Here is a 113,455-nt window from a genome sequence, read left to right as displayed (position 1 = left end):
TCCCAGACGAGAAAGGTGATCAGCGAGCCGGGCGAGCCCGTGGCGTCGCCGTAGAGCAGGTGAAGCTGCGTGGCGTCCTCGAAGCCGCCGGTACGCTTGACGAGGCGCAGGCCGAGGAAGCCGACGTAGAAATCGACATTCGCCTGTACCTTGCGGGTGATGAGCGTGATGTGATGGATGCCGGCGACCATGGGATGCTCCAGACTGTCATTTCGTGTCTGGTCGCTATCTAGGCCGCTGCTAGTGTTCAATGCAATGCGCCTGCCATGGAGGCACTGTTCACAAAAGTCGCTATTGTTTGTGCCAGCCGGCGGCGAGCCTCAATGCTCGCCGAGGCTCTCTTCCGGCGATTTGCGGCGGTGGCCGCTGATTTCGGAGCCGGCGGTGCGCGAGAAGCTGGCGTTCCAGATCACCGCCAGAAGGGCGATGGCCGTGACGACGATGAAGGCGATGGAGAAGTCGGCCATCTCGGCTTTCGCGTGGCCGAAGAATTGCATCGAGCCATGCAGGGCAAGGGCGGCGACGCAAATGCCGAGCGAAAGCATCAGCTGCTGGAAGGTCGAGTAGAAGCTGGTCGCGATGCTCATGCGGTCCCGCTCGATCTCGTCATAGGCGATCGTGTTGTAGGCCGTGAACTGAAACGACATGAAGAAGCCGCAGAAGAACAGGATCATGAAGATGACGGGCAGCGGCCAGTCGGGCTTGAAGATGGCGCACAAGCCATAACCGAGCGTACCGATCAGGCCGAAGATGATGAGAGCGGTGCGGAAGCCGAGTTTCCTCAGGATACGGACCTGGAAAGGTTTCATCGCCATGGAGCCGAGCGCCGTCGCAATGGCGATCTGGCCGGCTGCCGCCGCCGATAGGCCGAAACCGAGCTGCAGCATCAAGGGAATCAGGAAGGGATGGGCCCCCTGGCTGATGCGCGTCAGCGAGCCGGCGATGACCGAGGTGCGGAAGGTCGGCACCTTCATCAGCGAGAAATCCATGATCGGCGAGGGATGCTTGCGGGCGTGGCGCAGATAGGCGATGCCGAACAGGAGGCCGATGGAGATCAGGAAAATGGCCAGATAGCCTTCGCCCTCGCGGCTCGACATTTCGAAGCCGAAGAGCAGCGATCCGAGCGAGATGCCCGATAGGATGAAGCCAGAGAGGTCGAAGCGCCCGGCACGGGGGCCCTTCACCTCTTCGATGAACATCGTCACGAGGACGAAGCCGATGACGCCGATCGGCACGTTGATGTAGAAGATCCAGCGCCAGTCGAGATAGGTGACGAACATGCCGCCGACCGGCGGCCCGAGGATGGGGCCGACGAGCGCCGGGATCAGCAGCCAGGACATGGCGTTGACCATGTCCTTGCGGGCGACGCTGCGCATCAGCACGAGGCGGCCGACGGGCAGCATCATGGCGCCGCCAAGACCCTGCAGCAATCGCGCGAGCACGAGGAAGAACAGGTTCGGAGCCTGCGCGCACAGAAGCGATCCCACGACGAAAACCGCGATGGCGGAGCGGAAGACGGTGCGCGATCCGAAGCGATCGGCAATGGCGCCGCTTGCGGGAATGAAGATTGCGAGGCTGAGCAGATACGATGTCAGCGAGATACTCATGGCCGGCGCGCTGACGCCGAAGTCTCTCGCCATCGTCGGAAGGGCCGTCGCGAGCACGGTCGCGTCAAGCTGCTCCATGAACATCGCGCTTGCTACAATAAGCGCCACTACACGAAAATTCGGTGCGGCCCGCCGGGTGGGGGCGGCCTGGAATATCTGATCCGACATTGTCGGGGATCGCTCTCGATGGTGCGGTGGGGTCCTAGGACAGAACCGCAAGTCTGGTCATGGCGCGAAGGCCTATTTGAACGGCGGTGTGTATACTCCTGCCACGGCCTGATTGCCATATCAGAAATCACAAATCTTATTGATGGGATGAAAAAAATGACGCACGTACGCCGAAAATCCGCAACAAATGAACGCGAGGTGAATGAATGGGCCGGATATCTCGCCGAAATGCTCACGCTTGGTTTTGCGGCGTAAGATAATGTGCTCGTCTCGTCAGACATTTACGCCGCAAAGGGCCGGTGCCGGGGATAGCGGCACCGGTCTCAGTCATCGGTATCGGGCGAGCGCTCAGTAGCCTGCCGCCAGTCCGGAACCGGCGCGGCTGTCCATGGCGCCGTTGTAGCGGGCGCCGCCGCCCTTGGCGATGTCGCCGAGGCTCTTGCCGCCGACGAGGATGCCTGCCGATTGGCCCCAGATCGGCCAGTCGTTGTCGACCTGAACCGTGTAACCCATACCCGTCAAAAGCTTGACCGTATCGGGCGAAAGCGCGTGCGGCTCCATGTAGACCTTGTCCGGCAGCCACTGGTGATGAATGCGCGGCGCGTCGATCGCTTCCTGGATGTTCATGCCGAAATCGATGACATTGATGATCGCCTCGAGCGTGATGGTGATGATGCGCGATCCGCCGGGGCTGCCGATTACCATGAAGGGCTTGCCGTCCTTGGCGATGATGGTCGGGCTCATGGACGAGAGCGGCGTCTTCTTCGGCTGGATGGCGTTGGCTTCGCCCTGCACCAGACCGTACAGGTTGGGTACGCCGGGCTTGGAGGTGAAGTCGTCCATCTCGTTGTTCAGCAGGATACCGGTGCCCGGTGCGACGACGCCGGCGCCGAAGGAGCCGTTCAGGGTGTAGGTGACGGCGACGGCGTTGCCGTCGTTGTCGATGATCGAATAATGCGTCGTCTCGTGGCTTTCGCCGAGGCCCTTGGGCATCAGGTCCTTGGAGACGCCCGCCTTGTAAGGGGAGATGCCGTCGCGGATCTTCTGGGCATAGGCCTTATCCAGAAGCTTGCCGACGGGATTGTCGACGAAGTCCAGGTCGCCAAGCGCCGAGTTGCGGTCGACATAGGCGTAGCGCATGGCTTCGACCATGTAATGGACCGTGTCGGCCGAGGCGTAGCCGGTATAGGAGAGCGGATAGCCTTCCAGTACGTTGAGGATTTCGCAGATGATGATACCGCCGGAAGAAGGCGGCGGCGACGAAATGATCTGGTAGCCGCGATAGTCGCACTTCACGGGTTCGAGTTCGCGCACCTTGTATTGCTCGAAATCCTGGTTTGCGAGAATGCCGCCCTTGTCCTGGCTAGCCTTGACGATGGCGTTGGCGACCGGCCCCTTGTAGAAGCCGTCCGGTCCCTGATCCGAAATGCCGGAAAGGGCGCTGGCGAGGTCCGGCTGTGTCAGCGTATCGCCTGCCGCGAAGGGCTTGCCGTCCGACTTGGTGAAGATCGCGGCGGTGGCCGGATCGCGCGCGAGCCACTTCTTGCCCTCGTTAAGCTCCGCCGCGTCGGCCTGGTTCAGCGTGAAGCCTTCCTTGGCGTAACGAATGGCCGGCGCCATCAGATCCTGTCGGGACTTCGTGCCGTATTTCTCGCGGGCGGTCTCGAAGCCCATGACAGAGCCGGGAACGCCGACGGCGAGATAGCCATCCGTGCTGGCGCCTTTGACGATGTTGCCCTTGTCGTCGAGATACATGCCCTTGGTGGCCGCCAGCGGCGCACGCTCGCGGAAATCGAGGAATGTCGTCTTGCCGTCCCGCAGGCGGATGGTCATGAAGCCGCCACCGCCGATATTGCCGGCCGTCGGATAGACCACGGCGAGGGCATAGCCGACCGCAACGGCTGCATCGACGGCGTTGCCGCCGTTTTTCAGCACCTCCACGCCGACATCGGTGGCCAGGTGCTGCGCCGTGACCACCATGCCGTGTTCGGCCTCCACCGGAGGCGGGGCGGCGGCTCTCGCCATCACCGAAAAGAGCGCGAATGTGACCAGGGTTACCGACGAAATCACCCGCTGGTGGAGCTGGCGCATGATGGCTATGCCTCCCGTTGTCATATTGATGGAAAATGCCCCGTAAATGACATGGTGCCTAGCGTGAAAATGGCGATATCCGCCGCTACAATTTTTTAGATGCCGCCGGCATGGTTGGGGTCGGGGTCGATCCGCGAAGAGTTGCACATATGCAACGGCGAATGCCTCGTTCATGCCGACTGCAAGATGGCGTCGCAGCTGCAATATTTTATTTATTAGTGGCTGCTACTTCATGCCTTGTCGAGCAAGACCGGGTGTTGCGTGGAGGGCCATGATGGCTGTGACGAAGCTGGAGCAGCGGAAGAGCGAGCGCTTGACGAAGGTCAAGCCGGTCATCGTTTCCGAAAAGACGCATATCATTGAAATCGAATGCGGCCATTGCAGCCGGCACTTCTTTCGCTGGTCGTCGATGGCGGCCGTCTACCGGCGTTGCGATGATTGCAGCGCCATCGGCTGATGTGGCTTGTCGCGCGAGCCTACACGATCAGGATGGCGCGGAAATCGTTAACGTTGGTTCCTGTCGGGCCGGGCACGAATAGATCGCCGATCGCGTTGAAGGCCGTCCAGGCATCGTTGTTTGCCAGCATGTCGGCCGGCACCAGTCCGGCATTGCGCAGCCGCGCCACCGTGCCTGCATCGGCAAAGGCGCCGGCATTGTCCTCGCTGCCATCGATGCCGTCCGTATCGGCTGCCATCGCGTGAATGCCGGTATGGCCGTCGATGTCGATCGCCAGCGACAGAAGGAATTCAGAGTTTCGTCCGCCCTTGCCCTTGCCTTTCAGCGTCACCGTCGTTTCTCCGCCGGATAGCAGCACGACCGGTTTGGCGAAGGGACGATTGCGGTGAAGCACCTCGCGCGCGATGGCGGCGTGAACATGGGCGGCTTCGCGGGCCTCGCCCTCGATGGCGTCCGAGAGGATGGCCGGTTCGATCCCGGCCGCGCGTGCCACGTCCGCCGCCGCCTCCAGCGAGACGCCGGCGGATGCGATGAGATGAACTTCATTGCCGGCAAAGCGCGGATCGTCCGGGCGTGGCGCATCCGCTTCGGCCTTCTCGATATGGGCGAGAACGGCGGGTGGCAGCTCGATGCGGTAGAGGCGGATGAGGTCGAGCGCTTCGGCGCGTGTGCCGGCACCCGGCACGGTCGGGCCGGACGCCACCAGAGCCGGATCGTCGCCGGGAATGTCGGAGACGACGAGGGAGACGACCTTGGCCGGATGGGCCGCGGCGGCGAGCCGGCCGCCCTTGATGGTCGACAGGTGCTTGCGAATGACGTTCATTGCCGAAATCGGTGCGCCGGATGCGAGCAGCGCCCTGTTGACGGCGATCTCGTCGGCGAGACTCAGCGTGCCGGCCGGCGAAGGCAGAAGCGCCGAGCCGCCGCCGGAAATCAGGGCGATCACCAGATCGTCCTTCGTGAGGCCCTCGACAAGCTTGAGAAGCCGGCGGGAAGCGGTAAGGCCTGCTTCGTCCGGCACCGGATGCGCCGCTTCGATGATCTCGATCCGGCGGCAGGGAGCGGAGAAGCCGTATCGCGTCACCACCAGACCCTCCAGCGGGCCGTCCCAGCATTGCTCCAGTGCCGCAGCCATCTGGGCGGAGCCCTTGCCGGCGCCGATGACGATCGTCCGGCCCTTTGGCCTGGCCGGCAGATTGGCGCGGATGCCGGTCAGCGGATCGGCGGCGCGAACGGCGGCATCGAACAGCGAGGTCAGGAAGGCGCGGGGATCGGAAACGGTCATGTCGAAGGGCCTGTCTTGCGATGAACTTGTAACCATTTGGTGGCTTAACTGACTGGAAGACGCAAGGGGCGGGAACTGCAATTGTGTCCGGCGCCATGAATCCCTATGTTGAAGAAAGGAGTTTCCCTCTTTTATTTCAAGGATTTTCGAAATGGCCGAACTGAAAGTGAAGACGAGGCAGACGGGCGCGACCGCCACGCTTGGCCGCACTGGCTTTCCGCATGTGACCTCGGTGACGGGCGGCGAGATCGACATCGTCACCTCGCCGTCGCAGCCCGGTTTCAACCCGCTCGATCTGCTCTACTCGTCGCTTTCCGCCTGCCTGGTCTTAAGCGCCCGCATGGCGGCAAGCAGCCTCGGCGTGCTCGACAAGCTGACAGAAGTGACCGCCGTCGTGACAGGCGAAAAAGCCACCGAAGGTCTTTCGCGCGTGGAGAAGTTCAACATCGCATTCACCATCAAGGGCGATTTCAGCGATGAGATCCGCAACGCGATCGCCCATGCGGCCGAAGACGAAATCTGCACCGTGAGCAACACGATCCGCGGCAATCCGCAGTTTTCGACGACGATTTCGGGGTGAGGTTGGCTTTATCCCGCCCCTTGCGGGCGGGAAAGCAAAATCAGCATTTAGCCGGAAGGCTAAGTGCTAGATTTTGCAAGGGCGGGGGTAGGCAGAGACGCACTTGCTTGCCAGAATTAGAATGAGCTAGAAGCAGTCCCCCTCTCTTGCAATTTCAATGGCTTAGAAATTACGCGAGGCTTCCTGCAGGTGGAGTATCCTGTGCCGCAATTCCTAAACCAATGAAATTGCTTTCTCGCCCGCCAAGGGCGAGATGGCTCCTCACTTCGCGGGAAACTCAAACCCTTCCAGATAGGGCCCAAGCTCCGGATCGATGTCGACCTTCACGGCATTGTTGTAGATCGCTGTCGCGATCATGATGCCGGCGAAGGCGACGAGGTTGGCGAGGGTCGGTTCGTCATAGCGCGCCTTCAGCCGTGTCCACACATCTTCGGGAATGGCGTTGGAATCCCTGACGATCGCTTTGCCGAACTCGATCAGCAACGCCTCGTCTTCGGTCGGTACGATCGTTTCCGGTTTCAGCCCGGCATTGATCAGCGCGCGCCGGAAAAAGCCGACGGGGATGATCGATCGGCACTCCAGAGCGATGGCATGGCAAAGAAGCCAGACCGCGCGGTCGTCGAGCGCCGGGCGCAGCTCTTCGCGCAAGGGAAACCATTCCGCATAGATGCGATGCGCCACCGGCGAGTGCAGCAATGTTCGCTTCATGTTCGTCATGCGGCCGCGCAATTGTACCTCGCGGTCATGCTCGGCGCGCACGGCCTCGGAAGCGGTTTCATACTCGATCGGCGTGATATGGCTCATTTCATTCTCTCTTACTGTGCTGCCGCCGCCGTTGCCTGGAAGAAGCGGTTTTCCGGACGCGGCAAGCCAAGGTGTTCGCGTAATGTCGTGCCTTCGTAGTCGCGGCGGAAGATGCCGCGGCGCTGAAGCTCTGGAACAACACGGGTCGTCACGTCGAGAAGGCCCTGCGGCAGGAAGGGGAAGACGACATTGAAGCCGTCCGAGCCTTCTTCCCGCAGCCATTGCTCCATCTGGTCGGCGATACTCTGCGGCGTGCCGACGAAGGCAAGGCCGGCATAGCCGCCGAGGCGCTGGGCAAGCTGGCGCACCGTGAGCTTTTCCGCTTCGGCAAGGGCGATGACGCGTTCGCGCCCGCTCTTGCTGGCATTGGTTTCCGGAATCTCGGGCAAGGGACCATCCGGATCGAACTTGGAAGCATCGTGGCCGAGTGCGATCGACAGCGATGCGATGGCGCTGTCGTAGTGGACGAGGCTGTCGAGCTTCGCCCGCTTGGCTTTCGCTTCCTCGATCGTGTCACCGACGACGATGAAGGCGGCGGGCAGTATTTTGAGATGGTCCGGGTTGCGGCCGATCGCCTTCATCCGCCCCTTGATATCGGCGAAGATCGCCTTGCCGTCGGCGAGATTGCGGGGTGCCGCGAAGACCGCTTCCGCAGTCTCGGCGGCAAGCTGGCGGCCGGCATCCGATTGCCCGGCCTGCACGATGACCGGCCAGCCCTGCGGCGGCCGGGCGATGTTGAGGGGGCCGCGAACGCTGAGCTCTTCCCCCTTATGTCCCAGGACATGCATCCGCTCGGGATCGAAGAAGATGCCGCTTTCGGCGTCATGGATGAAGGCGTCGTCGGCAAAACTGTCCCAGAGGCCGGTGACGACATCGTAGAATTCGCGGGCGCGATGATAGCGCTCGCCATGTTCCATATGCTCGTCGAGGCCGAAATTAAGGGCGGCATCGGGATTGGACGTGGTGACGATATTCCAGCCGGCGCGGCCGCCGCTGATATGATCGAGCGAGGCGAAGCGGCGGGCGATGTGATAGGGCAGGTCGAAGGTGGTCGATGCGGTTGCCACGAGGCCGATCCTGTCGGTAACGGCGGCCAGCGCCGAAAGCAGGGTGAAGGGCTCGAAGGACGTGACGGTATGGCTGCGCTTCAGCGCCTCGATCGGCATGTTGAGGACCGCCAGGTGATCGGCCATGAAGAAGGCGTCGAATTTTGCCTTTTCCAGCTCCTGGGCGAAGCTTTTGATATGCCGGAAATTGAAGTTGGCGTCCGGATAGGCGCCGGGATAACGCCAGGCACCGGTATGCAGGCTGACGGGACGCATGAAGGCCCCGAGCTTCAATTGCTTCTGTTCGGTCATCGGCTCTCTCTCGAAAATCGTCAGGCTGTCGTGACGACGAAACGGCATCGCCAGCGGAATGATCCACTACGACGTAGGCGCGCCGATTGCGCATTCAAAGAGCCGATTTCATTTATTTGATCGCTTTCATGGAATATTCATCCCGCCTGGGTTTCCACGCCGTTCCGTTCCGCGAAAACCTTGACCAGCCAGTCTATGAAGACGCGGACGCGCGGCGAAAGCTGCCGACTGCGGGGGTACAGCATCGAGACGGGCGTTCGCGTTGGCGGATAATCCTGGAGGACATGCAGCAGGTCGCCGGATCGCAACGCTTCCTCGGCGTGATAACGAGGAACCTGGATCAGGCCGAGTCCGAGCCTGGCTGCGGCAAAATAGCTTTCGGCCGCGTTGACGGAGATGGTGGCGGGGAGGATGACCTCGCGCACGGCGCCGCCGATCTCGAATTCCAAAGGCAGCAATCCGCCGGTTGCGGAGGAACGGAAGCCGATCATGCGATGGCCGTCGAGCCTGTCCGGGTGGGCTGGCATGCCGAAGCGCCGCACATAGGCCGGTGCTGCAAGCGTCACCTCTTCCAGCATCGCCACACGCCTGCCGATCATGTCGCTGTCCTGCAGCGTGCCGACGCGCAGCACGCAGTCGATCCCCTCGCGGATCAGATCGACGAACCGGTCGCCCTCGGTAATCTGCAATTCGATATCGGGATAGGTTTCGAGGAAGGACGGCAGGTTCGGCAGCACGAAATGCCGGGCCAGCGTGCCATGCACGTCGACGCGTAGCACCCCCTTCGGCTTGGCGCCGGCGAAGGCGCCTTCCGCGTCCTCGATATCGGAGAGGATCCGCTGGCAGCGCTGATAATAGGCCTCGCCGTCGAGCGTCGGACTGACATGCCGTGTCGTGCGCTGCAGCAGACGCACGCCGAGGCGAGCCTCAAGCTGCTTGACGGCATCCGTCACCGTCGAGCGGGGCAGGCCGGTGTCTTCGGCCGCCAGTGTGAAGCTGCGCCGATCCACGATCCGGCAAAACACGCGCATGGCATCGAATCTGTCCATCTATTTGTTCGCCAATTTCGGATAGTGATGGCGATTAATGGCTGATTATCCGCTGAATGGAAAGGGGCATCCTGTTCTCATCGAAACGCGCTACGGCGCAAACAGTAAAGGATGAGGAAAATGAGCAGCAATTCCAATAAGGTCGCAATCGTTACCGGCGCCTCCCGCGGGATCGGTGCCGCCATTGCCGAGCGCCTGGCCGAGGATGGCTTCACCGTCGTCGTCAACTATGCCGGCAGCGAGGCCGCCGCCGAAGAATTGGCCCGCAAGATCGAGGAAAAGGGCGGCAAGGCGCTGACCGCGAAGGCCGATGTTTCCGATGTCGAGGCCGTGCGACGCATGTTCGACGCGGCCGAGGCAGCCTTCGGTGGCGTCGACGTGCTGGTCAACAATGCCGGCATCATGCAGCTCGCCCGGATCGCCGATGCTGACGACGCGCATTTCGACCGCCATATCGCCATCAACCTCAAGGGCACGTTCAATACGCTGCGCGAAGCCGGCAAGCGCCTGCGTGACGGCGGCCGCATCGTCAATTTCTCGACCAGCGTCGTCGGCCTCAAGCTGGAAACCTATGGCGTCTATGCCGCGACCAAAGCCGCTGTCGAGACGCTGACGGGCATCATGGCGAAGGAGCTGCGCGGCCGGTCGATCACGGTCAATGCCGTGGCGCCCGGCCCGACGGCCACGGATCTCTTCCTGAACGGCAAGAGTGACGAGTTGATCGACCGCATGGCCAAGATGAACCCGCTGGAGCGCCTGGGCACGCCGCAGGATATCGCCGCCGCCGTTTCCTTCCTCGTCGGTCCGGATGGCGGCTGGGTCAACGGCCAGACGCTGCGCGCCAATGGCGGCATGATCTGAACCCATCAGGCGGCAGGGCAAAGCCTGCCGCCGATCCCCGATCCCGACAATCGTCAACAGCCGATAATTTCACGAAGGAGCAAGATCATGAGCAAGCAAGTTATCGTCATATCAGGCGCATCGAGCGGCTTCGGCGCTCTGACGGCGCGTGCTCTCGCGAAGGCAGGCCACACCGTCTATGCCGGCATCCGCGAAACCCGGGGGCGCAATGCGGCGCAGGTGGCAGCGGCAGCAGCATTTGCCGAGGAGAACGGCGTCGATCTCAGGACCGTCGAACTCGATGTCGCATCCGACGTTTCCGTGGAAGCCGGTATCGCCGCCGTCATCGCCGAGCAGGGCCGCATAGACACCATCATCCACAACGCCGGCCACATGTCCTTCGGCCCGGCCGAGGCTTTTACGCCCGAGCAGTTCGCCGAACTTTACGATATCAACGTGCTCAGCACCCAGCGCGTCAATCGCGCAGCGCTGCCCCATATGCGCAAGCAGGGCTATGGTCTGGTCGTCTGGGTTTCCTCGTCCAGCACGCGCGGCGGCACGCCGCCCTACCTCTCTCCGTATTTCGCTGCCAAGGCCGCGATGGATTCGCTCGCCGTCTCCTACGCTTCGGAGTTGACCCGCTGGGGCATCGAGACCGCCATCATCGTGCCCGGCGCCTTCACCAGGGGCACCAACCATTTTGCCCATTCCGGCTCGCCCGCAGACAGGGCCCGCGCTGCCGAATACGACAACGGCCCCTATGCCGGCGTGCCCGACCAGGCGTTGAAGGGGCTTGCTTCACTGGAGCCGGCGGACGCCGATGCCGCCTCTGTAGCAACAGCGATCGTCGATGTCGTCGACATGCCGTTTGGCACACGGCCGTTCCGTACCCATATAGATCCCTCCGAGGATGGCGCGGAAATCGTCAACGGTGTTGCCGACCGGGTTCGGGCGGAACTCTTCCGGCGTATCGGTCTGGAAGATCTGCTGAAGCCGCACGCAAGGGCCTGAGGCCCCCGCAACCATCCTTCGAACGTGTCAAATCGCCGCTTCTGTGCCACAGAGGCGGCGATCTGTTGCTTACATCAAGGCTATTTTGCTTCGTACGGCATTCCAAGCCCATTCGTTTCGTACTAAAGCGAATCCTTCAGAGGGTCGGGAGACATCCATGGACGCGAAGGACATTGGCGAAATTGCCAGCTGGCTCATGCAGGCCGGCCTCAAGGGCATGGCGGAGGCCGACATCCTGGCGGGCTTCTGCGAGCAGTGCCGTCAGCATGGCCTCAACGTCGACCGGGCCATGGCGCTGATGGATACGCTGCACCCGGTCTATGAGGGTCGCGCCTTCCGCTGGGACGGCAACCAGGTGGTCGAGCGCGAGTTCGAATACGGCCCGTCGCATCAGGGCATCGCCTCCGAAAATTGGCAGCGTTCCGCCTTCTATCATATGTTGACGACGGGCGGAGAAGAGGTGCGCCGGCGCATCGGTTTTGGCGAGCCGGCCGATTTCTTCGGGCTCGATACGCTGCTGGCCGATGGTCACACCGACTACATCGCCATGGTGCACCGGTTCGAAGAAGGCGGCACGATCGGCGAGATGGATTGCTTCTATTCCAACTTCGCCACGGCAGCCGAGGTCGGCTTCCCGGAAGACGATCTGCGCGTGCTGCGCAAGCTGACGCCGGCGCTGGCGCTCGCTATCAAATGCACCGGCATGAGCCGCATCGCCCGGACCATCGCCGAGGTCTATCTCGGCGAGGATGCCGCCCGGCATGTTCTCGAAGGCAAGATCACCCGCGGCAAGACGGAGCGGATTTCGGCAGCCCTCTGGTTTTCCGATCTCGCGAACTACACGCGCATCTCGGATACGGCCGAGCCCGACGAAATCATCCCCATGCTGAACGCCTATGCGGATGCCGTCATCTCCTCGATCCACGAGGCCGGCGGCAACGTGCTGAAGCTGATCGGCGACGGCACGCTGGCGATCTTCAAGGCCAGGAATTCCGCCGATGCCTGCGCTGCCGCGCTGATGGCGGAATCGCTGCTGCGCCAGCGGCTGGGTGACTTGAATTCGCAACGGCAGATCGAGGGCAGGCCGGTGACGGACGTCTATCTCGGCCTGCATATCGGCGATGTGTTCTACGGCAATATCGGCAGCATGGACCGGCTTGACTTCACGGTCATCGGGCCGGCCGTCAACGAAGTCAGCCGCATCGCCTCGATGTGCCGCTCGGCCGATCGCAATATCCTGATGTCCTCGAATTTCGTCGAGGCGCTGTCGAGCCAGAACAGCAACGATCTCGTTTCCGTTGGACGTTATGCGCTGCGTGGCGTCAAGCGGCCGCAGGAACTGTTCACGCTGCTCTCTTCGGCAGCCTGACAGCGACGGGAACCGCTCTCAGCGGCGACCGGCAGCAAACATCGGACCGCCCTTGCTCGAGGGGAAGCCGTAGCCGTTGATCATGACGAGGTCGATATCGCTTGCGCGTGCGGCGATGCCTTCCGAAAGCAGCGCCTCGCCTTCGCCGGCCATGGCCTTCAACAGGCGGGCGACGATCTCGTCTGCCGGGAAATGCCGCGGCGTAATGCCTTTCTCGGCGCGTGCGGCTTCGATCATCGCCGTCACCGCCGGATCGACGGTGCGCTTGCCATCGGGATAGGCGTACCAGCCACGGCCGGATTTCTGGCCGAAGCGGCCGGCTTCGCAGAGCCGGTCGGCGATGACGACGTAACGCTCACTTGGGTCACGGGTTGCGGAATGCCGCTTGCGGCGCGCCCAGGCGATTTCCAGACCGGCCATGTCAAAGACGGCAAACGGGCCCATCGGAAAGCCAAAGACTTCCAGCGCCGCATCGATCTCCTGCGGCAGGGCGCCATCCTCGAGCATGTATTCGGCTTCGCGGCGATAGGCGGAGAAAATGCGGTTGCCGATGAAGCCTTCGGTGACGCCGGAGACGATGGGCAGCTTGCCCAACCGCTTCGCGAAAACAAGGGCCGTCGCCAGCACGTCGGGCGCGGTCTCCTTGCAGTTCACCACTTCCAGCAGCCGCATGATGTTGGCGGGCGAGAAGAAATGCAGCCCGACGACGCGTTCCGGCAGCCTGGTGGACGCGGCGATGGTATCGGGATCGAGGTAACTCGTATTGGTCGCGAGGATCGCGTCGGCGCGGACGATGTCGTCAAGTCTTTGGAACAGCTCCGTCTTGACGGAGAGATCGTCGAACACGGCTTCGATGACCATATCGGCCTTGGCGAGTTCCTGCATTTCCACCGTCACCATCAGGCGGCTGAGGCGATCGTCCCGGCCCGCGGCGTCGAGGCGGCCCGATTGCACGGCCTTGTCGAGGAGGCCGGTGATGCGCTCGCGTCCCTTTTCGGCCGCTTCGGTGGTTTGTTCCACGCCGATGACGCGGTAGCCGCCGTTGAGCGCCGAGACGGCAATCCCGGATCCCATGAGCCCGGTGCCGACGATGCCGACGGTTTCGATCCGGCGCGGAGTGACCGCATCCAGGCCCTCGACCTTGCCGGCTGCGCGTTCGGCGAAGAAGACATGCCGCAACGCCGCAGCCTCTTCGCTGTCGCGCAGCTCGACGAAGGTGCGGCGCTCCTCGGCAAGACCATCCGAAAGGGAGGCGGTTGCCGCCAGACGTATGAGGCGGACGGCTTCTGCGGGTGCGCGCTGGCCGCGCGCCTTGCGCAATGCGTCCGCTGCCGCCTTGTCGACGGCCTTGGGAGCTTCCGGCTGGACCGTCAGCGATCCGGTGCGGCGTATGGCGGCGGCGATGGCGGCCTTGGCATCGGCAACGGCCTCAGCGATCAGCTCGCCGCTGGCCGCCGCGTCAATGATGCCGAGCTTGAGGGCTTCGGCTGCGGAGACGATACGGCCATTGGCAATCATGTCGATGGCGGCCGCAATTCCGGTGAGACGCGGCAGACGCTGCGTGCCGCCTGCGCCGGGTACGATGCCGAGCTTGACCTCGGGAAGGCCCAGCTTGGCGGTAGGTGCGGCAAGGCGGCGATGGCAGGCAAGCGCCACCTCCAGGCCGCCACCGAGGGCCGCGCCATTGATCGCGGCGACAACGGGTTTCGGAAAGGCTTCGATCCGGGCAATGACGTCAGGCAGAAACGGCTCGACCGGCGGCTTGCCGAATTCCTTGATGTCGGCGCCGCCGATGAAGCTGTTGCCTGCTCCCGTCAGCACGACGCCGGCAACATTGCCATCGTTTTCCGCGTGCCCGAACGCGGCCATGAGGCCGGCCCTGACATCGGCGGAAAGCGCGTTGACGGGCGCGTTGTCTATGGTGACGACGAGGATCCCGTCGGTCAGCGCCGCCGAGATGGTGTCCGAAAAACGCGATGCCGACATGATTTTACCAGCCTGTCCGATATTATTCCGGGATGACGGCGGTCGCCTGGATCTCGATCTTGGCGCGATCTTCGACGAGGGCGACGACCTGCACGGCAGCCATGGCGGGGAAGTGCCGGCCGATGATCTCGCGATAGGCCTGGCCGAGACCCTTCAGACTGCCGAGATATTCCTGCTTGTCCGTGAAATACCAGGTCATCGAGGTGATGTGCTTCGGTTCGGCGCCGCCTTCGGCCAGGATGGCGACGACATTCTTCAATGTCTGGCGCACCTGATCGACAAAGTCGTCGCTTTCGAATTCGCAGGCGGCATTCCAGCCGATCTGGCCGCCGACGAACACCGTGCGGCCCGTCGCCGCTACGCCATTGGCATAGCCGATCGGCTTGGCCCAGCCTTCAGGTTGCAGGATGGTGTGCATCGGTCTTCTCCAGATGAGAGGTCAGCGCGGCACGGAGATCCTCCGGCCATTCAATGGATTTATGCGTATCGAGCGAGGTGGCGACGACGCGGTGCCTGGCCGTCCACAGCACATGGCCGTTCGCCGAGACCTGATGTTCCAGGTCGAGCGAGGAGCGGCCGATGCCATGAACCGTCAGCAGGAATTCGAGATCGTCGCCCTGAAGGCCCGGCTTCATGAAGGTCAGATCGAGCCGCACCGTCGGCACGCCGAGCTGACGGTCGTCGATCAGTTTTCTCCAGGGAAAGCCAAGCGAGGCGAAATAGTCTTCCAGCACCCCGACGAGGATGTTCAGATAGGATGGGAAATAGGCGATCCCAGAGGGATCGCAATCTCCGAAACGCAGAGGTCTGGTGGTTTTGAACGCCAAGGCGGGCCTCAGTTCGAAAAGGCGGCGATGCCGGTGATGGCGCGGCCGAGGATAAGCGCGTGGATATCGTGCGTGCCCTCATAGGTGTTGACCACTTCGAGGTTGACGAGGTGACGCGCGACGCCGAACTCGTCCGATATGCCGTTACCGCCCAGCATGTCGCGGGCGGCGCGGGCGATATCCAGCGCCTTGCCGCAGCTGTTGCGCTTGACGATAGAGGTGAGTTCGACAGGCGGATGGCCCTCTTCCTTCATGCGGCCGAGGCGCAGGCAGCCCTGCAGGCCGAGCGTAATCTCAGTCACCATGTCGGCAAGCTTCTTCTGGATGAGCTGGTTGGCGGCCAGCGGCCGCCCGAACTGCTTGCGGTCGAGCACATATTGCCGAGCCTTGGCATAGCAATCCTCGGCAGCACCCAAGGCGCCCCAGGCAATACCGAAGCGCGCCGAGTTGAGGCAGGTAAACGGACCCTTCAGCCCGGACACGTTCGGCATCAGGTTTTCTTCCGGCACGAAGACATTGTCCATGACGACTTCGCCGGTGATAGAGGCGCGCAGGCCCACCTTGCCGTGGATGGCGGGCGCCGACAGGCCCTTCCAGCCCTTTTCGAGGATAAAGCCGCGGATGAGGCCATCCTCGGTCTTCGCCCAGACGACGAAGACATCGGCGATCGGCGCATTGGAGATCCAGGTCTTGGCGCCGGTCAGGCTGTAGCCGCCATCGACCTTCTTTGCCCGCGTGACCATCGAGCCGGGGTCGGAGCCATGGTTGGGTTCCGTCAGGCCGAAGCAGCCGATCCATTCGCCGGTCGCGAGCTTCGGCAGATACTTCTGCTTCTGCGCGTCCGAGCCGAAGGTTTCGATCGGCACCATGACGAGAGAGGACTGGACGCTCATCATTGAGCGATAGCCGCTGTCGACGCGTTCGACTTCGCGGGCAATCAGGCCGTAGGCGACGTAGCTGAGGCCGGCGCCGCCATATTCGGGAGAAATCGTCGGGCCGAGCAGGCCGAGTTCACCCATCTCGCGGAAGATCGCCGGATCCGTCTTTTCGTTGCGGAAGGCTTCGAGCACGCGGGGGCTGAGCTTCTCCTGCGCGTAGGAATGCGCAGTGTCCAGCACCATGCGTTCGTCGTCGCTCAGCTGCTCCGTCAGCCGGAACGGGTCGGCCCAGTCGAAAATCTCGCGGCTCATGCTCTTAATCTCCCATTGGGGCAGTTCGGTATTTCTTGCAGGGGCCGAACCGCTCAATTTCTTTATTTTACGCAATTCCGGACGGAAAACCGCACGGCATTTTTCCTGGAATTGCTCTAGGTCTTCAGAAGTTCGCGCGCAACAATGAGTTTCTGAACCTCCGTCGCACCTTCGTAGATGCGAAGCGCGCGGATCTCCCGATAGAGTTTTTCCGTTATCTCGCCCGACCTCACGCCGCGCCCGCCAAAAAGCTGGACCGCACGGTCGATGACGCTCTGCGCGGTTTCCGTCGCCGTCATCTTGGCCATGGCCGCTTCGCGCGTCGTCGGCAAGCGCTGCACGTCGCGACGCCAGGCCGCCCGGTAGGTGAGCAATGCCGCCGCGTCGATGCCGGTCGCCATGTCGCCGAGAGCGGCCTGCGTCAGCTGAAGGTCGGCGAGAGTGGCGCCGAACATCGGGCGTGCACGCGCATGGGCAAGCGATTCATCCAGGGCGCGGCGGGCAAAGCCGAGGCCGGCCGCGGCGACAGAGGCGCGGAAGATATCGAGCGTGCGCATGGCGATCTTGAAGCCTTCGCCCGGGGCCCCGAGGCGGCGCGACGCGGGAATACGGCAATTGTCGAAGCGGATCGTCGCGAGCGGATGCGGCGCAATCACCTCGATGCGTTCGGCGATCGAAAAGCCGGGGTCATCGGCAAAGACGACGAAGGCGGAGATGCCGCGCGTTCCCGGCGCTTCGCCGGTGCGGACAAAGACCGTATAGACATCGGCGATGCCGCCGTTGGAAATCCAGGTCTTTTCGCCGTCGAGAACGTAGTGATCGCCGTCGAGGCGTGCGGCGCAGCTCATGGCCGCGACATCGGAACCGGCATCCTTCTCGGACAATGCAAAAGCAGAGAGCCAGTCGCCGGAGCGCACCTTGGGCAGAACGGCCGAACGTAGTTCCGGCGAGCCGGAAAGGCCGATGGCCCCGGTGCCGAGGCCCTGCATGGCGAAGGCGAAATCGGCAAGGCCGTCGTGCCAGGCGAGCGTTTCGCGGGCAAGGCAGACCATGCGGGAATCGATCAGGGGTTCGCTATCGGACGAACCGGTCGCGGCGGTCAGAAGCCCGGCGTCGCCCAGCGCCTTGACCAGCTTGCGGCACGCGCCATCGACATCGGCATGATCGATGGAAGCCATGACGCCGGACTTGGCGAAGGCGTCGACCTCGGCGGCGAAACGGCGATGGCGCTCCTCGAAGAAGGGCCAATCCAGATGATCGCGTGTCGGGCCGGGAAGGCTGCTTGCCGTGGACATCAGCTCAATCTCCCTGGAATTCCGGCCGGCGCTTGGCCGCGAAGGCTTCGAAGGCGCGGCGGAAATCCTGCGTCGCCATGCAGATCGCCTGTGCCTGCGCTTCGGATTCGATCATCTCGTCGATACCCATCGCCCATTCCTGGTTCAGCATGGTCTTGGTCATGCCGTGGGCGAACCAGGGACCATCGGCCAGCGAACGGGCAAGCGCGAGGGCCTCGCGTTCCAGATCGGCGTTGGCGTGCAGGGCGTTGTAGAAACCCCAGGCATGGCCTTCGGCCGAAGTCATCGACCGGCCGGTAAAGAGAAGCTCGGCGGCACGGCCCTGGCCGATGATGCGGGGCAGGATGCCGCACGCGCCCATATCCGCACCGGCAAGGCCGACGCGGGTGAAAAGGAAGGCCGTCTTGGCTTCGGGCGTCGCCAGCCTCAGATCGGAGGCCATGGCGAGGATCGCGCCGGCGCCCGCGCAGATGCCGTCGACCGCCGTGACGATCGGCTGCGGGCATTTGCGCATCGCCTTGACGAGATCGCCGGTCATGCGCGTGAAAGCCAGAAGCTCGGGCATGGCCATGCGGGTCAGCGGCTCGATGATCTCGAAGACATCGCCGCCGGAGGAGAAGTTGCCGCCGGCGCCGGTCAGCACGATGGCGCGGATATCCGATGCATAGGCGAGGTCGCGGAAAAGGTCGCGCAGTTCCGCATAGCTGTCGAAGGTCAGCGGGTTCTTACGTTCGGGGCGGTTCAGGCGAATGGTGGCGACGCGGCCGTCCTCGCTCACTTCCCAGAGGAAGTGCTGCGGCTTGTAATCCTTGAAGGGCTTCAGATGGCCTTTCATCGTCATGTCCCGATCGCTCATCGCGTTCAAATCTCCCCACCGGCAACCGCGATTGCCTGTCCATTGATCGATGCCGCAGCCGGCGATGCCAGCCACAAGACGGTATCGGCGACCTCTTCCGGCTTGACGAGCCGTCCCTGCGGATTGGACTTCGTGAACTCTGAAAGTGCCTGCTCCGCCGTACGTCCGGTCTTGGCGACGATCGTCTCGATCGAGCGCTGGATGATCGGCGTGTCCGTGAAGCCGGGGCAGACAGCATTGACCGTGATGCCGGTCCTGGCAAGCTCCAGCGCCAGCGAACGCGTCAGGCCGACGACGCCATGCTTGGCGGCGACATAGGCGGAAACGTAGCCGTATCCCTTCAGGCCGGCGGTCGAGGCGATATTGATGATACGCGCGCCAGGGCCGTAAGCTTTCAGGTCGGAAAGGGCTGCCTGCGTCACCACGAAAACGCCTGTCAGGTCGACCGACAATACGTGGTTCCAGGCCTCAAGGCTCGTCTTCTCGAAAGACGCGCTCGGCGCTTCGCCGGCATTGTTGACGAGGATATCCACCGGGCCGAACGTTTCGCGTGCCTTGGCGAGACCTTGAGCCACGGCTTCGGGGCTCGTGACATCGAAGCCATCGACAACGAATGCGGCCGCACCGAGTTCGGCGGCGACCACTTCCAGCGGCTCTCTGCGGCGACCCGCCAGGCTGACATGCGCGCCTTCGGCCGCGAGCGCCTTGGCGATCGCGGCGCCGATGCCGCTGCCGGCCCCGGTGACGAGGGCGTGACGGCCGGCGAGTTTGCCCGAAGTCGTCATCTCGTCCTCATTTCGCCGGTGCGGCGGTGGCAGCGCGGGCAAGGTTGGTTTCGTACTGCAGCTTGCCGGAAACATATTGCTTCGGCCAGGGAATGGAAGTCACGCCGATCTTGGCGGCTTCATGCAGCGACCAGGCCGGGTCGGCCAGATGCGGGCGGGCGACGGCGCAAAGATCGGCACGGCCGGCGGCGATGATCGAATTGGCGTGATCGGCCTCCGATATCGCACCGACCGCAATCGTGGGAATGCCGATTTCGTTGCGGATCTTGTCGGAGAAAGGCGTCTGGAACAGGCGGCCGTAGACAGGCTTTTCCTGTTTCGAGACCTGGCCCGAGGAGCAATCGATCAGGTCGGCGCCGGCTTCCTTGAACATGGCGGCAAAGATTGCCGCATCTTCCGGCGTGTTGCCGCCATCCGTCCAGTCGTGGCAGGAAAGGCGGACCGAGATCGGCTTGTCTGCCGGCCAGATCGCCCGTATCGCCTTGAAGATCTCCAGGGGATAGCGAGCGCGGTTTTCATGGCTGCCGCCATACTCGTCGTCGCGCACATTGGTCAGCGGCGACAGGAAGCTCGACAGCAGATAGCCGTGGGCGCAATGCAGCTCCAGCCAGTCGGCGCCGGTTTCGATCGCCAGTTCGGTCGAGCGAATGAAATCGGCCTTGACGCGGTCCATATCGGCGCGGTCCATGGCCTTCGGCACCTGGCTGTTCTTGAGGTAAGGAATTGCCGATGCGGAGATCAGCGGCCAGTCGCCTTCTGCCAGCGGCTGGTCGATCCCTTCCCAGGCGAGCTTCGTTGCGCCCTTGCGCCCGGCATGGCCGATCTGGATGCCGACCTTGGCGGCGCTGTTCGTATGAACGAAGTCGACAAGCCGTTTCCATTGCGCCATCTGCGCTTCGTTCCAGAGGCCGAGGCAGCCGGGCGTGATGCGCGCATCCGGGGTCACGCAGGTCATTTCCGCGAAGACGAGCGCCGCGCCGCCCATGGCGCGAGAGCCGAGATGGACGATGTGGAAATCGTTCATCACGCCATCCTCAGCCGAATACATGGCCATCGGCGAGACGACGATACGGTTGACGAGCTGGACATCGCGCAGGCGGTAGGGCGTGAACATCGGCGGCAGGCACCGGTCGTTGCCGACGGTGAGGCCGGATTTTTCGGCGAACCAGCGCTCGTAGCCCTCGAGCCAGGTCTTGTCGCGCAGCCTCAGGTTTTCGTGGCTGATGCGCTGCGAGCGTGTCAGCATCGAATACATGAATTGCGGCGGCTCGAGCGTATCGGCATAGCGGCGCCCGACGACTTCGAACCATTCCATTGCGTTGCGGGCGGCATTCTGGATGCGCGCGACATCGACGCGGCGGATTTCCTCGTAGGTATCGAGGACGGCCGGTATCTTGTCCTTCTCGTGTCCGTGGATCTGGAACTGCCGGGTGAGCTCGATGGCGTCATCGATGGCGAGCTTGGTGCCGGAGCCGATGGCGAAATGTGCCGTGTGGGCGGCATCCCCCATCAGGACGACATGGGAGTTGCCGTTGAAGTGGCTCCACTTGCCGCAGATCAGGCGATTGAAGTTCAGCCAGGCCGATCCCCTGAGGTGACGGGCATTGGTTATCAGCGGCGCGCCTTCGAGCACTTCCGCAAACAGGTTCTCGCAGAAGGCGATGGAGCCGTCCTGGTCCATCTTGTCGAGGCCGTGCGCCAGATAGGCTTCTTCTGTCGTTTCGATGATGAAGGTCGAGGTCTTGTCATCGAACTTGTAGATATGCGCCTGGAACCAGCCGTGATCGGTGCGGCGGAAATCGAAGGTGAAGGCGTCGAACAGTTTGTTGGTGCCGAGCCAGATGTAGCGGTTCGGCCGGGTAATCATGTCCGGCTGGAAAACCTCCGGATAATGATTGCGGATCTTGGAGTTGAGACCGTCCGAGCCGATGACCAGATCGGCGTCGGGGTAATCGAGATCGGAGTTGACCTCCGTTTCGAAGATCAACTCGACATCGAGCGCCTCGCAGCGGCGCTGCAGGATGTTCAGCAGCTTCTTGCGGCCGATGCCGACGAAGCCGTGGCCAGACGTGCGCTGGCGCGTGCCCTTGAACAGGACCTCGATGTCGTCCCAATGGTTGAAGGCGTCCTCGATCTCGGCGGCGCTTTCAGGGTCCCATTCGCGCATCGAGACCATCGTCGCGTCGGAAAAGACGACGCCCCAGCCGAACGTATCATAGGGACGATTGCGTTCGACGACGCTGATCGAATGTTCAGGATGGAGCTTCTTCATTAGAAGCGCGAAGTAGAGCCCTGCGGGGCCGCCGCCGATACAGACGATGCGCATCGCTTATCCCTCCTCTGAGGCCGAAGCCGATCTCGAAATCATTTAAGTTTAAAATATCTCGTCATCATCATTCGTCAAGGCTTTTCCTCTCCGACTCTGTGGCCCATCAGGGGTCGCAATAGCTCGAAATTCAAGAATTTCCTTTTAGAATCAATGAGAAATGAAAAATATTTTAGACTTAAAATTTCTCGCTTGAACTATTCAATCTTCAGTGCGATCTTTTTTAGCACGCTACAGGCGCCACCTTGGGAGAGGTCGGTGATGGCGATTTGATCGAGAAGAATGTGGGAGCGAGGCAATGCTGGGACCGACCGGTCATACCGATACATTCACGCGGGATAATCTGCCGCCTTTCGGCGAATGGCCCGAGTTGCTGATGGATGGTTTCGACTACCCGGAGTGGCTGAACGCCGGCTTCGAGCTGAGCGACCGGATGGTCGAGAAGGGCTTCGGCGACAACGTGGCCCTGATCGGCAACGGCCGCCGCCGCACCTACAAGGAGCTGGCGGACTGGACCAACCGCATCGCCCATGCGCTCGTGGAAGACTTCGGCGTCAAACCCGGCAATCGCGTTCTCATCCGCTCCGGAAACAACCCTGCCATGATCGCCTGCTGGCTGGCGGTGACGAAGGTCGGCGCCGTCGCCGTCAACACCATGCCGATGTTGCGGGCGGGTGAGCTTTCGAAGGTCATCGACAAGGCGGAAATTTCCTTCGCGCTCTGCGATACGCGGCTGCTGGAGGAACTCGTGGCTGCCGCCAAGGACAGCCGCTTCCTGAAGCAGGTGGTCGGCTTCGACGGCACCGCCAATCACGATGCCGAACTCGACCGTATCGCCCTCAACAAGCCGGTTCGTTTCGAAGCGGTGAAAACCGGACGTGACGACGTGGCGCTGCTCGGCTTTACGTCGGGATCGACCGGTGTGCCCAAGGCCACCATGCATTTTCATCGCGATATCCTGATTATCGCCGATGCCTATGCCAAGGAAGTGCTGCAGGTCACGCCCGACGACGTCTTCATCGGTTCGCCGCCGATCGCCTTCACCTTCGGGCTGGGCGGCCTCGTCATCTTCCCGCTGCGCTTCGGGGCATCGACGGCCCTGCTCGAAAACGCCTCGCCGAAGAACATGGTCGAGATCATCCAGGAATACGGCGCGACGATCAGCTTCACCGCGCCGACCGCCTATCGCGCCATGCTGGCGGCGATGGAGGAGGGGGCTGACCTTTCCTCGCTACGCATTGCGGTTTCCGCCGGCGAGACGCTGCCCGGACCGATCTTCGAAGAATGGACGCGCAAGACCGGCAAGCCGATCCTCGACGGCATAGGCTCGACGGAGATGCTGCATATCTTCATCTCCAACCGACTGTCCGACGCCAAGCCGAACTGCACCGGCAAACCGTTGACGGGCTATGAGGCCCGTATCGTCGATGACGAGATGAACGAAGTTCCGCGCGGCACGATCGGCAAGCTCGTTGTTCGCGGGCCGATCGGCTGCCGTTATCTTGCCGACAACAGGCAGGCCGACTATGTGCGTGCTGGCTGGAACCTGACGGGCGACAGCTTCATTCAGGACGACGAAGGCTATTTCCATTTTGCCGCGCGTTCCGACGACATCATTCTTTCGGCCGGCTACAATATTGCCGGGCCGGAAGTCGAAGCTGCGCTTCTTTTGCATGCCGACGTGCTGGAATGCGCCGTCATCGGCAAGCCGGACGAGGAGCGCGGGCATATCGTCCAGGCTCATGTGGTGCTGGTGGCCGGCGTGACCGGATCTCAGGTTCTGGTCAAGGCGCTGCAGGATCACGTCAAGGCCGTGATCGCGCCCTACAAATATCCCCGTTCCATTATCTTCGTCGAGGCCTTGCCGAAGACGGAATCCGGCAAGATACAGCGTTTCCGCCTCAAATAGCGGAAACGCTCAATCAGGCTGGTGCAGGCGGCATTTTTGAAGCCGCACGCAGTTACTCATTGTTGCCGACATTGCGCTTGCGTGCGGTCGCGGCCGGTCGAGCCGCGGCGGTGCCATTGCGCAACCTTCGAGCCTCGCCCAGGGCAGGTATCACTTGGCCGGATCTTTCGGATTCCACAGCAGGGTTTCGGCGCCTTTTTCATAAGCCATACCCTTGGGATAGCTGATGGCCTCGAATTGCAAGCCCCATGGCGCCTGGAAATAGAGGATCGACTGGCCCGCTGCCGGACCATCATTGATCGGCAACGGCCCCAGCCGTGTTTCAATGTTCCTGCTGTCGAGATAGGCCTTTGCGGCATCGATATCGTCGACGTAGAGCGAGATATGAAACGCACCGATGTCGCTGTTCTTCTGCTTGAGGTCTCGCTGATCGGGCGCTGAATATTCGAACAGCTCTATGTTCGATCCGAAGCCGCAGCGAACTTGCACTATCTGCTTTATTTCAGCCTTGGGGTGGACACCGAGCAGATCCGTCATGAAGGTGCCCTCGTCGTCGGCAAACGGTCCAAATGACATTGCGACCTTGCAACCGAGCACATTCTCGAAGAAATCGATGGCCTGCTTCATGTCCGGCACCGTCAGTCCTGTATGGTCGTGACCACGAAGACCAGGCAGCCCGGTGGCTTTTGCCCCTCCCGGCCCAACAGTTGAAGCTTTCATTGCCGCTGACTCCGGGTCTTTCATCGCTACTCCCTTTCTGTGTGCGGGTATTGTTGAACTCTCGCCGATACCCGCGGCTCCAGTGTTAGCCTTGCCCTGGCGTCGGGCCGCGGTTCAGGCGTCGGACGCTTCTGCAACCACGCTCTCGCGGCCGAGCCAGCGCGGGTCGACCTCCGGCAAGGGGATGGCGTCGAGCAGCATGCGCGTATAGGCCGAGGCGGGTGCGGTGAAGACGCGCTCGCAATCGCCTTCCTCTTCGACGCGGCCATGGCGCATCACATAGACACGGTCGCAAATGGCGCGGATGACGGAGAGGTCATGGCTGATGAAGGCCATGGAAAGGCCGAGATCGCGCGAAAGCTCCTTCAGCAGATTGAGCACCTGTGCCTGGGTCGACACGTCGAGACCGGAGACGATTTCGTCGGCAAGCACGAAGTCCGGCTTCAGCAAGGCCGCCCGTGCGATGCCGACGCGCTGGCGCTGACCGCCGGAAAGCTCATGTGGATTGCGGTCGAGGCAGGCCTGGGGCAGCGTCACGCGATCGAGGATCGCAGCGACCTGTCGTTCGGCCTCCTTTCGGTCGGAAGCCAGCCCATGCAGGAGCAGCGGCTCGACGAGGATGCGGCGGATCGTGTGGCGCGGATTGAGCGAGGCCATCGGATCCTGGAATATCATCTGCATGCGACGGCGCAGCGGCCGCATGTCGGCATCGGGCAGCTGGGTGATGTCCCGACCGTCGAAATGGATGGTGCCCGCAGTGACATCGACCAGCCGCAGCAGGGCGCGGCCCAGCGTCGTCTTGCCCGAGCCGCTTTCGCCGACGATGCCGACCGTCTCGCCGCGGCGGATGTCGATATCGACGCCGTGCAGCACCTTGATGCCAAGGCCCGATGGGCCGAAAAGATGCGGCTTGGCGCCGTAGGTGACCTCGATGCCCTTGGCCGAAAGCAGGCTATCGGAAACGCTCATCGGCCGCCCTCCGGAATGCCGATTTCGCGGCGCAGTTGTTCGAAGACCGCCTGCGGCACCGGCGTCAGCCCGGCATCCGGCCGGTCGTAGCGCGGGCCGGCGGCAATGAGCGATTTCGTGTAGATGTGTTGCGGATGCGCGAGCACGTCACCCGTTCGCCCCTCTTCGATGACCTTGCCGGCGTAAAGCAGGGTGACGCTGTCGCAAATCTGGGCGACGACGCCGAGATCGTGCGTGACGAAGACGACGGCGGTGCCATGCGCCTCCTGCAGGCCGCGAATCAGCCGCAGGATCTGCTTCTGCACGGTGACGTCGAGCGCGGTGGTGGGCTCGTCGGCCACCACCAGCTTCGGTTCCAGCGCGAAGGCGGCGGCGATCAGGATGCGCTGGCGCATGCCGCCCGACAATTCATGGGGGTAGGCGCGCAGCACGCGCTCGGGATCGCGGATATGCACTTCCTCCAGCAATTTCAGTGCGCGCAGCCTCGCGTCGCGCGACGACATTCCGCGCTTCAGCCGCAGGCCGTCGGTCAGCTGCGCCTCGATGCGCCGGCCGGGATTGAGTGCCGTCTGCGGGTCCTGCGGGATCAGCGAGATTTCGCTGCCCATGATGCCGCGCAATTCCCTGGTGGAAAGTGTGAGAAGATCGCGGCTCTCGAAGAGGATCGAGCCGGCGGTGATGCGGACGCTGCGCGGCAGGATGCCGAGCAGGGCCTTGGCGATGGTCGATTTTCCGGCGCCGCTTTCGCCGACGAGCCCGCGGACCTCGCCGCGCTCCAGCGTGAGGGAGACATCGCGCAGGATCGGTGCGCCGCCGTCGCGGTCGGATACGGCGCTGAGGCCGGCAATGGAGAGAAGCGGAGATGTCATCGGCGCATTACCGGATCGAGGGCGCGGCGCAGGCCGTCGCCGAGTTGATTGAAGGCAAGCACCGTGGCGAAGAGGGCGATCAGCGGCACGACTAGCACCCACCAGCCCTGGTAGATCATCTGCCGCCCCTCGGCGATCATGCCGCCCCAGGTGGGCGTGTCGGATGAGACCGACAGGCCGACGAAGGACAGGATGGCCTCGACAATGACGGCGATGCCCATTTCCAGGCTGACGAGAGCGATCAGCACGGGCGTCACATTGGGCAGGATCTCGCTGAAGAGGATCCTGGCTCGTGAAAAGCCGATCGTGTGGGCCGCAGTCACATAATCCATCCGGGCCTGCGCCTGCGTTTCTGAGCGTACGACGCGACAGAAGCGCGTCCAGTCGATGATGACGATGGCCGCGATGACCGAGTGGACGCCGGAGCCGAAGACGGCGACGAGCAGGATCGACAGCAGCACGGGGGGGAAGGCCATCCAGATATCGACGAGGCGCGAGATCACCTTGTCGATCCAGCCGCCATACCAGCCGGCGAGAAGGCCGAGGAGCGTGCCGACGAATGCGGCAAGCCCGGCCGCGACGAAGGCGACAGTCAGCGCGATGCGCGTGCCGAAGATGACGCGCGACAGGACGTCCCGGCCGAGGTCGTCGGTGCCCAGCAGGAAGCCCGGATCGGAACCGTCGATCCACGCCGGCGGCAAGGTGCCGGACATCAGGTCCTGCTCCAGCGGATCCTTCGGCGCGATATAGGGCGCGAAGATCGCGAGGATGAGGAGGATGAGAATGAAGCCGCCGCCGAAGATCACCTTTGGCTCGGAAAGCATCGCGCGAATGCGTTTCGCCGTTCTCGACGGTGTTTTTGGCATGGCGGGCGAAGTGACGTCAGCCATGGGCGAGCCTCGGATTGAAGGCCGCGACCAAAAGGTCGACCGCCAGATTGACGAGAATGAAGAGGGCGCCGAAGACGAGAACGAGGCCCTGGATCAGCGGCAGGTCGCGGTTGATGACCGCATCGATCGCCATGTTGCCGATGCCGGGATAGGCGAAGATGCGCTCGACGATGACGGTGCCGCCGATCAGAAAGGTAAACTGCACGCCGGTGAGCGCGATCGTCGGCCCGACGGCATTGCGCAGCGCCTCCTGGAGAACGAGCCGCAGCTCGGACATGCCCTTCAGCTTGGCGAGCAGGACATAATCCTGCACCATGGCCTCGGAGAGCGCGGCTTTCAGCACGCGGGCGATGATGGCCGCCAGCGGCAGGCCGAGCGCCAGGACCGGCATGACCATATGGGCGCAAATATCCGCGAAGATCCCGAAGCGAAGCGTCACGAGGCTTTCGAGGAGATAGAAGGGGGTCGCGAACTGCACGTCGATGCTCGGATCGATGCGGCCGGAGAGCGGGAAAAGCGGAAAGAGAACGCCGAGGACAAGGACCAGGGCCAGCGCCCAGACGAAATCCGGAATGGCGAGGAAAAGGCCGTTGAGGCTGTCGATGACCGGCTCGAAGACGGTGCGGCGGGCGAGCGTGCCGACGATGGCGACCGCACCGCCGAGAAGAACCGCCAGCGCGAGGGCGGCAAAGGCCAGTTCCAGCGTCGCAGGGAGGCGTTCTCCCAGCAGCGACAGCACATCGCGCTTCAGGGAGATCGATGTGCCGAAATCACCCATCAGAACCGATTTCAGCCAGATGCCGAACTGGGTCGTCAGGCTGGCATCGAGGCCGTAGTGGGCGCGGAGCGCGGCGATATCGGCTGGGCTTGCGCCCGGCGAGATCATCATGGCGATCGGATCGCCCGGCACGACCCGCAACAGGACGAAGACGATCACCGCCACGCCGAAGAGCGTGATGGCGGCCATGATCAGGCGGTTGAAAATGGAGACTGCTATCATTCGTTATGAATTCCGATCGCGCGGCTATGGCGCTGAAGAGTCCCAAGCCCCTCATCCGCCCTGTCGGGCACCTTCTCCCCGTCATGACGGGGAGAAGGGAAGGAGGCACCTGCAGCCTACCCTCAACCGCCTGTTCAAGCGAGAGAACAGAGGTCGTTCCCTCTCTCCGTCCTGAGCTTGTCGAAGGGGCGGGGAGAGGGCTAGGGTAAGGGGCAAGGCTACGGGCTCAAGGCTCGACGCATCAACCCTTCGACACCAGCGTCGGCTGCAGCGCGCCCGACACGTTCGGGGTCACCTTCAGGCTCGATTTATAGACGATCGGCTGGGCATATTGCAGCAGCGGGATCACATAGCCTTGCTCGGCGATGTACTTGATTACCGCCTTCCAGCCGTCGATGCGCTTCGTCTCGTCCTTTTCGACCCAGAGCGGCCCCATCATGTCGTCGACATCCTTGGTCTTCCAGGCCGAATGCGGCGAGGGGCCGAACATGGCGAAACCCGTCGAGGTCGTCGGGTCGCCGATGGCGTTGCCCCAGTTGTAGAAGGCGGCGGGGCCGAGCTGGTGGGCGGCGCGCAGTTCGTAGTGCTTGGCGATTTCGTAGACTTCGATCTCCGCCTCGATGCCGACCTTGCGCCACATGCCGACGATCGCCTGGATCATCTCGTAGTCCTTCGGCTTGAAGCCGCGGGTCGTCTTGATGCCGAACTTCACCGGCTTTGCCGGCGAATAGCCGCTGGCGGCCAGAAGCTTCTTGGCCTGCTCCGGATCGTAGGGGATCTTGACCGAGGCGTCGTAAGCTTCGTATTCCGGCGCTTCCAGCGTCGACAGAGGCTTGCCGTAGCCGCGCAGAAGCCGCTTGATGATCGCTTCCTTGTCGATCGCCATGTTGGCGGCGAGGCGGACGTTCTTGTCGAGCATCGGATCGACATTGCTGATGAAGATCATGCCGATGTCGGAGATCGGGGTCGCGACGCCGGCGAGGCCGGACTTCTTTTTCAGCCGGTCGAAATCCTCATAGGGGATTTCCAGCGTCACGTCGGACGAACCGGATTCGATTTCCGCGACGCGGCTCGTCGTGTCGGGCACGAACTTGAAGATGACGGTCTCGAACGCCGGCTTGCCGCCGAAATAGTTGGGGTTCGCCTTCAGGCGCAGATAGGAATTGCCCTCATAGGCGTCGACCATATAGGGGCCGGTGCCGACGGGCTTCTTTTCGAAGCCTTCGGCGCCCACCTTGGTATAGTAGTCCTTCGGCAGGATATAGCCGGTGAGGAACGCCATCCATTTGAAATAGGTCGGCTCGAAACGGACGACATCGCCGGTGATCCGGTTGCCTTCCACCTTGTAATTGTTGGCGGTCGACCAGATGAACTGGATCGGATTGCCGGTTTCCTGCTTGGCGGCGCGCTCCAGCGACCAGACGACATCGTCGGGGGTAAACTTGGAGCCGTCGTGCCAGGTGACGCCTTCGCGGACGTCCATCCAGACCTTGGTCTTGTCGTCGTTCCAGCCCCAGGCGGTCAGCAGGCCCGGCTGGAATTGGAGATCCGGTCCCTGGCCGATGAACTGGTCGAAGATCGAGCGATAGATCGCCTGGATCGTCGGGTTGACGGCGGACGGGCCGGTCGTCGGATCGAAAGAGGGCAGGTTGACGTTGAAGGCGATGGTCAGCGTGCCGGCTTCGGCGGCTTCCACCGGCGTTCTGCCTGCGAGAATCCCAGTAATGAATGCAGCTGCGCCGAGGCTAAGGGCCTCGCGCCGAGTAAGCGTTGTCATGGTCACTCCGTTCCCCTGTTAAGCGGCAAAAAAGCGTGACGCCGCCTGCCGCTGGCGATTTATTGTCGGAATGTTTTAATCTTAAAATACGTATTTCGGAGCGGCAAGCGCTTTCTCGGGTGTTTCGCAAAATCCTGGCCGTTATTTTTCGGCAGGCTTCGACTATTCGCAAAAATTTTATGCATATGCATATATTTTGACGATGCATCGCCTTGTTGCCGACGGATTGCGATAGCCGCCCGATATGGTTGGAAGGTCGATAGCGCAAACGAGAATGGCGAGATCCGATAATTGTTCGTTGACAGTTCAGGGAAGTTCAAAATATGATTTTGCAAATGATTTAGAAGAAGCCCATCGGGGCAAAGGGGTAACGTCTATGGCCGAGCGATCGTTTGCGCGCGAGGTCGAGGATCTGAAGCTCGGGGAAGGTGATATCTTCCGCGGCGAGGGTATTCTCGCGATCACCAAAGCACTTCTGCAATCCGGTGTCTCCTATGTGGGAGGCTATCAGGGTTCGCCGATTTCCCATCTGATGGACGTCCTGGCCGACGCCAAGGACGTGATGCAGGATCTGGGCATCCATTTCGAGACATCGGCGTCGGAAGCGGCGGCCGCCGCCATGCTGTCCGCCTCCGTCATGTATCCGGTGCGCGGCGCCGTCACCTGGAAATCGACGGCCGGAACGAATGTCGCCTCCGATGCGCTTTCCAACCTGTCTTCGGGCGGGGTTACGGGCGGCGCGCTGATCATCATCGGCGAAGACTACGGCGAGGGCTCGTCGATCATGCAGGAGCGCAGCCATGCCTATGCGATGAAATCGCAGATGTGGCTGCTCAATCCGCGCCCGAACCTGCCGTCGATCGTGCAGGCGGTCGAGGAGGGCTTCGAGCTTTCGGAAGTGTCGAACACGCCCGTCATGCTGCAGGTCGGCATCCGCAGCTGTCATGTGCACGGCCAGTTCGTCGCCAAGGACAACAAGCGGCCGGCCTATACGCTGAAGCAGGCGCTCGAGAATCCCGTTCGCGACGTCAACCGTATCGTGCTGCCGCCGGCATCCTTCATTCATGAGAAGGAAAAGCTGGAGAAGCGCTGGCCCGCGGCCGTCGATTTCATCAAGAAGCGCCAGCTCAACGAGTATTTCGGCCCTTCGGAAGGCGAAGTCGGCATCATCCTGCTCGGCGGTGCGTATAATGGCGTCATGCGCGCGCTGCAGCAGCTCGGGCTTGCCGATGTCTACGGCAATTCCGCCGTGCCGCTTTATGTTCTCAATGTCGCCTATCCGCTGGTCGACGACCAGCTCGCCGACTTCTGCGCCAACAAGAAGGCCGTGCTGATGGTCGAGGAAGGGGCGCCCGAATATATCGAGCAGTCCCTCAACACCATCCTGCGCCGCCGCGATATCCAGACCAAGGTCGCGGGCAAGGATGTCCTTCCCATGGGCGGCGAATATACCGCGCCGGTGCTGATGAAGGGCATCAAGAACTTCCTGGAGATCCATCAGCGCGTGCTGCTCGGCAACCAGCCGCCGCTGCCGGATCCGACGCCCATCCTGAACGATCCGAAAATCAAGGCCCTGGCCGAAGTCGTGCCGCCGCGTCCGCCGGGGTTCTGCATCGGCTGTCCCGAGCGTCCGATCTTCGCGGCGATGAAGATGGTGGAGAGCGAGCTCGGCCAGCATCATATCTCCGGTGATATCGGCTGCCATCTCTTCTCGATCCTGCCGCCCTTCAATATCGGCAGCACGACGATGGGCTATGGGCTCGGTCCGGCTGCCGCTTCGGCCTTCAATGTCGCGGCCGACAAGCGCGTGATCTCGGTCATGGGCGATGGCGGCTTCTGGCACAACGGCCTTGCGACCTCCGTCGGCAATGCCGTCTTCAACAAGCAGGACGGCGTCATCCTCGTCGTCGACAACTACTATTCGGCGGCGACCGGCGGTCAGGACATACCGTCCTCGCGCGCCCTCAATCCGCGCCGCAAGACCAACAATTCCATCGTTAACGCCGTGAAAGGCATCGGCGCGACCTGGGTGCGGCAGATCGACCGGACCTACGATGTCGCAAAGATGCGCGACACGTTGCGCGAGGCCCTGACCTCGAAGGAGCCGGGCCCGAAGATCATCGTCGCCTCTTCGGAATGCATGCTCAACAAGCAGCGCCGCGTGAAGCCGCAATTCGCCAAGGCGGTCAAGGACGGCAAGCGCATGGTCAAGGAGCGCTTCGGCGTCGACGAGGACGTTTGCACCGGCGATCACGCCTGCATCCGTCTTTCCGGCTGTCCTTCGCTATCGGTCAAGCATACCGACGATCCGCTGAAGGACGATCCGGTGGCGGCGATCGACAATAATTGCGTCGGCTGCGGCAATTGCGGCGAGGTCTCGGAGGCGGCGGTGCTCTGTCCCTCCTTCTATCGCGCCGATATCATCCACAATCCGACGGGTTGGGATCGCTTCGTCGCCGGCTTGCGTTCCCGCGTCATCGGCTGGCTGCAGGCGCGTCGCCGCGCCGGCCGTATCGTCTTCGCGGATTGAGAGGGCGATATGAACGAGCATGTAAAAATGAGTGATCTCGGCGCAGGCCGCCTTTCCACGGACAAGCCGCTGTCGCTTGCCATCCTCGCCATGGGCGGGCAGGGCGGCGGCGTGCTGGCCGACTGGATCGTCGGCCTTGCCGAAGCCGAAGGCTGGATGGCGCAAACGACCTCGGTGCCCGGCGTGGCGCAGCGAACGGGCGCGACGATCTACTATATCGAGATGCTGCCGGCCCGCGACGGCCACGAGCCGATCTTTTCGCTGATGCCGACGCCGGGCGATGTCGATGTCGTCATGGCGGCGGAACTGATGGAAGCCGGCCGCTCCGTACTGCGCGGCCTGGTCACGCCGGACAAGACGCTGCTGATCTCCTCGACGCATCGCTCCTTTGCGGTCGCCGAAAAGGAGAAGCCGGGCGACGGCATCGGCAATCCCGAGGTCGTGGTCGATGCGACCGACTTCGCAGCCAAACGCACCATCGCTTTCGACATGGAAGCGCTGGCCGTCCGGAATGGCAGCGTGATTTCTGCCTCCATGTTCGGCGTGCTGGCTGCTTCGGGGGCGTTGCCCTTTGCAAAGCAGGCTTTCGAAGCGATGATTCGCGCCGGCGGCAAGGGTATCGAGCCCAGCCTGAAGGCGTTCAATGCCGCGTTCGAGAGGGTCAAGGAGAAGCCGCGCGACGCGGTTTCGGCGACGCCGCCGAAGCATTTCGACGCTCTGCCTGAAACCGCCGGGCACCCCGCGCTGGACCGGCTGGTCAACCGCATCCGATCCGAATTTCCGGAGGTGGCATGGCCCCTGCTGTTTGCCGGCGCCAAGAAGCTGACCGATTATCAGGATCCGGCCTATGCCGATGGGTATCTGAGCCGTGTTGCAGCGCTTCATGCGCTCGACCGAAAGGCCGGCGGTGCGGACAAGGATTTTGCCTTTACCGTTCAGGCTGCCAAATATGTCGCCGTCGCCATGGCTTACGACGATGTCATCCGGGTTGCCGACCTGAAGGTTCGCGGGTCGCGTTTCGAGCGCGTTCGCAAGGAGGTCGGCGCCAAGGACGACCAGATCGTCTACATGACCGAGTACATGCATCCGCGCATGGACGAGGTTTGCGGCACCATGCCGAAAGCCATGGGTCTGTGGATCGAGAGCCGGCCGCGCCTGTTCGAGCGGCTCGACGGCTTCATCAACAAGGGCCGTCGCGTCAAGACCGGCACGCTGTTCTGGTTCCTTGGCCTCTATACGGTTTCGGCGCTGCGGCGTATCCGCCGCGGCACCCTGCGTCATGCCCGTGAAGTGGAGCATCGCGAGGCCTGGCTTACGGCGGCATCCAATCTGCTGGCCGTGAACTACGATCTCGCCGTCGAGGTGCTCGGCAATCGGCGCCTCGTCAAGGGCTATTCCGACACGCATGCGCGGGGTCTTTCCAAGTTCGATCGCGTCATGTCGGCGCTGCCGTTGCTGCGCAATCGCGAAGACGGCGCCGCCTGGATGCGGCGTCTGCGGCAGGCAGCGCTTCTGGACGAGAAGGGCGCGGCGCTCGACGGAGCGCTGAAAACGGTCGAAACGCTCTGATGCAGCCGGACGGGGCGGATATTCCGCCCCGCGCGCATTCGGGTCGCTGACGATATCGGCCGAGACCGATAATTTCCAACAGGGAACAATCGCATGGACAGTCTCCGAAGTGGTGCTGCGAGGGATGTTTCAGGTCCCCGCGGCGGGGAAATCTCGCATTCCAAAAGCCTCGTCGTCGTTCTCATCTGCTGGTTGGCGATCTTCGCGGAGGGATATGATGTCGGCCTTCTCGGCGCCATCCTGCCGGCGCTGTCCACGGATAATGTCTGGCACCTCACCCCACTCCAGCTCGGGGCAATGGGCAGCTACACCGTCTTCGGCATGCTTGTCGGCGGCATCGTCGTGGGGATGCTCAGCGATCTCCACGGCCGCAAGCCGATGTTTCTGGCCTGTCTTTCGCTGTTTGCCGTTTGCACGGCGATCACCGCCTGGTCTCCGACCCCGATCTGGTTCGGTGTCAGCCGCTTTGCGGCCGGTCTCGGCCTCGGGGGCATCATTCCGCTGGCGGCGGCGCTGACCATCGAATATTCGCCGGCGGCCAAGAAGAATCTCAACTACGGCATCATGTATTCCGGCTATTCCCTCGGCCTTTTCGCCGCAGCGCTCGTCGGCCGATGGCTGTTGCCGGATTACGGATGGCGGCCTGTCGTTCTGGTCGGTGCGCTTCCGGTCCTGTTCGTGCCTGTCATGGCATGGCTGCTGCCCGAGTCCCTTGATTTTCTTGTGGCACGCGGGCGGAGCGAAACTGCGAGGCGGCTGGCCGACCGGCTGGGCGTTGCCGTTCCCGCGGGGAGCGCACCGAGGAAAACGAGCCTCGGCTGGCGCGCCGTGCTGGGCGAGATCTTTTCGCCGAGAAACGCCTTTGCCACCGCCTGTTTCTGGATTGCCCTGTTCATGGGGCTGCTCCTTGTCTACGGGCTTGCCCAGTGGCTGCCGCAGATCATGCGCAAGAGCGGCTACGATCTTGGCGACAGCCTGCTGTTTCTCGCAGTTTTCAGCCTGACGTCGGCGATCGGCGGCATCGTGCTTGGCCAATGGGCGGATCGTTTCGGCGTGCGGCTGACCGTGACGCTATCCTACCTGCTCGGCGCTGTCGGTATCGCGCTTCTCGCCTTCAAGGGTTCCATCTGGCTGAACTATACGGTCGTTGCCATTGCCGGCTTCGGCACGGTCTCGGCATCGCTGATCCTCACCGGCTATCTTGCCGCCTATCTGCAGCCGTTCGTGCGGGCGGCCGGCACCGGCTGGGCGCTGAGCTTCTCGCGCATCGGCGCGCTCTCCGGCCCGTTGATGGGAGGATACATCGCCAGCCTGAACGTCGGCCCTGAATGGAATTTCTACGTTTTCGCCATCATCGCCGCCATCGCTGCATTGGCGACGGCGCTCATTCCGAACAAACGGTGAGGCGAGTTGCAGCGGCGGCGTCCCCGCCGCTCAGATCTCGTGCTTGCGGATGTTGTGCAGCACCTTGTGCAGAGTCGAGATGAAGGCGCGGTATTCGGCTTCCTCGACGCCGTCGAACATCTGCAGGAACAGGTCGTACATGGTCGGCCACACCTTCTCGAAGGCGACGCGGCCTTCTTCGGTGATCGAAACGTCGCGGATGCGCATGTCTTCGACCCGTGGCTGGCGACGGATGTAGCCCTGCTGCTCGAGGGAGTCGAGCGTGCGGCTCATCGTCGATTGTTCGGTCACCGCGAAGACGGAGAGCTCGTTGATGGTGACGCTGGAGGATACGCAGAGGACCGCGAGCGCCCGCATCTTGGCGGTCGTCATGTCGTATTCGCGTAGTTCCTCCGACATGTTGGCGTTCCAGCGCGCCATCAGCCGGTTCATCAGATAGGGTGCGAAGTGATTGAGGCCGATTTCGCCCATGGTCGGGCGCTTTGCGTTCTCATCGCGCTTGCGCCTCAAAACGGTGCCTGAAAACCGTTCCTCCATCGACGACACTCCTCCTGAAACCTATTACTTCAGCGATGATGCGAGCAGGAAACCGGAGCCCCCGCCGAGACCTGGACCGGGATGCGCCGAAGCGCCGATGTGGTAAAGGCCCGTAACGTGGGTGCGGTGGTTAACAGATGACTTGAAGGGGCGCCAGATGAAAAACTGGTCGAGGCCGCAATAGCCGCCGTAAGGGTCGCCGCCGACGAGGTTCATGTTCATCGCCTCCAGATCACCCGGAGAATAGGCCCGGCGTGCGAGCTTTATCTCCGAGAAGTTCTCGATGTGGCTGGCGAGCAGCGCTTCGATGCGGTCGGCATAGCGTTCCCGTACCTCTTCCGTCCAGCGGCCGTCTGCAGGCGTCGCAATCTCGCCCGCCGCGTCGCCCTTGATATGACGCGGCGCTTCGGGAAGCTGCAGCCAGAGAATCGATTTTCCTTCCGGTGCGCGGCTGGGATCGAGCGCGACAGGCTGTCCGACGCAGATGGTGGGTTCGGCCGGCAATAGCCCGCGATCGCATTCGTTGGCGGCGCGTGAGACGCCGTCGAGGCCTGGGGTCAGGTGCAGCAGCGCCACCTTGCCGAGTTCGGCATCGGCCTTCCAGCGCGGCGGTGCGGAAAGCGCGTAGTGGATCTGCATGTCGCCCTTGCCATAGCGGTAGTTGGCAACGCCCGTCTTGACCTCCGCCGGCAGCGGATCCGGCCACTCTCCCATCAGCCGGTCGTAGAGCTGGTTGGGCGTGACCGAGCAGATCACTCCGGCTTTTGCCCTCAAGGTTTCGCCACCTGCGAGACGCACGCCGTCGGCGCGGCGACTGGGGCCGGGAATGATGGCCTCGACATCGGCGCCGACACGGATTTCGCCGCCATTGTCGGTAATCAGCCGTTCGAAGGCCGTCAGCAGTTTCGTGGCGCCGCCCTTGACGATCGGTGCGCCGGCCAGCTCTATCGCGAAGCCGATCACCTTCAGCATTTCGGCGGAGTAGGCGCTTTCCGGGCCGAGACCGCAATGCAGCACCCAAGGCGCCCACAGCGCATGGATGTCCTCGGACTTATAATTGGTTTCGAGGTAGCCGCGCGCCGGCGTCAGCGCGTCGCCAAACCAGGCCGCGAGCTTGCGCAACCCGCGAGTCCAGCCTTGCTTGCCGACGGTCTTGAGGGTCGATCCCGACCATAGCGCGCCGCCGAGCAGGGAGAACAGGAAGGGAGCATCGGCGCCAAGCGCATCCATTTCGCGGGAGAATGTCTGCCCGTCGCCGAGCGACAGCTCGTCGAAGGTGGCGATATTGCGCCGCCGGTCCTTGGAAAAGATAACTCGAGAGCCATCGGGTCTCAGCACGCCGGTCGGCAGGTCGGCATGGGCAAATTCCAGGCCGCGCGCCTCCAGATCCTTGCCGATGGCGCCATAGGCCGGCGAGGTGAGGAACAGCACCATGGTCGTTGCCATGACGTCGTGTATGAATCCGGGCTCGGTGATCTCCTCCGTGCGCAGGCAACCGCCAATGCGGTCGTTGCGCTCGAGGATGAGCACCTTATGGCCCTTTTTGCCGAGCATCGCGGCTGCGACAAGCGCATTAATGCCGCTGCCGACGATGATATAATCATAATCGCCCATTGCCGCTGCCCCTCACAGCCAGGATGAATGGAAAGGCGGAGCCGAACTTGCCCCCAGGCGTCCGCCTTCCCAGCCTATCATGCAATCAACGCCAACGCACGAACCGGCGAACCGGTGCCTTTGACGAACTTCAGCGGAGCGGCGATCAGCACGGCGCCCTTGGCCGGAAGCTGATCGAGGTTGGAGAGGCTGGCAAGACCATATCGGTTGGCCTTGTGCATGAGGTTGTGTGCCGGGAAGGGCGGGTTCATGCCGCCGGCGGAACCGGCATCGGTGCCGACCGTTTCCGAGCCCCAGCCGATGATGCCCTTGCTCAGCAGATACTCGATCGCCTCGGCCGTCGGGCCGGGAGAGTGCGGGCCGTTTTCATCGGCGTTCAGGAACGTATCGGTGGAGCCGTTGCGCTTGTACCAGTCGGTGCGCAGCAGCACCCAGCTGCCGGCTTCGATGGCGCCGTTCTGGGCTTCCCATTCCTTGATGCTGTCGACCGTCAGCAGATAATCGGGATCGGCGGCGGATTCCTTCGAGCGGTCGATGACATTGACCGGAGCGACGAAATTCTGCGGCGGGATGGTGTCCGTCGTGTTGTTCGGATTGTCCTTGCCGGTGATCCAGTGACAGGGCGCATCGAAATGGGTGCCGGTGTGCTCGCCGAGTTCCAGCCAGTTCCAGGCCCAGAAGGGGCCGTCCTGATTGTATTCGGAGATCGTGTGGACCGCGACCTTGGGCGTGTTCTTGCCGAACTGCGGCGGCAGGTAGAGCACCGGAGTATCCGGGCCGAGCGGCGCGGTGAGGTCGACGACCTTGACGGACCCTGAAAGCAGGGCCGAGGCGAGGCTGGCAAGTGTGGTAGCGGTCATATGTTGGGTTCCCTCTAGTTGTCGCACGACCCCATACGAAAAGCCGCCACGCGGACCTTTCGATCGGGATCAAGCTTGAAGTCGGTATCGCCAGGCGCGGGGTGCCTTTCCTCCTGGCACCGGGTCCGCGCAGCAGCGGCATGAAGCGGAGCCTATGTCACAATATATGATATTGCAAGCATTCCGGCGCGGTTCCGGATGTCAAAATTGATGCTTCGTTCACAGGCTGAGAGATATCCGTAAATCGCTGAAGTCAAACAACAAATCGCGACGAAACTTGAGGATATGCTACTTTAGATTGCGCTTTCGACTCGTATTTCGTGCCAACAGGTACTTGAAGCTTAAAGCTCAAGATGTATGCATGTGACAATAATAATAATCGATGAAAGAGGGGCAGACGATGAGCTATGATGCGATCATAGTCGGGGCCGGTCATAACGGCCTGGCGGCGGCGGTGCATTTGGCCGCCAAGGGCTGGAAGGTTGCTGTAATCGAGGGCAATGCGGAGCCCGGCGGGGCGGTCAAGACCCGCGAGGTGACGCTGCCCGGCTTCCGGCATGATCTTTGCGCCATGAACCTTTCCATGTTCGCCGGCTCGGCTTTCTTTGCCCAATACAAGAACGAGCTTTCGGCCGAGGGGCTGGGCTTCGTTCCGGCTGCGGATTGCTTTGCCAGCGTCTTCCGCGACAACACCTATCTCGGCGTCAGCACCGACCTCGAAAAGACCACGGGCGCCATCGCCGACATATCGCCGCAGGACGCCGCGGCCTGGCGCAATATGCTCTCGCAGTTCGGTGCGGATGCGCCCCACATTTTCGGCCTGCTCGGCTCACCCATGCCCTCCATGGCGGCCGCCAAAGTCGTCTGGAAGGCTTGGCGCGAAAAGGGAACGGGATGGGTCTACGACACGGCGCGCATGCTGTTTGCCTCGCCGCGCGATTTTCTCGATGCGCGTTTCCAGAACATCAAGCTCAAGACGATGATGGCCGCCTGGGGGCTGCATCTCGACTTTGCCCCCGATGTCGCCGGCGGTGCGCTGTTTCCCTATCTCGAATCCATGGCCAATCAGGCCTTCGGCATGGTGATCGGCAAGGGCGGCGCCGATACGATCATCAACGCCATGGCGGCGGTGCTGAAAAGCAAGGGCGGCGAGCTGATGCTGGGTACGCGCGTCGACAAGATCGTCACGGCGGGCGGCAAGGCGACGGGGGTCGTTTTGGCCGATGGGCGCCGCTATGACGCGAAGCGTGCCGTCATCGCCAACGTCCATCCGCAGATTCTGTTCGGCAAGCTTCTGGATCGGGATCCGTCGCGTCAGGAGTTCGACGGCAAGGTTTCGCGCTTCCGCGCCGGACCCGGCACGATGATGATTCATCTGGCGCTCTCGGGCCTTCCGGATTGGACGGCGGGCAAGGCGCTGCAGAACTTTGCCTATGTGCATATCGCGCCGGATCTCGAGATGATGTCGCGTGTCTATGCCGAGGCCATGGGCGGGCTGTTGCCAGCCGAGCCTGCGCTGGTGGTCGGGCAGCCCACGGCCATCGATCCCTCGCGCGCGCCGGCCGGACAGCATGCGCTCTGGATTCAGGTGCGCGTGCTGCCGGCGGAGTTCCGCGGCGATGCCGCGGGTGAAATCACCGGAACGAGCTGGGACGCGATCAAGGATACCTACGCGGAACGTGTTCTGGATATTCTCGAGCGCTATGCCCCGGGCGTGCGTGGCAAGATATTGGGACGCTCCGTCTTTTCGCCCGTTGATCTCGAGCGTGAGAATCCGAACCTCGTCGGCGGCGACAACCTCTCCGGCAGCCATCATCTCGACCAGAATTTCCTGTTCCGTCCCGTTGCTGGCTATTCGCGTTACAAGACGCCCGTGGGTTCGCTGTTCATGTGCGGAGCCTCGACGTGGCCGGGCGCGGGGACGGGGGCCGGCTCCGGTTTCATGTTGGGGAAAATGCTGGCGAAGTGACAGCCGTACGACTTGACGCCCAAACCTTTGACATTTCAAATATTGCTCCCTAGATCGCTTAGATCAGCGATGTGGAACGATAGACCGAGGCGATGCCATGACAGAGTCAGAGAGTGCAACCGTTGACCTGGAGATCATCGTTCAGGGAACGCAGGAAGGCAAAAAGCTGGAGCTGCGGCTCTGGCTGCGCATGCTGTCCACCACGAAGCTGATCTCGCAGGAAATCCGCCGCCGGCTGCGCAACGAATTCGGCGCGACCTTGCCGCAGTTCGACCTGATGGCGCAGCTCTATCGCGAGCGTGAGGGCTTGCGGCTCGGGGAGCTGTCGAAGCGAACCATGGTCACGAACGGCAATGTGACCGGGCTCGTCGAGCGGTTGGAGACGGATGGGCTTGTCCTGCGCGTAACGCCCGACGGCGACCGGCGCGTGACGGTCGCCAAGCTGACGGCAAAGGGCGAGACGCTTTTCAGCGCCATGGCAGCGGCCCACGAAGGCTGGCTGCGCGACATGATGGCGGATGTCGATCCCGCCATCGTCAGCGAGCTCTGGCGGGATATCGGCGCCGTGAAGTCATCCGTCAGCAATCATCTTTCGGATGCCGACTTCGATTGATGGCGGCGCTTATCTGGCCCGTTCGTTCTTGAACTTCTTCTCGAGCACGCTGACGAGACGCACCATCGGCCACAGCAGGATGACGTAAATCACAGCGGCCATGATCAGCGGCGAGGGGTTGGCGTAGAATCCTTGCGCGTTCTGCCCTTCTTTCAGCAGTTCCGGCAGGGCCACGGTCGAGGCAAGCGACGTGTCCTTGAACATCGACACGCAGTTGCTCGTCGTCGGCGGGATGACGATGCGGACTGCCTGCGGCAGCACGACCTTGTAGAGCGTGATCAGAAACGGAATGCCGAGCGCGGCGGCCGCTTCGAACTGGCCGCGCGGCACGCTTTCGATGCCCGAGCGGAAGACTTCGGCCGAATAGGCGGCAAGCACGATCGAGAAGCCGAGGATGGCCGACCACCAGGCGGAAAAGCTGATGCCGACGAAGGGCAGGGCATAATAGATCAGGATCAATACGACCAGCATCGGCATGGCGCGCATGATGTCGATATAGGCGATCATCAGCAGCTGCAGCGGCTTGGGGGCGTAGAGGCGGATCAGGCTGATGATAAGCCCGCCGGTCACGCCGATCAGGATGCTGACCACGCCGAGCGCGATTGTCATCCAAAGCCCGCGCAGCAGCTGCGGGAAAGCCGAGATCATGACGTCGGAATTGAGAAAGGTATCGACGAAAGACATTGGCACTCCCGTGTGCAAAACGAAGATAAGATTTCTTACATCTACGCCGGTCGTTGCGACCGGCGTAGTCTCATTTCAACGATGATCTTTTGATCACGCCTTGGGGATAGGCAATTCGGTGACGGTGGACGAACCAGCCGGTGCCTTGCCGCCGAACCACTTCTCATGGATCTTTTCCAGCGTGCCGTCTTTCTTCATCGCGGTGATGGCGTCGTTGATCTTGCCGAGAAGCGGCGAGTCCTTGGTCATCATCAGGCCGTACTGCTCGCCGGTCTTGATGCGATCCTTGATGGCGAAGCCCTTGGTCTTGACGAAGAGATACTGCATGCCCGGAATGTCGCTGACGACGGCGTCGATGCGGCCTGCGCCGAGATCGAGGAACATGTCCTGCTGCGAATTGTAGCCCTTGACGTCGGCAAAGCCTTGAGCGGCCTTGTTGTCGTTGACCCATTTTTCACCCGTCGAACCCGACAAGACGCCGACAACCGTGCCCTTGAGGTCGGCAAGCGCCTTGATCGAACTGCTTTCCTTGGTGGCGACGCCCATGTCCGAGTCGTAGTAGGGCTGCGTGAAGGACTGCGACTTCAGGCGCTCCGGCGTAATGGTGATGGACGAAATCGCCACGTCGATGCGCTTGGAGCTCGTTGCCGCGAACAGGGCCTGGAAGCCGTAGTCGGCGATATTGGTGGTCATGCCGGCGCGCTTGGCGGCTTCGTTGACCACATCGACTTCGAAGCCTTCGAAGCCGCCATTGGCGGTCTTGTATTCGAAGGGCGGGTTGTTCGGGTAGGAACCGACGTTCAGCGCATCGGCGGCATAGGCGAGGTGGCTTCCGCCGGCCAGGCCGACGGCGGTCGCTAGGACCAGCAGACTGCGACGAGTAATATGCATTTTCTTAGTCTCCCTCTGGTTATGGCTGCGGGCTTTTCCTCTCACCCGCGGGTATTCCCGGCCGCCCGGACGGGCGGTCGTATCATGCCATCGCATCGACCATGCGGTCGAGCGCGATACGCATTTGTTCGGTTTCGCGGAACGTGCACATGCGCAGGAATGCGCGGGACGACTCGCCGAAATGATATCCGGGCGCCAAACCGACGCGGGCCGTTTCCAGGATGCGCTCGCAGAGCGCCGTGGCATCGGCTTCGCCCTGCAGCGCAAAGAAAGCATACATGCCCCCGCGCGGCTTTTCCGGCAGGATCATGCCCGGTATCTTCGGCAGCTTTTCATAGGCAAGGTCGAGGCCGGCCTTGATCCGTCCACGGATTTCGGCAACCAGCGGCTCGCCTTCGCGCAGGGCGGCTGCTGCTCCGGCCTGAACCATGGCCGAGGTGCCGCTGTTGATATATTGCGTCATGGCGCCGAGCTGGTCGGCGATGGCCGACGGGTGCGTCAGCCAGCCGACGCGCCAGCCGGTCATCGCCCATGCTTTCGAGAAGCTGTTGATGGCGATCACGCGATCGCCGTCTTCCGCTACCTGCAGGATCGAAGGCGCGATTTCGCCGTCGAAATAGAGGCGGGCATAGACCTCGTCGGAAATGATCCAGATGCCGGTGCGGCGGCTGAAATCGAGCAGGGCCTGCATCTCCTCGCGCGAGGCCGTCCAGCCCGTCGGATTGGCAGGCGTCGACAGGAAGATTGCGCGGGTGCGGGCATCGCAGCGGGCGAAAAGCTTGTCGAGATCGAGCCGCCAGTCGGTGTCGAAATCGAGCGATACGGCGCGCGGCTCGCCGCCGATCAGGTGGATGGCGTTGTGGATGTTGGGCCATTGCGGCGCCACGTAGACGACATTGGTGCCGACATCGACGAGCAATTCGAGCGCCATATAGAGAGCCTGCATGCCGCCGGGGGCGACCGTCGTGCGCTCGATGGGGATCGGGTGCTGGTGCCAGTGCGTCTGATACTCCGACAGCGCTTCGTTCAGCGTTGCCAGCCCGCGCATGTTTGGAACGTAGAAGGTGGCGCCGTCGTCGAGCGTCTTCTTCGCCGCCTCGCGGATAAAGTCCGGCGTCACCATGTCGCCTTCGCCGAACCAGAGCGGAATGACGCCGCCGAGTTCGCGGGCGCGCTTGGCAAGGACGGCGATGTTGTCGGTGCGCATGTCGCGGATCTGGGCGCGAATGCCTTCGAGGGCGTCGCGGCCTGACATCGCGTTCGGCAGGTTATGCTGCGGCAGAAGAGACAAGGAATTTCCCCTGGGAATCCGGTGTTGAAGGGTTGGAACGGCGGCGGAAGCTTTCGCTTGGACCACCCTTCAATTTCGAATGGTTATCCAAAAACGGATGCATTTCAAGGACAAAGTTTAAGCTTAAAAAGTCTATTTCGCTGCTCGATTCCATATCATGGGCTTTCGTGGTAACTCTATGATAAAAATCAGCTTTCTTTCTTCTTTCCGGCTTGCTTTTCCTGTCTTGCGGCATCGACGCCCGCCGTCAGGCCGGCACCGAGGAACATCGTGTCGCTCGCCAGGATGAAGAAGCTTATGCCGGCCTTCGACCACGCGCCGACATCGTCTGGCGAGGGGCGGAAGATGCCGACCGCGCGACCGGCGGACAGAGCCGTTTCCGTGATGGTCCTGATGGCCGCATCGAGCCTTTCCTTGCCCGCCGGTCCCATGGCATCGATCGAAACCGAAAGGTCGCCGGGGCCGATGAAAATGAGGTCGATACCGTCGACGGCCGCGATCTCGGCGATATTGGCAAGTCCCTCCGCCGTTTCCACCTGGATGGCAAGCAACAGTTCCGCATTGGCCTTGGCGAGGTAATCCGGAATGCGGTAGCCGTAAGCCGCTGCGCGACCCGGGCCGACGCCGCGCGCGCCGTGCGGCGGATAGCGGGTGGCCTTGACGGCTGCGCGAGCCTGCTCCGCCGTCGAGATCCGCGGCACGAGAACGCCTGCGGCGCCCGCATCCAGAACGGCCGCGATGTCCTCCGCCGCATGGCCGGGCACGCGGACCATGGCAGGAACGCGATGGACATCGGCGGCGCGGATCAGATCCTCGATACGCTCGCGGCTGATCTGCGAATGCTCCCAGTCGATGCAAAGGAAATCGACGCCCGCGGCTGCCGTGACTTCGATGGCGACCGGATGCGGAATGGCCGCAAACGTACCGACGAGCAGCTTGCGCTCGATACAGTTCCGTCGGAAATCGCTCATCGTCATCCTCACATTTCAGCGGTCCTCTCAACGAGGGATAGACCGAAAAGATACAACTGCGAAGCGGCAATCTGTTCTGAATTCAGGACAGCTTTCCGTGCCGGTCAATGCACCGGCACGGAGGATTTGCGGTGGCGGAGTTGTTCGGGCGCCGCCACCGCTCACAGGCGCGGCTTACTTGCGCCGCGCCATGATCTCGGTGAGAACCGCGTCGAACCGCGCGATCTCTTCGACCTTGTTATAGTGCACCAGCGATACGCGGATGGCGCCCGTTTCCATCGAAAGGCCGAGACGCTTCATCAGGCGCGGCGCGAACATGTGACCGTCGCGCAGGCCGATGCGTTCCTTGCCCATCTCGGCGGCAAATTCCTGCGGGGTGATGCCTGGCATGTTGAAGCAGATCGTCGGAACGCGCTGCTCCAGGCGAGCCTCGTCGGAAATGCCGTAGATCACAGCGCCATGGCGCTTGAGCACCGCGATCATTTCGCGCGAGAGCATCAGTTCGTATTGACGGATCGCGCCCATGGCGGCCGCGAGCGCCTCACGGCGGCTATGCTCGCCGGTCGGCAGGAAACGACGGCCGAGGCTTTCGAGATACTTGACCGCGGCATTCATGCCGGCGACGTTCTCGTAGGTGAAGGTGCCGACTTCGATCTTGTAGGGCGGCACGTCCGGAATGAAGTCTTCCTTGAATGTGGGAAGCTTGACCAATGCGTCGTAGCGGCCCCAGAGGAAGCCCATGTGGGGCGAAAAGTTCTTGTAGCCGGAGCAGACGAGATAGTCGCAGCCCCAGGCCTGCACGTCGATCAGGCCATGCGGGCCGTAGTGCACGCAATCGAGAAAGGTTTCCGCGCCGGCGGCATGCGCCAGTTTGCAGACCGCTGCGACATCGACGATCGTGCCGATCGAATGCGCCGTGACGGTACAGGCGACGAGGCGGGTCTTGTCGTTGAGCAGCGGCTTCAGATCCTCGGTATGCAGCGTGCCGTCCTCGCGCATGCGCCACCAGACGATCTTGGCGCCGTCGGCTTCCAGCGCCATCCAGGTGGCGATGTTGGCATCGTGATCCATGTCGGTGACGACGATCTCGTTGCGCTCGCCGAGTAGCTTGGCGATGCCGAGGCTCACAAGGCGGATGAAGGAGGTGGCGTTCTGGCCGAAGGAGATTTCTTCCGGGCGGTAGGCGTTGACCAGCATGGCGACGCTTTCACGCGCCTCGTCGAGATTGCGGTCGACGCCCTGGCTGTGCTGGTATTTGGCCATGCGCTGGACGTTGAAATCGATGAGGTGGTTGGCGACTGCATCGACCACCGCCTGGGGAACCTGCGCGCCACCGGCATTGTCGAGAAAGACGAAATCGCCGGCCTTCTGGATGGCCGGGAACAAGGCGCGGACCTCGTCGACCGGGAAGCTGTTGTGGCCGGTGAATTGCGATGCGGAAGGGGCGGAACTCATGGCGATCTCGCTCTGGATGTTGGGATTGAAATCTCTAGTTTGATCATTTGATCACAAAATAGTTTAAGGTTCAACCAAATTTCTCGAACTCTCGGCGTGAGATTCAAAAATGTCGGGCAAAACTGTGCGGCGGCCTTCCGATAAACGCCGGCTCAATCGCAAGGATCCCAAATCGCGAACAGCGAATCCCGCAGGTCGCGATGCACTTCAGCGGCGGGCCAGGCCCGAGCCCTTGCGCGGCTCGTCCTGCGTGGCCGGGCAATAATCCTGCAGGATTTCATGGGTGCGGCGAATGTCGGCCACGACACCGTCGCGGGCTCCGGCAAAGTCGCCGGCCTTCAGCGCCTTGACAATGGCAACATGCTCGCCGGCAGGATCGAGCTCGCCGCTGCGCATCAGGGGCTCGACCGAGGCGGAGAGCATGCGCATGTAAGGGCCGAAGCGCAGCCACAACGTCTCGATGAGCTGCTGCAGCACTTCGGAACCGGAAGCGCGGTAGATGGTGAAGTGGAATTGCTGGTTCCTGGCCATGAGATCGTAGACGTTGGCGCCGAGGCCGATCACATGCTGTTCGCCGGCGATGCGCTCGAGGGTCGCGATGTCGGTGGGGGTGAGGTTGGGCATGCCGAGTTCGGCGGCGAGACCCTCCACCGCAATGCGGGCGCGGCAAAGGTCGTCCAGCCGGGCGAGCGTGACGATCGGAATCCGGGCCGAGCCGTTGGCGGCGACTTCAAGGGCATTTTCGGCCGCCAGACGGCGCAGGGCCTCGCGGACCGGCATGTTGCTGGTGCCGAAGGTTTCGGCGAGCGAGGCGATGGTCAGCGTCTGGCCGGGATCGAAATTGCCGGCCATCAAAGCGTTTCTCAGCTGCTGATAGACGCTCTCCTGGATCGTCGTTCTGGTGGACACCGGTTCCAGGGCTATGCGCACGCTCGCTTCCTTTTCGCTTCTCGGGACTCGTTCATGGTAGAACGAAGCGTGGCCGAAAGGAAAGGGGGCCTCTCGGAGCGCATGTCAAGCTTCCTCTGTCTCCCAGTTCGGCTCGTCCGTTTCGGGAGCGGTCTCGCCGTTCCTTGCCCGAGCTTTCCGTAAGCCGAGGCCGACACCGACGAGGGCGAGGGCGCCGCCGATGGCATGATAGGAATGCAGCTGTTCGCCAAGAAGCGCCCAGGCCAATGCCGCAACGACGATGGGCAGAAGATTGATCAGCAGCGACGTCCGGCTCGCCCCGAGCTTATGAATGCCGATCATCCAGCAGAGCGGCGCGACGAGGGACGTCGGGATCGCGGCATAGAGGATCAGGGGCAGGTTTGCGGTGGTGACCGGCGAGATATCGCCCATCAGGAAGACAGGGATCAGCAGCAGGGTCGAAAAGCCGATCTGCCAGAAGAGTTGCTGCCAGATCGGGATCGGCATCGCCCAGCGCTTCAGCATCACACCATAGAGCGCATTCGACAGGACGGCGATGATCATCAGGCCGTCGCCGATATGGAAGCCGCCATTCAACAGCCGCATCGGATCGCCCTGCGAGGTCAGATAGACAAGCCCGATCAACGAAATCGCGCCGCCGGCAAGGCTTGCCACAGTAAGCCTTTCGCCTGCAAGAAGGCCCGCGAGCACGGTCGACAGCAGCGGCATCAGGGCTATCATGACGCCCATGTTGACGGCCGATGTGGTCTTGGCCGCCTCATAGGCAAGGCTCTGGTAGATCACCATGCCGAGGGCGCCGAGGGTGGCGAGCTTCAGCCAATGCTGCCGAAGCAGTGCCCGGTTCTGCCATGCCGCGCGGCCGACGAAGGGCAGGAGCACGACGAAGGCAAGGAGCCATCGGTAGAAGGAAATGGAGCCAGGAGAGATCACGCCGGCGGACGCCTTTGTGACGACGGTATTGCCGGACCAGATCAGCACCGTCAGCAACGGCGCAAGACCGGCCGCGCTGACGATGGATGCGGAAGCGTTCGGCTGGGTGCTCATGGGGGTGGTCTCCCGTCGTCTTTTGGCTTGGGGCGAAATGCAGGAGGGTGACATGGTTCGCCATCCTTCGGCTGTTCTACCTTTTGTCCGAATTCTGGTATATAGCGAGATCAAGACAAGCGATAGTGAAATGAGGACATGTCTGTCAGGTCTCCACGCATCGAAGGCGATCCGCCGAACCCGGTTTCCTTCCGGACCGAGAATTACAGGGCGGGCACGGTTTTTCCCAAAAAGAGCCAGCCCTGGGGCGAGCTCAACTATGCACTCGTCGGCGTCTGCGAGTTCGACATTCAGGGCGTGCCCTATCTGTCGCCGCCGCATTATGCCATCTGGCTGCCGCCGGACACCATGCATGGCGCCCACAACAAGCACGACCTGCGCTATGTGACCGTCTATGTCGAACGCGCCCTCTGCATCGATCTGCCGGACAAGCCCTCCACGCTTAGCATCAGTCCACTCTTGAAGGCGATCCTCGCGGATTTCGCGGCGCGCGATGTGACGATACCCGAAACGGCCGAGGACTTGCGGCTTGCGCAGGTTCTGGTCGACCAGATCCGCGTGGCGCCGCGCTGCGAGAGCTACCTGCCGTTTGCCGACGATCCGCTACTCGGCCCGGTGCTGGCCGCGTTACAGGCCGATCCCGGTGATCGGAACTCCCTGACGGAATGGGCGCGCAGGATGGGAACGACCGAGCGCACATTGTCGCGCCGGTGCCAGGACGACCTCGGGCTTTCCTTCAACGAGTGGCGACAGCGGCTGAAGCTGGTCGCCGCGCTGTCGCTGATCGAGAGTGGCGAGCCCGTGCACCGGATCGCATCGCGGCTGGGCTACAGCAATGCGTCCGCCTTCATTGCGATGTTTCGCAGGCTGACGGGCACGAGCCCGACGCATATGCGTTAAAAGTCTAGGGTTCGATCAGAACGATCTCGAGCCTGCGTAATTCTTGCGGATCGGCCATCGCGTCGATGCTCGCGATCACGCCGTCCGCGCTGACCGCGCAATGAAGCGCGATGCGCAGCTGACCGCCGATCACCACGATGGCGCCGACCGCGCCATTGATGACGGCGAGCCGGGCTGCCTGCGCGCGACCGTTGAAAGCCCTGGCGACATCGGCGCGCCCGCGCATTTCACTGACCGATCCCATGCGGGCGGCAACGGCATCCGGTCGGAACACGGCTTCGGGATCGAGGACGTCCAGCAGTGCCTGCATGTCGCCGAGCCGCGAGGCGGTGAAGAAGGCATCGACGACGTGGCGCTGGCGCGTGAGGTCGGCCTCGGTCGATGTTGGCGTGTCCTGCACGCGGCGGCGGGCACGGCTGGCAAGCTGACGGGTCGCGACCGCCGTGCGGCCGACGATCGGGGCGATGTCGTCGAAAGACACGTCGAACATGTCATGCAGGACAAAGGCGAGCCGCTCGGCCGGATTGAGCTTTTCCAGCACCACCAGGAGGGCCAGGCCGACGGAATCGGCCAGCAATGCATCTTGTTCCGGGTCGGTGCCGTTTCCGGCCTCGTGGATCACCGCAGGTTCGGGGATGCGAAGGGTCAGCGGCTCCTCGCGGCGGGATCTGCGGGCACGCAGCAGGTCGAGGCAGATGCGGGCCGTGACCGTCGTCAGCCATCCGCTGAGATTTTCAACATCGGACGTATCGCTTCGCATCAGGCGCAGCCATGCTTCCTGCACCGCATCCTCGGCCTCGGTGCGCGAGCCGAGCATGCGATAGGCGACGGCGCGCAGATGCGGCCGGTTCGCCTCGAATTTCTGGGCCTGCCACTTTTTCCCGTCCATCGGTCACATTCCCTCATCCTGTTTCGTCAGACCCTATGACGAACGAAATCCGGCCGGTGTGACAGCGGATCGGCAGGAAAGTGCATCGTCAGGACATGAGCCGCAACAGCGCTCTCACACTCAGAGGAAACGAATATGCAAGCTCGTATGAAGAATCCCGTTCTCGTCCTGCCCGAAACGCTGCAGGCGCTTCTGGCCGTCAGCAACTCCATCAAGGATCGGGGCCTCTCCGAGACCGTCATGGACCTTGTGCATCTGCGTGTCAGCCAGATCAACGGCTGCAGCGTCTGCACCGACATGGGCTTTCGCAAGCTCCAGAAGGCGGGCGAAGCGATGGAGCGCATTGTGGGGGTCTCCGCCTGGCGCGAGATGCCCTATTTCTCCGATGCGGAGCGCGCGGCTCTTGCGCTCGGGGAAGCGGTCACCCGGCTTGCCGACCGGCCGGACGCCGTCACCGACGAGATCTGGAGCGAGGCCGCAAGACACTACGACGAGAAGGCGCTGTCGGCCCTGATCGTCTCGATAGCGATCGACAATGTCTGGAACCGGCTGAACTCGACGGTCCGCCAGCCCGCAGACGCATCCTGGGCCTGACTGTCAGTAAGGAGGGCCACTTTCTTCTCGCATGATGGGCAGAAGGTGGCCCGTATGTCAGGCTTCGCCGACTCGCGAAGTGACCAGCAATTTTGCCAGCCAGTCGACAAAGACGCGCACCTTGTTGCTGAGGTGCCGATTGGGCGGGTAAACGATATGCAAGGGCAGCGACGGGCGGCCCCAGCCGGAGAGGACCGGCACAAGTTCGCCGCTGGCGAGCGCGTCCCGCGCCATGAAACTGGGCACTTGCGCGATGCCGAGACCGGTCAAGGCCGCCTGGACATAGCTGCGGCTGTCATTCACCGAGAGGATATAGCGCGGGCTGATTTCCAGCGATTCGTTGCCGCGTTCGAACATGAAAGGAACCGTGCGGCCGGTTTGCGCGCGGAAATAGCTGACCGCATAGTGGCTGGTTTCCAGATCCTCGGGGCGTTCCGGCATGCCGTGCTTCTCGATGTAAAGCGGCGCCGCGCAGGTCACGAGATGTATTTCGCCGACGCGGCGGGCGATCAGCGACTGGTCGCTCGGCATTCCGGCGCGCAGGGCGCAATCGACATTCTCGGCCAGATAATCCACGAGACGGTCGCCGACGCCGAGATCGATGTGAATGTCGGGGTAGCGCTGATGGAAGTCGCAGAGCGCCGGCATGACGATCTTCTCGGCAAAGGCGCCGGCCATTTCGACGCGCAGGCGGCCGCTCGGCAGGCTCTGCGAATTGCTGATGCTGCCGTCCAGCTCCTCGATTTCGGAGAGGAGCTGAACCGCGCGCTCATAATAGAGCGCACCATCCGTCGTCACCATGACGCGGCGGGTCGTCCGGTTGAGAAGCTTGGCATGAAGATGCGATTCCAGCGACTGGATGAGCGTCGTCACCGTCGCCTTCGGCATGGAAAGGGCCGCCGCGGCGCGGGTGAAGTTACCCGTTTCCACCACGCGCGCGAATGCCCGCATTGCTGACAACTGATCCATTCTGTGATGCCCTTCGACCGCGAAGAAAAGAGGTCGATTGTTTGTTATCCTGAATAGTCTGATCGAATATAGGCTACTTATTCTCGAAGCGGAATAACAATATGTTTTTATCGAGATTGATGCAATGCGGCATGGGGGCGCCAGGGACCGCATTTTCGAGAATATGATCGTAAAGCATGATAAACCGCTTCTGGATTGGATCATATTTACTCGAGCAGACAGGGATTTTGGTCGATGAGTGCGCCGTGGAAAGATGTTGTGCTGGAAAACGTGCCTACGGGGCCGGTGGCAGCTCGGATCTATAACGGCGAAGGTTTGAAGAAGGCGGCGCCTCTCGTGCTCTATCTGCACGGCGGCGCTTTTCTCGACACCGATCACGCGACCAACAGACCGGTAGCGGCGAGCCTCGCGGAGGCCGGCGCCATCGTGGTTGCAGCGGATTATACGAGCTGCAATCAGAATGCTTTTCCGAAGGTGCTCGAATGCGCCTACGGAATTCTTGCCTACCTCAGCAACAAGCGGAACATGCTTGCGTTGGGTGGGGCGAAAAAATCGCTGTTGTTTGTCGCCGGAGAGGAATCGGGTGGCAATGTCGCAGCGGGTGTCGCTTTAAAGGCGCGCGATCAGATACCCGGTTCGTTAGACGGACAGGTTTTGATTTCGCCTCTGCTCGATCCCTTCATGGGATCGAAATCTTTCCTCCAGGCGGAGGAAAGCGGCATGCGCGAGCGCTGGACGGAGGGTTGGAACCGTTACCTGGGTTTCCTGGGCGGTGTCTGTCACCCTTATGCCGCGCCTCGATACTGTTCGCGGCTTTCGGGCCTCGCGCCGGCATTGGTGCTCACGGCCGAGGACGACCCGCTCCGCGACGAGAGCATGGAATACGGCAGTCGGCTGAAAGCGGCCGGCGTCCGTGTTCGCCAGCAAGTCCTTCCCGCCGGGACAGGCTGGCCCACACTCTACGGCGGGCAGTCGAAGGACAGGGCCTCGTGGCAGCAGGATATCTGCTGCTGTTTCAAGGGCTTTGTCGAAGACGTGCAGGCTTGATCGACCAGGGTATTCCGTCCGCAAGGGATAAGCGCGGATGGGATGAAACGTCGAAGGCACAAGACCGGAGCAATAGTCACGCGCATGCGCGACGCTTCGGCCCCCCGATTTATTGAGACGATAGGAATTTTCGGCCCCGTATCCCAAGACGGAGCCAAAGGAGAGACCAACATGAAGTCCAACGGTAAGAGCTGGGCCCTGTGGGGCGCCGGCATGGGTGTTGCTGCGACTGTTGCAGGCGCGGCCTTCTATCTGGAGCTGCCACGCGGCGCTCAGGCAACCGAGGCGGCCAGCCAGGCGGCCCCGCCTGCCATTCCCGTCACCGTTGCTGCCGTCGAACCGCGCGACGTTACGGCTTGGCAGGAATTTTCCGGCCGGCTCGAGGCTATAGACCGTGTCGAGATCCGGCCGCGCGTCGCTGGCGCCATCCAGTCCGTGCATTTCCGCGAAGGTGCCCTGATCAAACAGGGCGACCTGCTGGTGACGATCGATCCCGCACCCTATGAGGCGGCCGTCGCCCAGGCTCAGGCCGAGGTCGGAGCAGCAAAGGCCAAGCTCGATCTCGCCAAGGTCGAGGTCGATCGCGGCCAGAAGCTCTCCGACAGCAAAACGATCTCGCAGAGCGACATGGACACGCGCGCCAGCAACTATGCCGAGGCCGTTGCCAATCTGAAGGCCGCCGATGCGGCTCTGCAGACGGCGCAGCTCAACCTCGACTACACGCAGGTCCGCGCCCCGATCGCCGGTCGCGTCGGCAAGATCGCCGTCACCGTCGGCAACCTCGTGGCCGCCGGGTCTTCTTCTCCGGCGCTGACGACGCTCGTTTCGGTCGATCCGATCTATGCGAGCTTCAGCGCCAACGAGCAGACCGTGACCCAGGCCCTGGCCGAACTGCCGGCAACCGGCGGCGCTGTTCCGCCGGTCGAGCAGATCCCGGTCCAGATCGGCACGGCAAGCGATGACGGCACGCCGATCAAGGGCAAGCTGCAGCTGATCGACAACGAAGTCGACGCGGCGAGCGGCACCGTCAGCGTTCGCGCCGTCTTTGACAATCCCGGCGGCCGTCTCATCCCCGGTCAGTTCGTGCGGGTTCGCATGGGCCAGCCGAAGGCCGAGAGCAAGCTCGTCATCAGCGACCGCGCAATCGGCACCGACCAGGACAAGAAGTTCGTCTTCGTGGTTGATGGCGACAACAAGGTCAATTACCGGCAGGTCCAACTCGGTTCGCTGGTCGATGATCAGCGGGTGATCGAGGACGGCCTGAAGGTCGGCGAAAAGGTCGTTGTCAACGGGCTGCAGCGCATCCGTCCCGGTGCAGTCGTCGCCCCGCAGCTGGCAGAGAAGGTCGCGACCGCTCAATAAGACTTCGCCTTCTGCCCATGGGCGGAAGGCCGACATTCCAATTCGCATGATCCGCCGGCGGCTCTGAATTCGCCGGCCAGGGATTTTGCATCCGTTTTTACCCCGGAGAGGGCTTTGCTATGAACATCTCCAGATTCTTTGTCGACCGCCCGGTCTTTGCCGGTGTTCTTTCGGTCCTCATCGTGGTCGCCGGCCTGATCGGCCTCAGGGCGCTGCCGATCTCCGAATATCCGGAGGTTGTGCCGCCGTCGATTGTCGTGCGCGCCACTTATCCCGGCGCCAACCCGACCGTTATTGCCGAAACGGTGGCGACGCCGCTCGAAGAGCAGATCAACGGCGTCGAGGGCATGCTCTACATGTCCAGCCAGGCGACGTCCGACGGCGTTCTCAACGTGACGGTCACTTTCAAGCTCGGCACAGATCCGGACAAGGCGCAGCAGCTCGTGCAGAACCGCGTTTCGCAGGCTGAGCCGCGCTTGCCCGCGGAAGTCCGTGCCCTCGGCATCACGACCGTCAAAAGCTCGCCAGACTTCATCATGGTCGTCAACCTCGTCTCGGACGGGGCCGACCACGACATCACCTATCTGCGAAACTATGCAACCTTGAACGTCAAGGATCGGCTTGCCCGCATCGAAGGCGTCGGGCAGGTGCAGGTCTTCGGCGCCGGCGACTATTCCATGCGCGTCTGGATCGATCCGCAGAAGGCGGCCGAGCATAATCTTGCCGCCAGCGACATCAGCAATGCGATCAGCTCACAGAACGTCCAGGCTGCGGCCGGCATCATCGGTGCTTCGCCCAGCCGGCCGGGCGTGGATATGCAGCTCAACGTCAATGCCCAGGGCCGCCTGCGCACGCCCGAGGAATTCGGCAACATCATCGTCAAGACAGGGGCCAACAGCGAGATCACCCGCCTTCGCGACGTCGCTCGCGTCGAGCTGGGTGCGGAAGACTATACGCTGCGTTCGCTGCTCGACGGCAAGCCGGCCGTTGCAGTCGCGGTTCTCCAGGCACCCGGTTCGAACGCGATCGAGATCGCCAACAATGTGCGCTCGACCATGAACGAGCTGCAGCTGGCCATGCCGGCGGGCGTCAAGTACGAGATCGTCTACGACACGACAAAATTCGTCCGCGCCTCTATCGAGAAGGTGATCGACACGCTGCTCGAAGCCATCGCGCTGGTCGTCCTCGTCGTCATCCTGTTCCTGCAGACATGGCGCGCCTCGATCATCCCGCTGATCGCCGTTCCGGTGTCGATCATCGGCACATTCGCCGTGATGTATGTCTTCGGCTTTTCGATCAACGCGCTCAGCCTGTTCGGCCTGGTGCTGGCGATCGGTATCGTCGTGGACGACGCGATCGTGGTGGTCGAGAACGTCGAACGCAATATCGAGAACGGGCTCAGTCCGCGAGACGCCACCTACAAGGCCATGAAGGAAGTCTCCGGCCCGATCATCGCGATCGCGCTGGTTCTCGTCGCGGTCTTCGTGCCGCTTGCCTTCATCTCCGGCCTGTCCGGCCAGTTCTACCGCCAGTTCGCCCTGACGATCGCGATCTCGACCGTCATCTCGGCCTTCAACTCGCTCACCCTGTCTCCGGCGCTCGCATCCCTGCTCCTGAAGGGCCATCATGCGCCGAAGGATCGGTTGACGCGGGTCATGGACGCGATCTTCGGCTGGTTCTTCCGCGGCTTCAATCGGGCCTTCGGAGCCGGTTCGAAATACTACGGCAAGGGCGTCGGCGGCCTGCTGTCGCGCAAGAGCATCGTCATGGTGATCTATCTTGCGCTGGTAGGAGCGACCTATAGCCTGTTCACAACGGTTCCGGGCGGTTTCGTGCCGTCGCAGGACAAGCAGTATCTGATCGGCTTCGCACAGTTGCCGGATGCAGCAAGCCTCGACCGTACGGAAGACGTGATCAAGCGCATGACGGACATCGCGCTGAAGCAGCCAGGCGTCGCCAATGCGATCGCCTTCCCGGGCCTGTCGATTAACGGCTTCACCAATTCCTCGAATGCCGGTATCGTTTTCGTCACGCTGAAGGACTTCGATGAGCGTAAGACGCCCGACCTTTCGGGCGGTGCGATCGCCATGGCGCTGAACCAGAAGTTCGGGGTCATCCAGGATGCCTTCATCGCCATGTTCCCGCCACCGCCGGTCAACGGTCTTGGCACGACAGGCGGCTTCAAACTGCAGATCGAGGATCGCGCCGGCCTCGGCAACCAGGCGCTCGACCAGGCGGCCAAGGCCGTGATCGCCAAGGCCTACCAGACACCGGAACTCGCCGGGATCTTCTCGAGCTTCCAGATCAATGTGCCGCAGCTCTTTGCCGATCTCGACCGCGCCAAGGCCGAGCAGCTCGGGGTCTCCGTCACCGACGTCTTCCAGACGCTGCAGATCTATCTCGGTTCGCTGTATGTGAACGACTTCAACGCCTTCGGCCGCACCTACAGCGTCCGCGTGCAGGCCGATGCCAAGTTCCGCGCTCAGCCGGAAGATATCGGCCAGTTGAAGGTTCGTTCGGCATCGGGCCAGATGATCCCGCTTTCGGCTTTGCTGAAGGTCGATGCCACCACCGGTCCTGAGCGTACGAACCGCTATAACGGCTTCCTTGCGGCCGACATCAATGGCGGCCCGGCACCCGGCTTCTCGTCGGGCCAGGCACAAGTGGCGATCGAGAAGATTCTGCATGAGACGTTGCCGGCCGGTATAGACTTCGAATGGACGGACTTGACCTACCAGCAGATTCTGGCCGGCAATTCCAGCGTCGTCGTCTTCCCGCTGGCGCTGCTGCTGGTCTTCCTGGTGCTCGCCGCTCAATACGAGAGCCTGACCTTGCCGCTCGCCATCGTCATGATCGTGCCGATGGGCGTATTGGCGGCGCTGACCGGCGTCTGGCTCACGGGTGGGGACAACAACATCTTCACCCAGATCGGCCTGGTGGTGCTCGTCGGCTTGTCGGCGAAGAACGCGATCCTGATCGTGGAATTCGCCCGCGAGCTGGAATTCGAAGGCCGCACCCCCGTCAAGGCGGCAATCGAGGCCAGCCGCCTGCGTCTTCGCCCGATCCTGATGACCTCCATGGCTTTCATCATGGGCGTCGTGCCGCTGGTCACCTCGACGGGTGCCGGTGCCGAGATGCGCGCCGCCATGGGTGTCGCCGTCTTCTCCGGCATGATCGGCGTCACCTTCTTCGGCATCTTCATGACGCCGGTCTTCTATGTGCTGATCCGCAGCCTGACGGGCAACCGTCCGCTGAAGCAGCATCATCATAACGACAACGATCATTCGGCGGAGGTACTCCCGATCGCCGCCGAATAGAGGCCGTGCCGAGCGGTACTCCAGTGCTCGACATGCCATGGGCGGGACCGAAAGGTCCCGCCTTTCGCTTTTTGAGCGGTACTTTTATTCTGCTGGCTGACTTCATCTTTCGGAGAATTTGCCGCATGGCCGCTGATTTCCTTTGCATGCTGGCACCATAGGTTTATCAAGCTCTTGGATGAGTTGACTGACGTACGTCGAGCGTGGGGAGCCGCCAGTGGGCCAGGAGGGGTTTGAGGGCGATAGCGGGCAGAAGGTCGTTGCCGGATGCGCCGGCATGATCGGCCGCGATGCCGACTCGAGCCCTGTGCATTCCAATTCGAAGGATAGTCTATGAGCGGCAGGAAGATCGCTTTTCTCGGGACGGGGTTGATGGGCGCGCCGATGGTCCGGCGGCTGCTGGCTGCCGGCTTTGCCGTGACCGTCTGGAATCGCGACCGGAGCAAGGCCGAGCCTCTGGCTGCCGATGGCGCGACCGTCGCGGATACGGCGGTGGAGGCGGCGCGGGGAGCATCGATACTTTTCACCATGCTCACCAACGGCGGTGCCGTCAGCGAAGTTCTGTTCGGCAGCGGCGTTGCCGAGGTGCTGGAGGCCAGCGCTACCGTGATCGACACCAGCTCGATATCGCCAGCCGTTGCCCGTGAGCATGCGGCAAAACTTGCCGAGCGCGGCCTTCATCATATCGATGCTCCCGTATCGGGCGGCGTGGTCGGGGCTTCAGCCGGAACGCTTGCGATCATGGCCGGTGGCGAAGCCGACGTCATAGACGGTGTCCGCGATGCCATGGCGCCGCTCGGCCGTGTCACACGCGTCGGCCCGAGCGGCACCGGACAGCTGGCAAAGCTCGGCAATCAGCAGATCGTCGCGGTGACCATCGGCGCTGTTGCCGAAGCCATGCTGCTGGTCGAAGCCGGCGGCGGATCGCGGGAAGCTTTTCGTGCCGCCATTCGCGGCGGCTTTGCGGAAAGCCGGATCCTGGAGCTGCATGGCCAGCGGATGATCGAGCGCAATTTCGAGCCGGGCGGAACCGCCCGCAACCAGTTGAAGGATCTGGATACCGTTATTGCCGCCGCTGAGAGCCTGTCCCTTCGACTGCCTCTGACGGAAGCGGTCAGGGCGGAGTTTGCCGAGTTCGTCGAGAATGGCGGCGGCGAGCAGGATCACAGCGGTCTGCTGCAATATCTGGAAGACAAGAATGCCCGAGGAAAGGCTTGAGGAAGAGATGAGCGATAAGGGTGCATCCAAGCGTCGTCTGCGTTCGCAGGACTGGTTCGACAATCCGGATCATATCGATATGACCGCGCTCTATCTCGAGCGCTTCATGAACTATGGCATCACGCCGGAAGAGTTGCGGTCGGGCAAGCCGATCATCGGCATTGCGCAGAGCGGCAGCGACCTGACGCCCTGCAACCGCCATCACCTCGATCTTGCCAAGCGCGTGCGCGACGGCATTCGCGATGCCGGCGGCATTCCGATCGAGTTCCCGACCCATCCGATCTTCGAGAACTGCAAGCGCCCGACGGCAGCGCTCGACCGCAATCTTGCCTATCTCGGCCTGGTGGAGGTGCTTTACGGCTATCCGATCGACGGCGTGGTGCTGACGACCGGCTGCGACAAGACCACGCCATCGGCGCTGATGGCGGCTTCCACCGTCAATATCCCGGCAATCGTTCTGTCCGGTGGCCCGATGCTCGATGGCTGGCATGACGGCGAGCTTGCCGGCTCCGGCATGGCGATCTGGCGCTCGCGCCGCAAGCTGGCGGCCGGCGAAATCGACGAGGAGGGCTTTCTGGAGGCTGCACTCGCGTCCGCTCCCTCGGTGGGGCACTGCAACACCATGGGAACGGCATCGACCATGAACGCGATGGCCGAGGCGCTTGGCATGTCGCTGACCGGCTGTGCCGCCATCCCCGGCGCTTATCGCGAGCGTGGCCAGATGGCCTATCGCACGGGAAGACGGGCGGTCGAGCTGGTATTGGAAGATATCAAGCCTTCCGACGTTCTGACGCGTGAGGCCTTCCTCAATGCCATCCGCGTCAATTCCGCCATCGGCGGCTCGACCAATGCGCAGCCGCATCTGGCTGCCATGGCCAAGCATGCCGGCGTCGAGCTTTACCCCGACGACTGGCAGGTGCATGGCTTCGACATTCCGCTGCTGGCCAATGTGCAGCCGGCGGGCGCCTATCTCGGCGAGCGCTTCCATCGCGCCGGCGGCGTTCCGGCGATCATGTGGGAACTGCTGCAGGCGGGCAAGCTGGAGGGCAACTGTCCGACGGTGACGGGCAGGACGATGGCGGAGAACCTGAAGGGTCGCGAGGCAACCGATCGCGAGGTCATCCGTCCCTTCGCCGAGCCACTGAAGGAGCGCGCCGGCTTCCTCGTGCTCAAGGGCAATCTCTTCGATTTCGCGATCATGAAGATGAGTGTCGTGTCGGAGGATTTCCGCAGCCGCTATCTGCAGGAGGCCGGCCACGAAGGGGTCTTCGAGGGCAGGGCTGTCGTTTTCGATGGCTCCGAGGATTACCACAAGCGCATCAACGATCCGGATCTCGGTATCGACGAGAGGACCATTCTGGTCATCCGCGGCGCCGGGCCGATCGGCTGGCCGGGGTCAGCGGAGGTCGTCAACATGCAGCCGCCGGATGCGCTTCTGAAGCGCGGCATCCGCAGCCTGCCGACCATCGGCGATGGCCGTCAGTCGGGCACGGCAGACAGTCCCTCGATCCTGAACGCTTCGCCGGAAAGCGCTGCCGGCGGAGGGCTTGCCTGGCTCAGGACCGGCGACATCATCCGCATCGATTTCAACCACGGCCGTTGCGACATGCTGGTGGACGAAGCGGAGATCGAGCGACGCAAGGGTGACGGCATACCGCCGGTCCCGCCGGACGCGACCCCGTGGCAGCGCATCTACCGCCGTTCGGTCACGCAGCTTTCCGATGGTGCCGTGCTCGATGGCGCCGCCGATTTCCGCAATATTGCCGCCGTTCCGCCCCGGCATAATCATTAGCCGGGGTCTCGGCACGCCAATGCGCCGCCATTAAAGTTCGTGAAAGGGAGTAGTGCATATATATTTAGCGGCAGTTATGCGGTCTCTTCAAATTCCGAAGGGGGTGGAGCTCTTTGGCAGAGACGACATCAGGGCGAAGCGAGGAAGAGTTCCAGGACCTTTTGAGAAGGCTGGAGCTGGCGCTGGAGGCGTCTCAAATCGGCGTCTGGCAGCATAACGTCAACGACCAGGAACTGCTCTGGGATCTCCAGATGCATAGGCTCTACGGAACCCGCCGCCACAATCGAAGGGTTTCGTCCGATGTCTGGATGAAGGCGCTGCATCCCGAGGATCTCGAAAGGGCGATCAGGGACTTTGACGTTGCCCTGGAGAACAAGGGGTTCTATAATTCCCAATTCCGCATCCTCCTGCCCGGTGGGGAGGTGCGGCACCTGCGCTCCCGCGCGCATTATTACGAAGGCCCAGACGGAGCGCCGTCGTTCATCGGCGCCGAATGGGATGTCACGGCCGACGTTCTGCTCAATCGCGAACTCGCCAGCCAGAAGGCCATCGCGGAAGCGCGCGCCGTGGCGCTCGAGCAGAGCCGATCGCGGATCGAGCATGCCGCCGATCACGACTACCTGACCGGCCTTCCCAACCGCCGCTATTTCGACCGCCGGCTGGCCGAATTGCGCAAGGACGCCTCGGTCGAGACCTTGGCGGTTCTTCACATCGATCTCGACGGTTTCAAGGAGATCAACGACAAATGGGGTCATGCGGCCGGCGACGCGACGCTGCAGAGCGCCGCCGCCCGCATCTCCGGGGCGATCACCGCCAATGATGTCGTGGCGCGCATCGGCGGCGACGAATTCGTGACCGCATTGGTCAATGTCGGCAGCCTCGAAAGGCTTGCGGCGATCGCGGACGATATTTTCTCGCGCTTGCGCCGCGAGGTGCGCTTCGGCAACGAGATGCTGAAGATCGGCGCGTCCATCGGCGTGGCGATGAGCCAGGCGAAAAGCGCGGGAAACCTCCTGGCGGAATCCGATGTCGCCCTGTTTCAGGCCAAGAAACTCGGCCGCAACCGCGTGGAGTTCTTTACGCCGCAGCTTCAGTCCGATCTGCAGGCCGAACGGCGGCTTGCCGATGAATTGCGGCTGGCGCCGGTCTTGCGCCAGATCGAGCCCTTCTATCAGATCCAGGTGGATGCCCGCACCCGCAGCATCGTCGGGCTGGAAGCTCTGGCGCGCTGGCGGCATCCGGAAAGAGGCCTGATGAGCCCGGCTGCCTTTCTCAAGGTTGCCGATGAATATGGGCTTACTGCCGAGATCGATGCCGCCGTGCTGAAGCGTGCGCTGGCAGACCGGGCGGCCTGGGTGTCGCAGGGTCTTTCGCCGCCGCGCATCGCCGTCAACATCTCCGGCCGCCGGCTGGCCGATCCGGATCTGATCGATGGATTGCGGGCGCTGAGAATACCTCGCCAGGCCATCGCATTCGAGCTGGTGGAGACCATCTTTCTCGACGATCCCGACGACAGGGTGCTTGCCAATATCGCCGGCATCAAGGAGATGGATATCGATATAGAGATCGACGATTTCGGCTCGGGCCATGCGTCATTGATCGGCCTGGTCAAGCTCAAGCCAAAACGGTTGAAGATCGATCGGCAGCTGGTGACGGCGATCACCGTATCCGACGAACAGCGTCGCCTCGTCGGTTCCATCGTCGAGATTGCACAGGCTTTGAATGTCGAGGTCGTGGCCGAAGGGGTGGAAACCGAGGATCACGCACGCGTTCTTGCCGAGCTGGGCTGCGACGAGCTTCAGGGCTACGCTATCGGTTATCCTGTCTGCGAGAGCGAGACCGCCGCTTTGCTGAAATCGACCCTGGCAGGAAGCCGGGGTCGATCTTCGAGCGGCGGTGGCGTACGGGCTACTGAATCTGTAGGGCAAGGATCAGACCGTAGCTGATGGCGCCCAGCGTCAGCAGCGACAGCGTGGCTGCCGCGATCACCCTGCCGCCGGCATGGGCGACGGAGCGGATGTTTACCAAGAGACCGAGCGCAGCCATGGCGATGACGGTCAGGATGCCGGAAACCGTTTGCATCGGTGCTACCAGAGCATCCGGGATGAGGCCGAAGGAGCGCAGGGCCATCAGTCCGAGAAAGCCGCAGATGAACCACGGAACCAGCGAGTGGTGGTGGCCGGTGCGTCCGTCCGTGCCGGCTGTCTCGGCCTTGGTGATGACGCCGAGCAGGAAGATGACCGGACCGAGCATCAGGACGCGGACGAGCTTGACGAGCGTGCCGGTCTGGACAGCAAGCAGGCCGACGGGAGCGGTCGCGGCCAGCACCTGCGGCACGGCATACACCGTCAGGCCGGCCAGGGTGCCGTATTGCGGAACGCTCATGCCGAGATGGAAATAGAGAAGCGGCAGCAGGAACACGGCTGCGATACCGAGGACGGCGGTGAAGGCGAGGGCTGCGGCGATTTCCTGCGAATCCGCCTCGATTACCGGTGCAACGGCGACGATAGCCGAGTTGCCGCATATCGAATTGCCGCAGGCGATCAGCGTTGCGAGCTTCGGCGGCAGACCAAGCACCCGCCCGATCATATAGGTGGCGGCGATCGACAGGACGACGACGATGGCGATCCCGGCAATCAGCCAGACGCCCGCACCGCGGATCGCCGACAGGCTGATGGAGGCGCCGAGAAGGACGATGGCGATTTCCAGGAGGAACTTGGCGCTGAAATCGATGCCCGGCTTCATGGTCGGCTTCAGCGGCTTGATCGTGCAGACGACGATGCCGAGCGCTATGGCAAGCACCAGACTTTCGATCCATCTGCCGCCGAGAAGGCTGGTTTCAACATGCTCTGCTGCATAGGCTAGAAGGGCTACGGCCGAGGTGAGCGCGAGGCCTGGGAGGATCATATTTGCGCGTTGGGTAATGGACATATCGTGCCGTCATTCGTTTGTTATGCTTTGGTGACGGTAGGAAAGTCTCATCTGTCTATGTCGACATCCATCGAATATTATCCTATGTTTCGTTCGATTAATTAGAATGATTTCCCATGACCTTCGAGCAGCTCGCCATTTTCGTCGCCGTCGCCGAGCGGGAGCATCTGACGCAGGCCGCGGAAGCCATCCATCTCACGCCGTCTGCCGTCAGCTCCGCGATCAAGAATCTCGAGGCCTACTACGGCGTGGAACTCTTTCATCGCGTCGGCAGGCGGATCGAGCTGACGGAGACCGGCCGCTCCTTCCTCGGCGAAGCCAAGGCGACGCTTGCGCGGGTGCGCTCGGCAGAACTCATGCTTGCGGAATTGGGCGGGCTGCAGCGCGGCCGGCTCAGCCTCTATGCCAGCCAGACCATCGCCAGCTACTGGCTGCCGCCCTTGCTGATGCGGTTCCATCGCGATTATCCCGGCATCGAGCTCGACCTGACGATCGGCAATACCCGTACCGTGACAGAGGCCGTCGTCGATGGCGGGGCCGAGCTGGGTTTCATCGAGGGCGAGGTGGATGCGCCCGCCTTGTCGATGAAGATCGTCTCGCAGGATGCGCTTGCCATCGTCGTGCCGCCGCACCATCCCTGGGCGGACGGCCGGCAACTGACGGCCGCCGATCTTGTCGGCGGCACCTCCTGGGTGATGCGCGAGGAGGGGTCGGGCACGCGTTCGGAATTCGAGAATGCAGTCGCCAAGCTTGGCGCGGCACCGCAGGATCTCGATGTGGCTCTCGTGCTGCCGTCGAATGAAGCCGTGCTGTCGGCGGTTTGCGTGGGCCAAAGCGCGGCGGCTATTTCAAGCGCGGCGGCGAAGGCCTATCTCGGTCAGGGCCTGCTGATCCAGGCGACATTCGATCTGCCCGCCCGCAGCTTCCGGCTGCTGCGCCATAAGGAGCGTCATGCCAGCAAGGCGGCGCAGACGCTCGAGGCCATGTGCAAGAACTATCGCAAGTCCATCGCCTTCGATGAGGATGAGCATAGCCTGTCGCTTGAGGCCGACACGAGCGCCTAGCTTCGATGCTGGTTGCCTGGGCTGATCGAAGAACCGAGGCGGTCTAGCGGCGCTCCGCTCGCTGCCTGTTGGCGATGACCAGCTCGATCTCGTTGCGGTCCAGCATGGCGCGGATGTCGGCCGGAGGCGTGTCGTCGGTAACCAGTACGTCAAAGGATGCCGGTTCGCTCAGCACGATCGGCGCGCTGCGTCCGAACTTGGCGCTGTCAGCGACGACGATGCGATTTTCGGCGCGGCCGGCCGCCTCCCGGGAATATTCGGCCTCTTCGAGGTCATGCAGCATGAAACCCGAAGCCGCATTGATGGCGCCGACCGAAAGGACGGCGTGGCGAACATTGAAACGGCGCAGGAAATTGGCGGCCTCCATGCCGAAGGCGCCGCCGTCGTGGCCGCGCAGCTCGCCGCCTGCAAAGAAGACGCGGTTGCCGTTGCGGGTGGCAAGCGCGTGGGCGACGGCAACGGCATTGGTGACGACGAAGAGGTTCTGGTGCTTCTGCAGCGCGACGGCAATGAAGGCGGTGGTCGAGCCGACGTCGAGAAAGATTGTGTCGCCGTCCTCGATCATGGCGGCGACCGAGGCTGCGATCATCCGCTTGGCTTCGGCATTCTCGTTCATGCGCAGATGCAGCGGCGGCTCGTTCATCGAGTCCTTGATATGGACCCCGCCATGCACCTTGGTCACCAGCCCGTTGGCTTCCAGGCTGCGGATGTTGCGCCGAATGGTTTCCTCGGAAACGCCGAGCCGTTCGGCCAGGAACTGTATGCGGCTTGCGCCGCCGGCCAAGCGCAGTTCCTCCAGGATCTCGCGTTCGCGATGATTGGAGTGAAGCGGCTGGGATGTGCCCGACATGGTCCTTGATCCTACTGAGGTATTGATCCCAAAACGTGTGTTACCCGCGAAACCGCGGTCTTGCCGCCGGCAGAGACGTCAACGCGCACAACCCGATCCGGTTGCCTCGCGCTTGAGTTTTTAAGACAAATCTCACCTACGGTGAAGCGTCGTATTTGCAATATCCATAGCTCATACGCTGGGAGTTTGTCGCTTGAATCCAACAAAAAACCAAATATTCGTTTCATTTTGTGGATCGGTTCTTGACAGCTCTGCTTTTGTGAGGAACCTTTCTCATCCGAAGGATGCTCGGCAGTAGCACCGGAGGGGGAATGACTGCGACGCCGGAAGACAGGATACAGTCTCTCGCCATTTGGAACGGGCCGATCGAGATCGCCCCGCTGGTGGGCGGCATTACCAATCGCAACTATCTGGTCGGCAATGCGGGCCGACGCTTCGTCGTCAGGCTGGGGTCGGACATTCCCGTTCACCACATCAGCCGGGTCAACGAGGTCGCGGCGAGCAGGGCTGCCCATGCTGCCGGCCTGTCTCCCGCCGTCATCCATCACGAGCCCGGCATACTGGTGCTTGACTATATCGATGCGGGGCCGCTGTCCGCGGAGGATATCCGCGAGCCTGCGATGATGGCGCGGGTGGTGAATCTCGTCCGCTCCTGCCATCGCGATGTCGGCCGGCATTTTCGCGGCTCGGCGGCGATCTTCTGGGTCTTCCATGTGGTCAGGGACTATGCGGCCGCCTTGGACGCGGGCGGCAGCCGGCACAAGGCGCTGTTGCCTGCCTTTCTGGAGATCGCCGAGCGGCTCGAACGCGAGGCCGGTCCGTTCGAGATCGCCTTCGGCCACAACGATCTGCTGGCCGCCAATTTTCTCGACGACGGCAAGCGGCTTTGGCTGATCGATTGGGACTATGCCGGTTTCAACACGCCGCTTTTCGATCTCGGCGGCCTTGCCTCCAACAACGAATTCTCCGAGGCGCAGGAAGAGGCGATGCTGGAAGCCTATTTCGAGGCTGGCGTCAGCGACGATCTGCGCCAGCGCTATCAGGCGATGAAATGCGCCTCGCTCCTGCGCGAGACGATGTGGAGTATGATCTCGGAAATCCATTCCGACATCGATTTCGATTATTCTTCCTATACAGCTGAAAATCTGCGGCGGTTCGAGAGCGCCTGGCAGAGCTTTCGCAACTCTTGAGGTGACACGATGAAGGAACTGCCGACCACAGCGAAGACCGTCGTCATCGGCGGCGGCATCATCGGCTGCTCGACGGCCTACCATCTCGGCAAGCTCGGCTTCACCGATACCGTGCTGCTGGAGCGCAAGAAGCTGACCTCGGGCACGACGTTCCATGCCGCCGGTCTCGTCGGCCAGCTGCGCACCAGCGCCAACATCACGCAGATGCTCGGCTATTCCGTCGATCTCTACAAGAAACTGGAGGCCGAGACCGGGCTTGCCACCGGCTGGAAGATGAATGGCGGTCTGCGCCTCGCCTGCAACGAAGAGCGCTGGACGGAGGTCAAGCGGCAGGCGACGACGGCGCAGTCCTTCGGCCTGCAGATGCATCTGCTGACGCCGCGGGAGGCGCTCGATCTCTGGCCCTTGATGGATGTCGACGACCTCGTCGGCGCCGCCTTCCTGCCGACCGACGGCCAGGCCAATCCCTCCGATATCACCCAGGCGCTGGCGAAGGGCGCCCGCATGGCCGGCGTCTCGATCTTCGAGGATACGGAGGTTCTCGATCTGGAGATCGACAAGGGCCGAATCCGCGCGGTCATCACCGAGAAGGGCCGTATCGAATGCGAGCGCGTCGTCGTCTGCGCGGGGCAATGGACGCGGACGTTCGCCGCCCGTTTCGGCGTCAATGTGCCGCTCGTCTCGGTCGAGCATCAATATCTCATCACCGAATCCTTCGGTGTGCCCTCCAACCTGCCGACGCTGCGCGACCCGGACCGGCTGACCTATTACAAGGAAGAGGTCGGCGGGCTGGTCATGGGCGGCTATGAGCCGAACCCGATCCCTTGGGCGCTCGACGGCATTCCAAAGGATTTCCACTACACGCTGCTCGACAGCAATTTCGATCATTTCGAGCAGATCATGGAGCAGGCGCTCATCCGCGTGCCGGCCTTGCAGACGGCGGGCGTCAAGCAGCTGCTGTGCGGTCCGGAGAGCTTCACGCCCGATGGCAATTTCATTCTCGGCGAGGCGCCGGAACTGAGGAATTTCTTCGTCGGCGCCGGCTTCAATGCCTTTGGCATCGCGTCTGCCGGCGGCGCAGGCATGGCGCTTGCCGAATGGGTGGCCAAGGGCGAGCCGCCCTACGATCTCTGGCCGGTCGATATCAGGCGCTTCGGCCGCCCGCATTTCGACACCGACTGGGTGCGCACCCGCACGCTCGAGGCCTATGGCAAGCATTACACCATGGCGTGGCCCTTCGAGGAGCATTCGAGCGGGCGGCCATGCCGCAAGTCACCGCTCTACGATCGCCTGAAGGCACAGGGCGCCTGCTTCGGCGAAAAACTCGGCTGGGAGCGGCCGAACTGGTTTGCCGATCTTTTCGCCGGCGAGGAGCCGAAGGACATCTATACTTATGGCCGTCAAAACTGGTTTGATGCCGTCGGCCGGGAGCATAAGGCGGTGCGCGAGGCGGCCGTCGTCTTCGACCAGACCTCCTTCGCCAAATTCGTGCTCAAGGGCAGGGATGCCGAGGCAGCGATGTCCTGGATCGCCGCCAACGATGTTGCCAAGCCTGTGGGTGCCTTGACCTATACGCAGATGCTGAACGACCGGGGCGGCATCGAGTGCGACGTGACTGTCGCCCGCACTGCCGAGAACGAATTCTACATCACCACGGGCACCGGCTTCGCCACCCATGATTTCGATTGGATTGCCCGGAATATTCCGGCCGACCTGCACGCCGAACTGGTGGACGTGACCTCGGCCTATTCGGTGCTGTCGCTGATGGGGCCGAAATCGCGCGAGATATTGCAGGCCGTGACCTCGGCGGACGTTTCGAATGCCGCATTCCCCTTCGGCAAGGTGAGGACCGTCGGCATTGCCGGCTGCCCGGTGCGGGCGCTACGCATCACCTATGTCGGCGAACTCGGCTACGAGTTGCATGTGCCGGTGGAATACGCCGCTACCGTCTACGATGTGCTGATGGCAGCCGGGCGTGAGCATGGCCTCGCCAATGCCGGCTATCGCGCCATCGAAAGCTGCCGGCTGGAGAAGGGCTATCGTGCCTGGGGTTCCGATATCGGGCCGGATCATACGCCGATCGAAGCCGGGCTCGGCTGGGCGGTGAAGATGAAGAAGGATGTCGCATTCCGCGGCAGGGAAGCGATCGCGCGGCAGCTGGCCTCCGGCGTGAAGAAGATGCTCGCCTGCTTCGTGCCCGACGATCCGGAGATCGTGCTTCTCGGCCGCGAGACGATCTACCGCGACGGGCAGCGTGTCGGCTGGCTGTCGAGCGGCGGCTACGGCTACACGATCGGCAAGGCCATCGGCTACGGCTATGTCCGCGATCCCGGCGGCGTGACGGAGGATTTCGTGCTGTCGGGTCGCTATGAGCTCGATGTCGCGCAGAGCCGCGTGCCGTGCCAAGTGTCGCTGAAGCCGCTTTACGATCCGCAGATGGCGCGCATCAAGGCGTGATTGCGAAAGGGACTTGTCCGGCCGGCATGATGTGGGCTCGTAACAGATCTCATCAACCTGCGCGGGATGGTGAGATTGGACGGTATCCGCCAGAAGCGGCCGTCCGGCCGTATGACATGAGCCTTAGCCGGGCCTGGTGCTTCCCGCATCTACTATCGCCTGAACAACAAGAGCGATGCGTTTGTCGCGCATGCCGGGCCTAACGCGGCCCGAACGTTCGAGCTCAGCAAGCCCGTGAAGGGCTGCCCAGAAAGTCTCGGTTGCCGTCTCCGCATCAGCGCAGAACGGAGACACGGCTGCGGCAATTGCGTCGAAACCGGCTCTAAGCTCCGATCTCGTTTCAGCTTCGGCGAACTTCAATTGGGTCGGCAGGTTGAACATGGCGTCGTAGAGCGCCGGCCGGCTCAGCGCGAAGGTAAAATAGCCCATGGCGACGTTCATGAGGGCGTCTCGTCGTCCAGCTGCCTCGTCTGCCGCTGCCTTGAGAACGATCGCGAGATCCTTGAAGCCTTCGATTGCAACTGCCGCAACGATGGCATCCCTGTTTTCGAAATGCGAATAGAGAACTGGCTGGCTGTATTCGATTTCCTTAGCCAGACGGCGAATCGTAACGGCGTCCCATCCTTCGCTTTCCGCGATCATACGCGCCGCCTCGACGATGCGATCTTCCCGTTCGGCCCGTTCTCGACTTTTCCGGTCTGCGCCACTCATTCCAGGATCTCCATGCCCGTAAGGCAACTATGCGCCGAAATTATAACGGCGCTTGACTAACTAGCAACGCTAAGGCAATAACTAGCAATGATAGATTATATTGCATCGCTAGGAGAATTGCAAAATGTACTGGCTTGTTAACGGCATCGGTTTGCTTGTGGCCCTCGCGATTATCGCGATCGGCACCAGCTATATTGCGAACCCAATGGCCACGACGCGCAGTTTCGGCCTGCCGCCGCCTGAGGATGGTCCAAATATCCCCTGGTGGCTTCGCCTCAAGGGCGTTCGCGACATCGTAGCGGGATTGCTCGTGCTTGCATTTATGCTGTGGGGTGCCCAGCGGGAGGTCGGCATCGTCCTTCTGGTCGAAGCGATTATCCCCGTCGGCGACATGCTGCTCATTCTCGCGGCGAAAGGCTCCGGCAAAAGCGCCTTCGGCATTCACGGCCTCACGGCGGCGATTATGGTCCTGGCTGCCATCCCCATGACGTTTGGGGAGTTCTGAGATGGTTCATGTTCTTTCAATCTGGTTCCTGATCGTCGCATTCGCTGGCGCCGGCATTGTCAACGCGATCGGTGCCGCCGGTGCGCGAAACGAATTCGCTCGATGGGGCTATCCGCGTTGGTGGAATATCCTGACCGGTGGCCTGGAGATAGCGAGCGCCGTCCTGATTGCGTTTCCTGTCAGCCGCATCGTCGGCGTAGTGCTCGGGGCGGTAATCATTGCGGCGGCGCTATCAACTGTCCTGCGTCACCGCGAGTATGCACATCTTGCGCCGTTGAGTGTCTTTGTCACCTTGATCGCTCTTGTCGCGATCTCATCCTAGGCGCTGCCAGCAACGCCGCTTGCCTGCGACGGGCCGAAGACCGCCGTTGCCGGCAAGGGGTGCCTAAGATCCGGATCAGGCCGCTCCGCTTCGAAAACTGTGATCTCCCGCCATCGCGTCAGCCATTTTCTTGACACGCCGCCGCTTTCATCCTCAATCGACAGGCTGACAACAGACGGAGGCGAAAGACGATGGCGGAAGCGGGCATCAAGCTGGAAGAGAGCTGGAAAGAGGCGCTGTCGCAGGAGTTCGAAAGCCCCTACATGCAGCAGCTCAAATCCTTTCTCGTCGAGGAGAAGCAGCGTGGCAAGGTGATCTTTCCGCGTGGCAGCGAGTATTTCCGGGCGCTGGACCTGACCCCGCTCGACGAGGTGCAGGTGGTCATCCTCGGGCAGGACCCCTATCACGGCGCCGGCCAGGCGCATGGGCTCTGCTTCAGCGTGCGTCCCGGCGTGCGCATTCCGCCGTCGCTGGTCAATATCTACAAGGAACTGGAAACCGATCTCGGCATTCCGCCGGCACGGCACGGCTTTCTGGAAAGCTGGGCGAAGCAGGGCGTGCTGCTGCTCAACAGCGTGCTGACGGTCCAGGAATCGCAGGCGGCATCGCACCAGGGCAAGGGCTGGGAGCGCTTCACCGACGCCGTGATCCGCAGGGTCAACGACGAATGCGACGGCGTCGTCTTCATGCTCTGGGGCTCCTACGCGCAGAAGAAGGCCGCCTTCGTCGATACCGAGCGCCATCTGGTGCTGAAGGCGGCGCATCCTTCGCCGCTGTCGGCCCATAACGGCTTCCTCGGCTGCCGTCATTTTTCCAAGGCCAACGCATATCTCTCCGAACACGGCAGGGAGCCGATCGACTGGACCCTGCCGAGCAATCCGGACGCTCCGTAAGGTGTCGCTTCTCGGAAGCGCGGCTGCGGATCGGTGAACGATCGGAGTTTTTCGTTCACTCATTGAAGACAATCCGTTTGGCTATTGGGGGCTATCGAAAAGGGCCTCGCGAGACCATCTTCTGCTCATGAGAAACGCCTGCCGGTGCAGGCGAGACAAGGGGTTAGAGATGCTTAACCAGATCAAAGGTCTTCACCACGTTACCTCGATGGCGGAAGACGCCCGGACCAACAACAAGTTCTTCACGGACACGCTCGGCCTGCGCCGCGTCAAGAAGACGGTGAATTTCGATGCGCCCGATGTCTATCACCTCTACTATGGTGACGAGATCGGTACGCCCGGCACGATCATGACCTACTTCCCGTTTCCGAAGATGGCGCGTGGTCGCCCAGGCACCGGCGAAGTCGGCAGCACGGTTTACTCCGTTCCGGAGGGCGCAATCGGTTATTGGACCGAACGGCTCGGCCAGCATGGCGTCGAGGGCTTGAAGGTTGACGAATCCTTCGGCCAGAAGCGCCTGCATTTTGCCGGCCCGGATGGCGATGGCTTCGCTCTCGTCGAGGTCAAGGACGACAAGCGTCTGCCGTGGACGCATAACGGCGTCGATGCCGAACATGCCATCAGGGGTTTTCATTCCGTCGCCATGCGGCTGCGGGACGAGGGCGCCACGGCCGAGCTGCTGAAATACATGGGCTATGAGGTGGTCGATACGCATGAAGGCGTCAAGCGGCTCGCCATGCCTGGCGGCAACGGTGCCGACTATGTCGACCTCGAAACCATGCCGAATATCAACCGTGCGCTTCCGGGTGCCGGCTCCGTCCACCATGTCGCCTTTGCCGTCGAGAACCGCGCAAAGCAGCTCGAAGTGCGCAAGGCGCTGATGGACACGGGCTATCAGGTCACGCCGGTCATCGACCGCGATTACTTCTGGGCGATCTACTTCCGTACGCCAGGCGGCGTGCTGTTCGAAGTCGCCACCAATGAACCTGGCTTCAACCGCGACGAGGATACGGCTCATCTCGGCGAGGCGCTGAAACTGCCCGAGCAGCATGCGCATCTGCGCGGCCTGATCGAGCAGCACCTCGAACCGCTGGAAGGCTAATCCAGGGGAGGACATCATGACGGATACGAGTTATGTGCACCGGCTGAAGGCCGGTGCATCCGGAAAGCCCATTTTCTTCACGTTCCATGGTACCGGCGGCGACGAGAACCAGTTCTTCGATTTTGCTGCCCGGCTGCTGCCGGACGCGACCATCGTATCGCCGCGCGGCGACGTTTCCGAATACGGTGCGGCACGTTTCTTCCGCCGGACAGGCGAGGGCGTCTACGATATGGCCGATCTTGCCCGGGCCACGGAAAAGATGGCAGCCTATGTTTCGGAAATGGCGGCGCAATACGGAGCATCGCAGGTGCTTGGCCTCGGCTTTTCCAACGGTGCCAACATCCTCGCCAACGTTCTGATCGAGCATGGCGATCTGTTCGATGCATCGGTGCTGATGCATCCGCTCATCCCGTTCCAGCCGAAGGACAATGCCAGGCTGCAGGGCAAGCGCGTGTTGATCACGGCGGGCGAGCGGGATCCGATCGCGCCGGCGCCGGTGACCAAGGCGCTGGCCGATTACTTTGCGCGTCAGGATGCCGAAGTCACGCTCGACTGGCATCCGGGCGGCCACGATATTCGCCCCAACGAGATCGAGGCCATCCGCACCTTCCTTGCTCCCTATGCCTGAGCGCGGCCAATGACCGGATCACGCGGCGGAAGACCTCTGTCGCGTGGTTTGCTATTTGCCGATCAGCCGGAGCATCGCCTTCGCCTGCGAGGCGGCAGCGAGCTTTCCCTTCTCGTCGATATAGTCCGTTCCGCAGAAGCGGCTGAGATTGGTAAAATCCATGCTGTCCGGCAGAGCGTGATTGGCTTCGGCTATGACCATGCGCCAGGCGCAACCGAGCATCTTGTCGGGCTGGATCGCTCCGTCGCAACCGGTGCTCAGGCATAAAGCGACATGTTTCTGCGCGCGATATCCGCCTGCGATGGCTTCCTCGTAATCGATCTTCCAGCTGTCGCGCGTATGCTCGCAGCGGGCCGGATTGCTGCTCTGGCTGCATTGCACCGTCTTATCGACATAGGTCTGCGCCGGCGGCCACAATGGACCGTCGACCAGGCTGACGCAGCCGCATGCAAATAAAGTGGCCGACAGCAGGCGCAACTGATTCTCCTTCGACCGGGATCGCCAGAAACCTAAAGCGATCGCAAATATGTGCAAGATCAATATGATCTTGCCAACAGCGGCGAGGCGGAGGGAGCTGGCCCGATCGGATGAACGGGCATTGGCCGTGGCCTTCCTGCAACCCTCGTCATCTTCCGGCACGAGCGACAGGTCGCGGCGCAAGCTTGGCTTGTGGGCATCGTTGCCGCCCGCTAATGATCTGCCACCAAGGGGCGGGGGATTCCATCGTGACGCTGGCGGAACAGCAACAATACAGGCTGGGCGTGATTTATGTCGCGCTTTCGGCGCTTGCCTGGTCGACGTCCGGCCTGTTCGTGCGAGCGATCCATGCCGATCTCATGACCATTCTGTTCTGCCGCGGAATCGTCTCCGGTCTCGGGGTGTTCACCCTGTTTTTCTATATCGAGCGCCGCAACGCCTTCCGCATCCTGCGCTCCATGCGCGGCCCGTCGCTGGCGGCAACGATCTTTTCCGCGGCGTCCATGATCAGCGGCATCGGCTCGATCTACTATACGTCGGTTGCCGATGCCATGGTCATCTACGCGACGGTGCCCTTCGTCACCGCAGGGGTCGCGTTCCTTTTCATCGGCGAGCGTCCGAATATGAGGACGCTTGTTGCCAGCGGCATTGCTTTCATCGGCGTGCTCGTGATGCTTTCCGGACATGGGAGTGACGGCGGCAGCTGGCTCGGCAAGGGGCTTGCTGCCATCATGACGCTGACCGTCGCCGCCCTTGCGGTCATCATGCGCCAGCACCGCAATGTGCCGATGCTGCCGGCCATGGCGCTTTCCGCGTGGCTGTGTTCCTTCGTTACCTTCTGGTTCGCTTCGCCGCTTTCGATCTCGGGCCAGGACCTCGGTCTTATCATCGCCTTCGGTATCGTTCAGAATGCGATGGGCCTCAGCCTCTATACGTTCGGTTCCCGGCTCGTCCCGGCTTCCGATGCCGCCCTGCTGACCGCGCTGGAGGTTCCTCTCACTCCGCTGTGGGTCTGGATGGTCTTTGCCGAGCGTCCCTCGACTGCGACGCTGATCGGCGGCCCTATCGTCCTGGCCGCGCTTTTTGGACATATCCTGTTGGAAGTACGGCGAAATCGAGTGGTAACCTCGGCGAAGGCGCATTGACCGTCTTGCTCCTTTCATCTCAAAATGCTGAAATTCGCTTAGTCATCAGGAGTCGGAATCGATGAAAAAGGTATTCAATCCCCCATCCGTCCGCCGCCCTTTCGGCAACTACAATCATGGCCTGCTGGTGCCGCCGGGCGCCAGCCTTCTGGTTACGTCCGGCCAGCTCGGCATCGGTCTCGACGACCGCATTCCGGCCGACGTCACGGCCCAGGCCGAGATGTGCTTCGAGGCGCTTAGGGCCATCCTAGACGAGGCCGGCATGAGCTTTGCCGACGTCATCCGCATTTCCGGCTTCGTCACCACGCGAGAGGATTTCCCCGCCTATATGGCCGTGCGCGACCGCTACATCCTGGATCCGAAGCCCGTTTCCACATTGCTGATCGTCGGCGGCTTTACCCGAGCCGAGTTTCTGGTGGAGGTCGAGGTCACGGCGGCGAAGGTGATGTGACCCTTCGCAGCGGTTTCGGCTTCTCAATCGATGCTGGCAGATCGACACCGTCGATCTGCAGGAGACGAGCATGACTCAGAATATCTACGACGATCCAGGTTTCTTCGCAGGCTATAGCCGCCTTCAACGTTCGGTCGACGGGCTGGCAGGGGCGGCGGAATGGCCGGCCATGCGCGCATTGCTGCCTGACATGAAAGGCCTCGATGTCGCGGATCTGGGCTGCGGGTTTGGCTGGTTCTGCCGCTGGGCCGCCGAGCAGGGAGCCGCCGGTGTTTTGGGACTCGATGTCTCGGAGAAGATGCTGGAGCGGGCGCGCTGCGAGACGATGGATATGCGTGTTCGCTATGACCGGGCCGATCTGGAGAAGCTCCGGCTTGCCAGGGCGAGCTTCGATCTCGTCTATAGTTCGCTGGCCTTCCACTATATCGAGGATTTTGCCGGGCTTCTGGCAACGATCCGTCAGGCGCTGAAGCCGGGCGGGCGGCTGATCTTCTCGATCGAGCACCCGATCTACATGGCGCCGCGGCAACCCGAATGGCAGGTCGATGCCGAGGGCGGCAATATCTGGCCGCTCAGCGCCTATCAGATCGAGGGCAAAAGGCTGACGAACTGGCTTGCCGAAGGCGTCGTCAAGCAGCACCGCACGATGGCCACGACGCTCAACCTGCTGATCAAGTCCGGTTTCATCATCGCCCATGTCGAGGAGTGGTCGCCGAGCGATGACGATCTTGCCGCCCATCCGGATTGGGTGACCGAGCGCGAGCGGCCGATGTTTCTGCTGATTTCCACCCAGACCTGACGGCGGATTTCGCCGAGTTGCACAGAGGTTTTTTAGGCGGCATTTTTCGGGATGCGGTGCGCTTGGCTATCTTTCTGTTTGTTGATAGTTTTTATAGAGAATTAATTGCTCGCCGGATACGACTTCCGTAAAATGTCGTTTCTTGAGATGTGCAGGCCCGTCCAATAGCCTAGCCTGACCGATGCGCGTTGGGGGATATGGAATGAACATGAAGACGTCCGTGGCCGTAGAGAAGGCAGTGGCCGTCGCCGATCCCGATATCGCGCGCGCAGAGTTTCGTAACGCCATGGCACGGATGGCCGCCGCCGTGAACATCGTCACGACCGATGGCCCCGCCGGGCTGGCCGGCTTTGCGGCAACCGCCGTCTGCAGCGTCACGGACAATCCACCCACCTTGCTCGTCTGTCTCAATCGCGGGGCGTCCGTTCATCCCGCCGTGACGCAGAACGGCGTGCTGTGCGTCAACGTCTTGTCGGAGGCACATCAGGATTTGTCGCGGCTTTTCGGCGGCAAGACGCCGGTTGCGGAGCGGTTCGCCGCCGCTGCATGGTCGGCGCTGGCGACCGGTGCGCCTGTGCTTGAGGATGCGCTTGTGTCGTTCGATTGCCGCATCGTGCGTCAGGCCGATGGCGGAACGCACGACATCCTTCTCTGCGAGGTCGATGCCATTCGCCGGCGCGACAACGGACAGGGGCTCGTCTATTTCGACCGGGCCTATCACCCGGCCGGTTAAAGCAATTCCGGAAAAAATGCGCGGCGGCTTTCCGTCCGGAATCGCGTAAAAACAAGGAGATGGAGCGGCGCCACGATTCCGAGAAGCGCGGAACCGCTCCGGCAGATTTCCTCAGTAATTTTCCTGATACCACTCGACGAAGCGGCGTACGCCTTCGTCAACCTCGATCTGCGGCTTGAAGCCGGTCAGCGCCACCAGCAGGTCCGGCACGGCATAGGTGTTGTGCACGTCGCCGGGCTGCATCGGCAGCATCTTGCGGATTGCCTGCTTGCCAAGCATCGTCTCGATGGTTTCGACAAAGCTCATCAGGCCAACCGGTTGACCGCCACCGATATTGACGACGCGGAAGGGCGCATTTTTCGACAGGGTATCGATAATCGTATCCGATACCACCCGGTTCTCCTCCGAGGGCACGACGCCGATCAGGCGCACTATGCCTTCGACGAGATCGTCGATATAGGTGAAATCGCGGCTCATCTTGCCTTCGCCGTAGATTTCGATCGGCCTGTCGTTGCGGATGGCATCGACGAATTTGAACAGCGCCATGTCCGGACGGCCCCAGGGGCCGTAGACCGTGAAGAAGCGGAAAGCGGTGGTCGGCACATGGAAGAGATGGGCGTAGCTGTGCGCCATCAGTTCCATGCTCTTCTTGGTCGCGGCATAGATCGTCATCTGCTCGTCGGCCTTGTCGCTTTCGGCAAAGGGGATCTTTTCGTTGGCGCCGTAGACGGATGAGGTTGATGCCAGCAGCAGGTGCTTGGGCTGCAGGTTTCTTGCCAGTTCCAGCACGTTGAATGAGCCGGTGACGTTGGAATCGACGTAGGAACGCGGGTTTTCGAGGCTGTAGCGCACGCCGGCCTGGGCGGCGAGGTGGACGATTACGTCAGGTTCGGCGAGTTCCGCCGCGTGATCGAGCGCCGCCTTGTCCTCCAACATGCCGGTCACGGCCTTGAAGCCGTTGGAACGCGCGAGGATGGCGGTCCGCTTCTCCTTGAGCCTGACGTCGTAATAGGGCGTCATGCCGTCGAAGCCGACGACGAAATGGCCCTCGTCGAGCAGGCGCCTGGCAAGATGGAATCCGATGAAGCCGGCGGTGCCGGTGATGAGATAGCGCATGGAGCGGCCTTTGCTGAGAGCATTTCCAGGAAAAGTGCGTAGCGGTTTTCCGTTCGGAATGCGTAAACGCTTTAAAGCGTGTCGTCGTTCGAGGGTCTACCGACGCTTGTATAGGCAAATCCGTGCTTTGTGACCTCGTCGTGGCGATAGATATTTCTGAGGTCGACGAGCACCGGCGCCTTCATGATGGATCTGAGCCGGTCGAAGTCCAGGGCGCGGAACTGGTTCCATTCCGTCACGATGACGATCGCGTCGGCGTCGCGTGCGGCGCCATAGGCGTCTTCGGCATAGGCGATATGGTCGATGACCTGGCGGGCATTGTTCATGCCTTCGGGATCGTAGCCCGTCACGGTGGCGCCGGCATCCAGAAGCGTCTGGATGATCGAGATCGCCGGGCTGTCGCGCATGTCGTCGGTGTTCGGCTTGAAGGTCAACCCGAGGACTGCGATCGCCTTGCCCCTGATGTCGCCGCCCATGGCCGCGATCACCTTGCGGCCCATGGCGCGCTTGCGGTTGTCGTTGATGGAAACCGTCGTCTCGATGAGGCGCACGGGGCTGTCGTAGTCCTGGGCGGTCTTTGCCAGCGCCAGCGTGTCCTTCGGGAAGCAGGAGCCGCCATAGCCCGGGCCGGCATGCAGGAATTTCGAGCCGATGCGGCCGTCAAGGCCGATGCCGCGCGAGACTTCCTGCACATTGGCGCCCACCTTCTCGCACAGATCGGCCATTTCGTTGATGAAGGTGATCTTCATGGCCAGGAAGGCGTTGGCGGCATATTTGATCAGCTCGGACGTGCGGCGGGAGGTGAAGAGCAGCGGCGCCTGGTTGAGGTAGAGCGGCCGGTAGACTTCGGTCATGACCGAGCGGGCGCGCTCGTCGTTGAGGCCGATGACGATGCGGTCCGGCCGCTTGAAGTCCTCGATGGCGGCGCCTTCGCGCAGGAATTCCGGGTTGGAGACGACGGCGACGTCGGCATCCGGATTGGTTTCGCGCACGATGCGCTCGACCTCGTCGCCGGTTCCAACAGGCACGGTCGATTTGGTGACGATGACGGTGAAGCCGTTGACATGCTGGGCGATCTCGCGGGCGGCGGCATAGACATAGGAAAGATCGGCATGGCCGTCGCCGCGCCGTGAAGGCGTGCCGACCGCGATGAAGACGACGTCGCTGGCGGCAACGCTTTCCGCCACTTCGGTCGCAAACGAGAGACGGCCGGCGCGGACATTGTCGGCGACGAGCTGCTCCAGGCCCGGTTCGAAGATCGGAATCTCGCCCCGGCGCAACGCCTCGATCTTGCTGGCGTCCTTGTCGACGCAGATGACGTCATGGCCGAAATCGGCAAAGCAAACGCCCGACACGAGCCCCACATAACCCGAGCCGATCATCGTGATGCGCATGAAACTTCAATCCTCTTGCTGGGCCGGCCTTCTGCCCCGAAGCAAAGCCGACGTTGCGATCGACTGCGCTTATACACAGGATCGCCAGTGACGCCTATATGCGATGCTCGTGCGTGGCGATTTGCGACAGAAGTGTCACAATGGGCTGCTTGCATTCTCGCCGCTCTATTGATGCAACTCCCTTTCTTTCCAAGTGAAACGAAGCCTTTGTACTTTAAGCTTATCATTGCCTATTGCTTGTGATTGGCATCATGTTACCGCATGATGGACCGGGCATAATCGTTCCGCGGGGAACGGGTATCGAGTGGGCGGTTCGGGACTTTTGCATGAAATCGATTTTTGCCGTGCGTAAAATGCGAGCCGGCGAGTTGGAACTCGCTCTGGAGTGGGCTCGGCAAGAGGGCTGGAACCCTGGGGTGGACGACGCCCCGGCATTCTGGGAGGCAGATCCGTCCGGTTTTCTCGTCGGCGCGATCGGCGAGGTGCCGGTTGGCTGCATTTCCGTCGTCCGCTATGGCGAGACCTTCGCGTTTCTGGGCCTTTACATGCTTCACCCCGAATTTCGCGGCAGGGGATACGGCAAACAGCTCTGGAACAAGGGCATGGCGCTCGCCGGAAATCGCACCGTCGGCCTGGACGGCGTGGTCGCGCAGCAGGAAAACTACCGCCGGCATGGCTTCGAGGCCGCGTATCGAACGGTGCGCTACGGCGGCGTCCCGCAGGCGCTCGATGTGGACGAGCAACAGGCCAGGCAAGTCGTGGCGGTGACGGACGGCAAGCTTGACGGACTGCTGCACTACGATGCCGAAATTTTCCCCGGCTTGCGTTTTTCCTTCATCAAAGCCTGGTGCGGCGCTCCCCACAGGCGCAAGTCCTTCATTGTCGGCGGCGGCAGCAGGGTTCGCGGCTTCGGCACGATCCGGCGCTGTTTCGAGGGCTACAAGATCGGTCCGTTGTTTGCCAACAAGCCGGAGATCGCGCGAGCCCTGTTGAGCAGGCTGCTCGCCGAGGCCAAGGGAGCTCCCGTCTATCTGGATGTGCCGGTGGACAATGCGCAGGCCGTCAGGCTTGCCGAAGATTGCGGCTTGTCTCCCGTGTTCGAGACGACGCGCATGTATCGCGGCAAGGCGCCGGAAACACCCCTTGATCGCGTTTTTGGCGTCACGACGCTCGAGCTCGGCTAGCCGCATCGCTCCCGCGCCATGCGGGAAACGAAGCGCCGACATTAACCTTAACAAACGATTAATTGCCGTATCGGGACCTTAATCAACCCTAACGGGCTGCATATTCGGCCCGGTCATTATATAGACGGTCCGGGGGCGCCAAGGGGTAATTGAACAATGATTGTTCATTTCCGTATTGGAGTCGGCAATGCATGTCATGGAAAGTATTAACCGGCAGACCTGGCGTAATCCCTGGGCCTTGCGCGACTACCGCCGCAGCAGCGGCTATCTTAACGAAGGCGAGCGCGCGGCTTTTGCCATCGGTGCTCCACGGACAGGCAGGGGGCGTGTCCTGGATATCGGTGTCGGCGGCGGCCGCACCGCGCAGCTCTTGCGCGATGTTGCAAGCGACTACATCGGTGTCGACTACACGCCGGAAATGGTCGAGCTGTGCCGGAAGAACCATCCGGATCTGCGCTTCGAGCACATGGATGCGCGCGATCTGTCGGCTTTTCCGGACGGCAGCTTCGATCTGATCGTCTTCAGCTATAACGGTATCGATTCCGTCGATGCCGCAGGGCGGCTTGCCGTCATGCGCGAAGCGGCACGGGTGCTTGCCTCGGGCGGCGCCTTCGTGTTTTCGACATTCCACCGCGGCTGGCGCGGCTTCGAGCATCGCATCGACTATCGCCGGCTGGAATGGACCTCCAATCCGGTGCGGCTCGGCCTGCGGACCCTGCGTTATGTCGAGGGGCGTATTTCCGGGACATTGCGGCAACGCCGGCTGAGGCCGCTCGAACAGCGCGACGGCGAACATGCCATCATGCTGCATGGCGCACATGATTTCGGTGTCATGGTCTATGCGACGACGCCGGCGCAGGTTCGATCGCAACTGGCGGAGGCGGGTTTTGCCATGCCGGCGCTGGTGCTCGATCTGGATGGAAAGCCGATCGGCGCGGCAGCGTCGGCCGAGCACGAGTATTTCCATGTCGTCGCACACAAGCCGGGCCTTTGACGGGCGAAGGCTGCCGACCCGATGGGGCTATTCGTGGCCGCCGTCCGGCCGGTAGCCGGGAAAAATCCTGTTGGAGGTGCTGATTCGTCATGCAAAAAGCCGAATCTCCTGAGACAACAGGGTCGCTTTCCCAAAAACAAAGCTTTATAGATGCGCGGGTTTGAGCAAGGCGCGCCTCCGCGCGCAGGAAGCGGGAATGGATAAATGACGAACGTTGTAGTGATCGGCTCGCAGTGGGGCGACGAAGGCAAGGGCAAGATTGTCGATTGGCTTTCGGAACGCGCCGATGTGATTGTACGCTTTCAAGGCGGTCATAATGCCGGTCATACGCTCGTCGTCGATGGTGTCAGCTACAAGCTCGCGCTGCTGCCCTCCGGGCTCGTGCGCGGCAAGCTCAGCGTCATCGGCAACGGCGTTGTCGTCGATCCCCACCACTTCGTCGCCGAAGTGGAAAAGCTGCGCGCCCAGGGCATCGCGGTCACGCCCGACGTTCTGCGCGTTGCCGAGAACGCGCCGCTGATCCTGTCGCTGCACCGCGATCTGGATGCCTTGCGCGAAGATGCGGCTTCCAACAGCGGCACGAAGATCGGCACGACGCGCCGCGGCATCGGTCCGGCTTATGAAGACAAGGTCGGCCGCCGCGCCATTCGCGTCGTCGACCTTACCGAGCCGGAAACGCTGCCGGCCAAGATCGACCGTCTCCTGACCCATCACAACGCCCTGCGTCGCGGCATGGGTCTCGACGAGATTTCCTTCGATACCCTGCATACCGAGCTGACCTCGGTTGCGGAGCATATTCTCCCCTACATCGATCAGGTCTGGCGGCTGCTCGACGAGCAGCGCAAGGCGGGCGCCCGAATCCTTTTCGAAGGCGCGCAGGGCGCGCTGCTGGACAACGACCACGGCACCTATCCGTTCGTGACCTCGTCCAACACGGTTGCCGGCCAGGCCGCCGCCGGCTCGGGCCTCGGTCCGACGGCGCTCGGCTACGTGCTCGGCATCACCAAGGCCTATACGACTCGCGTCGGCGAGGGACCGTTCCCCTGCGAGCTGCACGACGAGATCGGCAAGCACCTGTCGACGGTTGGCCGCGAAGTCGGCGTCAACACCGGCCGTCCGCGCCGTTGCGGCTGGTTCGACGCGGTGCTGGTGCGCCAGACCGTGAAGACTTCGGGCATCACCGGGATCGCGCTCACGAAACTCGATGTGCTCGATGGCCTTGACGAGTTGAAGATCTGCGTCGGCTACAAGCTCGACGGCAAGGAAATCGATTATCTGCCCGCGAGCCAGGCAGCGCAGGCCCGCGTCGAGCCGATTTACATCACGCTCGAAGGCTGGAAGGAATCCACCGTCGGCGCCCGCAAATGGGCCGATCTGCCTGCCCAGGCGATCAAATATGTCCGGCAGGTGGAAGAGCTGATCGGCGCTCCTGTGGCGATGCTTTCGACCAGCCCGGAGCGCGAGGACACCATACTTGTGACTGACCCTTTTGAGGGCTAAAGTTGCGAACCTATGACGAATCCCGGCCCGGCTGCGCGCCGGGCATCATGAGAAAGTGCTGATGGCGGATTTTGTAGCAGTTATTCGACGGGCCGTTGACGGCCTGACGGACAATACTCCCGAGATGCGGGTCAAGGTTTACGATCGAGCTCGTGGTGCCGTGCAGCGGCAGCTCGAGAGCATGAAGCCGCGCCCGCCCGAGGAAATGCTGCGCCGCCAGCTCGACAAGCTTGAGGCTGCGATCGTCGAGGTCGAGGCCGAGCATGCCGAGGCCTTGCCCGATGGTGAAGAGCAGTCGGTTGCCGAAGCGTCGGTTGTGTATGAGGAGATCGCTCCCGAACCCGTCGCGGAGCATCGTGCGGCGCACGCCGAGCCCCATGCGGAAGAGCCTGCGGCCGTTCCTGCCGAGGCTCATGTCCATGAAGAGCCGAGGGTTTCCGAGCCTGTTCACGAGGAACCCGCCTACGAAGAGCCGGCCGCACATGTCGAACATGTGCAGGAGCACCAGCCCGTAGAGGAATGGAGCGAACCGCATCGCGAGGAGGAGCCCTATGCTCCGGCCGCCGCGCATGCCGGCGTGGAGCACCATGCCGAGGTTCCCGCTGAGCCGACCCCGGAACCGGTCTATCACGACGAGCCGCAGCATCATGTGGAAGAGGCGCCGGCTGTTGCCGTGGAGCCTGTTCACGCTGCGCCTGCGACGCCCGTGCAGGCAACGCCGGTCGATGATGTCATAAGCCAGGTCGAGCAGATCTGGGCGGAGGTCGATGCGCCGGTTCGTCAGTCTGCGCCGGAGCCGGTAGTCTCGCCTCCGAGCGAGCCCGTCATGCCGGCCGCGGCTTTTGCGGAAGCGCCTTTCGGGCAGCCGGTAGGGTCGCCCGAGGCCGTCAAGGCACCAGCCGGCAACAAGGGCTTCGCCTGGGATGCTGATGTCTTCGAAGAGTTGGAGCCAGTCCCGCCGGTTTCCAAGCCGACCCAGCAGCCGGCGCGGCAGATGCCGGAAAACGCCTTTGACGACGTCGATCTCTTTGCGGACGTGCATTCGCCCCGCAAGACGGCATCCGATGCCGATGCTGCCAATGACGGCTGGCGCGAGCTCAAGGAGCTTGCCGGTTTCGACAAGCGCGCGGAAGACGACCGGGGCAGTGGTCCCTCCGTCCCGCCCGATCTCGACCAAAGCATGGCGGCGAAGCTGCAGGGCCGAAGCTTCCGCATGGAGCCGAAGCGTCGTCGCATCAATGCCACCGGCATCATCGTCACGCTCGTCGGCCTTGCGGTCGTCGGTGGCGGTGGTTACGCAGCCTGGCTGAACCGCGATGCGCTCAACAACATGGTGACGAAGCTCGTCAGCTCGGCGCCGAAGAATGCGGCAGCGCCCGCGACGTCGGATGCAGCGGCAAACAGCAGTCCCGCGAACAACGACACCCCCGCTGCAGCGCCTGCCGCCCAGCAGCAGCAAGCAGCCATACCTCCGCAAAACAACACGGCAGCTCAGAAGCCACCGGCTGCCGGCAATACGGATGTCGCCGCGTTAAGCGATCCGAATACGGTCAATACGAAGTTCACGCAGCGTCTTCTGGCCAATGGCACCGAAGAGGACGAGGGTCCGGCTCCGAACGGTCAGCCGGGCGTTGCCGAAGGCAAATCCGTTGCGGAACAGAATGTCGCTGCCGCGGCACCGTCTGCAACGACAACGCCGCCGCCCGCCGCTGCCGATGCCGGCGCTGCTCAGACGCAGGCGCCTGCGGCTGCTGCCGCTACGCCGGCTACACCGTCCGCCGCGACGGACCAGCAGGCACCTGCCGCCGACCAGCAGCAGCAAGCATCCGCCAATCAACCGCCGCCGGTTACGCAACAGACGGCACCGGCTACGGACGGGCAGAAGGTTTTTCTCTATGAAGAGCGTCTTGGTCAGACCTCGCCTTCGGCCTTCCAGGGTACGGTCACCTGGTCCGTTCAGGAAGGCAAGGGTGCCGATGGCCGGCCGGAACCTTCGGTGCAGGGCCTCATCACCGTTCCGGATCGCGGTTTGACCGCTACCATCACCGTTTCGCGGAACTCGGATTCCTCGCTGCCGGCTAGCCATCTGATCGAGCTGGCCTTCCAGGTGCCGCCGTCATTCGAAGGCGGAGCGATCGACAATGTCCAGCGCGTTGCATTGAAGGCGACCGAGCAGGATCGCGGCGATGCGCTGATTGCCGTGCCCGCGAAAGTCACCGACGATGTCTACATGGTCGCGCTGAACGATTTCCCGGACGCGCGCAAGACCAACCTCGACCTTCTGAAGAATCGCAACTGGATCGATATTCCGGTCGTCTATCGCAATGGCCGTCGCGCCCTGCTGACGATGGAGAAGGGTCCGACCGGCACCGATGCCTTCAACAAGGCAATCTCGGAATGGCAAGCGCTCGGCGGCGTAGCCTCGAGCGGTCAATAATCCTTCCGGCATCGATGAACATGGAAAAGGCGGGCTTTTGGCCCGCCTTTCTTTTATCCGTCAAGACCTTCGAAGTCGGAGGCGTTACGCTGTCGCTTCGACGACGCGGAGCGCCTTGGCGCGCTCCAGCGCATCCTTCTGCACGGCTTCCTGGACCTTTTCGAAGGCGCGAACCTCGATCTGGCGCACACGTTCGCGGCTGATGTCGAATTCAGCCGAGAGGTCTTCCAGCGTTACCGGCTCATCGGAGAGGCGACGTGCCTCGAAGATGCGGCGCTCACGATCGTTCAGAACGCCCATGGCGCGCGCCAGCATGCGACGGCGCGTCTCAAGTTCGTCCTGCTCGATCAGCACGTCTTCCTGGCTGTCGTGATCGTCAACCAGCCAATCCTGCCACTGGCCGGAATCGCCTTCGGAAGCCTTGATCGGCGCATTCAGCGAAGCGTCGCCCGAGAGGCGGCGGTTCATCGAAACGACTTCCTCCTCGGAGACCTTCAGCTTGGTCGCGATCTCGGTAACATGCTCCGGCTTCAGATCGCCGTCGTCGATGGCCTGGATACGGCCCTTCAGACGGCGCAGGTTGAAGAACAGGCGCTTCTGGTTGGCAGTCGTGCCCATCTTCACCAGCGACCACGAGCGCAGGATATATTCCTGGATCGAGGCCTTGATCCACCACATGGCATAGGTTGCCAGGCGGAAACCGCGTTCCGGGTCAAACTTCTTCACGGCCTGCATCAGGCCGACATTGCCTTCCGAAACGACTTCGCCGATCGGCAGGCCATAGCCGCGATAGCCCATGGCGATCTTCGCCACGAGACGCAGGTGACTGGTGACGAGCCTGTGCGCGGCCTGGCGGTCGGCATGTTCCGCATAGCGCTTGGCGAGCATGTACTCTTCCTGCGGTTCCAGCATCGGGAACTTGCGGATCTCGTCCAGATAACGATTGAGGCCGGCTTCTCCGGCGGCAATGGATGGTAAGGTATTACGGGCCATGATTGTGCACCCTCCTATTCGAGATTTGGTTCCTCCTGGGGGCGTATTTTGCGCGCCTTCTGCGAAGCGGACCAAGGCGTGCGGGTCCGGGGACCCCGCACTGAACCAATGTAAAGATAAGTACGGCGAAACGGTGATTCAAGGATGTGGTCACGCAAGTGTTATACCAGCGTGACCATAGGCCCCGCCGTGATATTGCCCTTGGGATTATCCTCCCGAATGCTCCCGCGCCGGATGATAAATTCGTGTCTGCCTCCAAAACGCGGTCGCGTTTTCGGCAAGCACAGGCGCTCGGACTTCGGTCCTTCATGTCTGCTATTATAGGGCGGCAAGGGACAGGCGTCCAGTCTGGCGACTGCCAAGCCTGTCGCTCATCCCCGCAGCGCCGCCGCCAACTCTTCCATGTCATCGGGCAAGGGTGCCTCGAAATGCATGACCTCGCCGGTGCGCGGGTGTTCGAACTGCAGCATGTAGGCATGCAGGGCCTGACGCGTGAAGCGGCCGACGACTGCCCTGGCTGCTTCCGGCAGAAGGTTGGCCTTGGTCTTGAAGCCGCCGCCATAGACGGCGTCGCCGAGCAACGGGTGGCCGATATGGGCCATATGCACGCGGATCTGGTGCGTGCGGCCGGTTTCCAGATGGCAGTCGATCAGCGAAGCGAGGGCGGTCGCGTCCGGCGTTTCGAGAAAGCGCTCGAGCACCTCGTAATGCGTGATGGCCTCATCGGCATCCTGCGAATCCGGGCGCTTGACGGCACGGCGCGTGCGGTCACTGCTCGACCGGCCGAGAGGGGCGTCGATGGTGCCGACGAGCTGACGGGGCCGTCCCCAGACGATGGCCTGATAGGCGCGCTCCAGCGATGTCGTCCTGCCGTGATCGGCAAACTGCTGGGATAGATGCCGGTGAGCGACGTCATTCTTGGCGACGACCATCACGCCTGTCGTATCCTTGTCCAGCCGGTGCACGATGCCGGGGCGGCGGACGCCGCCGATACCGGAAAGGCTGGCGCCGCAATGGTGGATCAGCGCATTGACCAATGTCCCCGTCCAGTTGCCCGCGGCGGGATGAACGACCAGCCCGGCGGGCTTGGAGATGACGATGACGTCATCGTCCTCATAGAGCACGTCGAGCGGGATATCCTCGCCCTGCGGCGTCGGGTCCTCCGGCTCGGGCATCGTGATCTCGTAGACGTCGCCGGGGCGCACCTTGCGTTTTGCATCCGTTACCGGCGTGCCCTTGAGCGAAACCGCGCCCTCCTTGATCAGCGCCTGCACGCGACTGCGGGAGAATTCCTCGCCGATCTCGGCCGTCAGCCATGAATCGAGCCGTCCTTCGGCACTTTCATCGGCGGTAAGGACTTTTCTATTGCTCGCGGCTTCTTTAAAGGGGTCGCTCAAACGTATTTCTCCGGCGCACAAAGCGCTCTACTGGAAGCAAGGACGCATCGATGACGAATCTCGAGCCAGACGATCAAGAGGAAAAGCCCCTCGATCCGGCCCTGGAGAAAGTCCGACGCAAGATGATCCGCCTGCAGATAGTCTCCGCGGCCGTCATGGTGGTGAGCCTTATGGCTGTCTTCGGCGCCGTTGTCTACAAGACGATGAAGCCATCGGCGAAGCCCGCGGGGCAGGCGGCGTCCGGCATCCCCTCCGATGCCCCCGTTGCCGTGACGGCTATGCTGCCGGCGGGCTTCACCGTCCAGTCCACGGCGCTGTCGGGCAATCAGGTGCTGTTCTACGGCACGCTTGCCGGCGGCCAGCGCCAGGCCATCGTCTTCGACTACGGTATCGGCCGCATCGTGGCGACCATATCGCTGTCCAACTGACGGCCGCATGATGACGAGCGAGCGGCTCATCGAGATCACACGTCCCGACGATCCGCGCATCGCCGAGTTCCGCGATATCCGCGAACGCGACCTCACCGGCCGCGAGAGCCGCTTCATTGCGGAAGGCACGGTCGTATTGCGGCTTCTCGCCGGAGCGCACGAGGCGGGCGGCGATTTCGTCGCGGAGAAAGTGCTGCTGCTCAAAAATCGCGTCGCCGGGCTAGCTGACATCATCGACAGCTTTCCGGCCGACGTCCCGATCTACGCCGCGGAGGCCGAGGTGCTGGACGGCATCGTCGGCTTTCACCTGCATCGGGGTGTCCTGGCCTTGGGGCGCAGAACCGAGGAAGGCGGGATGAACGCCTTTCTCGACCAGCTTGCGAAACAGGCGCTCGTCCTTGTCGGCTGCGGCATTTCAAATCACGACAACATGGGCTCCATGTTTCGCAATGCCGCGGCCTTCGGTGCGGATGCGGTGCTGCTGGACGAGAGCTGCTGCGATCCGCTCTATCGAAAGGCGCTGCGGGTTTCGGTCGGCTCGATTCTCACGGTGCCCTATCGTCGCCAATTGAGCGGCGTCGAACTGCTTACGGCGCTTGCCGAGCGCGGCTTTGCGATCTGGAGCCTGTCGCCACGAGGGGCCGTCGATCTTCGCGAGATCCCGACCTCGGAGCGCATGGCGCTTGTGGTCGGCACGGAAGGCGATGGGCTGCCGCCAAGTATTCTCGCCGCCTTCAGCAGCGTGCGGATTCCACAGGCACCAGGGCTGGATAGCCTGAATGTCGCGACGGCGAGTGGCATCGCTCTTTTCGAGATGGCTGCCAGGAACCGACGAATCTAACGCAATTCCAGGAAAAGTGTCTTGCGGTTTTCCGTCCGGAACTGCGCAAAAACGAAAGGATAGAGCGTTTTCGCGATTCGAAGAGAGGCGGAAAGGCTCCAGGCACTTCCGGCTCGGTCTGTCCAAGGCATGTCACGCAAAAGCGTGCAGCGGTTTTATGAAAACGACATGTTTGAAATCCAAGACCCGAAGCGCAAGAAGCGGATCTGAAAAATCGCGATGCGCTTCAGGGGTGCTTTTGCAGCATCGCTGCCACGCGATCGGCAAGGCTGGCGCGTGCGCCCGGGTCGAGGGGATCTCGATCCTTCGGCAGAAGATCGAATATCGGGGAGCTGTCACCTTCCTTGAGCGCCGTCAGCGCCACCATATTGGCGGCAATCTTGGCAATTTCCTCGCGCATCGCATTGTCGTGCGCCGGCGAGCGGGCTTTCAGCAAGCGGTCGGATAGGGCGGCAGCCCGATTGCGAACCTCTTCCGTCATTTGGGCGATCTCGTCTTCCACTGTTCGTTCCGGTTCCGCCGTTTGCGGCTGTTCCGTCATCTTCGCCTGCTCGTCGGCCGTGCCGGCGATCATGGATGCGGCGGAGAGCTTCGGCATCTTTGCCGGCTTCTTCGGCGATGCGAGGCCGGCGGCTCGCAACGCCTTGCCGGCTTCCCTCGATTCCCTGACGGCCGCCTCGAGCCGCTCTCTGAGGCGAATGACATCCTGAGCATGGCGTTCGATCGCCGTTTCCTTGTCGGCATTGCCGGCGATCTCGCGATCGAGGCGCTCCTCGAGCCTTTTGCTCTTGTCACTTTCCTGGCGCAGCGACTGTTCGGCATCCGCCGCGCGCTGGCTCACCGCGCTTAGATCCTGACGCAATGCATCACGTTCGTCCCGCAAGGTGTTGATGCGCAGTTTCAGGCTCTCGATCTCGGTTTCGCGGGTTGCGAGGTCGATCTTCAGATTGTCCGCGTCGGCGCCCATCTTCGTCATCCGCTTGCGCAGCCCGTCGATATCAGCCTCCTTTTCGGCGCTGGCCTGTTCGGCGGTATGGATGCTCGATTTGAGCTGGCTGATGTAGCTTTCTTCCTGGCGCAGTCGCGAGCGCAGCTCGCCCGCTTCCACCTCCAGATCGTCGATGCGCGTCTGCAGCTCGGTGCCCCCGGCAGAGAGACGGCTGGCTTCCTGCTGAAGTTTGCCGTTATGGATCTGCAGCGCGACGGTCTTGTCGCGTTCCTGTGTCAGGGCATGCTCGGTGCGGGCGTTTTCGGCCGCGAAGAGGGCGCGGGCCATGTCTTTCTGCGCGCGCACTTCCTGCGGGCTCAACGGCATCGTCGCTCGCATGCGCTTTTCGGTGAACCAGACGATGCGGCGATGGATTGCCGGCGCGATGAGGAAGACCAGAAGAGCGGCCGTCAGAAAGCCCAATCCGAACAAGAGAGCATATTGAATCACGACGCGGCCAGTATCCTGGAGTTATGTTCGATCTCGATAAAATGATTAATCATGGGTTAGCCATGCGGGCAAGCGTTTAAGGCGGATATGGTTTATCGGCTCGAGACGGGTTCTGGTGAAAGAAAAGGCCCGCAATGCAAGCGGGCCAAGGCGTGTGCTGCCTGGGAGATGTTGTGGCGGAAAGGCTCAGAAAGGATTCCAGGTGGGATTCGGCGTGACCTTCAGGTAGCCCAGATTGACGCCGAGACGAGCGCCGAGCCCGGTGCGGATCGGGACAAGCACGATGTTGTTGTTCTTGAGGACGGTCATGCCGAAGCCGGCGACCACGAATGCCTGGCCGCTGACGCCGCCGAAGCGGGTATAGACGCTGTCGATGCTCGGCAGATCGTAGACCAGCATCATGACGCGGGTGCCCTGGCCGCCGTAGTCGAGGCCGAGCGAGGGGCCCTGCCAGTAAAGCGGGTGCTCGCCGGCGTTCTTGGTGTTGAGCTGGCCCTCGCCGTAGGTCAGGCCCGCGAGGAAGGCGCCGGAGCCTTCCTGGCCAAGGATGTAGCCGTTCGGCAGGCCGTACTGCTGGAAGGCCCGCTCTATCACCTTGGCAAGACCGCCGCTGGTGGAGCCGAAAAAGGAATGACCGGCATCGACGATTTCCTGCGCCGAATATTGATTGGTGGGCGCGGCGGAGGCCTGACGGACCGGTAGCGCGAAGCTCACGAATGCGACAATGGCCAGGATCAGGCCTAGGCCGAGCGTCCTGGTGCCGGGATTTGGCATTCTCTTCAGGAATTCATAGCGCATGAAATCATCCGTTCATCATGGTCGGTGCGACGGGGGCGGACGAGCAACGCATTCGACCGAATGCGCACGCATGGTTCGCCCCCATTCTCAGACCATTCCGCCCATCCATCGCAGGACGATTCGCGTGCGAAAAAGTCTGATGGCAATGAATGCATTTTGCGTCGATGGTCTTAATAATCGGTTTACCAAATATGGTGTCATTATGGCGCGCGGTACACTGGCTGCGACAACCCTCGGGCAACCTTACCGTGGCAACGTGGACTTTACTGCGTTTTGCCTTGCCAGCATTCAGGAGACAATGAATGTCGAAGAATCCAAATCTCACTCTGACCGGACCTGATCTGGCCGCGCTGCTTTGCAGCCGCGTTTGCCATGATGTGATCTCGCCGGTCGGGGCGATCAACAATGGTCTGGAGCTGCTCGACGAGGGTGGTGCCGATGCCGACGCGATGGACCTGATCCGCACGAGCGCGCTCAACGCCTCCGTCCGCCTGAAATTCGCGCGCCTTGCCTTCGGCGCCTCCGGCTCGGTCGGCGCCTCGATCGACACAGGCGAAGCAGAGCGGGCAGCCAAGGATTTCGCCGCCGCCGAGAAGAAGACCGAGGTCAACTGGATCGGCCCGCGCGCCATTATCGCGAAGAACCGCGTCAAGCTGCTGCTCAATCTCTTTCTCGTTGCCTATGGCGCCATCCCACGCGGCGGCGTTCTCGACGTGACGCTGGAAAATCCCGAATTCGACGCGAAGTTTACGCTGACCGCCAAGGGGCGCTTGATGCGCATACCGCCGAAGTTCGCCGAGATCTGCTCCGGCACGCTGGAAGAGGCCGTCGACGCCCATTCGATCCAGCCTTACTATACGGTTCTTCTGGCTGACGAGAGCGGTATGGAGCTTTCCTACAATGCGACGCCGGAGGAATTGACCTTCGTGGCGACCATGGCCGCTCAATAACGGATCGGTTCACGCGCATCCTTCGCCCGCGGCCCCGAATCGGCCGCGGGCTTATTTTTTCGTGTATTGAGAATTTTGTGCAATCTCGGAGTTGTCCGCGCAATTGATAATGTAGCGGTAACGAATCCTTAGCTTGCTGCTCCTATCGTCTCAATTTGAAGCCGCCGTTCGGACAATGGTGGCTGATGCCAGGGAGCTCACACATGCAGCGGTTCATGATAACGGATAGTTCGGATGTCGTACGGAAGGTCGGCAAACGAATCCTGTCCGAGCTGGATTTTCTCGTGAGCGAAGCCGGGGATGCGCGCGAGGCGCTGACGCGCTGCCAGGCGGAAATCCCGGACTACCTGATCGTCGATGCCGGCATGGAAGGCGCGCTCGATCTCATCGCCAGCATTCGCGCCATGCCGAACGGCAAGGATGTAAAGATCTATTACTGCGTGGTCGAGGCCGACCTTCGCAAGCTGATGGCCGGAAAACGCGCGGGCGCTTCGGATTTTCTGCTGAAGCCCTTCGATCGCAAGATCCTGACGGCCATATTCGGCAATCGTGCCGCAGCCGCCTGATTTCAACGAAAACAGAGATGCCGCGATGGCCGCCCCTTAGAGGCGGCCATTATTTTTTTGTTCTCTTTTGGAGCGCCAATAAAAAATCCCGCCTGACGAGACGGGATTTTTTAATTTCGGCGGATATGGCGGGGAGGGGTATCAGGCGCTTTCGGCGAAATCGCTGCTGTCGGGCTCGCGCAGCACATAGCCGCGTCCCCAAACGGTTTCGATGTAGTTGGCGCCGCCGGCGGCATTGGCCAGCTTCTTGCGGAGCTTGCAGATGAAGACGTCGATGATCTTCAGCTCCGGCTCATCCATTCCGCCATAAAGGTGGTTGAGGAACATTTCCTTGGTGAGGGTCGTGCCCTTGCGCAGCGAGAGCAGCTCCAGCATCTGATATTCCTTGCCGGTCAGATGCACGCGCTGGCCACCGACTTCAACGGTCTTGGCGTCGAGGTTGACGATGAGCTCGCCGGTCATGATCACCGACTGGGCGTGGCCCTTGGAACGGCGGACGATGGCGTGAATGCGGGCGACCAGCTCATCCTTGTGGAAAGGCTTGGTCATGTAGTCGTCGGCGCCGAAGCCGAGGCCGCGAACCTTGTCCTCGATGCCGGCCATGCCGGAGAGGATGAGGATCGGCGTCTTGACCTTCGAAAGGCGCAGCGTGCGCAGCACTTCGTAGCCGGACATATCGGGAAGGTTGAGATCGAGAAGGATGATGTCGTAGTCGTAGAGCTTTCCGAGATCGACGCCTTCTTCACCGAGATCGGTGGTATAAACGTTGAAACTCTCGGATTTGAGCATCAGCTCGATGCTCTGCGCTGTCGCGCTATCGTCTTCAATGAGTAGAACCCGCATAATTGTCCCCTTTACCGCCGCCGAAAGGTCGTCAGCCCCCTGAACGCGATACCGATCAAATCACTGCTTGATTTGGAAGCTGCCATGCAATGGTTAACAAATTCTGATTCACTCTGGCAAGTCGTATCGAATTTATTAAATAATTTTTCCATTGCACTGTTTTCCAACGACAATCAGTAAAATCGTCTCCTAAAGTATCGCATTAAGAACCTACGCCAAGTGATTCACCTGACTCACCAATGTCGACATGTCGAATTTCGACCACAACATTTACTGAGCCTTAAATCATTGCGCCTATCATTAACGATGCCCGTAAACGAAAGGTTACCAGCGGTAGGCTTTTATTAAGATCGCTGGAAATTTTTTTAACCAAGCCGTGTCAAAGCGGTTCGGCGGGCGGGAATATCGAGAGCCGGGGTCTCGCATCACGGGAGTAATGCGTATGAAGTCACGTGAGAGCCTTGTTCGCCTGAAAGAGTTTCAGGTGAACGAAAAACGCCGTCAGTTGCAGCAACTGCAGATGATGATGGCGGAATTTGACCGCATGACGAAGGAACTGGAAAGCCAGATCGTGCTGGAAGAGAAGAAGTCCGGCATTTCCGATCCGGGCCACTTTGCTTACCCGACCTTTGCCAAGGCCGCCCGCCAGCGTGCGGACAACCTGCAGGTGTCGATCCGTGAGCTGCAGGTTCAGGAAGAGGCGTTGGAAACGTCGCTTGAGGAAATGCAGGCGGAATATGCCAAGGCCGCTGCGCTCGAAGAGCGCGATGGTTCGGGTCCGGCGCGCGCACGCGCCTGAGTCGTCATTCCGTCGCCTTTTCGGATCAATCGCGTTCCGATACGGGGTCCATCTTCGGAATGCGAGCGATATGAAGAAAGGCGCATGAAAGCTGCGCATGACTGGCCGTGACGGGGCCGGCCATGCGCAGCTTTTGCATTTTTAAGATTAATCCGACCAAGCGGACGGATTAGGGTTCGGCAGACTCATGCTGTCCTGGGCGTGCGAAGGCTTCGCTTGCCGCCGAACCTAAAGATTGACAACGTCGCGCCAGTCATCGTGGCGTTGTGCCTGCGCCTTGAAGAAGGGGCAAAGCGGGATGATCTTCCAACCGCCGCGGCGGGCTTCCTCCACGGCATGAAGCGCCAGCGCCTGTCCGACGCCCTTGCCGCGCAGGGCATCCGGCACGCCGGTATGATCGACGATGATCAGTTTGGGTGAGGTGCGCGAGAACGTCATCTCCGCCTCGTGACCTTCGACGGTTGCGACATAACGGCCGCCGGATGCATTGTTTTCGTTGCGGATATCCATAAATTTCTCCCTCGTCGCGTTGCAGATGCGGATGATTGCACGCGCCCGCCGCGCTGCCAACCGCCGAAGGATATATGGCAGACCAGCTTCCCGGCGAATTGAGACGGGTACAGATCTCAAATTTGATGGAAGGGTGTGGTTGCCCGTTACTGGGGAAATCGGTGCGATCGCTCAGCCGGCTACGCCAAATAATTCGGGCCTCTTTTGTCCCGTCTGAGGAAAAGAGGCCCGAACACAGGATCGGATTAAGGTGGTGCTGTCGTTGCTGTCAGTGGCGATACTGCTGTATGCGTGTCGTCCGAAGGCCGGCGAGGCCATGGGTATTGATGGACGACTGCCAGGAGAGGAACTCTTCGACGGTCAACGTATAACGTTCGCAGGCTTCTTCCAAGCTGAGCAAACCACCACGCACGGCGGCGACAACCTCTGCCTTACGACGAATGACCCAGCGGCGCGTATTCGGCGGCGGGAGGTCTGCTATCGTCAGCGGGCTGCCATCGGGGCCGATGACATACTTCACTCGGGGACGTATCATTTCGGTCATTGGACTCTCTACACACACTCAAGACCACGAGTGGCACTCTATCTTGCCACATTTAAAAATTGCCTAAGCCCATGGTAAGACTTTGCTAATAATTTTAATGAATGTGGCGGCCCGCTGATTTGCCGCGACGATGGCCGGGTAAAATACCGGCTAGTCCCCTGATATTCCGGGGGAAATGGCGTTCATGCTATGATTTTTTGTCAGTGAAAACTTACGCTTCTATCCCGGAAATTACTCCGCCGAAGGAAAGCAGTCCTCCGGGCCGACCGAATAATTCTAAGCGTGTGCGTCGTTTTTCTTACCGCCCCAGCAGATGAAATGCGGGTTGGCGAAATCTGAATCCTGGCTCTGATCGGTCTTGCCGTAAGCCAGAAGGCGGCCGTCTATCGTCAGCGTGGTGCCGCCGGCGGCGCGCAACACGGCATCGCCTGCCGCGGTGTCCCATTCCATGGTGCGGCCGAAGCGCGGATAGACATCGGCCTTGCCCTCGGCGAGGAGGCAGAATTTCAAGGAAGAGCCGATCGACGTGCAGGCGGAAACCGCATTATCGGACAGAAAGTCCTCGGTCTTCGCGTTGCTGTTGCAGCGGCTTGCGAGCGCCATCAGATGGGCGGGGCGCTCGCGTACGGTGATGGTCACGCGGTCGGAGACGCCGAAATGCTCGTCGACGATCAACTTGCGCGCCCTGCCGGGCTCGCCGGTAAAGGCTATTCCGAGTGCGGGCGCGTAGACGATGCCGGTCACGGGAACGCCGTTCTCGATATAGGCAATATTGACGGTGAACTCGTCGCGATGATCGATGAATTCGCGGGTGCCGTCGAGCGGATCGACAAGGAAGAAGGCGCGGCCGCGCACATCCGGGATATTGCCTGCGGAAACCTGCTCCTCGGCAACGGCCGGTATATGCGGAAAATCGCGCTCGAGATGTCTGAGAATGATGTGTTCGGCGCGCTCGTCGGCGAGGGTAACGGGGCTCATATCCTGCTTCAAGGCAACCGCATAGCCGGCACGATAGACCTCCAGTATGGCCTGTCCCGCCTCGATAGCCGCCTTTTCGAAAGTTGCAAGCATCTACGTCTTCCGCGCCTTTTCCGCGCTTCAAGTCTCCGGACACTATAGATAGGAAGTTCCGATTGCGAAGTTTAGACTTCCAATGCCACGGCTTCCTACGCCTTAACGCCAGAACGCAGCATTGGCAACAAAGCTTACTCTATATGACTCTCGCCGCTACGGGAACTGCCGCCATGCCGGGGATGCGTTTTCCGGGAAAGCTGCACTGAACCGTGTGTGCGCAATCGACAAAGAACATATCCTGTTTGCGAAGCTTTTTCGTCCTTTCGGGACTTGTCGTTTTTATTGCATATGCGAATGTGCGGCCGGGTAGCATCGGGATGAATGCATGCGATATTCGGCATATCAGCTTCTAAAACAGGCGTTTTCAGGCAATCGTCATTGGCAGCCGGTGTGGCGGACGCCGGAGCCGAAATCGCATTACGACGTGATTATCGTTGGGGGCGGCGGGCATGGGCTGGCAACGGCCTATTACCTCGCCAAGGAATTCGGCATCACCAATGTCGCGGTGCTGGAAAAGAGCTATATCGGCTCCGGCAATGTCGGCCGCAACACGACGATCATCCGCTCCAACTATCTGCTGCCCGGCAACGAGCCTTTCTACGAGTTCTCGATGAAGCTCTGGGAAGGGCTCGAGCAGGACTTCAACTATAATGCCATGGTTTCCCAGCGCGGCATCGTCAACCTGTTCCATTCCGATGGCCAGCGCGACGAGGCGGCCCGGCGCGGCAATGCCATGCGGATGCATGGGGTCGACGCGGAGCTGCTCAATCGCGAGCAGGTTCGGCGGATGATGCCCTATCTGAATTTCGACCATGCGCGCTTTCCGATCTTCGGTGGCCTGCTGCAGCGGCGCGGCGGCACTGCGCGCCACGACGCGGTCGCCTGGGGTTACGCGCGCGGCGCCGACAGCCGCGGCGTCGATCTCATCCAGCAATGCGAGGTGATCGGCATCCGCCGCGAAAACGGCATCGTGACCGGCGTCGAGACCAATCGCGGCTTCATCGGCTGCAACAAGCTGGCGCTCGCTGCCGCCGGCCATACGTCGATCCTCGGCAACATGGCCGATCTGGAGCTGCCGATCGAAACGCATGTCCTGCAGGCCTTCGTGTCCGAGGGGCTGAAGCCTGTCATCGACAACGTCATCACCTATGGCGCGGGCCACTTCTATATCTCGCAGTCGGACAAGGGCGGCTTGGTCTTCGGCGCCGATATCGACTACTACAGCTCCTATGCGCAACGCGGCAATCTGGCCACCGTCGAGCATACGATGGAGGAGGGGGTGTCGCTCATCCCCGGCCTGTCGCGCGTGCGGGTTCTGCGCGCCTGGGGCGGCGTCATGGATATGAGCATGGACGGCTCGCCGATCATCGACCGTACCCCCATCGACAATCTCTATCTGAACTGCGGCTGGAACTATGGCGGCTTCAAAGCGACGCCGGCCTCGGGCTTCTGCTTCGCGCATCTGATCGCCAAGGGCGAGAGCCACGACGTCAGCCGCCTTCTGCGTCTCGACCGCTTCGAGCGCGGTTTTGCGATCGACGAAGGCGGCAAGGGTCCGCAGCCGAACCTGCATTGAGGGCACAATACCAATGGCAAGCTTGATCAACTGCCCGCATTGCGGCGCGCGACCCAAGGAAGAATTCTCCATTCGCGGCTCCGCTTCCGTGGTCCGTCCGACGCCGACGGCACCGGACGAGAACTGGAACCGCTATGTCTTTGTCCGTGACAACGAGCGCGGCCGGATCGAGGAATATTGGCACCACGGCGCCGGCTGTCGCCGCTGGCTGGTCGTCGACCGCAGCAATGTCACCCACGAGGTCTTTTCCGTTGTCGATGCCGAGGACAAGGCGAAGGAGGCGGTACGATGACGGCCTATCGTCTGTCGAGCGGCGGTCTCGTCAATCGCAGCCGCCCGCTTTCCTTCAAGTTCGACGGCAAGGAGATGAAAGGGCTGGAGGGCGATACGCTCGCCGCCGCACTTCTTGCCAATGACCAGCTGCTGGTCGGGCGCAGCTTCAAGTACCATCGGCCGCGCGGCATCCTGACGGCGGGTTCGGCCGAACCCAACGCGCTCGTCACCATCGGCAAGGACGGCCGGACCGAGCCGAATACGCGCGCCACGGTCGCCGAGCTTTATCAGGACATGACGGCTGTGAGCCAGAACCGCTGGCCGTCGCTGAAGCACGATATCGGCTCGGTGAACGGGCTCCTGTCGCCCTTCCTCGGCGCCGGCTTCTACTACAAGACCTTCATGTGGCCGGCTCCCTTCTGGGAGAAGGTCTACGAGCCGCTGATCCGCCGCGCCGCCGGCCTCGGCAAGGCGGCCATGCAGGCCGATCCGGACCGGTACGAAAAGGCTTGGGCGCATTGCGACCTGCTTGTCGTCGGCTCCGGTCCTGCTGGATTGATGGCGGCCCTGACCGCTGCCCGCGCCGGCCTGCGCGTCGTCCTGGCCGACGAGGGTTTTCGCCTCGGTGGTTCGCTGCTTTCCGAGCGTCTGACCATCGGCGGCGCGTCCTCCGATGTTTTCGTTCAGGCCACGCTGGAGGAGTTGCAGAGCTTCGACAACGTGACATTGATGCCGCGTACGACCGTGTTCGGCTGGTATGACGGCAATGTTTTCGGTGCGGTCGAGAAGGTGCAGAAGCATGTGGCGATGCCATCGCCCGACCTTCCGGTGGAACGCCTCTGGCGCATCGCGGCAAAGCGCGCCATCCTCGCCTCGGGCGCGGAAGAGCGGCCGCTGGTATTCGGCGGCAACGACCGGCCGGGCGTGATGATGGCCGGCGCCATGCGCAGCTACCTCAACCGCTATGGCGTCGTCGCGGGGCAGAAGGTCGCGGTCTTCACCAATGGCGGCTCCGGCTACCGCACGGCGGCCGATCTGGCTGCAGTGGGCGTCGAGATTTCGGCGATCCTCGATACCCGGCCAGGCTCGGCCGACGTTGCGCCTCAGGGTGTCCGCGTGGTTCAAGCGGCAAGCGTTCACGCCACCAAGGGCAAGTATCGCATCAGCGGCGTCATCGCCGATCGCGGTGGGCTGGACGAGCTGATTGCCTGCGATGCGCTTGCCATGTCGGGCGGCTGGTCTCCGATCATCCATCTTGCCTGCCAGCGCGGCGCCAAGCCGGTGTGGTCGGACGAGCAGCAGGCCTTCATGGCGCCGCTCGTTGGCGGCGAGCTGGAGATTGCCGGCTCGGCGGCCGGTGTCGAGAGCGTTTCCGGTTGTCTCGCCGACGGTGCGGAAAAGGCCCGGCTGATCGTCCAAAGCCTTGGCCGCACGGCTCATGCGGCGAACCTTCCCGAGGTCGAAGGTGAATATGATGCGTCCTTCGCGGCGATCTGGCATGTGCCGGGCGCGAAAGACAAGGCGTTCGTGGATTTCCAGAACGACGTCCACGCCAAGGATCTGGGGCTCGCTCTGCGTGAGGGCTTCGGCCATGTGGAACATGCCAAGCGCTATACCACCAGCGGCATGGCGACGGACCAGGGCAAGCTCGGCAACGTCAATGCCGCCGGCCTCATCGCCGGCATGCGCGGTGTCAGCCCCGCCGCAGTCGGCACGACGACGTTCAGGCCGTTCTACACGCCCGTTTCGTTCGGCGCACTGGCCGGTACGGCGCGCGACAAGCACGCGCAGCCGGTGAGGGAATCGCCATTGCATGGCTGGGCGAAGAAGAACGGCGCGACCTTCGTCGAGGCCGGTCTCTGGTATCGTTCGTCCTGGTTTGCCCGGCCGGGCGAGAAGGGCTGGCGCGACAGCGTCGACCGCGAAGTGCTGAACGTGCGCAACAATGTCGGCCTTTGCGACGTGTCGACGCTCGGCAAGATCGAGATTTTCGGCAAGGATGCGGCGGAGTTTCTCAATCGCCTCTATTCCAATGCCTTCCTGAAGCTGCCGATCGGCAAGGCGCGCTACGGGCTCATGCTGCGCGAGGACGGCATGGTCTTCGACGACGGCACGACGAGCCGGCTGACGCCCGACCATTTCTTCATGACGACCACGACGGCGATGGCCGGCGAAGTGATGACGCATATGGAATTCTGCGCGCAGACGCTTTGGCCGCAGCTCGACGTTCGTTTCGTCTCCTCTTCCGATCAATGGGCGCAGATGGCGATTGCCGGCCCGAAGGCGCGGCTGGTGCTGGAGCAGATCGTCGAGGACGATATTTCCGATGCGTTCTTCCCGTTTCTGGCTGCTGCCGAGGTTCTGCTGAAGGGCGGTTTGAGGGCGCGGCTGTTCCGTATCTCCTTTTCCGGCGAACTCGCTTACGAGCTTGCGGTTCCGGCCGGCTATGGTGAGGCCGTGGCCGATGCCGTCATGGAGGCCGGCAAGGCGCATGGCATTTGCGCCTACGGCGTCGAAGCCTTGAACGTGTTGCGTATCGAGAAGGGACATGTCACCCATAGCGAGCTCGATGGGCGCACCACGCCCGACGATGTCGGCCTCGGCCGCATGATGTCGACGCAGAAGCCGGATTTCATCGGCAAGAGACTGTCGACCCGTTTTGGTCTGACCGCCGCCGACCGCGTTCAGCTCGTGGGTCTGAAGCCGGTCGATACGGCCAAGGAAATTCATGCCGGCGCGCATCTTCTGAAGGAGGGCGCGCGGCCCTCGACCGTGAACGATCAGGGCCATGTTTCCTCGGTCTGCTTTTCGCCTACTCTCGGCCATTTCATCGCTCTCGCCTTCCTGAAGTCGGGCCGGGAGCGGATCGGCGAGCGCGTGATCGTCTGGGACGGGTTGCGGGGCGAGGAAGTGGCGGCGGAAGTCTGCAGTCCCGTCTTTGTCGATCCCGACAACAAGAAGCTTTTGGGGTGAGGGTTGATGAGCGTCGCGTTTCAGAACAGACATGTGCTGGAAGATCACATTTCCGGCTTCGAGGCTGCCGCCAATCCGAATCACCTCGCCGTCGTGCGTCGTCCCGCCATCTTTTCCGTACTCGGCAGGGCGGGGGATCAGAATGGCGTCCTGGCAAGCCTGAAGGCGATCAGGGACGTGTCGATTCGCATTGCCGGACCGAGGGAATGGCTCGTCGTGTCCGAGACGCTTGGCGCCGATAGCGTGGCGCGGGATCTCTTCACCCTCGATCCCGCCCAGGCTTCCTTTTTCGAGCAAAGCGATGGCCGCGTGCTGCTTCGCATATCCGGCCCCAGCGTTCGTCGCATCCTCGCCAAATGCGTGGCCGTCGATCTGCATCCGCAGGTCTTCGCCGAGGGGCATTCGGCCAACATGCTGTGCTGCCACGTCAGCGCCAATGTCGCCCGCACCGGACCGGACCACTTCGACATCATCGTGCCGCGCTCCTATGCCGGCAGCGTTTTCGAGGAGATCATGGAGATGGGACGGGAGTTTGCGCTGACGGCCGCCTTCATCGACTGAAGCCCCCATGCCGATCGACTTCGGATGCGTTGCCGGCCGGCTTGCGCATCTGATGGCCGATGGCGCGATCCGAACAATTGCGATGGCGCAAACAGACATATCGGTTTCGCAGTTCGGGCTATTTGGCCTCTCGGATAGTCTCTAGGTTTCCTCTCAAATGCGGTCGGTCGCGCGGGAAGACACCCAGCGGCTTCGTACCGAAAACAGGGGATTCCTAGATGAAAAGCCATGCCAAGGTCGTCGTCATCGGTGGCGGTGTCGTCGGATGTTCGGTGCTTTACCACCTCACCAAATTCGGCTGGACGGACGTGGTGCTGCTGGAGCGCTCCGAGCTGACATCCGGCTCGACCTGGCATGCCGCGGGCGGTATGCACACGATCAATGGCGATCCGAACGTCGCCAAGCTGCAGAAATATACCGTCGAGCTCTATAAGGAGATCGAGGAGTATTCCGGCCAGGACATCGGCCTGCACCTGACCTCCGGCCTGATGCTGGCGGCGACGCCGCAGCGCTTCGACTGGCTGAAGTCCATTCTCGCCAAGGGCCGCTACAACGGGCTGGAAGCGACGCTGCTGACGCCGAAGGAAGCGCATGAGATGATGCCGCTCCTCGATCCAGATCAGTTCGTCGGCGCGCTCTACGATCCCGTCGAAGGCCATCTCGACCCCTACGGCACGACGCATGCCTATGCCCGCTCGGCCAAGAAGAACGGCGCCGATATCTATCTGCATACCAAGGTCGAGGAGCTGATACAGCGCGAGGACGGCTCCTGGCGCGTCGTCACCAACCAGGGCGAGATCATCGCCGAGCATGTCGTCAACGCCGCCGGCCTCTGGGCGCGCGAAGTGGGCCGCATGGTCGGGCTGGAGCTTCCGGTGCTGGCCATGGAGCACATGTACCTCATTACCGAGGACATGCCCGAAGTCATCGACTTCAACAGGACGACGGGCAAGGAGCTGATGCACTGCGTCGACTTCGACGGCGAGATCTATCTGCGCCAGGAGCGGCAGGGCATGTTGATGGGCACCTATGAGAAGGCGTGTCGCCCATGGTCGCCGGTAACGACGCCCTGGGATTTCGGCCATGAGCTGCTGGCCGAGGATATCGAGCGCATCACGCCGGAGCTGGAAGTCGGCTTCCGCCATTTCCCGGCCTTCAACAATGCCGGCATCAAGAAGATCATCAACGGACCCTTCACCTTCTCGCCGGATGGCAATCCGCTCGTCGGCCCGGTGCGCGGCCTGCGCAATTACTGGTCGGCCTGCGCCGTCATGGCCGGCTTCAGCCAGGGCGGCGGCGTCGGCCTGGCGCTCGCCAACTGGATGATCTACGGCGATCCGGGCTTCGACGTCTTCGCGATGGACGTCTCCCGCTACGGCGACTACGCAACGCTGGCCTATACGAACGCGAAGGTCCGCGAGAACTATGCGCGCCGCTTCTCCATCCGCTATCCCAACGAAGAACTGCCGGCGGCCCGTCCGCTGCTGACGACGCCGATCTACGACAAGCTCAAGCAGGCCGGCGGCGTCTTCGGCGCTTACTATGGCCTGGAGCAGGCTCTGTGGTTTGCCCCGCAAGGCGAGGTCGATCAATTCTCCTGGCGCCGTTCCAACGACTTCGATGTGGTTGGCGCCGAGGCGAAGGCGGTGCGCGAGAGCGTCGGCCTGATGGAAACCTCGGGCTTTGCCAAATATTCGGTGAAGGGATCGGGCGCGGAGGCTTTCCTCGACAAGCTGCTGACCTGCCGCATTCCGGCCGTGGGCCGCATGACGCTGGCGCCGATGCTGAAGCATGACGGCAAGCTGATCGGCGATTTCACGCTGGCGACGCTGGCAGAAGGGGATTTCCTTCTCATCGGTTCCGGCATCGCCGAAGCCTATCACATGCGCTGGTTCGAAAGCCTGCTGCCGAAGGACGGCTCGGTTCAGCTGGAGGCTCTCGGTCTTTCGCTGCTCGGCCTTTCGATCGCCGGCCCGAATGCCCGCAAGCTGCTGCAGAAACTGACGCATCAGGATCTCTCCACCGCAGCTTTCCCCTTCATGTCGATTCGCCGGATAGACCTCGGCATGGCGCCCGCCATCGTCGGCCGTGTCTCCTATACCGGCGATCTCGGCTACGAGATCTGGATGAAGCCGGAATACCAGCGCCACATCTTCGACCTTTTGATGCAGGAAGGCGCCGAGTTCGATATCCGGCTCTTCGGTTTGAGGGCGCTGAATGCGCTGCGCCTCGACAAATCCTATGGCAGCTGGGCGCGAGAATACCGGCCGCTCTACGGGCCTCTGGAAGCCGGCCTCAACCGATTCGTCGCACTCTCCAAGGAAGCGGACTTCGTCGGCAAGGCGGCTGCGGCCAAGGAGAAGGCGGAAGGCGGGACCTTGCGGCTGCGCACCTTCATCCTTTCGGCGAAGGATGCAGATGTCATCGGCGACGAGCCGATCTATCATAACGGCGCCGTCTGCGGCTGGGTGACGTCGGGCGGATATGCCCACGCTTCCGGCCTTTCGGTCGCGATCGGATACGTGCCGAAGGAGATTGCCGACGATGGGCAGGGATGGTCGATAGAGTTGCTCGGCGAACTTCTGCCGGCAAAGCTGCAGGCCGAGCCGCTGTTCGATGCGGACGGTGCGGGGATGCGTTCTTAAGGGACGACGATACCGGCGATGACGGCGGGCCAGGCACGGCCCGCCGCTGACGAAAGCTTTTCAGAGCGAGCGTTTTGCCAGGCGTTTTTGGCTAATTTTGAGCCACGCGCTGCCGCTTTTGTGTCATTTTTGGTCGGTTTCGCATCAGCGCACGGCGATTTGAAAAGAATTTGTCAATTTCTCGCCTTTTTGGCTTCACATTTCCTTCGAAAGCGGTATGGAATCGAGCCTATGGGCCTCTCGAAGGAACCCTAAAAAGTAATAAGAGATGTGGTCGCTTGACGCCGCATCCAGGGGAAATGACATATGGATTATTTTATCCAGCAGCTCTTAAACGGGCTGACTCTCGGGTCGATCTACGGCCTCATAGCCATTGGCTATACCATGGTTTACGGCATCATCGGCATGATCAATTTTGCCCACGGTGATGTTTTCATGCTCGGCGGCTTCGCCGCTCTCATCACCTATCTGGTTCTCGTTTCGCTCTTTGCCGGCCTGCCGGTGGCGGTTCTGCTTCTGGTGATGCTCATCGTCGCCATGCTGATGACGAGCCTGTGGAACTGGGTGATCGAGCGGATCGCGTACCGGCCGCTGCGCGGCTCTTTCCGCCTTGCGCCGCTGATTACGGCGATCGGCATGTCGATCGTGCTGTCGAACTTCATCCAGGTCGCTCAGGGCCCGCGCAACAAGCCGATCCCGACGCTCGTGGGTGATGTCTACAACCTCGGCGGCGTATCGATTTCGCTGAAGCAGATCATCATCTTCATCGTTACGATCGTTCTGCTTGCCGCCTTCTGGTATCTGGTCAACAAGACAGCGCTCGGCCGCGCCCAGCGCGCCACGGAGCAGGACCGCAGGATGGCAGCGTTGCTTGGCATCAATGTGGACCGTACCATCTCCGTGACCTTCATCATGGGTGCCGCGCTCGCTGCCGTGGCCGGCACGATGTATCTGATGTACTATGGCGTCGCCAATTTCACGGACGGTTTCGTGCCGGGCGTCAAGGCCTTTACGGCGGCGGTTCTGGGCGGCATCGGCTCGCTTCCGGGTGCCGTTCTCGGCGGCCTCATGATCGGCCTCATCGAGTCGTTCTGGTCTGGCAATTTTCCCATCGCGTATAAGGATGTCGCGACATACGGCATCCTTGCCTACGTGCTGATCTTCAAGCCGACGGGTATTCTCGGCCGGCCGGAAGTCGAAAAGGTATAACGCCATGGCAAATTCAAACTTCGTTGCAGGCAAGACCGGCCCCGGCCTTGTCCAGAAAGGCATTACCGATGCCCTTTGGACCGCCGTCATAGCTTTTGGCATGTTCGTTCTCTATATCGGCCTCAAGACCGATCAGAACATGGACAACAAGCTGATCATCGTGCAGCGCTGGGGCCTTCTGGCCATCATCGTCGCAATTGCCGCCGTCGGCCGCTTTGTCATGACGGTCTTCGTCCAGCCCTATCTGGCGGCGCGCAAGGCAGCCAGGGCCAAGGTCGTGCAGGTGGAAGGCGAACCTAGCTTCGCCGCCAGGCACTTCAACAAGATCGCGCTCCTGCTCCTGCTGATCTATCCGATCGCGGCGGTGGTGCTCTTGGGGCCGCAGGGATCGCTGACCTATGTCGACAATTTCGGCATCCAGATCCTGATCTATGTGATGCTCGCGTGGGGCCTGAATATCGTTGTCGGTCTCGCCGGCCTGCTCGATCTGGGTTACGTCGCCTTCTATGCGGTCGGCGCCTATTCCTATGCCCTGCTCTCGATGCATTTCGGCCTGTCCTTCTGGCTGCTCCTGCCGATCTCCGGCATCCTCGCCGCGCTTTGGGGCATGATCCTGGGCTTTCCGGTCCTGCGCCTGCGGGGTGACTATCTGGCGATCGTGACGCTGGCCTTCGGTGAAATCATCCGCATCGTGCTGACGAACTGGACCGATGTGACGCAGGGCAGCTTCGGCATTTCCAACATCACCAAGGCGTCGCTGTTCGGCATCTATACATTCGACCTCAAGGACCCGCACAACTTCATCCGGTCCTTCGGGCTGCCTATGTCGTCGGCCTGGTACAAGATCTTCCTGTTCTACGTCATCCTGGGCCTCTGCATGCTGACCGCCTATGTGACGATCCGCCTGCGCCGCATGCCGATCGGGCGGGCGTGGGAAGCACTGCGCGAGGACGAAATTGCCTGCCGTTCGCTCGGTATCAATACGGTGACGACCAAGCTGACCGCTTTTGCCACCGGCGCCATGTTCGGCGGCTTCGCGGGCTCCTTTTTCGCGGCGCGTCAGGGCTTCGTTTCGCCGGAATCCTTCGTGTTCCTCGAATCCGCCGTGATCCTGGCGATCGTCGTTCTCGGCGGCATGGGATCGCTCAAGGGCATCGCGATTGCCGCGATCGCCATGATCGGCGGCACGGAATTGCTGCGCGACATGGATTTCCTCAAGCTGGTCTTCGGTGAGGATTTCACCCCGGAACTCTATCGTATGCTGATCTTCGGTCTCGCCATGGTGGTCGTCATGATCATCAAGCCGCGCGGCTTTGTCGGCACCCGTGAGCCGACCGCGTTCCTCAAGGAGCGAAAAGCGGTCTCCGGCAGCTTTACCAAGGAGGGCCACGGCTGATGAATGCTGTGACCAACACCCCCGACGACATCCTGCTGAAGGTCGATCACCTGTCGATGAAGTTCGGCGGCCTGATGGCGATCAACGACTTCTCCTTCGAGGCGAAGCGCGGCGACATCACGGCGCTGATCGGGCCGAACGGCGCCGGCAAGACCACCGTGTTCAACTGCATCACCGGCTTCTACAAGCCGACGATGGGCATGATCACGCTCAACCAGAAGAGCGGCAAGGACTATCTGCTGGAGCGGCTTCCGGATTTCCGGATCACGCGCGAAGCCAAGGTGGCGCGCACCTTCCAGAATATCCGTCTGTTTTCGGGCCTCACCGTGCTCGAGAACCTGCTGGTGGCGCAGCATAACAAGCTGATGCGGGCCTCCGGCTATACGATCCTCGGCTTGCTCGGCATCGGTCGCTATCGGGCCGAGGCGAAGAACGCGATCGAGCTGGCGCGCTTCTGGCTCGAAAAGGCCGATCTTGTCGATCGCGCCGACGATCCCGCCGGCGACCTCTCCTACGGCGCGCAGCGTCGCCTGGAAATCGCCCGCGCCATGTGCACGGGTCCAGAACTTCTTTGCCTGGACGAGCCGGCAGCCGGCCTCAATCCTCGCGAATCCCTGGTGCTCAACGAGTTCCTGCGCAGCATCCGCAAGGACACCGGCACGTCGATCCTGCTGATCGAGCATGACATGTCCGTGGTCATGGAAATCTCGGACCATGTCATCGTGCTCGAATACGGGCAGAAGATAGCAGACGGCACGCCGGACGAGGTCAAGAACGATCCGAAGGTCATCGCCGCCTATCTGGGTGTCGAGGATGAGGAAGTGGAAGAGGTGATTGCCGAAGTCGAACACCTCCAAGAGGGTGAAAATTGATGGCGGGGCAACCACTTCTGAAAGTCGCGGGTGTCGAAACCTTTTACGGCAATATCCGGGCTCTTGCCGGCGTCGATATCGAAGTCAACAGCGGTGAGATCGTCAGCCTGATCGGCGCCAACGGCGCGGGTAAATCGACGCTGATGATGACGATCTGCGGCAGCCCGCAGGCGCGCACCGGATCGGTCACCTTCGACGGCCGCGATATCACACGCATGCCGACGCATGAAATAGCGCGGCTGCGCATTGCGCAGTCGCCCGAGGGTCGTCGCATCTTCCCGCGCATGACCGTCTATGAAAACCTGCAGATGGGCGCGAGCCTCGACAAGCTCAAATATTTCAACGAGGACGTCGAGAAGATCTTCACGCTGTTCCCGCGCCTGAAGGAGCGTCAGTCGCAGCGCGGCGGCACGCTTTCGGGCGGCGAACAGCAGATGCTGTCGATCGGCCGCGCGCTGATGGCGCGTCCCAAGCTGCTGCTGCTGGACGAACCGTCGCTGGGTCTGGCGCCGCTGATCGTCAAGGGCATCTTCGAGGCCATCAAGGTCCTGAACCAGACTCAGGGATTGACGGTGTTCCTCGTCGAGCAGAACGCCTTCGCGGCGCTGAAGCTTTCCGACCGCGCCTATGTGATGGTCAACGGCCGGGTGACGATGAGCGGTTCCGGCAAGGAACTGCTCGCCAATCCGGAAGTGCGCGCCGCCTATCTCGAAGGCGGTCATCATTGAGTTTCGTTCTGCGGAGAATCTGACATGCAGGGACTTTTCTTCGACAGTGATACCGGTGGCCGCATAGTCATCCGCGCGATCATCGTCATTCTCGGCTTCTGGACCGCATGGCGCGCCGGCCGCGCCGTGGCTTCTAATTGGGAATCCTATCCGCTTGTCGTCATCTATTGCTTCTTGATCGGCCTTGGACTGCAATTCCTGCACCATGCGCTGTTCGATGGCGCGGTGTTCGATCCTGTCATCTATGTCATCGACGTTGTTCTTCTGCTGGTCTTCGGGACAGCAGGATACCGGTATCGTCGTACCGACCAGATGGTGAATAATTATTACTGGCTTTATGAAAAGACCTCGGCCTTTTCTTGGAAGAAGAAGAATTGACAGTGTGCTTAAACTAGGCACAGTCTGCAGATAGAGTGGCGTCATCCTGCCCATAACAACAAATGACACAGGGCAGGGTCATGCTTCCAGAGTTCGGAATGCAAGCGTTACCGGCGTGATGATTGGTGGGTATCGCGCAGGGCAGATCAAACGGAACCCGCTCAAAAATTGGGAGTAATAATATGAAGAAGTATCTTCTGTCGGCGGTGGCTCTGTCGGCGATGATCGCTTTCGGTGGTGTTGCGAAGGCCGACATCATTATCGGTGTTGGCGGTCCCTTGACGGGTGCGAATGCTGCGTTTGGCGCGCAGCTGCAGAAGGGTGCCGAGCAGGCAGCTGCCGATATCAATGCGGCAGGCGGCATCAATGGGGAAAAGGTCAAGATCGAACTCGGCGACGACGTCTCCGACGCCAAGCAGGGTGTTTCGGTCGCCAACAAGTTCGTCGCTGACGGCGTCAAGTTCGTCGTCGGTCACTTCAACTCGGGCGTTTCCATTCCGGCTTCGGAAGTCTATGCCGAAAACGGCATCCTCGAAGTCACCCCGGCCTCCACCAACCCGCAATATACCGAGCGTGGCCTCTGGAATACGTTCCGTACCTGCGGCCGTGACGACCAGCAGGGCGCAGTTGCCGGCAAGTACATCGCCGACAACTTCAAGGGTGCAAAGGTTGCCGTCGTTCACGACAAGACCCCCTATGGTCAGGGCCTTGCCGACGAAACCAAGAAGAACCTCAACGCTGCCGGCGTGACGGAAGTTCTTTATGAAGGCATCACCCCCGGCGACAAGGACTACTCCGCCCTTATCGCAAAGATGAAGCAGGCTGGCGTCGACTTCGTCTACTACGGCGGTCTGCACACCGAAGCCGGCCTGATCATGCGCCAGATGGCCGACCAGGGCGTCAAGGCTCACTTCATGTCAGGTGACGGTATCGTGTCGAACGAACTGGCTTCGATCGCCGGCGACGCCGTCGATGGCACGCTGATGACCTTCTCGCCGGATCCGCGCAAGAACCCGGCTTCCGCCGATCTCGTCGCCAAGTTCCGCGCTGCCGGCTATGAGCCGGAAGGCTACACGCTGTACTCCTATGCTGCGATGCAGGTCATTGCCGCCGCCGCCAAGGCAGCCGGCTCCAACGACCCGATGGCTGTTGCCGACGCACTCAAGGCAAAGGGTCCGTTCAAGACCGCTATCGGCGACCTCGGCTTCAACGCCAAGGGCGACATCACCCGTCCGGACTATGTCATGTACAAGTGGTCCAAGGGTTCCGACGGCAAGTACAACTACGCCGAAATCGAAAAGTAAGCTCCGCGCTGCCGATTTTCGGCACGCTGACGATGCAAGGAGCCCGGCCACTGGCCGGGCTTTTTCATTCCCGCGGTTTTCATGCAGGACGATGGCGATCGCCATTTCCTTTGCGGCAGACCTGTTTTAAGTCTGCTCCTCTATCGGCAGGAGGATGGCAGCATGAGCAAACCCCGTATTCTCGTCACCCGGCGTTGGCCGGTCGCGGTCGAAAAGGTTCTGTCGGAGCGCTTCGACGCCACGTTCAACACGGACGACGTCGCCCTCGATGCCGGGCAGTTGCGCGAGGCGCTGCTGACCTATGATGCGGTTCTGCCGACCGTTTCCGACAAGCTTCCGTCCGCGCTCTTCGAAGGGCAGGCGCTCCGCACGAAGATCCTCGGCAATTTCGGCGTCGGCTTCAATCATATCGATATCGCCGCTGCCAGGGAAAAGGGCATCGTCGTCACCAATACGCCCGGAGTCCTGACCGACTGCACGGCCGATATCGCCATGCTTCTTCTTCTCTCCGTTGCCCGTCGCGGCGGCGAAGGCGAGCGCGAGGTCAGGGCCGGCGCCTGGACGGGCTGGCGGCCGACGCATCTGGTCGGCACCAAGGTCACCGGCAAGACCGTCGGCATCATCGGCTTCGGCCGCATCGGCCGGGCTTTCGCGCAGCGCTGCCATTTCGGCTTTGGCATGGATGTCGTCTTCTACAATCGTTCCGCCATCGATCCGATGGAGGCCGCGCGTTATGGCGCCGTACAGCTGCAGACGGTGGAGGACGTTCTCGAGGTTTCGGATTTCGTCTCCCTGCATTGCCCGGGCGGAGCCGAAAATCGTCATCTGATGAATGCGGCCCGCTTTGCGGCAATGAAACCCGGCGCGTTCCTGATCAATACGGCAAGAGGTGATGTCGTCGACGAGGCAGCGCTGATTTCGGCTCTGGAACAAGGGACTATCCGTGGCGCGGGGCTCGACGTTTATGAGGCGGAGCCACATGTTCCCGAGCGGCTGCGGTCGCTGGACAATGTCGTGCTGCTGCCGCATCTCGGCAGCGCCACCGAAGAAACGCGCACGGCCATGGGCATGAAGGTGGTGGACAACATCACAGCTTTCTTTGCGGGCCGCGAGCCGCCGGACCGTGTGGTCTGAGCCAAGAGGGCGTTGGTCAAGGTTGAAGGCACAAGCTTGCCGGCGAAATTGCGCATCGGCAGGATATTGGGCGTCAACCGAATGAGATGCTGCCGCGCATGCCGATTCTCGGCGAGGAGGGACATTGTCCGAGAATGACTATGATGCGTTCGCCGCCGCCTATCAGGCCGACAACGAGAACAATGCCTGGAATGCCCATTACGAGCGGCCGGCGATTCTTGCGTTGGCTGGTGATGTCGCTGGGCTTCGGGTTCTCGATGCGGGGTGCGGCGGCGGCGCTCACGCCGCGGCTCTCATTGATCGAGGCGCGATCCTGACCGGCGTCGATGCCAGCGCCGGCTTGCTCGAAATCGCGCGACGTCGCCTTGAAGGGCGGGCGCGGCTGATGCTGGCTGACTTGAATGAGCCGCTACCGTTCGAAGATGGCGCCTTCGATCTGGTGATCGCCTCGCTGGTGATGCATTATCTGGCTGACTGGTCACTCCCGCTTGCGGAGTTCAATCGCGTTTTGTCCGAAAGCGGCCGTCTGGTCTTTTCGACACACCACCCCTTCATGGATCACGACCTAGCCGGCCACGACAATTATTTCGAGACCTATCGTTTCAGCGAGACATGGCAGCGTGGCGGCCGGGCCATCGCCATGCGTTTCTGGCATCGGCCGCTCCATGCCATGTTCGATGCGCTTAAATCGGCTGGATTTCACATCGATGTCCTGAGCGAGCCGCAGCCCGACCCAAAGGTCGATACCCTCTTCCCGGCGGCTTATAAGAGCCTGACGACCAAGCCACGGTTCCTGTTCTTCTCGGCGGTGAAGGCGTGAATATGGTCCCCTGAAGGGCTGTTCACACTTCATGCAGGACATGCGCGGCCTTGACGGCGGCGGATGCGCGGTTTTCGACGCCGAGCTTCACGTAGATCTGCTCCAGATGCTTGTTCACCGTGCGGGCGGATAGCCCGAGGATTTCGCCGATGTCGCGGTTCGACTTGCCCTTGGCGAGCCAGAGGAGGACCTCGGATTCGCGTTGCGTCAGGGAGAAGTGCTGGCGCAGGATATCGTCGTCGGCGCGCTGGTTGGTGGCCGTGAGGCGAAAGAGATATTCGTCGGCTCCGATGGCGCCGAGGAAAGTGAATTGCAGGGCGGTTTGGCCGCCATTGCTGATCGACAAAAGATTGTCGCGCCCCGGCCCAAGCCGCTCGCGCTCCAGCATGAAGGCGGCGATGTGTTTGGAGGCGAGATCGAGGCCGTCGTCGCTGCCGGTGGCGGCATTGATGAGGCGGGTCGCCTGCGGCGTCGACCAATGGATGGCGCCGTTGCCCTTGACCGCCAGAAGATGGCGGCCCGCGGCGTCGAGCGCCACCCTGGCGCTCTGGGCGGAGCGGGCGTTGCGCAGGTGGACGCGAATGCGGGCGCGCAGCTCGTCGACATTGATCGGCTTGGTGAGATAGTCGACGCCGCCGGATTCCAGCGCATGAACCACATGCTCGGTTTCGGTCAGCCCCGTCATGAAGACGACGGGAATCTGGGCGATGCCGGCATTGGCCTTCAGCCGGCGGCAGGTTTCGAAACCATCCATCGCCGGCATGACGGCATCGAGCAGGATGAGATCCGGCGTGATGCGCTCGACGATGTTCAGCGCAGCCGATCCCGAGGTTGCGATCAGCACGGAGAAGCCGGATTGCTCCAGCGCATCGGTCAGAAAGCCGAGCGCGTCAGGCGAATCGTCCACCAGCAAGACTATGTCGCGGGGAAGGGTGGGCTCGGCCAATCTATTCTACCTTTTCAGTGTCGAAGGTGCGCAGCACGGTAAGGAAGCCGTCGAGATCGAAGGCCTGAACATAGCTGCGCAAAGCATCTGTGAACGGTCTGTTGTCGT

The 113,455-nt window shown here is 62.0% G+C and carries 102 protein-coding genes (2 of these 102 cut by a window edge); 53 read left to right on the top strand and 49 right to left on the bottom strand.

Annotation, left to right across the window (positions count from 1 at the left end):
* From ACQZ6J_RS04590 to ggt, 3 genes are all read right to left on the bottom strand, one after another.
* Positions 1–191 carry the start of an alpha/beta fold hydrolase gene (locus ACQZ6J_RS04590; RefSeq protein WP_449082264.1) on the bottom strand. 1,363 nt of this gene lie to the left of the window's left edge, so 191 of the gene's 1,554 nt are visible here — the first part of the coding sequence; it begins with the start codon at positions 189–191; its stop codon lies beyond the left edge, outside the window.
* Between the two features lie 129 nt (positions 192–320).
* Complete coding sequence (locus tag ACQZ6J_RS04585; protein ID WP_163986529.1) at positions 321–1,775, bottom strand: MFS transporter; 1,455 nt, start codon at positions 1,773–1,775, stop codon at positions 321–323.
* Positions 1,776–2,123: 348 nt separating this feature from the next.
* Entirely contained in the window at positions 2,124–3,866 is a 1,743-nt protein-coding gene (gene ggt / locus ACQZ6J_RS04580; RefSeq protein ID WP_449082262.1) for a gamma-glutamyltransferase, read from the bottom strand.
* Positions 3,867–4,140: 274 nt separating this feature from the next.
* Between ggt and ACQZ6J_RS04575 the strand changes: the two genes are divergently transcribed.
* Complete coding sequence (locus ACQZ6J_RS04575) at positions 4,141–4,323, top strand: hypothetical protein (protein ID WP_163986935.1); 183 nt, start codon at positions 4,141–4,143, stop codon at positions 4,321–4,323.
* A 19-nt stretch (positions 4,324–4,342) separates the two neighbouring features.
* Here the strand turns inward: ACQZ6J_RS04575 and ACQZ6J_RS04570 are convergent, their stop codons facing one another.
* Positions 4,343–5,608, bottom strand: a complete 1,266-nt coding sequence (locus ACQZ6J_RS04570; protein ID WP_449082260.1) for a glycerate kinase type-2 family protein — start codon at positions 5,606–5,608, stop codon at positions 4,343–4,345.
* A gap of 151 nt (positions 5,609–5,759) precedes the next feature.
* Here ACQZ6J_RS04570 and ACQZ6J_RS04565 point away from each other — a divergent pair, with 151 nt between their 5' ends.
* The gene (locus ACQZ6J_RS04565; protein WP_449082258.1) at positions 5,760–6,188 is read left to right on the top strand and encodes an OsmC family protein; all 429 of its coding nucleotides are present in this window, start codon (positions 5,760–5,762) and stop codon (positions 6,186–6,188) included.
* Positions 6,189–6,449: 261 nt separating this feature from the next.
* Here the strand turns inward: ACQZ6J_RS04565 and ACQZ6J_RS04560 are convergent, their stop codons facing one another.
* From ACQZ6J_RS04560 to ACQZ6J_RS04550, 3 genes are all read right to left on the bottom strand, one after another.
* On the bottom strand, positions 6,450–6,992 hold the full coding sequence (locus ACQZ6J_RS04560) for a hypothetical protein (protein ID WP_449082256.1): 543 nt from the start codon (positions 6,990–6,992) through the stop codon (positions 6,450–6,452).
* Positions 6,993–7,003: 11 nt separating this feature from the next.
* Positions 7,004–8,350 (bottom strand): LLM class flavin-dependent oxidoreductase, encoded by a 1,347-nt coding sequence (locus tag ACQZ6J_RS04555; RefSeq protein ID WP_449082254.1) that lies wholly within the window; start codon positions 8,348–8,350, stop codon positions 7,004–7,006.
* A 137-nt stretch (positions 8,351–8,487) separates the two neighbouring features.
* Entirely contained in the window at positions 8,488–9,399 is a 912-nt protein-coding gene (locus ACQZ6J_RS04550) for a LysR family transcriptional regulator (protein ID WP_449082252.1), read from the bottom strand.
* Between the two features lie 120 nt (positions 9,400–9,519).
* Here ACQZ6J_RS04550 and ACQZ6J_RS04545 point away from each other — a divergent pair, with 120 nt between their 5' ends.
* The 3 genes from ACQZ6J_RS04545 to ACQZ6J_RS04535 all read left to right on the top strand — a co-directional run bounded on the left by ACQZ6J_RS04545 (position 9,520) and on the right by ACQZ6J_RS04535 (position 12,619).
* Complete coding sequence (locus tag ACQZ6J_RS04545) at positions 9,520–10,260, top strand: SDR family oxidoreductase (RefSeq protein ID WP_449082250.1); 741 nt, start codon at positions 9,520–9,522, stop codon at positions 10,258–10,260.
* 87 nt (positions 10,261–10,347) lie between these two features.
* Positions 10,348–11,250, top strand: a complete 903-nt coding sequence (locus ACQZ6J_RS04540) for an SDR family oxidoreductase (protein ID WP_449082248.1) — start codon at positions 10,348–10,350, stop codon at positions 11,248–11,250.
* A 157-nt stretch (positions 11,251–11,407) separates the two neighbouring features.
* Complete coding sequence (locus ACQZ6J_RS04535) at positions 11,408–12,619, top strand: adenylate/guanylate cyclase domain-containing protein (RefSeq protein WP_163986520.1); 1,212 nt, start codon at positions 11,408–11,410, stop codon at positions 12,617–12,619.
* 18 nt (positions 12,620–12,637) lie between these two features.
* Here the strand turns inward: ACQZ6J_RS04535 and ACQZ6J_RS04530 are convergent, their stop codons facing one another.
* The 8 genes from ACQZ6J_RS04530 to ACQZ6J_RS04495 all read right to left on the bottom strand — a co-directional run bounded on the left by ACQZ6J_RS04530 (position 12,638) and on the right by ACQZ6J_RS04495 (position 21,884).
* Entirely contained in the window at positions 12,638–14,605 is a 1,968-nt protein-coding gene (locus tag ACQZ6J_RS04530) for a 3-hydroxyacyl-CoA dehydrogenase NAD-binding domain-containing protein (protein ID WP_449082245.1), read from the bottom strand.
* A gap of 22 nt (positions 14,606–14,627) precedes the next feature.
* Entirely contained in the window at positions 14,628–15,023 is a 396-nt protein-coding gene (locus ACQZ6J_RS04525; RefSeq protein ID WP_163986518.1) for a RidA family protein, read from the bottom strand.
* Entirely contained in the window at positions 15,001–15,432 is a 432-nt protein-coding gene (locus ACQZ6J_RS04520) for an acyl-CoA thioesterase (protein ID WP_163986517.1), read from the bottom strand. Before ACQZ6J_RS04520 ends, ACQZ6J_RS04525 begins: the two co-directional genes overlap by 23 nt.
* An 8-nt stretch (positions 15,433–15,440) precedes the next feature.
* Positions 15,441–16,622: an acyl-CoA dehydrogenase gene (locus tag ACQZ6J_RS04515; protein ID WP_163986516.1), complete on the bottom strand. Its 1,182-nt coding sequence runs from the start codon at positions 16,620–16,622 to the stop codon at positions 15,441–15,443.
* Between the two features lie 116 nt (positions 16,623–16,738).
* Positions 16,739–17,917 carry an acyl-CoA dehydrogenase family protein gene (locus tag ACQZ6J_RS04510; protein WP_449082242.1) on the bottom strand — a complete coding sequence of 393 codons (1,179 nt, stop codon included), beginning with the start codon at positions 17,915–17,917 and terminating at the stop codon, positions 16,739–16,741.
* A 4-nt stretch (positions 17,918–17,921) separates the two neighbouring features.
* On the bottom strand, positions 17,922–18,773 hold the full coding sequence (locus ACQZ6J_RS04505) for an enoyl-CoA hydratase family protein (protein WP_449082240.1): 852 nt from the start codon (positions 18,771–18,773) through the stop codon (positions 17,922–17,924).
* 5 nt (positions 18,774–18,778) lie between these two features.
* Entirely contained in the window at positions 18,779–19,558 is a 780-nt protein-coding gene (locus ACQZ6J_RS04500; protein WP_449082238.1) for an SDR family NAD(P)-dependent oxidoreductase, read from the bottom strand.
* A gap of 7 nt (positions 19,559–19,565) precedes the next feature.
* Positions 19,566–21,884, bottom strand: coding sequence for a bifunctional salicylyl-CoA 5-hydroxylase/oxidoreductase (locus ACQZ6J_RS04495; RefSeq protein ID WP_449082236.1), 2,319 nt, complete (start codon positions 21,882–21,884; stop codon positions 19,566–19,568).
* A gap of 298 nt (positions 21,885–22,182) precedes the next feature.
* On the opposite strand from ACQZ6J_RS04495, the gene ACQZ6J_RS04490 reads away from it, so the two are divergent.
* Positions 22,183–23,793: an AMP-binding protein gene (locus ACQZ6J_RS04490; RefSeq protein WP_449082234.1), complete on the top strand. Its 1,611-nt coding sequence runs from the start codon at positions 22,183–22,185 to the stop codon at positions 23,791–23,793.
* Between the two features lie 150 nt (positions 23,794–23,943).
* On the opposite strand, the gene ACQZ6J_RS04485 is transcribed toward ACQZ6J_RS04490, so the two are convergent.
* The 6 genes from ACQZ6J_RS04485 to ACQZ6J_RS04460 form a co-directional block, all read right to left on the bottom strand.
* Complete coding sequence (locus tag ACQZ6J_RS04485; protein ID WP_449082232.1) at positions 23,944–24,537, bottom strand: VOC family protein; 594 nt, start codon at positions 24,535–24,537, stop codon at positions 23,944–23,946.
* Positions 24,538–24,627: 90 nt separating this feature from the next.
* Positions 24,628–25,482 (bottom strand): ATP-binding cassette domain-containing protein, encoded by an 855-nt coding sequence (locus tag ACQZ6J_RS04480; RefSeq protein WP_449082230.1) that lies wholly within the window; start codon positions 25,480–25,482, stop codon positions 24,628–24,630.
* Positions 25,479–26,351, bottom strand: coding sequence for an ABC transporter ATP-binding protein (locus ACQZ6J_RS04475; protein WP_449082228.1), 873 nt, complete (start codon positions 26,349–26,351; stop codon positions 25,479–25,481). Before ACQZ6J_RS04475 ends, ACQZ6J_RS04480 begins: the two co-directional genes overlap by 4 nt.
* Positions 26,348–27,241 (bottom strand): ABC transporter permease, encoded by an 894-nt coding sequence (locus ACQZ6J_RS04470; protein ID WP_449082226.1) that lies wholly within the window; start codon positions 27,239–27,241, stop codon positions 26,348–26,350. The genes ACQZ6J_RS04475 and ACQZ6J_RS04470 overlap by 4 nt, the downstream gene beginning before the upstream one ends.
* Positions 27,234–28,241, bottom strand: a complete 1,008-nt coding sequence (locus tag ACQZ6J_RS04465) for an ABC transporter permease (protein WP_449082224.1) — start codon at positions 28,239–28,241, stop codon at positions 27,234–27,236. The genes ACQZ6J_RS04470 and ACQZ6J_RS04465 overlap by 8 nt, the downstream gene beginning before the upstream one ends.
* Positions 28,242–28,482: 241 nt before the next feature.
* Entirely contained in the window at positions 28,483–30,018 is a 1,536-nt protein-coding gene (locus ACQZ6J_RS04460) for an ABC transporter substrate-binding protein (protein WP_449082222.1), read from the bottom strand.
* Positions 30,019–30,394: 376 nt separating this feature from the next.
* On the opposite strand from ACQZ6J_RS04460, the gene ACQZ6J_RS04455 reads away from it, so the two are divergent.
* From ACQZ6J_RS04455 to ACQZ6J_RS04445, 3 genes are all read left to right on the top strand, one after another.
* Positions 30,395–32,548: a thiamine pyrophosphate-dependent enzyme gene (locus ACQZ6J_RS04455; RefSeq protein WP_163986504.1), complete on the top strand. Its 2,154-nt coding sequence runs from the start codon at positions 30,395–30,397 to the stop codon at positions 32,546–32,548.
* A gap of 9 nt (positions 32,549–32,557) precedes the next feature.
* Positions 32,558–34,117, top strand: a complete 1,560-nt coding sequence (locus tag ACQZ6J_RS04450; protein WP_449082220.1) for an indolepyruvate oxidoreductase subunit beta family protein — start codon at positions 32,558–32,560, stop codon at positions 34,115–34,117.
* A 93-nt stretch (positions 34,118–34,210) separates the two neighbouring features.
* Complete coding sequence (locus ACQZ6J_RS04445; protein ID WP_449082218.1) at positions 34,211–35,521, top strand: MFS transporter; 1,311 nt, start codon at positions 34,211–34,213, stop codon at positions 35,519–35,521.
* A 30-nt stretch (positions 35,522–35,551) separates the two neighbouring features.
* On the opposite strand, the gene ACQZ6J_RS04440 is transcribed toward ACQZ6J_RS04445, so the two are convergent.
* From ACQZ6J_RS04440 to ACQZ6J_RS04430, 3 genes are all read right to left on the bottom strand, one after another.
* The gene (locus ACQZ6J_RS04440) at positions 35,552–36,058 is read right to left on the bottom strand and encodes a MarR family winged helix-turn-helix transcriptional regulator (RefSeq protein ID WP_163986501.1); all 507 of its coding nucleotides are present in this window, start codon (positions 36,056–36,058) and stop codon (positions 35,552–35,554) included.
* Positions 36,059–36,082: 24 nt separating this feature from the next.
* The gene (locus ACQZ6J_RS04435) at positions 36,083–37,672 is read right to left on the bottom strand and encodes a phytoene desaturase family protein (protein ID WP_449082215.1); all 1,590 of its coding nucleotides are present in this window, start codon (positions 37,670–37,672) and stop codon (positions 36,083–36,085) included.
* Between the two features lie 77 nt (positions 37,673–37,749).
* Positions 37,750–38,532, bottom strand: coding sequence for a cyclase family protein (locus ACQZ6J_RS04430; RefSeq protein ID WP_163986499.1), 783 nt, complete (start codon positions 38,530–38,532; stop codon positions 37,750–37,752).
* A 400-nt stretch (positions 38,533–38,932) separates the two neighbouring features.
* Here ACQZ6J_RS04430 and ACQZ6J_RS04425 point away from each other — a divergent pair, with 400 nt between their 5' ends.
* Together ACQZ6J_RS04425 and ACQZ6J_RS04420 are read left to right on the top strand one after the other, a co-directional pair.
* On the top strand, positions 38,933–40,501 hold the full coding sequence (locus ACQZ6J_RS04425) for a phytoene desaturase family protein (RefSeq protein ID WP_449082213.1): 1,569 nt from the start codon (positions 38,933–38,935) through the stop codon (positions 40,499–40,501).
* Between the two features lie 97 nt (positions 40,502–40,598).
* Positions 40,599–41,114, top strand: a complete 516-nt coding sequence (locus ACQZ6J_RS04420; protein ID WP_449082211.1) for a MarR family winged helix-turn-helix transcriptional regulator — start codon at positions 40,599–40,601, stop codon at positions 41,112–41,114.
* Between the two features lie 9 nt (positions 41,115–41,123).
* Here ACQZ6J_RS04420 and ACQZ6J_RS04415 read toward each other — a convergent pair whose 3' ends face one another.
* From ACQZ6J_RS04415 to ACQZ6J_RS04385, 7 genes are all read right to left on the bottom strand, one after another.
* Positions 41,124–41,798 carry an amino acid ABC transporter permease gene (locus ACQZ6J_RS04415; protein ID WP_163986496.1) on the bottom strand — a complete coding sequence of 225 codons (675 nt, stop codon included), beginning with the start codon at positions 41,796–41,798 and terminating at the stop codon, positions 41,124–41,126.
* Between the two features lie 93 nt (positions 41,799–41,891).
* The gene (locus tag ACQZ6J_RS04410; protein WP_163986495.1) at positions 41,892–42,689 is read right to left on the bottom strand and encodes an ABC transporter substrate-binding protein; all 798 of its coding nucleotides are present in this window, start codon (positions 42,687–42,689) and stop codon (positions 41,892–41,894) included.
* A gap of 82 nt (positions 42,690–42,771) precedes the next feature.
* On the bottom strand, positions 42,772–43,980 hold the full coding sequence (locus ACQZ6J_RS04405) for a pyridoxal phosphate-dependent aminotransferase (RefSeq protein ID WP_449082208.1): 1,209 nt from the start codon (positions 43,978–43,980) through the stop codon (positions 42,772–42,774).
* 188 nt (positions 43,981–44,168) lie between these two features.
* The gene (locus ACQZ6J_RS04400; protein WP_449082206.1) at positions 44,169–44,951 is read right to left on the bottom strand and encodes an HpcH/HpaI aldolase family protein; all 783 of its coding nucleotides are present in this window, start codon (positions 44,949–44,951) and stop codon (positions 44,169–44,171) included.
* 174 nt (positions 44,952–45,125) lie between these two features.
* Positions 45,126–46,406, bottom strand: coding sequence for a cysteine desulfurase-like protein (locus tag ACQZ6J_RS04395; protein WP_163986492.1), 1,281 nt, complete (start codon positions 46,404–46,406; stop codon positions 45,126–45,128).
* Positions 46,407–46,613: 207 nt separating this feature from the next.
* Complete coding sequence (locus ACQZ6J_RS04390) at positions 46,614–47,336, bottom strand: FCD domain-containing protein (RefSeq protein WP_163986491.1); 723 nt, start codon at positions 47,334–47,336, stop codon at positions 46,614–46,616.
* 84 nt (positions 47,337–47,420) lie between these two features.
* Positions 47,421–48,380, bottom strand: a complete 960-nt coding sequence (locus tag ACQZ6J_RS04385; protein ID WP_449082204.1) for a DMT family transporter — start codon at positions 48,378–48,380, stop codon at positions 47,421–47,423.
* A gap of 138 nt (positions 48,381–48,518) precedes the next feature.
* On the opposite strand from ACQZ6J_RS04385, the gene ACQZ6J_RS04380 reads away from it, so the two are divergent.
* Positions 48,519–49,280, top strand: a complete 762-nt coding sequence (locus tag ACQZ6J_RS04380) for an AraC family transcriptional regulator (RefSeq protein WP_449082202.1) — start codon at positions 48,519–48,521, stop codon at positions 49,278–49,280.
* Between the two features lie 4 nt (positions 49,281–49,284).
* Here ACQZ6J_RS04380 and ACQZ6J_RS04375 read toward each other — a convergent pair whose 3' ends face one another.
* Positions 49,285–50,169, bottom strand: a complete 885-nt coding sequence (locus tag ACQZ6J_RS04375; protein ID WP_449082200.1) for a sigma-70 family RNA polymerase sigma factor — start codon at positions 50,167–50,169, stop codon at positions 49,285–49,287.
* Positions 50,170–50,304: 135 nt separating this feature from the next.
* On the opposite strand from ACQZ6J_RS04375, the gene ACQZ6J_RS04370 reads away from it, so the two are divergent.
* Positions 50,305–50,763 (top strand): carboxymuconolactone decarboxylase family protein, encoded by a 459-nt coding sequence (locus tag ACQZ6J_RS04370; RefSeq protein ID WP_449082198.1) that lies wholly within the window; start codon positions 50,305–50,307, stop codon positions 50,761–50,763.
* Positions 50,764–50,820: 57 nt separating this feature from the next.
* Here the strand turns inward: ACQZ6J_RS04370 and ACQZ6J_RS04365 are convergent, their stop codons facing one another.
* Positions 50,821–51,732: a LysR substrate-binding domain-containing protein gene (locus ACQZ6J_RS04365; RefSeq protein WP_449082196.1), complete on the bottom strand. Its 912-nt coding sequence runs from the start codon at positions 51,730–51,732 to the stop codon at positions 50,821–50,823.
* Between the two features lie 234 nt (positions 51,733–51,966).
* On the opposite strand from ACQZ6J_RS04365, the gene ACQZ6J_RS04360 reads away from it, so the two are divergent.
* From ACQZ6J_RS04360 to ACQZ6J_RS04335, 6 genes are all read left to right on the top strand, one after another.
* A complete protein-coding gene (locus tag ACQZ6J_RS04360; RefSeq protein ID WP_163986485.1) occupies positions 51,967–52,779 on the top strand; it encodes an alpha/beta hydrolase fold domain-containing protein in 813 nt (270 codons plus the stop codon).
* 171 nt (positions 52,780–52,950) lie between these two features.
* Positions 52,951–54,141, top strand: a complete 1,191-nt coding sequence (locus ACQZ6J_RS04355; protein WP_163986484.1) for an efflux RND transporter periplasmic adaptor subunit — start codon at positions 52,951–52,953, stop codon at positions 54,139–54,141.
* Positions 54,142–54,260: 119 nt separating this feature from the next.
* Positions 54,261–57,458 carry an efflux RND transporter permease subunit gene (locus ACQZ6J_RS04350; protein ID WP_449082193.1) on the top strand — a complete coding sequence of 1,066 codons (3,198 nt, stop codon included), beginning with the start codon at positions 54,261–54,263 and terminating at the stop codon, positions 57,456–57,458.
* A gap of 333 nt (positions 57,459–57,791) precedes the next feature.
* Positions 57,792–58,676, top strand: a complete 885-nt coding sequence (locus ACQZ6J_RS04345; protein WP_449082191.1) for an NAD(P)-dependent oxidoreductase — start codon at positions 57,792–57,794, stop codon at positions 58,674–58,676.
* A 7-nt stretch (positions 58,677–58,683) separates the two neighbouring features.
* The gene (locus ACQZ6J_RS04340; RefSeq protein WP_449082772.1) at positions 58,684–60,468 is read left to right on the top strand and encodes an IlvD/Edd family dehydratase; all 1,785 of its coding nucleotides are present in this window, start codon (positions 58,684–58,686) and stop codon (positions 60,466–60,468) included.
* A 113-nt stretch (positions 60,469–60,581) separates the two neighbouring features.
* Positions 60,582–62,414 (top strand): bifunctional diguanylate cyclase/phosphodiesterase, encoded by a 1,833-nt coding sequence (locus tag ACQZ6J_RS04335; protein WP_449082189.1) that lies wholly within the window; start codon positions 60,582–60,584, stop codon positions 62,412–62,414.
* Here ACQZ6J_RS04335 and ACQZ6J_RS04330 read toward each other — a convergent pair.
* Positions 62,377–63,399 carry a YeiH family protein gene (locus ACQZ6J_RS04330; protein ID WP_449082187.1) on the bottom strand — a complete coding sequence of 341 codons (1,023 nt, stop codon included), beginning with the start codon at positions 63,397–63,399 and terminating at the stop codon, positions 62,377–62,379. The genes ACQZ6J_RS04335 and ACQZ6J_RS04330 overlap by 38 nt on opposite strands.
* Positions 63,400–63,515: 116 nt before the next feature.
* Here ACQZ6J_RS04330 and ACQZ6J_RS04325 point away from each other — a divergent pair, with 116 nt between their 5' ends.
* Entirely contained in the window at positions 63,516–64,463 is a 948-nt protein-coding gene (locus tag ACQZ6J_RS04325; protein WP_449082185.1) for a LysR substrate-binding domain-containing protein, read from the top strand.
* 43 nt (positions 64,464–64,506) lie between these two features.
* Here ACQZ6J_RS04325 and ACQZ6J_RS04320 read toward each other — a convergent pair whose 3' ends face one another.
* Complete coding sequence (locus ACQZ6J_RS04320) at positions 64,507–65,313, bottom strand: DeoR/GlpR family DNA-binding transcription regulator (RefSeq protein WP_163986478.1); 807 nt, start codon at positions 65,311–65,313, stop codon at positions 64,507–64,509.
* Between the two features lie 311 nt (positions 65,314–65,624).
* On the opposite strand from ACQZ6J_RS04320, the gene ACQZ6J_RS04315 reads away from it, so the two are divergent.
* The gene (locus ACQZ6J_RS04315; RefSeq protein ID WP_449082183.1) at positions 65,625–66,503 is read left to right on the top strand and encodes a phosphotransferase; all 879 of its coding nucleotides are present in this window, start codon (positions 65,625–65,627) and stop codon (positions 66,501–66,503) included.
* Positions 66,504–66,512: 9 nt separating this feature from the next.
* Positions 66,513–68,960, top strand: coding sequence for a GcvT family protein (locus tag ACQZ6J_RS04310; RefSeq protein ID WP_449082181.1), 2,448 nt, complete (start codon positions 66,513–66,515; stop codon positions 68,958–68,960).
* 123 nt (positions 68,961–69,083) lie between these two features.
* Here the strand turns inward: ACQZ6J_RS04310 and ACQZ6J_RS04305 are convergent, their stop codons facing one another.
* Positions 69,084–69,671, bottom strand: a complete 588-nt coding sequence (locus tag ACQZ6J_RS04305; RefSeq protein WP_449082179.1) for a TetR/AcrR family transcriptional regulator — start codon at positions 69,669–69,671, stop codon at positions 69,084–69,086.
* 124 nt (positions 69,672–69,795) lie between these two features.
* Here ACQZ6J_RS04305 and ACQZ6J_RS04300 point away from each other — a divergent pair, with 124 nt between their 5' ends.
* From ACQZ6J_RS04300 to ACQZ6J_RS04280, 5 genes are all read left to right on the top strand, one after another.
* A complete protein-coding gene (locus tag ACQZ6J_RS04300; protein ID WP_449082177.1) occupies positions 69,796–70,176 on the top strand; it encodes a DUF4267 domain-containing protein in 381 nt (126 codons plus the stop codon).
* Position 70,177: 1 nt separating this feature from the next.
* A complete protein-coding gene (locus ACQZ6J_RS04295) occupies positions 70,178–70,498 on the top strand; it encodes a DoxX family protein (RefSeq protein ID WP_163986473.1) in 321 nt (106 codons plus the stop codon).
* Positions 70,499–70,689: 191 nt separating this feature from the next.
* Positions 70,690–71,391 carry a uracil-DNA glycosylase gene (ung, locus tag ACQZ6J_RS04290; RefSeq protein WP_449082175.1) on the top strand — a complete coding sequence of 234 codons (702 nt, stop codon included), beginning with the start codon at positions 70,690–70,692 and terminating at the stop codon, positions 71,389–71,391.
* Positions 71,392–71,560: 169 nt separating this feature from the next.
* Positions 71,561–72,493, top strand: a complete 933-nt coding sequence (locus ACQZ6J_RS04285) for a VOC family protein (RefSeq protein ID WP_449082173.1) — start codon at positions 71,561–71,563, stop codon at positions 72,491–72,493.
* A 16-nt stretch (positions 72,494–72,509) separates the two neighbouring features.
* Positions 72,510–73,121, top strand: a complete 612-nt coding sequence (locus ACQZ6J_RS04280) for an alpha/beta hydrolase (protein ID WP_163986470.1) — start codon at positions 72,510–72,512, stop codon at positions 73,119–73,121.
* Positions 73,122–73,172: 51 nt separating this feature from the next.
* On the opposite strand, the gene ACQZ6J_RS04275 is transcribed toward ACQZ6J_RS04280, so the two are convergent.
* On the bottom strand, positions 73,173–73,598 hold the full coding sequence (locus ACQZ6J_RS04275; RefSeq protein ID WP_163986469.1) for a hypothetical protein: 426 nt from the start codon (positions 73,596–73,598) through the stop codon (positions 73,173–73,175).
* 248 nt (positions 73,599–73,846) lie between these two features.
* Here ACQZ6J_RS04275 and ACQZ6J_RS04270 point away from each other — a divergent pair, with 248 nt between their 5' ends.
* The 4 genes from ACQZ6J_RS04270 (at position 73,847) to rutF (ending at position 76,726) form a co-directional block, all read left to right on the top strand.
* Positions 73,847–74,743 carry a DMT family transporter gene (locus ACQZ6J_RS04270; protein WP_449082170.1) on the top strand — a complete coding sequence of 299 codons (897 nt, stop codon included), beginning with the start codon at positions 73,847–73,849 and terminating at the stop codon, positions 74,741–74,743.
* A gap of 61 nt (positions 74,744–74,804) precedes the next feature.
* On the top strand, positions 74,805–75,194 hold the full coding sequence (locus ACQZ6J_RS04265; protein ID WP_449082168.1) for a RidA family protein: 390 nt from the start codon (positions 74,805–74,807) through the stop codon (positions 75,192–75,194).
* A 70-nt stretch (positions 75,195–75,264) separates the two neighbouring features.
* Positions 75,265–75,993, top strand: a complete 729-nt coding sequence (locus ACQZ6J_RS04260; protein WP_449082166.1) for a methyltransferase domain-containing protein — start codon at positions 75,265–75,267, stop codon at positions 75,991–75,993.
* 202 nt (positions 75,994–76,195) lie between these two features.
* On the top strand, positions 76,196–76,726 hold the full coding sequence (rutF, locus tag ACQZ6J_RS04255; RefSeq protein ID WP_204326503.1) for an NADH-dependent FMN reductase RutF: 531 nt from the start codon (positions 76,196–76,198) through the stop codon (positions 76,724–76,726).
* A gap of 111 nt (positions 76,727–76,837) precedes the next feature.
* Here rutF and ACQZ6J_RS04250 read toward each other — a convergent pair whose 3' ends face one another.
* Together ACQZ6J_RS04250 and ACQZ6J_RS04245 are read right to left on the bottom strand one after the other, a co-directional pair.
* Positions 76,838–77,842, bottom strand: coding sequence for an NAD-dependent epimerase (locus ACQZ6J_RS04250; protein ID WP_449082164.1), 1,005 nt, complete (start codon positions 77,840–77,842; stop codon positions 76,838–76,840).
* 71 nt (positions 77,843–77,913) lie between these two features.
* Positions 77,914–79,236, bottom strand: coding sequence for a UDP-glucose dehydrogenase family protein (locus tag ACQZ6J_RS04245; RefSeq protein WP_163986464.1), 1,323 nt, complete (start codon positions 79,234–79,236; stop codon positions 77,914–77,916).
* Between the two features lie 326 nt (positions 79,237–79,562).
* On the opposite strand from ACQZ6J_RS04245, the gene ACQZ6J_RS04240 reads away from it, so the two are divergent.
* From ACQZ6J_RS04240 to ACQZ6J_RS04225, 4 genes are all read left to right on the top strand, one after another.
* Entirely contained in the window at positions 79,563–80,420 is an 858-nt protein-coding gene (locus ACQZ6J_RS04240; protein ID WP_449082162.1) for a GNAT family N-acetyltransferase, read from the top strand.
* Positions 80,421–80,616: 196 nt separating this feature from the next.
* Positions 80,617–81,414 carry a class I SAM-dependent methyltransferase gene (locus ACQZ6J_RS04235; RefSeq protein ID WP_246725732.1) on the top strand — a complete coding sequence of 266 codons (798 nt, stop codon included), beginning with the start codon at positions 80,617–80,619 and terminating at the stop codon, positions 81,412–81,414.
* A gap of 204 nt (positions 81,415–81,618) precedes the next feature.
* On the top strand, positions 81,619–82,914 hold the full coding sequence (locus ACQZ6J_RS04230) for an adenylosuccinate synthase (RefSeq protein WP_449082159.1): 1,296 nt from the start codon (positions 81,619–81,621) through the stop codon (positions 82,912–82,914).
* 61 nt (positions 82,915–82,975) lie between these two features.
* Positions 82,976–85,351 carry a hypothetical protein gene (locus ACQZ6J_RS04225; protein WP_449082157.1) on the top strand — a complete coding sequence of 792 codons (2,376 nt, stop codon included), beginning with the start codon at positions 82,976–82,978 and terminating at the stop codon, positions 85,349–85,351.
* An 84-nt stretch (positions 85,352–85,435) separates the two neighbouring features.
* Here the strand turns inward: ACQZ6J_RS04225 and rpoH are convergent, their stop codons facing one another.
* Both rpoH and ACQZ6J_RS04215 read right to left on the bottom strand, forming a co-directional pair.
* Positions 85,436–86,344, bottom strand: coding sequence for an RNA polymerase sigma factor RpoH (gene rpoH / locus ACQZ6J_RS04220; protein ID WP_163986459.1), 909 nt, complete (start codon positions 86,342–86,344; stop codon positions 85,436–85,438).
* A gap of 371 nt (positions 86,345–86,715) precedes the next feature.
* Entirely contained in the window at positions 86,716–87,741 is a 1,026-nt protein-coding gene (locus ACQZ6J_RS04215) for an RluA family pseudouridine synthase (protein WP_163986458.1), read from the bottom strand.
* A 50-nt stretch (positions 87,742–87,791) separates the two neighbouring features.
* On the opposite strand from ACQZ6J_RS04215, the gene ACQZ6J_RS04210 reads away from it, so the two are divergent.
* Entirely contained in the window at positions 87,792–88,169 is a 378-nt protein-coding gene (locus ACQZ6J_RS04210) for a hypothetical protein (protein ID WP_449082154.1), read from the top strand.
* Positions 88,170–88,179: 10 nt separating this feature from the next.
* Positions 88,180–89,010: a TrmH family RNA methyltransferase gene (locus tag ACQZ6J_RS04205; RefSeq protein WP_449082770.1), complete on the top strand. Its 831-nt coding sequence runs from the start codon at positions 88,180–88,182 to the stop codon at positions 89,008–89,010.
* A 226-nt stretch (positions 89,011–89,236) separates the two neighbouring features.
* Here ACQZ6J_RS04205 and ACQZ6J_RS04200 read toward each other — a convergent pair whose 3' ends face one another.
* A complete protein-coding gene (locus ACQZ6J_RS04200; protein ID WP_449082152.1) occupies positions 89,237–90,448 on the bottom strand; it encodes a hypothetical protein in 1,212 nt (403 codons plus the stop codon).
* Between the two features lie 186 nt (positions 90,449–90,634).
* Positions 90,635–91,246, bottom strand: a complete 612-nt coding sequence (locus tag ACQZ6J_RS04195) for a DUF1134 domain-containing protein (protein WP_163986455.1) — start codon at positions 91,244–91,246, stop codon at positions 90,635–90,637.
* Between the two features lie 302 nt (positions 91,247–91,548).
* On the opposite strand from ACQZ6J_RS04195, the gene chpT reads away from it, so the two are divergent.
* Together chpT and ACQZ6J_RS04185 are read left to right on the top strand one after the other, a co-directional pair.
* On the top strand, positions 91,549–92,196 hold the full coding sequence (chpT, locus tag ACQZ6J_RS04190; RefSeq protein ID WP_163986454.1) for a histidine phosphotransferase ChpT: 648 nt from the start codon (positions 91,549–91,551) through the stop codon (positions 92,194–92,196).
* 203 nt (positions 92,197–92,399) lie between these two features.
* Positions 92,400–92,762: a response regulator gene (locus tag ACQZ6J_RS04185; protein ID WP_163986453.1), complete on the top strand. Its 363-nt coding sequence runs from the start codon at positions 92,400–92,402 to the stop codon at positions 92,760–92,762.
* 141 nt (positions 92,763–92,903) lie between these two features.
* Here the strand turns inward: ACQZ6J_RS04185 and ctrA are convergent, their stop codons facing one another.
* On the bottom strand, positions 92,904–93,605 hold the full coding sequence (gene ctrA, locus ACQZ6J_RS04180) for a response regulator transcription factor CtrA (protein ID WP_069611718.1): 702 nt from the start codon (positions 93,603–93,605) through the stop codon (positions 92,904–92,906).
* 442 nt (positions 93,606–94,047) lie between these two features.
* Between ctrA and ACQZ6J_RS04175 the strand changes: the two genes are divergently transcribed.
* The gene (locus tag ACQZ6J_RS04175; RefSeq protein WP_113356385.1) at positions 94,048–94,404 is read left to right on the top strand and encodes a flagellar export protein FliJ; all 357 of its coding nucleotides are present in this window, start codon (positions 94,048–94,050) and stop codon (positions 94,402–94,404) included.
* Between the two features lie 228 nt (positions 94,405–94,632).
* Here the strand turns inward: ACQZ6J_RS04175 and ACQZ6J_RS04170 are convergent, their stop codons facing one another.
* The 3 genes from ACQZ6J_RS04170 to cysQ all read right to left on the bottom strand — a co-directional run bounded on the left by ACQZ6J_RS04170 (position 94,633) and on the right by cysQ (position 96,529).
* A complete protein-coding gene (locus ACQZ6J_RS04170; RefSeq protein WP_069611717.1) occupies positions 94,633–94,914 on the bottom strand; it encodes a GNAT family N-acetyltransferase in 282 nt (93 codons plus the stop codon).
* Positions 94,915–95,182: 268 nt separating this feature from the next.
* Positions 95,183–95,458 (bottom strand): CtrA inhibitor SciP, encoded by a 276-nt coding sequence (gene sciP, locus ACQZ6J_RS04165; RefSeq protein ID WP_004107124.1) that lies wholly within the window; start codon positions 95,456–95,458, stop codon positions 95,183–95,185.
* A gap of 276 nt (positions 95,459–95,734) precedes the next feature.
* On the bottom strand, positions 95,735–96,529 hold the full coding sequence (gene cysQ, locus ACQZ6J_RS04160) for a 3'(2'),5'-bisphosphate nucleotidase CysQ (protein WP_449082147.1): 795 nt from the start codon (positions 96,527–96,529) through the stop codon (positions 95,735–95,737).
* A 328-nt stretch (positions 96,530–96,857) separates the two neighbouring features.
* On the opposite strand from cysQ, the gene ACQZ6J_RS04155 reads away from it, so the two are divergent.
* The 13 genes from ACQZ6J_RS04155 (at position 96,858) to ACQZ6J_RS04095 (ending at position 112,401) form a co-directional block, all read left to right on the top strand.
* Complete coding sequence (locus tag ACQZ6J_RS04155; protein WP_163986451.1) at positions 96,858–98,108, top strand: sarcosine oxidase subunit beta family protein; 1,251 nt, start codon at positions 96,858–96,860, stop codon at positions 98,106–98,108.
* Between the two features lie 13 nt (positions 98,109–98,121).
* Positions 98,122–98,400, top strand: a complete 279-nt coding sequence (locus ACQZ6J_RS04150; protein ID WP_449082145.1) for a sarcosine oxidase subunit delta — start codon at positions 98,122–98,124, stop codon at positions 98,398–98,400.
* Positions 98,397–101,354 (top strand): sarcosine oxidase subunit alpha family protein, encoded by a 2,958-nt coding sequence (locus ACQZ6J_RS04145; protein ID WP_449082143.1) that lies wholly within the window; start codon positions 98,397–98,399, stop codon positions 101,352–101,354. The genes ACQZ6J_RS04150 and ACQZ6J_RS04145 overlap by 4 nt, the downstream gene beginning before the upstream one ends.
* 6 nt (positions 101,355–101,360) lie before the next feature.
* The gene (locus ACQZ6J_RS04140; protein WP_449082139.1) at positions 101,361–101,915 is read left to right on the top strand and encodes a sarcosine oxidase subunit gamma; all 555 of its coding nucleotides are present in this window, start codon (positions 101,361–101,363) and stop codon (positions 101,913–101,915) included.
* A 218-nt stretch (positions 101,916–102,133) separates the two neighbouring features.
* A complete protein-coding gene (locus ACQZ6J_RS04135; protein WP_449082137.1) occupies positions 102,134–104,560 on the top strand; it encodes a GcvT family protein in 2,427 nt (808 codons plus the stop codon).
* Between the two features lie 306 nt (positions 104,561–104,866).
* Complete coding sequence (locus ACQZ6J_RS04130) at positions 104,867–105,769, top strand: branched-chain amino acid ABC transporter permease (RefSeq protein WP_163986446.1); 903 nt, start codon at positions 104,867–104,869, stop codon at positions 105,767–105,769.
* Positions 105,770–105,773: 4 nt separating this feature from the next.
* Positions 105,774–107,165, top strand: coding sequence for a high-affinity branched-chain amino acid ABC transporter permease LivM (livM, locus tag ACQZ6J_RS04125; RefSeq protein ID WP_449082135.1), 1,392 nt, complete (start codon positions 105,774–105,776; stop codon positions 107,163–107,165).
* Positions 107,165–108,037: an ABC transporter ATP-binding protein gene (locus ACQZ6J_RS04120; RefSeq protein ID WP_163986444.1), complete on the top strand. Its 873-nt coding sequence runs from the start codon at positions 107,165–107,167 to the stop codon at positions 108,035–108,037. Before livM ends, ACQZ6J_RS04120 begins: the two co-directional genes overlap by 1 nt.
* On the top strand, positions 108,037–108,765 hold the full coding sequence (locus ACQZ6J_RS04115) for an ABC transporter ATP-binding protein (RefSeq protein ID WP_163986443.1): 729 nt from the start codon (positions 108,037–108,039) through the stop codon (positions 108,763–108,765). The genes ACQZ6J_RS04120 and ACQZ6J_RS04115 overlap by 1 nt, the downstream gene beginning before the upstream one ends.
* 24 nt (positions 108,766–108,789) lie before the next feature.
* Entirely contained in the window at positions 108,790–109,143 is a 354-nt protein-coding gene (locus ACQZ6J_RS04110; RefSeq protein WP_163986442.1) for a DUF6867 family protein, read from the top strand.
* 182 nt (positions 109,144–109,325) lie between these two features.
* Positions 109,326–110,447, top strand: coding sequence for a branched-chain amino acid ABC transporter substrate-binding protein (locus ACQZ6J_RS04105; protein WP_163986441.1), 1,122 nt, complete (start codon positions 109,326–109,328; stop codon positions 110,445–110,447).
* 162 nt (positions 110,448–110,609) lie between these two features.
* On the top strand, positions 110,610–111,581 hold the full coding sequence (locus ACQZ6J_RS04100) for a 2-hydroxyacid dehydrogenase (protein ID WP_449082131.1): 972 nt from the start codon (positions 110,610–110,612) through the stop codon (positions 111,579–111,581).
* Positions 111,582–111,705: 124 nt separating this feature from the next.
* Positions 111,706–112,401: a class I SAM-dependent methyltransferase gene (locus ACQZ6J_RS04095; RefSeq protein ID WP_449082129.1), complete on the top strand. Its 696-nt coding sequence runs from the start codon at positions 111,706–111,708 to the stop codon at positions 112,399–112,401.
* Positions 112,402–112,423: 22 nt separating this feature from the next.
* Here ACQZ6J_RS04095 and ACQZ6J_RS04090 read toward each other — a convergent pair whose 3' ends face one another.
* Together ACQZ6J_RS04090 and ACQZ6J_RS04085 are read right to left on the bottom strand one after the other, a co-directional pair.
* Entirely contained in the window at positions 112,424–113,347 is a 924-nt protein-coding gene (locus ACQZ6J_RS04090; RefSeq protein WP_449082127.1) for a response regulator, read from the bottom strand.
* Between the two features lies 1 nt (position 113,348).
* A protein-coding gene (locus tag ACQZ6J_RS04085; protein ID WP_449082125.1) for a hybrid sensor histidine kinase/response regulator crosses the window boundary here: on the bottom strand, positions 113,349–113,455 show its 3' end. Its footprint extends 3,274 nt past the window's final position; the window shows 107 of its 3,381 coding nt (coding positions 3,275–3,381); its start codon lies beyond the right edge, outside the window — the gene reads right to left on this strand; its stop codon occupies positions 113,349–113,351.

The sequence above is a fragment of the Rhizobium sp. A37_96 genome, assembly GCF_053521765.1.
The sequence above is the reverse complement of the archived record's forward strand: the minus strand, read 5'-3'. Positions and strand labels throughout refer to the sequence as shown.

Bases quoted from the DNA above. Each gene is read 5' to 3' on its own strand.
- ACQZ6J_RS04585 (WP_163986529.1), bottom strand. From the start codon at position 1,775: ATGTCGGATCAGATATTCCAGGCCGCCCCCACCCGGCGGGCCGCACCG.
- ggt (WP_449082262.1), bottom strand. From the start codon at position 3,866: ATGCGCCAGCTCCACCAGCGGGTGATTTCGTCGGTAACCCTGGTCACA.
- ACQZ6J_RS04575 (WP_163986935.1), top strand. From the start codon at position 4,141: ATGGCTGTGACGAAGCTGGAGCAGCGGAAGAGCGAGCGCTTGACGAAG.
- ACQZ6J_RS04570 (WP_449082260.1), bottom strand. From the start codon at position 5,608: ATGACCGTTTCCGATCCCCGCGCCTTCCTGACCTCGCTGTTCGATGCC.
- ACQZ6J_RS04565 (WP_449082258.1), top strand. From the start codon at position 5,760: ATGGCCGAACTGAAAGTGAAGACGAGGCAGACGGGCGCGACCGCCACG.
- ACQZ6J_RS04560 (WP_449082256.1), bottom strand. From the start codon at position 6,992: ATGAGCCATATCACGCCGATCGAGTATGAAACCGCTTCCGAGGCCGTG.
- ACQZ6J_RS04555 (WP_449082254.1), bottom strand. From the start codon at position 8,350: ATGACCGAACAGAAGCAATTGAAGCTCGGGGCCTTCATGCGTCCCGTC.
- ACQZ6J_RS04550 (WP_449082252.1), bottom strand. From the start codon at position 9,399: ATGGACAGATTCGATGCCATGCGCGTGTTTTGCCGGATCGTGGATCGG.
- ACQZ6J_RS04545 (WP_449082250.1), top strand. From the start codon at position 9,520: ATGAGCAGCAATTCCAATAAGGTCGCAATCGTTACCGGCGCCTCCCGC.
- ACQZ6J_RS04540 (WP_449082248.1), top strand. From the start codon at position 10,348: ATGAGCAAGCAAGTTATCGTCATATCAGGCGCATCGAGCGGCTTCGGC.
- ACQZ6J_RS04535 (WP_163986520.1), top strand. From the start codon at position 11,408: ATGGACGCGAAGGACATTGGCGAAATTGCCAGCTGGCTCATGCAGGCC.
- ACQZ6J_RS04530 (WP_449082245.1), bottom strand. From the start codon at position 14,605: ATGTCGGCATCGCGTTTTTCGGACACCATCTCGGCGGCGCTGACCGAC.
- ACQZ6J_RS04525 (WP_163986518.1), bottom strand. From the start codon at position 15,023: ATGCACACCATCCTGCAACCTGAAGGCTGGGCCAAGCCGATCGGCTAT.
- ACQZ6J_RS04515 (WP_163986516.1), bottom strand. From the start codon at position 16,622: ATGAGCCGCGAGATTTTCGACTGGGCCGACCCGTTCCGGCTGACGGAG.
- ACQZ6J_RS04510 (WP_449082242.1), bottom strand. From the start codon at position 17,917: ATGTCCACGGCAAGCAGCCTTCCCGGCCCGACACGCGATCATCTGGAT.
- ACQZ6J_RS04505 (WP_449082240.1), bottom strand. From the start codon at position 18,773: ATGAGCGATCGGGACATGACGATGAAAGGCCATCTGAAGCCCTTCAAG.
- ACQZ6J_RS04500 (WP_449082238.1), bottom strand. From the start codon at position 19,558: ATGACGACTTCGGGCAAACTCGCCGGCCGTCACGCCCTCGTCACCGGG.
- ACQZ6J_RS04495 (WP_449082236.1), bottom strand. From the start codon at position 21,884: ATGCGCATCGTCTGTATCGGCGGCGGCCCCGCAGGGCTCTACTTCGCG.
- ACQZ6J_RS04490 (WP_449082234.1), top strand. From the start codon at position 22,183: ATGCTGGGACCGACCGGTCATACCGATACATTCACGCGGGATAATCTG.
- ACQZ6J_RS04485 (WP_449082232.1), bottom strand. From the start codon at position 24,537: ATGAAAGACCCGGAGTCAGCGGCAATGAAAGCTTCAACTGTTGGGCCG.
- ACQZ6J_RS04480 (WP_449082230.1), bottom strand. From the start codon at position 25,482: ATGAGCGTTTCCGATAGCCTGCTTTCGGCCAAGGGCATCGAGGTCACC.
- ACQZ6J_RS04475 (WP_449082228.1), bottom strand. From the start codon at position 26,351: ATGACATCTCCGCTTCTCTCCATTGCCGGCCTCAGCGCCGTATCCGAC.
- ACQZ6J_RS04470 (WP_449082226.1), bottom strand. From the start codon at position 27,241: ATGGCTGACGTCACTTCGCCCGCCATGCCAAAAACACCGTCGAGAACG.
- ACQZ6J_RS04465 (WP_449082224.1), bottom strand. From the start codon at position 28,241: ATGATAGCAGTCTCCATTTTCAACCGCCTGATCATGGCCGCCATCACG.
- ACQZ6J_RS04460 (WP_449082222.1), bottom strand. From the start codon at position 30,018: ATGACAACGCTTACTCGGCGCGAGGCCCTTAGCCTCGGCGCAGCTGCA.
- ACQZ6J_RS04455 (WP_163986504.1), top strand. From the start codon at position 30,395: ATGGCCGAGCGATCGTTTGCGCGCGAGGTCGAGGATCTGAAGCTCGGG.
- ACQZ6J_RS04450 (WP_449082220.1), top strand. From the start codon at position 32,558: ATGAACGAGCATGTAAAAATGAGTGATCTCGGCGCAGGCCGCCTTTCC.
- ACQZ6J_RS04445 (WP_449082218.1), top strand. From the start codon at position 34,211: ATGGACAGTCTCCGAAGTGGTGCTGCGAGGGATGTTTCAGGTCCCCGC.
- ACQZ6J_RS04440 (WP_163986501.1), bottom strand. From the start codon at position 36,058: ATGGAGGAACGGTTTTCAGGCACCGTTTTGAGGCGCAAGCGCGATGAG.
- ACQZ6J_RS04435 (WP_449082215.1), bottom strand. From the start codon at position 37,672: ATGGGCGATTATGATTATATCATCGTCGGCAGCGGCATTAATGCGCTT.
- ACQZ6J_RS04430 (WP_163986499.1), bottom strand. From the start codon at position 38,532: ATGACCGCTACCACACTTGCCAGCCTCGCCTCGGCCCTGCTTTCAGGG.
- ACQZ6J_RS04425 (WP_449082213.1), top strand. From the start codon at position 38,933: ATGAGCTATGATGCGATCATAGTCGGGGCCGGTCATAACGGCCTGGCG.
- ACQZ6J_RS04420 (WP_449082211.1), top strand. From the start codon at position 40,599: ATGACAGAGTCAGAGAGTGCAACCGTTGACCTGGAGATCATCGTTCAG.
- ACQZ6J_RS04415 (WP_163986496.1), bottom strand. From the start codon at position 41,798: ATGTCTTTCGTCGATACCTTTCTCAATTCCGACGTCATGATCTCGGCT.
- ACQZ6J_RS04410 (WP_163986495.1), bottom strand. From the start codon at position 42,689: ATGCATATTACTCGTCGCAGTCTGCTGGTCCTAGCGACCGCCGTCGGC.
- ACQZ6J_RS04400 (WP_449082206.1), bottom strand. From the start codon at position 44,951: ATGAGCGATTTCCGACGGAACTGTATCGAGCGCAAGCTGCTCGTCGGT.
- ACQZ6J_RS04395 (WP_163986492.1), bottom strand. From the start codon at position 46,406: ATGAGTTCCGCCCCTTCCGCATCGCAATTCACCGGCCACAACAGCTTC.
- ACQZ6J_RS04385 (WP_449082204.1), bottom strand. From the start codon at position 48,380: ATGAGCACCCAGCCGAACGCTTCCGCATCCATCGTCAGCGCGGCCGGT.
- ACQZ6J_RS04380 (WP_449082202.1), top strand. From the start codon at position 48,519: ATGTCTGTCAGGTCTCCACGCATCGAAGGCGATCCGCCGAACCCGGTT.
- ACQZ6J_RS04375 (WP_449082200.1), bottom strand. From the start codon at position 50,169: ATGGACGGGAAAAAGTGGCAGGCCCAGAAATTCGAGGCGAACCGGCCG.
- ACQZ6J_RS04370 (WP_449082198.1), top strand. From the start codon at position 50,305: ATGCAAGCTCGTATGAAGAATCCCGTTCTCGTCCTGCCCGAAACGCTG.
- ACQZ6J_RS04365 (WP_449082196.1), bottom strand. From the start codon at position 51,732: ATGGATCAGTTGTCAGCAATGCGGGCATTCGCGCGCGTGGTGGAAACG.
- ACQZ6J_RS04360 (WP_163986485.1), top strand. From the start codon at position 51,967: ATGAGTGCGCCGTGGAAAGATGTTGTGCTGGAAAACGTGCCTACGGGG.
- ACQZ6J_RS04355 (WP_163986484.1), top strand. From the start codon at position 52,951: ATGAAGTCCAACGGTAAGAGCTGGGCCCTGTGGGGCGCCGGCATGGGT.
- ACQZ6J_RS04350 (WP_449082193.1), top strand. From the start codon at position 54,261: ATGAACATCTCCAGATTCTTTGTCGACCGCCCGGTCTTTGCCGGTGTT.
- ACQZ6J_RS04345 (WP_449082191.1), top strand. From the start codon at position 57,792: ATGAGCGGCAGGAAGATCGCTTTTCTCGGGACGGGGTTGATGGGCGCG.
- ACQZ6J_RS04340 (WP_449082772.1), top strand. From the start codon at position 58,684: ATGAGCGATAAGGGTGCATCCAAGCGTCGTCTGCGTTCGCAGGACTGG.
- ACQZ6J_RS04330 (WP_449082187.1), bottom strand. From the start codon at position 63,399: ATGTCCATTACCCAACGCGCAAATATGATCCTCCCAGGCCTCGCGCTC.
- ACQZ6J_RS04325 (WP_449082185.1), top strand. From the start codon at position 63,516: ATGACCTTCGAGCAGCTCGCCATTTTCGTCGCCGTCGCCGAGCGGGAG.
- ACQZ6J_RS04320 (WP_163986478.1), bottom strand. From the start codon at position 65,313: ATGTCGGGCACATCCCAGCCGCTTCACTCCAATCATCGCGAACGCGAG.
- ACQZ6J_RS04315 (WP_449082183.1), top strand. From the start codon at position 65,625: ATGACTGCGACGCCGGAAGACAGGATACAGTCTCTCGCCATTTGGAAC.
- ACQZ6J_RS04310 (WP_449082181.1), top strand. From the start codon at position 66,513: ATGAAGGAACTGCCGACCACAGCGAAGACCGTCGTCATCGGCGGCGGC.
- ACQZ6J_RS04305 (WP_449082179.1), bottom strand. From the start codon at position 69,671: ATGAGTGGCGCAGACCGGAAAAGTCGAGAACGGGCCGAACGGGAAGAT.
- ACQZ6J_RS04300 (WP_449082177.1), top strand. From the start codon at position 69,796: ATGTACTGGCTTGTTAACGGCATCGGTTTGCTTGTGGCCCTCGCGATT.
- ACQZ6J_RS04295 (WP_163986473.1), top strand. From the start codon at position 70,178: ATGGTTCATGTTCTTTCAATCTGGTTCCTGATCGTCGCATTCGCTGGC.
- ung (WP_449082175.1), top strand. From the start codon at position 70,690: ATGGCGGAAGCGGGCATCAAGCTGGAAGAGAGCTGGAAAGAGGCGCTG.
- ACQZ6J_RS04285 (WP_449082173.1), top strand. From the start codon at position 71,561: ATGCTTAACCAGATCAAAGGTCTTCACCACGTTACCTCGATGGCGGAA.
- ACQZ6J_RS04280 (WP_163986470.1), top strand. From the start codon at position 72,510: ATGACGGATACGAGTTATGTGCACCGGCTGAAGGCCGGTGCATCCGGA.
- ACQZ6J_RS04265 (WP_449082168.1), top strand. From the start codon at position 74,805: ATGAAAAAGGTATTCAATCCCCCATCCGTCCGCCGCCCTTTCGGCAAC.
- ACQZ6J_RS04260 (WP_449082166.1), top strand. From the start codon at position 75,265: ATGACTCAGAATATCTACGACGATCCAGGTTTCTTCGCAGGCTATAGC.
- rutF (WP_204326503.1), top strand. From the start codon at position 76,196: ATGAACATGAAGACGTCCGTGGCCGTAGAGAAGGCAGTGGCCGTCGCC.
- ACQZ6J_RS04250 (WP_449082164.1), bottom strand. From the start codon at position 77,842: ATGCGCTATCTCATCACCGGCACCGCCGGCTTCATCGGATTCCATCTT.
- ACQZ6J_RS04245 (WP_163986464.1), bottom strand. From the start codon at position 79,236: ATGCGCATCACGATGATCGGCTCGGGTTATGTGGGGCTCGTGTCGGGC.
- ACQZ6J_RS04240 (WP_449082162.1), top strand. From the start codon at position 79,563: ATGAAATCGATTTTTGCCGTGCGTAAAATGCGAGCCGGCGAGTTGGAA.
- ACQZ6J_RS04235 (WP_246725732.1), top strand. From the start codon at position 80,617: ATGGAAAGTATTAACCGGCAGACCTGGCGTAATCCCTGGGCCTTGCGC.
- ACQZ6J_RS04230 (WP_449082159.1), top strand. From the start codon at position 81,619: ATGACGAACGTTGTAGTGATCGGCTCGCAGTGGGGCGACGAAGGCAAG.
- ACQZ6J_RS04225 (WP_449082157.1), top strand. From the start codon at position 82,976: ATGGCGGATTTTGTAGCAGTTATTCGACGGGCCGTTGACGGCCTGACG.
- rpoH (WP_163986459.1), bottom strand. From the start codon at position 86,344: ATGGCCCGTAATACCTTACCATCCATTGCCGCCGGAGAAGCCGGCCTC.
- ACQZ6J_RS04210 (WP_449082154.1), top strand. From the start codon at position 87,792: ATGACGAATCTCGAGCCAGACGATCAAGAGGAAAAGCCCCTCGATCCG.
- ACQZ6J_RS04205 (WP_449082770.1), top strand. From the start codon at position 88,180: ATGACGAGCGAGCGGCTCATCGAGATCACACGTCCCGACGATCCGCGC.
- ACQZ6J_RS04195 (WP_163986455.1), bottom strand. From the start codon at position 91,246: ATGCGCTATGAATTCCTGAAGAGAATGCCAAATCCCGGCACCAGGACG.
- chpT (WP_163986454.1), top strand. From the start codon at position 91,549: ATGTCGAAGAATCCAAATCTCACTCTGACCGGACCTGATCTGGCCGCG.
- ACQZ6J_RS04185 (WP_163986453.1), top strand. From the start codon at position 92,400: ATGCAGCGGTTCATGATAACGGATAGTTCGGATGTCGTACGGAAGGTC.
- ctrA (WP_069611718.1), bottom strand. From the start codon at position 93,605: ATGCGGGTTCTACTCATTGAAGACGATAGCGCGACAGCGCAGAGCATC.
- ACQZ6J_RS04175 (WP_113356385.1), top strand. From the start codon at position 94,048: ATGAAGTCACGTGAGAGCCTTGTTCGCCTGAAAGAGTTTCAGGTGAAC.
- ACQZ6J_RS04170 (WP_069611717.1), bottom strand. From the start codon at position 94,914: ATGGATATCCGCAACGAAAACAATGCATCCGGCGGCCGTTATGTCGCA.
- sciP (WP_004107124.1), bottom strand. From the start codon at position 95,458: ATGACCGAAATGATACGTCCCCGAGTGAAGTATGTCATCGGCCCCGAT.
- cysQ (WP_449082147.1), bottom strand. From the start codon at position 96,529: ATGCTTGCAACTTTCGAAAAGGCGGCTATCGAGGCGGGACAGGCCATA.
- ACQZ6J_RS04155 (WP_163986451.1), top strand. From the start codon at position 96,858: ATGCGATATTCGGCATATCAGCTTCTAAAACAGGCGTTTTCAGGCAAT.
- ACQZ6J_RS04150 (WP_449082145.1), top strand. From the start codon at position 98,122: ATGGCAAGCTTGATCAACTGCCCGCATTGCGGCGCGCGACCCAAGGAA.
- ACQZ6J_RS04145 (WP_449082143.1), top strand. From the start codon at position 98,397: ATGACGGCCTATCGTCTGTCGAGCGGCGGTCTCGTCAATCGCAGCCGC.
- ACQZ6J_RS04140 (WP_449082139.1), top strand. From the start codon at position 101,361: ATGAGCGTCGCGTTTCAGAACAGACATGTGCTGGAAGATCACATTTCC.
- ACQZ6J_RS04135 (WP_449082137.1), top strand. From the start codon at position 102,134: ATGAAAAGCCATGCCAAGGTCGTCGTCATCGGTGGCGGTGTCGTCGGA.
- ACQZ6J_RS04130 (WP_163986446.1), top strand. From the start codon at position 104,867: ATGGATTATTTTATCCAGCAGCTCTTAAACGGGCTGACTCTCGGGTCG.
- livM (WP_449082135.1), top strand. From the start codon at position 105,774: ATGGCAAATTCAAACTTCGTTGCAGGCAAGACCGGCCCCGGCCTTGTC.
- ACQZ6J_RS04120 (WP_163986444.1), top strand. From the start codon at position 107,165: ATGAATGCTGTGACCAACACCCCCGACGACATCCTGCTGAAGGTCGAT.
- ACQZ6J_RS04115 (WP_163986443.1), top strand. From the start codon at position 108,037: ATGGCGGGGCAACCACTTCTGAAAGTCGCGGGTGTCGAAACCTTTTAC.
- ACQZ6J_RS04110 (WP_163986442.1), top strand. From the start codon at position 108,790: ATGCAGGGACTTTTCTTCGACAGTGATACCGGTGGCCGCATAGTCATC.
- ACQZ6J_RS04105 (WP_163986441.1), top strand. From the start codon at position 109,326: ATGAAGAAGTATCTTCTGTCGGCGGTGGCTCTGTCGGCGATGATCGCT.
- ACQZ6J_RS04100 (WP_449082131.1), top strand. From the start codon at position 110,610: ATGAGCAAACCCCGTATTCTCGTCACCCGGCGTTGGCCGGTCGCGGTC.